This is a genomic window from Chromohalobacter sp. 11-W, from assembly GCF_029889905.1.
GTDB lineage: Bacteria > Pseudomonadota > Gammaproteobacteria > Pseudomonadales > Halomonadaceae > Chromohalobacter.
Window position 1 is genome coordinate 1 of the sequence record NZ_JARANZ010000011.1, and the last position, 111917, is coordinate 111917.

Below are 111917 nucleotides of genomic sequence, written 5' to 3' on the forward strand. Positions count from 1 at the left end.
ATGGCACGAACGCGCGCTCGAACGGCTGTCGCCTCCCACGCTAGCGCCACGCTTATGTGGTGGGAGCCTAATTTAACATGGATAAAAGTGAAACGTGCCCCCGCGGCACCGGCGTTCTGTGAGGATTTGTTTCTGGCGAAGGGGCTAGGTCAGTCACTGTGCACACATTACTGTGTTACACCCTCGGCACTTCATCATCGGTCTCGGCTTCCGGTTCCGCCTCCATTTCCAGCGCCAGTTCCAGTTGCCCTTCTTCCTGCGCGGCTTCTTCGGTCCAGGCCGTGCCCAGCGGCGTGGTGTCGGAGGCGACCATCACGTAGTGGCCCTGCTCGGGCGATTCGCTAGTGGGGTAATATCGAATGCAGTAAAGCCCGAACAACACCATGACGATGTGCATGACGGCGAGGTCCCACAGGAAACCATCCGGCCCAAGCCATTCCATTAGCACGCCAGCGCTGGCCGGCCCCAAGATCGCGCCGATGCCCAACGCCAGGACGAGACTCGCGCTGGCCGCCACGGTCTGCTGGTCGGTGAGGAAGTCGTTGGCGCAGGCTAGAAAGATCGAGTAGAGCGTCAGCGTCGTCGCGCCCAACAATGCCCCGAGCAGAGTCAGTGCCAGGGGCGACCAGCCACTGACGAGGGCGCCGACCAGTGCCAGCAGCACCGCCACCAGAGCGACGCCGACGATCACCCACTGCCGGTCGGCCTTGTCGGAAAGCTTGCCCAGCGGCCACTGCAATATCGCGCCACCGAAGATGAACGCGCCCATGAAGACCGACACCTGCGCGATACTCAAGCCACTGTTAGTGGCGAATACGGCCCCCATGCCGAAGACCGCACCATTGGTGATGCCGGTCATGAAACAGCCCACCGTGCCTAACGGCGAGAGCCGATACAGCGCACGCAGGCTCATCGCCTCGGGTTGGCTGAGCTCGGGCTGCGGCGTGTAGCTGATCAAGATCGGCACCAGGGAGAGCGAGACCAGAATCGACACCAGCAGAAACAACGCCATGCCCGAAGGGTCGGCGCTACCGAGTAGCAGTTGCCCACCGCCCATGCCGAGATAACTGATCACCATATAGATCGCCAACAAACGCCCGCGCAGCCGGTTGGAGGCGTAGCCGTTCAGCCAGCTCTCGGCGACGACATAAAGGCCGGCATAGGTGAAACCGGTGACGAAACGCATCGCCGCCCACACCATGGGCTCGACGAACAAGGCGTGAATCAGAATCGCCACCGAGGTGATCGACGCCAGTGCCGCGAAGACCCGCACATGCCCGACCTCGCGCAGCTTGCGTGGCGTCAGCACCGAGCCGACCAGAAAGCCCACGAAGTAGGACGACATCACCAGCCCCGTGACCGTGTTGCCGAAATCAGCCGCCGAGGCCCGCACCCCGAGCAGCGAGCCCTGCAGGCCATTGCCCATCATCAAAAGCCCCACGCCGAGCAATAGCGTCCACAGGCTCCAGGCGGCAGACAACGTGGTGGGGCGAGCAGTCGCAGCCTTCATCGCGTCGATCCCTAGTCGGTGAGAGAACATTCCGCCCTTCAGGATAATACCCCATCCTGGCAAGAGATATGACGTACCGATGCGCCACCTAGTGAGAGACGGTCGGTATATGCGATACACTTATTAGGAAGCTAATCAAAACACCCACGCGAGGTTGCATGAACCCCGTCATCGAATTGCTCAACGAGCACCGCTCGATCCGTCGCTTTACCGAACGCAAGATCCCCCACGAACTGCTGCGGGAGCTCATTCAGGCTGGCCAGAGCGCCGCGACCTCAAGCCATGTGCAGGCCTACAGCGTCATCCACGTGAGGGATCCGGCCAATCGCGAGACCATCGCCGGCTTGGCGGGCGGACAGGATTACATCGCCACCTGTTCGGACTTCCTGGTGTTCTGCGCCGACATGAAGCGCCCCGCCGAGGCCGCCGAACGCGCCGGTGCCGATGCCACCCGCGGCATGACCGAGCAACTGCTGGTCGCCAGCGTGGATACCGCGCTCATGGCGCAGAACGTCGTCGTGGCCGCCGAGTCCGAGGGATTGGGTATCTGCTACATCGGCGGCATTCGCAACAATCCGCAAGCGTTGAGCGACCTGCTGCGCCTTCCCGAGCACGTCTATCCGGTCTTCGGCCTGAGCCTGGGTTATCCAGACCAGGCATCGGCGGTCAAACCCCGCCTGCCGGTCGAAGCCATCCTCAAGGAAGACTACTATCGCGACGATCAGCCCCACGTCGCCACCTTCGACGCCACCATGCGCGACTACTACCAGGCGCGCGGCAGTGCTCAGAAAGACACCACCTGGTCGCAGAACCTCACCCCGCTATTCGAGCACAAGGTGCGCCCGCACATGCGTGACTTCCTCGTCGAACGCGGTTTCGAGATGAAATAAGCCACCGTGCCCGCCCTCGTCTAACGCGGGCGGGCACGACTGATACCGGTAGACGCCTGGCTAGGTGGCCGCGACCGCACGCCGGGCACTGAACCGGCGCACCACTGCGTCCACCACCGCCATGACGATCATCGAGGCCCCCACCAGCGGGAAGATCACGCCGCCGATGGCGAGCAACGCCAGCACGCCGCGCAGTCGGCGGGGATCCTTGGGTTCGGGGGGAATCCCCAGCTTGCCGCTCGGCCGACGTTTCCACCACATCATGCCCGACGAGACGCACAGCAGCACGATCCCTGCGCAGGCCAGCGCCAGAATCAGCTGATTGGCAAGCCCATACTGCTGACCCATGTGGACGTTGATGCCCCATTCCAGCGACTTGCCCAGCGGGCCATAGTCGGCGTAGTTCATGTCCAGAAGCGGCTCGCCGCTGTACCGATCCAGATGCACGACACGCTGCCGCGAGAGATCGTCGGGGTAGATCGAACCGGTATAAACGCCACTCGGATCGCCCGGCAGGTTGACAGCATAGCCAGGGGCCAGCCCCAGATCATCGAATGCCGCCACCGCGCCATTCAGGCCGATGCCAGGCGCGCCCTCGCGTCCGGGCGTCGATTCCGGCAACCGCGCCTGCTCCAACGACCAGGGCGTCGTCTCGCGCTCCGCCAGCCGTTCGTCAGAGACCGGCACGTTGACGCGCACCCCATCCGGATAACCGAAATTGTGGCCATTGGCGAGTTCATTCACCTTGCCGCCCCACACCGTGGACCACGGCATGCCGGTCACGGCGAGAAAGAGAATGAAGCCCCCGACGAAGATGCCGGTGACGGCGTGCAGATCGCGCCAGAACATTCGCTTCGCCGGAGTCGCACGAACCGATATCACGCCGCCACGTCGACCACGCGGCCACCACAAGTAGAGCCCGGTCAACACCAGCAGGATCGACCAGCCACCGACGATCTCGATGATCAGGCTCGCCGTCTCGCCGAAATAGTTGAGGCTGTGGATGGTACGCACGATCCACATAACGCTGCCGCGATAAGGAATCGTGCCGGTGACCTCGCCGGTGTAAGGGTCGACGTAGACGGCTTGCTTGCCGTCGTCGGTGGTGATGTCGACCTCCGCAGCGAGATTGGACGCCGCCGGCGGCACGTAACGGAACGCTTCGCCTGAATGCGCCGCCACGGCGGCATCGAGCTGTTGCTGCGGCGCCACCGTCGGCGACGACTGCGCCTCGACGCGCACGATGTCCGCGTTGAGCCACTGATCGATCTCATCCTTGAAGAGGTAGAGCCCGCCGGTCACCGCCAACGAGATCAGAAAGGGAATCGCGATGAGCCCCGCGTAGAAATGCCAGCGCCAGACCGCCCGGTAGAGGTCGCTGGCGTCACGTGAAGAACGCGTAGAAGTACGAGACATGAAGCCCCCGAGTAGCGTGCCATGGCTACCGTTCGGTAGCCGAATCCATCCTGTGGCCGACGACTCCGGCACAGGCGCGGCGTGCAAACGCACCAAGTTCGGAGTCGAGACCGCTTATGCGTGATGGCACGCCAACGGGGGAGCGCGGGTCAGCGCGTTGGGGAAGGTGGTCGTCACGGCCTGGGAGGCAAGCACCCTCGGCACACGTGGCGCGCTGACGGCGGCGTTATCCACTATCGAGGCGGTGAAAGCCCCCTCGATAACCGGAAAATGGCCGAATAGGGAGCAGTAGGGGCACTGATCGTGCAGGCCGACCGATGTGACGTGACCGCCCCGCGAGTGATCACCGTGCCCGGCCTCGGCGTGCATCATCGCGTGCGCAGGCATCGCATCGTGCCGCAGGGAGGCACTGGCCTGCCCGACCACCGGGCCGCACACCACCAGCAGCATGGCGAATAAGCTCAGCCAGGCAGTGAAACGACGCATGGATGTACGCGGGGACAAAGGCATGGACTCGGCCGTGGGGTCGTCAGACGTATTCCATACTATCGCAGCCCTCTTTCCTACACAGCCGAATGATCGCGCGTGCCCACGGGTGGGGGCGAGGGCTCTTCACGCAACCCGGGCCAGAGACGGCCTGCAGCGTTATGATGCAAGATGGGGTGCGACAATCCGCCTCGTGGGTCGACCGCGCGTCGCGGCGCTTTATTTCGCTTTTTCACGCAAGGAGAGTTCATCATGCGCACCATCGGTTTACTCGGCGGTATGAGCTGGGAATCCACCGAGAGCTACTATCGCGCGCTGAATGAGGGCGTGAAGCAAGCCCTAGGGGGCTTGCACTCGGCGAAGGTGGCAATGGTGAGCGTCGATTTCGCCGAGATCGAGACCCTACAAAGCGAAGGGCGATGGGACGAAGCCGGAGAAGCGCTGGCGGAAGCCTCGCGTCAGATCGAACGCGCCGGGGCGGATTTCCTGCTGATCGCCACGAACACCATGCACAAGGTGGCGCCGCAGGTCGAAGCGGCCATCGACATCCCGCTGCTGCACATCGCTGACGCCACGGCCGAGCGATTGGTCGCCGATGGCATCACGCGGGTCGGGCTGCTCGGCACGCGCTTCACCATGGAACAGGACTTCTACAAGCAACGCCTGACCGAGCGCTTCGGCATCGAGGTGATCGTGCCGGAAGGCGCCCAGCGCGATCACATCCATCAGGTGATTTTCGAGGAGCTGTGCCTCGGGCGCATCGAATCCGCCTCGCGGGAGGCGTTTCTGGCCGTGATCGACGCGCTGCATGCCCAGGGCGCGCAGGCGGTGATTCTCGGCTGCACCGAAATCGCCATGCTGATCAAGGCAACCGACACCCATGTGCCGCTCTACGACACCACGGCACTGCATGCCGCGGCCGCCGTGAAACGCGCACTCGCTGGTTCCCCCTTGTCGGCAGACACTCAATAGCCTGGGAGGCCTCATGTCCGCGGACATCACGCAAGACCGCATCAGCCTGCACCCGCACACGCGTCGTGTCCGGGTATGGGCCGGCGACACGCTACTCGCCGACAGCACGCGCGCCGTCGAACTGCGCGAGCAAGGGTATCCCCCGCGCCAATACCTGCCCGAAAGCGACGTGCACATGGCGCAACTATTCTACTCCACCACCGTGACGCACTGCCCCTTCAAAGGCGACGCCACGTATTACAGCGTTGACGAGCATCCCGATGTCGCCTGGCAATACGCCAACCCGCTGGCGAATATGGCGGCAATTGCCGACCGGCTAGCATTCGATGACAGCGTGATGACGGTGCAGGTGGACGCCGGGTAAGCGGGCACGCGCGCATACCATCAGCCAGTCACGACGCTACGCAGATCGCCATTGGTACTTGGATCGGTACTTGAATGGATACTGGGCGTCAGTGCACCACGTTGCGGATGAAACGTAGCTGCCCCGCGCCCTCGTTGCGGTAACGGTGGGGCTGATCACAGGGATAGACGTGAAAGTCACCGGCCGCGATCGTCACCTCGCAGTCCTCGAGCTCCAGGGTCAGTGTCCCCTCGATCACCACCAGCATCTCATGCCAACCGGTGTCGTCGGCGGCCGACTCGTAGACCTCTCCCGGCTCAAGCGACCACGACCACAGTTCGACTTCCTGCCGCGCCGGCTTGCTCGCCAGTAGTCGCGCGCGACTGTCGGGATGCTTGCCCACCCAAGCGACTTCATCGATACGCGCCGAGTCCTCGCTGTCGGGTGGCTGAACCAGGGCGTAGAACAGCACGCCCAACGCTTCGGCGAGGCGATCCAGCGTGCTCAGACTGACGTTGACGTCGCCCTTCTCGATATTGACCAGCATACGCCGACTCACGCCGGCCTGATCCGCCAATGCCTGTTGGCTCAGCGCCGCTGCCAGTCGCAGACGCCTGACATTGGCCGCCACATGAACCAGCACGTCGGGACGCTCGTTAGACTTGTGCAATATATTGCCCATCCGTACAATCGCAGCTCTCGTCGAATGCCATCGGCACAGCACAGTGGCAGCTTCCGGCGAGTCATCATGCCGCACACGTAAGGAGGTGTCATGTCAGGGCGTATCATGTCAGTCGCCATGCGCGAGTTCTTCGCCAGGGTCTGGCCGGTGGCCATACTGATCGTGGCGATGTGCTCGATCCAGACCGGCGCCTCCATAGCCAAGTCTCTGTTTCCAGTCATCGGCGCCACCGGAACGACGTCAATCCGCCTGATTCTCGCCGCGCTTATACTGCTGATCGTCATGCGTCCCTGGCGCCAACGATTCAGTCGCCGCGCCTGGAAGTCGACCGTGATCTACGGCGTCGCCCTGGGCGTCATGAACCTGCTCTTCTACCAGGCGCTGCAGACGGTGCCGCTGGGGATCGCGGTGGCGTTGGAGTTCACCGGGCCGCTGACGGTGGCGATGCTCTCCTCACGACGCTGGCTGGATCTGCTGTGGGTGGCATTCGCCGTACTCGGCCTGACGTTCCTTCTGCTGTTGGGCGACGACCGCAATGGTCCGATAGACCCTTACGGTGCGGCTTGTGCGCTAGGCGCCGGCGTTTGCTGGGCGCTTTATATCCTGTTCGGCCAGAAGGCCGGCTCAGTCAATGGCGCTCAAAGCGCCACGCTGGGCATTACCATTGCGGCGGTGGTGATCGCCCCTGTCGGGCTGATCGACGTCGGCTCGGCGATTTTTGCCCCGGAAGTACTACCGCTGGCACTCGCCGTCGCCGTGCTTTCCACCGCCCTGCCCTACACGCTCGAAATGGTGGCGCTGCCGCGCCTGCCGACCCAGACCTTCGGCACGCTGATGAGTCTGGAACCGGCGATCGGCGCGCTCTCCGGCCTGCTGTTCCTGAGCCAGCTTTTGAGTGGCCTGCAGTGGCTGGCCATCGGCCTGATCATCGTCGCCTCGATCGGCACCACGCTGACGGTGCGCCGGCGCGACACCTTCGAGACCCCGGCACCGGACTGAGGGGCCGGTCCGTTTGGGGTCGCTTCAAGGCCCAGCGGCCCCTCATGCCCTACGGCGTATCGAGGACCCCGAGACCGGACAGGATGCGGTAGGCCGCCTCGACGCGCGCATCGTTGGGATAGTTCTTGTTGGCCAGCATCACAAGCCCCGTCTGCTCGCCGGGAAGCATCACGATGTAGCCGCCGAAGCCGTTGGTGGAGCCGGTTTTGTTGATCCAGACGTCGTCGCGAGGTGCTTGCGGCGGCGCGATTGCCTCGGCCACATTGGGTTCGAGGATCATGTCGTAACCGTTACCGGCGAGAAGCGTGTCGAGCGCAACGGGGAGCGGATACTGCTCCCAGATCAGATTTTGCGTCATGTCGCCAACCCGATAATAACCCTGGCGGGTGGCGTCGATGGCCTGCTGGAGCTCGGCGTCGACATCCGCGAGATGCAGGTTGGCTCGTACCAGTTTGGCCAGGTCGCCGACCGTCGTCTTGATGCCGTAGGCTTCGTCGTCGAGCACGCCGGGCGAGACACGGATCGGCTCGCCGCCCTTGGCCTCGCCCATGGCGTAATGCGCCATTTGATCGTCGGGAACCTCGTACCAGGTATGCTGCAATCCCAACGGTTCCAGCACATGCGAACGCATTGCCGGCACGAACTCGCTATCCAGACTCGCCGCCGTCTCCAGCCCCAACAGGCCGATCCCCAGATTGGAGTAGGTGCGGACTTCGCCCATCGTTTCCGGCGGTTGCCACTGGCGGAACCAGTTCATCAGCGACGCGCGGTCGGTGACTTCATCCGGTACGAACAGCGGCAGCCCGCCGGTGGTATGCGTGCCGAGGTTAAGGCCGCTGATTTCATCGAAGGCACTGCCCTCGAGTTCGGGGAGATAACGGCTGACGGGCGCCTCGAGGTCGAGCTCGCCCTGAGTGGCGGTCTGGGAAGCGAGTGTCGCGGTGAACGTCTTGCTCAGCGAGCCAATCTCGAACAGGGTCTCGTTATCGACCGCTGCACCTGTTTCGCGGTCGGCGACACCGTAATGGGCAATCGTCGTGCCCCTTGGCCCGACGAGAGCGACCGCCATGCCGAGGATCTGCTGCGCCTCCATCAAGGATTCGACGATCGGGTCGAGCACCTCGCGAACCTGCTTGTTCGATGCCTCGTCCTGCGCCAGCGCCGCGCCACTTCCCGTCAGTAACGTCAGCGATACTCCCAGCAGCCATCCTTTCATTGCGCTTCCTGCTCCCATATCGATAAGCCAAATTCCTGAACCGGTATCATGCTTCAAAAGCATGGTCGCTGGAATGCTTGGGCTACAAATATGTTATGATATAACATATTTTAATCACCAAAACGCTACACCTGCCTGGGACTGATGGATGCAATCGACGATGAATGAGCCTCAATTAAGTGATGTGGCCAGCGGCTTGGCATCACAAGATGGCACGCTTGCCTGGGTCGGCATGGAGAATATTGACGTGCCGGTCCGTCTAGCGGGCCAGCCTCTCAATGGCAAGGTAGCGGCCGGCGTTTCACTGGACGCCGCCGCGCGTGGCATTCACATGTCACGCCTTTATCTGGCATTGGAGGCCCTGGAGCATCAGGAGATAACGCTATCGCGTGTCAACGCGGTATTGCAGCGCTTCCTGGATAGCCATGACGATTTATCCAATACCGCCTTTCTCGATCTGAGCGGTGACGTCTTGATCAAACGCCCTGCCCTGATCAGCCCGCGCGCCGGCTGGAAGGCGTACCCCTTTACGTTGCGTTGCCGGCAAGATGCCCACGGCATGCAAGCCATCCTCGATATGACGATCGGCTATTCCTCGACCTGCCCTTGCTCGGCGGCCTTGGCACGCCAGTTGATCCAGCAGGCTTTCGATGAGGATTTCACGGACACGCTCGTCAATCATGAAGCCGTCAAGGAGTGGCTGGGCAGTGAGCAAGGCATTCTGGCCACGCCGCACAGCCAACGCAGCCAGGCGCATCTGTCGCTGCGTCTGACCGACGGCCTCGATACGCTCCCCATGGAGGTACTGATCGATAGCGTCGAAAATGCACTGGGCACCGCCTTGCAGACGGCGGTCAAGCGCGTCGACGAACAGGCCTTCGCCCTGGCCAACGGCCAGAACTTGATGTTCTGCGAGGATGCGGCACGCCGCATTCAACACGCCCTACGAGAGCACGCAAACGTCTGCGGTTTTAAAGCCCGCATCGTGCATGCCGAAAGTCTGCATGCCCATGACGCGGTCGCGCGCACGGAATGGAACTGGACGCCGGCCTGAGCATCGCGACGGCCAACGACTGCGGCGTTTCGAATCCGCCATCCAGACGATGGCGGATTCGGTATTTTACGATGGCCGCTCCGGGCGAGATGCCATGATGCGTAACGCGGTGCGCCCGACAGACGCGATCACACTGGCCAAGGCAAACAGTGCGGCGGCAAGACTCACGATGGTGGGCCCCGTCGGCGTATCGAACCAGTAGGCCGTTTGCAAACCGCCGATAGCAGCCGCGACACCGATCATAGCCGCCACTAGCACCATGCTTTCCGGCGTCCGGCTGAGCGTGCGTGCCGCCGCCGCGGGAATGATCAACAAGGCAGCGATCAGCAAGACCCCTACGACCTTCAAGGCAACGGCCACCACAATGGCCAGCGACAACGTGAGAATGAGCTGTTCGCGCTGCGGGTCGATGCCACTGGCATGGGCCAGATCCGCATTGAGCGTCGCGGTCAGCAGGCGCGACCAGCGCCACCCCATCAACGCCATGACCAGCGCCGCGCCTCCCCAGATGACGGCAAGATCGGCCTTACCGACGGCGAGGATATCGCCGAACAGGTAGGCCATCAGATCGAGACGCACGCCGGAAACGAAGGACACTGCCACCAAGCCCAATGCCAGCGACGAATGTGCCATGACTCCCAGCAGCGTATCCATGGCATACCCCTTACCGCTCAGCAGCGACACGATCGTGGCCATGAGCAACGATACCACCAGGACACCGGCGAAAATCGACATCGACATCAACAGGGCAAGCGCGACGCCCAGGATGGCCGCATGCGCGGTCGCATCACCGAAAAAGGCCATGCGCCGCCACACGACAAAACAACCCAACGGCGCGGCCGCCAAGGCAACGCCCACGCCGGCCAGGGTGGCACGTACCAGGAAGTCATCGAATATCACGGGGACATCTCCAAGGAGGGAGGAGAATGGTGGTGGCGGTATAGCGCCAAGGCATCTTCATCATCGAGGCCGAACATGGCGCGATATTCCGGCGAGGCGGCAACCCGCTCCGGCGCACCTGCGCAACAAATGGAACGATTCAGACACACCACACGATCCGAGGCCCGCATCACGACATGTAGCTCGTGGCTGACCATCAGGACGGCGCATCCCAATTCTTGGCGTACTCGCTCGATTTGGCGATAGAAGTCAGCCATTCCCTGCTGATCGAGCCCCTGGGTCGCTTCATCAAGAATCAATAAATCGGGAGACGAAAGCAAAGCACGCGCCAGCAGAACGCGCTGAAACTGTCCGCCCGAGAGGTCGCTAATCTGGCTACTGGCCTGCTGAGTGACGCCCGCGCGTTCGAGCGCTGTATCGATCTCGTGCGTCGGCCGCCGTCGCGGGAGTCGCATCAATCTCGACACTGTCATCGGCAACGTCGCATCGAGGTGCAAACGTTGCGGCACATAGCCAATGACCATGCCCGGCGACTTGTCGATACAGCCCCGTTGCGGCGCCAATGCCCCAATAATGCTTTTCAGCAAGGTGGTTTTGCCCGAACCATTGGGCCCGACGATGGTGACGATTTCGCCTCGATCGAGGTCAAGGTGGATATCTTCCAATACGGGGTGGCCACCGAGAGCGAGATCCAGCCCAGCTATCGATAACAGTCTCATGGGGATTCCGTATACATGCGTCGTTACTCCACGAATGGATGACTCCACGGATGGAAGAGAAGGGTTGCTCCTTGTGCGGATAAATATGTTATAACATAACATATTGGTGTTCAATACTCGCTCACACATGCTTGGAGAACCGTTAGATGCCTCGTTTCAGTCCCTACTTGGCGGCACTACTCATGTCGCCGGCCGCCGCTTCCGCCGCCGTCCCGTCCGTCGCAGTGGACATACCGCCGGTCTATTCACTGGTCGACCGCGTCATGGGAGATCTGGGCTCTCCGGACCTGCTGATTCAGCAGGGCGCCTCACCGCACCGTTACGCCATGCGCCCCTCGGAAGCCGAAGCGCTCGAGAACGCCGATGCCGTTTTCTGGATCGGCGAGGACCTGACCCCGTGGCTGACGCATTCCATGGACACCCTGGGTGACGACGCCCTCAGTGTCGAACTGATGGACTTGCCCGAAACGCAGACACTCGAATACCGCCAGGGCGCCACCTTCGAAGCGCATCATCATGGTCATGGCGGACACGACCACGACCACGACCACGACCACGACCACGACCACGACCACGACCATCAGCATGATCACGCCCATGACGGGTTGAATCCCCATGTCTGGCTCGATCCCGAAAATGCACAGGCCTGGCTGGACGTCATTGCCGACTCCCTGGCCCAGCTCGATCCGGCACATGCGTCCACTTACCGGGAAAACGCACGCCTTGGCAAAGACGAGCTAAAAACTCTGACAAAAGCGCTGCAACAGCAGCTCGCCAACGCCCGCGATGCCCATTTCATCGTCTTTCACGATGCCTACCAGTATTTCGAGAACCGTTTCGATGTGTCGGCAGCAGGGGCGATTTCACTCAGGGATGCACGCAAGCCCAGCCCGTCTCGCATTCAGGAGCTCCACGCACTCGTCGAGAAGCACGACATCGACTGCGTGTTCAGCGAACCTCAATACAACCCGGAACTGGTGAAAAGCGTATTCGGCGATACCGACGTGAACACATCCATCGTGATCGATCCCCTGGGCACCGACCTCACGCTGGGGAGCGAACTTTACTCACAGCTGCTGCACCAGCTTGCCGATGCCGTCTCACAGTGCGCTCATCCTGACTGATAGAAGCGCGACCGTTTGTCTCGCGGCGTCTTGCGTAGCGCCACTAATAGATATGTTATAACATATTTTTCGATTTCATTAGATCAACACTCATTCACACAAGGAAATCACGATGCGTCACTCTTCAGCCCATGCCGCCCTCGCGCTAGGCCTGCTATCGCTGGCGAGCGTTCCGCTTGCCGTCGCGCAGCAGGACACCCACGACCACCATGCACATGAGCACGGCCACGAGCACGAACATGGTCATAGCCACGATCACGACCATTCCCATAATCATCATCACGACAGCGACATCTACGCCGGCTACTTCGATGACAGCCAGGTAGAAGATCGCGCGCTGTCGGATTGGGAAGGCGACTGGCAGTCAGTGTATCCCTACCTCAAGGACGGCACGCTCGATGAGGTCTTCGCCCACAAGGCCACGCAAAACGACGACAAGACGGCTGCCGATTACAAGCAGTACTACACGACCGGTTATCGCACGGGTGTCGACCGCATCGTGATCGAAGGCGATCAGGTCTCATTCTACGATGACGGCGATAAACGCACGGGGGAATACACCTACGACGGCTATGAAATCCTCACTTACGAGGCCGGCAATCGCGGCGTGCGCTATATCTTCGAACGCGACGGTGGCAGTGCCGACGCACCGCGCTACATCCAGTTCAGCGATCACGCCATTTACCCCACCGATGCCGATCACTATCACCTTTACTGGGGCGATGACCGCGCCGCCCTGCTGGACGAGGTCACGAACTGGCCGACCTACTACCCCGCCGACCTGGATGGCGACGCCATCGTGCATGAAATGATGGCGCATTGACGCTGACATCCCAAAACGCACGCAAAAGCCGCCCTTCACAAAAGGGCGGCTTCGTTTAACCATTAACTTCACAAACCGCTAAGCCACCTCTTCTCTACGACTTTTCATCTGTGTAATCGCTGCGCTTCCCAGTACGCCGATGAAGGCAATGACCAGCGGCACGCTAAAGGCGGCGCGTCCCACCAGGATCAGAAACAAGGAAGAGATGATGGGCACGAAATACGTCAACACGCCCAACAGCGTGGAAGAACTGCGTAGCAGGGCGTAGCCCCAGGTAATAAAGGCCAGTCCGTATGGGCCGACACCGATGAGCGCCGCTACCGCCCAGTCCATGACGGTCGTGTGTTCGGGGGCGGTTTCGAATAGACGGTGCAGTCCCCAGGAGGCAACCGCAGCGCCGGCAAACAAATATTTGTATTCGACCCAGGACAATGCAGCGCGCCCCCGCAGATAGAGCGAGAACATGATCCAGGAGACGCCAGCGGCAACGCCTTGTGCATAACCAAGTGTCGAGGTCGGCTCTCCCTGGCCGTTCGAGAGCACCAGCGGGATCAGGCCCGAAAACGCCACGGCCGACCCCAGTAAGGTACGCGCCCTGAGCCCACGCCCGGCCAGCACGTCCGCCACGAGCATGAAACCCAGTGGCCAGAGATAGGTCACGAGAGTGATCTTCGCCGGATCGCCCTTCCCCAGCGCCGAGAAGTAGAAATACAGCGCCCCCGTCAGGCCGCCGATTCCCATCAGCCAGAACTTCCAGTCACGATACGACGTCGCCCCGGTCGCCGCGCCGCCTCGCTGCCCGACGCCTTGCGCCATCAGGGCCGCCGCGCCCATGGCCACCGCTGCCGTCAACATCGGCGGCAAATTGATCAAATCGCGCAATACCGGAAGACTTGCCCAGAGCGTTACCGTCAAGAGTCCTGCCAATAAACCGGCTGATGTACGTGTGTTGGCCATTGGCCCGCTCCCGTGCGTAACGAATAGACGTTAGTTGTATGCGACGCGAGCAGTCTGGGGCAGGATGAATTATCATGGAAACGAAGACTTACGATATTTCGATCATGATTCGTGATGATACTGAATGGCTAACTTTCGTCCTTTAGATCTGGTGGTGCTCAATACCTTTGTGGCGGTCGTGGATAAGGGAGGATTTACCGCCGCGGCGGATACCCTGCATCTCGCTCAATCGACCGTGAGTGCGCACCTGAAGCGCCTGGAAGAAACCTTCGGACAGCCCTTGTTGCAGCGCGGGCGGAAAGCGCCGATCCCCACGCCGGCTGGGGAGCGCCTGCTCTCTCACGCGCGGCAGATGCTGCGCCAAAACGCGCTCGCCTGGCAGGATGTCAGCGCTCAACGGCTGGATGGCGTGGTGCGACTGGGTATTCCCGACGATTACGTGATCTACCTGCCCGAGGCGCTGTCCGAGTTCGAGTCCCAATATCCGGGAGTCGAATTGCAAGTGGACTGCGGGCTGAGCGTGGACTTGGTGCAGAGCGTCCGCGCGGGTAGCTTGGACCTGGCAATCACCACCCGCCAGCCCAAGAGCCCTGGCGGAGAAGTGCTGTGTCAGGAGCCCACGGTGTGGGCGGGCGCGACCGGGCATGACACCCAACGCCGCACCCCACTGCCCCTGGCGGTCTCCAAGGATGGAGCCTGCATCTTCAGGGAGCGCGCCCTGGCGGCGCTCGACGCCATGGGTATCCCCTGGCGAATCGCCTACACCAGTGCCAGCCTTTCCGGTCTCACGGCGGCGATGCGCGCGGGGCTGGCGATAACGGTGCTCACGCCTTCCATGCTGGGTGCCGGTCTGCGCGTCATCGGCAGCGACGAGGGCCTGCCCGAGTTGCCCATGATCGAGATCGCCCTGCACCACAGACCCGGTTGCCCCAACGAGGCGACACGCCAACTCGCTCTGAGCCTGCAGACCCACATTCAGGCCCGGTCAACGGTCGGCCTTAACAAAACAGCGCCAGCATGAGCCGGCTCTCTCGCACCCATAGCATCCTTGGCTACATTGCTGGCATTCTGGTCGCTCATCACATATCGCCTGAAGGAGTTCGCATGGGGCGTTACCCAGCCTATTTAGCGTCTATTGGGGGGCTTGCGCCGCGTATGCGCGCAGCGCTGGCGCTACTCGTGTGTCTGCTCGTCCTGGCGGGGTGTTCGTCGAGCCAGCGCATCGAGACGCACGATCCCGGCCCGACCACGGCGGAGGGTCTCTCCATTGAACGGGCGTTGATCATTTCCAACGCCAAGCAAGCGCTGGGCACACCTTATAAATGGGGCGGTAATTCGCTGGAGAGTGGCGTGGATTGTTCCGGGCTGGTGCAAGTGGCGTATCGCGCGGCGGGTATCGACGTGCCGCGTACCTCCAATCAGCAGTACCAAACGCTCGATCATCGCAAGCAGGCGCGCCCCGGGGATCTGCTGTTCTTCGGCGCGGGGGACCGCGCCACCCACGTGGGAATTTATCTGGGTGACCGGCGCATGATCCATGCGCCCGGCAGCGGCCGCGAGGTGACGGTGTCCTCGCTGGATATCCGCTACTGGCGCAAGCACTACTTGGGGGCGGCCGGACCAGCGCCGTGAGCAAACCATACAGTGGGAAAGCCCGCATATATTTATAACCAAATCGTTACTCGGGGCTTTTTCGTTATTCCCAGCAAGTCGCTATAGTGGCGAGCCTATCGCTTACCGCCGGAGACTCGCCATGCGACGACTATTTCATTGGATCGGCGCACTTGCACTGACTGCCGTGTTGCCGAGCGCTGCCTTGGCCCAAAACGACGAGACGACGACTCTTGAGGTCGGCTACATGCCTATTCTGCCGGTCGCCCAGTTGTTCGTCATGGAAGGCGCCGGCTGGACTGACGAGGCGGGGCTGGATCTTGAGCTAACGCGCTTCTCCAGCGGCCCCGCCATGGTTCAAGCAATGGCGTCGGGCAAGCTCGATGTGATGAACGTCGGCATTGGCCCAGCCATGGTCGCCCGCGCTACCGGGGTGCCCATCAAGGTACTGGCCGCCAGCATTCAGGAACAGATCGGACTGATCGCCCGTGGCGACTTTGCCGCAGCCTTCGATGGCAATGACCCGGCGGCGGCCATCGCCCACTTCACCGAAACGCAGGGCCGCAAGCCCAAGATCGCCACCTTCCCCAACGGCTCGGTGCCCTACACCGTACTGCGCTACTGGCTGGAAGAGCAGGTCGGGGTCGACGCGGACGCAGTGGATATCGTCACCATGGGGGCCTCGCGGGTTCAGCAATCGCTGCTGGCCGGTGCAGTGGACGCCGCCTCGACCCTCGAGCCGATCCTCAGCGTGGTGCAACAGCGTGACCCCGACGCGCGGGTCGTCGCGCGCGGCGGCGACATGCTGCCCCATCAGCCCGGTGCCGTACTGGCAGTGCGCGAGTCTGCGCTGAAGGCGCACCCCGAGGCAATCCGCAAGCTCGTCGCACAGCACATACGCGCAACCGATATGCTCGAGAACGATCCCGCACAGGCCGCACCGTACGTGCGCGAATTCGTCGGCAAGCGACTCATCGACGAGGAAACTGTCAAGACGGCGTTGTCCTCGCCGTCGTCCAACTACCTGGCCGATCCGCATGCTATCACCGATGCCACACGCATAATGGCCGACTTCCAGCAACGCATCGGCACGCTGAAAAAGCCAGTCGACGTCGACGCGCTATTCGATACCTCGGTTTATGATGCGGTGATGACCTCGTCGGAGAACCCGGCACCATGACGCGTCACGCACGCCACCGACGTACTCTAGTCAGTGCCGTCAGCCTCACCGCTCTCGTGGCGCTCTGGGAAATCGCCCTGCGCATGGGCTGGCTCCCCAGTAACCTGGTGCCCCTGCCCTCCTCGATTCCCGGCATACTGTGGGCGGAAGTTCAGGATGGCATCTGGCTCGACGTCGTGTTGTCCAGCCTCTCTCACTACAGCATCGGCCTGGTCATCGGCTCAGTGCTGGGGATTGCGGTCGGCATGGCCGCAGCCTTGCTACCGTGGTTCGACGCCGCGCATAGCTGGCTGGCACGACTACTGCGACCAATCCCGCCACTGGCGTGGATTCCGTTCGCGATCATCTGGTTCGGTGTGACCGAAACCGCCGCCGCCTTCATCATCAGTATCGGCGTGTTCTGGATCAACTACTTCACCAGCTACAGCGCGGTACGCGCCATCGACGACGGCTACTACGAGGTCGCCCGGGCCTTCGGCCAGGGCGGTTTCACCGCGCGACTGACCAAGATCAGCCTGCCGGCGGCGGCGCCAGGTATTCTCGGGGGATTGCGTGCTGGCCTGGGCCAGGGCTGGATGACAGTGGTCGCCGCCGAGCTGTTCGGCATTCCCGGCATCGGCCAGCGCATGATGGAAGCCTCGGGCCTGCTCGCCACCGATGTGGTGGTGGTCTATATGCTGACCATCGCCGCGCTCTACGCCCTGTTCGACTTCCTGTTCATGCGCATTCAGCGGAGGGTTCTACGGTGGCAGCAATGAATGACGCATCCGCGCCCGTCCTGACGGCACGCGGTGTCCGCCTGGGCTTTGCCGACGACGTCGTGCTCGACGACATCGACCTCGACGTGGCACCGCGCGAATTCGTGGCCATGGTTGGTGCCTCGGGTGTCGGCAAGTCCACCCTGCTACGTGCTTTCGCCGGCCTGCTGACCCCACTGCGCGGCGACGTTCACCTCTCCACCGCCGATGCACCGGCGAGCCGTACCTGGTCGATGGTCTTCCAAGCACCGAGACTATTTCCTTGGCGGCGCGTACGCGCCAATGTCGAGCTGGGTCTAGAGGGATTGGGGTTATCGCGCGACGAGCGTCGTGCTCGGGCCTTGGAGCCTCTTTCGCTGGTAGGGCTCGAGGAGCTCGCCGAACGCTGGCCACGCACACTTTCCGGCGGCCAGCAGCAACGCGTGGGAATTGCCCGAGCACTGGCAGTGAAGCCACGGATCCTGTTCATGGACGAGCCATTCTCGGCGCTTGACGCCCTGACCCGCCAGCGCCTGCAGGGCGAGCTCACCGAACTGCGCCAGCGTAGCGACGCAGCGATCGTCTTCGTCACCCACGACATCGAGGAAGCCGTACTGCTCGCCGACCGCGTCGTGGTTCTGGCCCAACCCGGAAACGGCAAACCCGCCGGGGTGCGTGATATCGTCGCCATCGACCTGGCGCTCGCCCAACGCCGCGAGCAAAGCGGTTTCCGCGATCATGTGCAGCGCCTGGAACGTCATATCGGTGTTGCTACCACTCCCGAGGAGAAGACCTCATGAGCTCCCTGCATGTCGTGCTGCATGCCCCCACCGCCGACGGCCTCGCCCGCGCACGGCGCAACGCCCTCAACTTGGTCAAGGCTCGTCCTGAGGCCGAGGTGCTGATCGTGGCCAACGGCGCTGCCGTGGTCGCCGCATTGGAAACTCCCGACCCCGCCAGCGATACCTGGCTACGACTTTGCCGCAATACCCTGGTCGCCCAAAATCTGAGCAATACCGCTGGCCTCAAGGAAATTGAAGCCGCTGTAGTCACGCTTGCCGAGTTACAGGCGCAGGGCTGGGCCTATATCCGTGCTTGATTCGTGACGCGGCCCCTTGTGTTGGTCGCCACGCGTCACCATGTGATGGAGAGAGGGCGCGGGAAGCGCCACGCATGGGCAAATACCCAAGACGCATTTGCTTAGCGAAATCCATTGTTTCCCATGCCCTGGTTCGTGATGCGATGCTCAATGCTTCGCCAATCAGTGAAAGGAGGATGCCATGGCACTACAACTCGGCGATATTGCCCCGGATTTCACCCAGGACAGCACCGACGGAACGATCAACTTCCACGAATGGGCAGGCGATAACTGGGTCATCCTGTTCTCGCATCCCAAGGATTTCACGCCGGTATGCACCACCGAGCTCGGTGAAGTGTCACGCCTGAAGCCGGAATTCGAGAAGCGCAACGCCAAGGCCATGGGGCTCTCCGTCGACCCACTGGAGGATCACAAGGCATGGGAAGGCGATATCAAGGAAACCCAGGGCCATGGCCTGAACTTTCCGCTGCTGGCGGACGCTGATCGCAAGGTCAGCTCGCTGTATGGGATGATTCATCCCAACGCCAACGACACCCTGACGGTGCGTAGCGTCTTCATCATCGACCCCAGCAAGAAAGTGCGCCTGACGCTGACCTACCCGGCCAGCACCGGCCGCAACTTCGCGGAGATCCTGCGTGTGCTGGACAGCCTTCAGCTGACCGACAGTCAGAAGGTCGCCACACCGGTGAACTGGACCGAAGGCGACGACTGCATCATCGTGCCGTCGGTCGACAACGAGAAGGCCAAGGAACTCTTCCCGCAAGGCTGGGACGAGAAGAAGCCATATCTGCGCATGGTCAAGCTGCAGAAGTAACGTGCGCCATCTATAGCGCCGTACTCCCGATCGCCCGTGGCTTAGGCCACGGGCGATCGTCGTTTGGCGGGGCGCCGCCCAGTTGGGTGCCGCCCTTTCACCCTGCAAGCGCGCACCAGATACACCACCCGGTAGGTGATGAACAACAGCAAGATAGCGATCTTGAAACTGGCCTTGATGCGCATGGAGGTCTCGATTCACGTCTCGGTCGTCTTGTCTGACGACGAGTTAACCAGCGGGATGTTAAGAAACGTTGACGCCGAGGTGGGCAGCCGTACCCAATATCGACACCCGGCCCGCTAACTTGAGCGTGAACACCTCTTTTCTATAAAAAACTTCTTATTCAGAGCCTGTCGATAAAACCGACCCTTACTCAGCCTTGGGTCAGCCCCTCGAAAAAGCTCACGGCATTGGCTTCCAGACCCTCGAGGTAATAGCCACCTTCCTGCACCACGAGCGTCGGCAGATCGAGTTCGGCCACCACGCGCCCGAGCGTGCCAAACCCTGGCGTAGAGACCGCCACCTTGGCCTGCGGGTCTCGCTCATGAATGTCGAAGCCCAACGCCAGTACCAGCGCGTCCGGTTCGAACAACCGAATGGCCTGACAAGCCTCGTCCAAACGTTCGAAGAAAACCGCTTCAGAGGAACCGTGTGGCATCGGCAGGTTGAGATTGTAGCCTTCTCCCGCACCGTGGCCACGCTCGTCTTCGAACCCCGTCACCGCCGGATAGAAGTTAGTGGTATCGCCATGAATCGAGATGTACATCACGTCATTTCGTTTATAGAAGATTTCTTGCACGCCCTGTCCATGGTGCATATCGGTATCCAGCACCACGACGCGCGGATAGCGTGTGGTCAGCCGCTGCGCGGCGATGGCAGTGTTGTTGAGAAAGCAAAAGCCGCCGGCGGCATCGGCGCGGGCGTGATGCCCCGGCGGCCGTGACAGTGCATAGGCCTGACGTTCCCCATGATTGAGCGCATCGGCCGCGGCAATCGCGCTTTGCGCCGACCAATACGCAGATGCCCAGGTCGCCGCCCCTACCGGCGCACTGCCATCCGCCAGGTAACGCCCTGCCTCGGCCAGCACACCGCGCAAGGCATTGGGCGAGCGCACGAAGACATTGGACATGACCTCGTCGCCCCAGTCGTCTCCCAACGCGGCCCAGCGCCGGTGAGCGCTTTCCAGAAAGCGCAGGTACGGCAGATGATGCACAGCGCGAATCGCCGCCAGGCCGCTATCAGGCGGCGTGCGCACCTCGAACCCCAGCCGCTGAACGGCGCTCAGCAAGCCCTCGAGGCGCGCCGGAATCTCCTGAGGTTCACGCAGCTTACCGCGCGAAAAGTAGAGCCGAGGGTGATGACGCCACTGCTCGGTGTGAAAGAAGGTCTTCATGATCGTGCCTCCTGCGGGTCGGTCTCGATAACGCTGCAAGATACGCGCCGAGAATCACCGAAACCGCCTCGATCATGCCGGCGGTTTTATGTCGTGGGGCGCGCCTTGATGGCCACCTGCCGTTCATACAAGGCAATGGCGACGCCGCTGCCGATGATCACCAAGGCACCGATGAAGACCCAAACATCCGGCACTTCATCCCATAACCACCAGCCCAGCAGCACGGCCCAGACCATGGCGGTGTAATCGAACGGCGCTGCCAGCGCCGCCGGGGCGTAACGAAACGCCAGCGTGATGCACGACACCGCGCCGACGCCGAAGATGCCAGAGCCAATGAAGCCCAGCCATGCCACGCCCTCAGGCATCCGCCAGACGCCGGGCAATAGCATCGCACTGACGATCAGAGGCACCAGGGTGGCGTAAAAGACCATCGCCCACAGACTTTCCTTACCGCCGTAACGCCGCGCCGTGATCATCATCAGGGCATAGCACACCGCCGCACCGACGACGATCAACGCACCCCACTGGAAGCCCGCCGCGCCAGGACGCACCACGACCAGAACGCCGGCGAAGCCCACCAGCGAGGCAATGAACGGTAAACGCTCGACACGCTCCTTGAGCAGCGGCCCGGACAACAGCGTCACGAACAACGGCGCGGCGAAGGCAATGGCGGTGGTTTCCGCCAATGGCAGAAGGGTCAAGCCGGTGACGAAGCAGAACATCGTGCCGGCAAAGATCAACCCTCGCAGGAGATGCACCCCCGGTCGCCGGGTCTTGAGCTTTTGCCAGCCGCCGTTGAAACGTGCCAACAATGCGATCAGCGGCAGCGAGATCAAGGTACGGAAGAAGATGATCTGAATCGGGTCGTACGTGGCGCCTAGCCACTTGGAAATCGCATCGCCAAGCGCAAGGCACAATACCCCGGCGCACATGATCAAGATTCCCAGCAGGGACGGCGACATACCCACCTCCATGAAGAAAGACCACGCGGCGCCTATCGCAATGCGCCCCGCTACGTGTAATGGAAACGGCCCGAAGAATCGGCCCTTGAGCATAGCCGAATCGTATGCGCACCGCGATGGTGCAAAAAGAGGTATGCCGCATATCGGCACCAAAACGTGCATAATCGGGGATAGATTCCCGTTTATTCACCCGACGTACGCAAGAGAGTCATGACGCTCGATACCACCGCGATCAACCAGCAAATGACGCATTTCAACGACCATGAGGCGATCTGGCTGTTCGGCTATGGTTCTCTGATCTGGAAGGCGGATTTCTCGTTTCTGGAGAGTCGGCCGGCGCATATCATCGGCTGGGAAAGACGTTTCTGGCAGGGCTCGCACGACCACCGCGGCACGCCACAGGCGCCGGGCCGGGTCGCCACACTGACCGAACGCCCCGGCGCGGTCTGCCACGGCATGGCCTACCGTATCACCCAGGACGTGCTCGGCCCGCTGGATGTGCGCGAGAAGAATGGCTATCTGCGCGTAGTAACGCCGCTGCACTTCGATGACGTTGAGAGAGAAGAAAACGTCGAGGGCCTGGTCTACCTCGCCAGCGAGGACAACGCCGCCTTCCTGGGGCCGGCGCCGGACACCGCCATCGCCCGGCAGATCGCCGAATCTCACGGCCCCAGCGGCCCTAATCGCGATTATCTGCTCAACCTGGCCCAAGCGCTGCGCGAGATGGGGCATGACGACCCGCACATCTTCGCCCTGGAGCGTGAATTGCTCGCGTTACCTCCTCAGCCGGCGTGAGACGACACACCGGCCGACAGCAGGGTTACGGATTTAACTTGCCACGTAATACGCAAACCCCCATTTAGATAGGTTTTATGGTCATCCCCAAAGCTCCCAAAGACCTACCGTCAGGAACGGAAATAGACACAGCAGAACCACTACCACCATCGCCCCAGCAATAAATGGCACCACAGCCCTGAATACTGCTGAGGGTGAGACCTTGGCGATCTGTGATGAGATAAACACCAGAAGCCCCACTGGCGGAGAGACACCGCCGAGCTGCAGCACAATGATCATAATGATACCGAGCTGAACAGGGTCGACCCCAGCGTTGGTCATCATGGGTAAGAACAGTGGAGCGATGATCAGCATCGCCGGGGTCAAATCGAGAAACATCCCCGCAGCAGCCAAGACCACCAGCAGGATGATGAACAACCCAAGTTGACCATCAACGATGGTGCTCGCCCAAGCGACAATCTCCTGGGGGACTTGCTCGGCGATCAGCACCCAGGCGAAGGGCACCGAGGCGGCGATCAAAAAACCCACCAAGGCGGCGTCGGTCCCGCATTCGGCGAAGGCACGATAGAACTTCTTCCAGCCATATTCGCGGAATACAAACTTGCCGAGGACGAACGTCCAGATCAACGCTATGACCCCCGCTTCGGTAGCGGTGATAATGCCAAATCGAATTCCTCCCAGAACACCAACGGTAATGACCAGCACCGGTAGGGCACGCAGGAAGCTACGCCAAACATCGCTCCAGGGGGCTCGAGCAGTGGCCGTCTGGTACTGACGACGCACCGAGATCAAGTAGGAGACCCCCATCAGGACGCCCGCACAAAGGATTGCTGGCAGGATACCGGCCATGAACAGCCGAGCGATGGAGACATTCGCCACCGAAGCGTAAACCAGCATGGCGATCGCTGGCGGCACGACATTGGGAAGAATTGCCGATGAAGCCGTGACCGCACAGGAGAATGCCGGTGAGTAGCCACGCTGCACCATCTCGGGAACCAGGATCTTAGTGCTACTGGCAGCGTCGGCGCTCGACGAACCAGAAATACCTCCAACCATCAGGCTATTGAGTACGTTGACGTGGGCCAAGCCACCACGTAAATGGCCAACCATGCTAGAGGCAAAGTCGATCAGCCGCGTGGAGAGCCCTCCTAAATTGAGCAGGTAGCCGGTCGAAAGGAAGAAAGGGATTGCCAATAGAATGAACTTGGTCGAGCCGGTGACCATGTTTTGCACTATCGCTGGCGCGGGAAGAATGAACGATGCCGAGTTAGCCAGGAAGACCCCGAACATCAAAGAAAAGGAGACCGGTACACCAACCCCCAAAGCCACGAAGAATGCGACCAGCATGAGCAGACTAGGCGAAACACCCTGTAGCGGAGCAAGCAAGCCGTGGTCGAGACCAAGATAAAGCAGACCGGCAATAACCAGTGCCAGAAAATTGCGGACCAGGGTACGCGTGTTGTCAGCATCTCGGGCAAGCAAGAATACCAAGCCAATCAGGCCAAATACCGGGATGACCGCATACTTATATGCCTTAGGCCACTCCAAGCTGGCACTGACCCCACCGACCATCTCGGCAAGTTGGTAGCCGCTGAACATCATCATCATTACCGTCAGAGCCAAGATCAAGCTCTGGATGAAGCCCAGTAGGCCTGACGACCAACCCGATAAATTCTTGGTCAAAAAATCAGCGGCGACGTGGCGCTGCTGGCGGATACCTAACGCCGCGCCAAGGAAGATCAACCAAGTGAACGACCAAACCGCGAACTCGGCGGTCCACGAAAAGGCGTCATTGAATACATAGCGCGAGACTACGCCAGCGAATACGTCTATCGTCATCGCCAGCAAGTTGACGAAGATTAGCAGGCGGACCACCGACTCCAGCCCAGCAGCGGCGCGACCAAGACTCAACAAAGGCAGCGTGTGTGAAAGGCGATAGGCTGACATTCGATACGCTCCAGAATGGCAACGCCATTGAGGTGGAATAGAACGTGCGGCCCCGCCATTGTGGCGGGGCCGCTTCCAAGGTTCAGTCGGCGTTCTCAATCAGCGAGACGAGTGCCTTGCCGTCGGGAATTTTCTTGGTGTACTCCTCTCTGACGGGCTGCATAGCTTCTTTCCAAGGACCTTTATCATCGATCTCAATGATGGTCGCGCCATCCTCGACCGTCTTGGCTAGAGCCGCCTTATCATCTTGCTGACGCATAGCAGGCAGCTGCTCCTGAACTTCGTTGGCAGCCTTGGTGATCTCTTGCTGGTATTCCTCCGGCAAACGCTGCCACCAGCTTTGTGAAACCACCCAAGTCCCCATCGCATAAACGTGTCCAGTTTTCACGTAGTAAGGCGCAACTTCATAGAAGCGATTGGTAAGGTAATTAGTCGCTGTATTATCGAAGAAGTCGATCACCCCTGTTTGCATTGAGTTATATATCTCGGGAGCTGGAATCGGCGTAGGATTAGCACCAGCGGCCTTCCACATAGCAACGTGCAAAGGACTCTGGATGACGCGCATCTTTTTGCCCTTGACGTCATCAATCGAGTGAATCGGAGTGCTGCTCATAAGCTGACGGATACCATTAACCGAAAAGCCCATCAGATGAAACCCTTCGTCCTCGAACTTGGGTGCCAACTCATCAGTGAGGGGCTGGTTAATCGCTACCGCTTGTTCATCACTGTTGATCAAATAAGGAAGGTCAAGGACCTGAACTTCGGGCACCCAGGAAGTCAGCACCGAACTAGTAATGATGCCCATCTGTACGGAGCCGAGCCTAATGCCCTCTGCCGATTCGCTCTCCCCACCGAGAACACTGTTAGGAAACAGTTTAATATCGACATTGTCATCAGTTCGCTCACGCACCATATCGGCAAACTTCTTGGCAGCAACGTACTTAGTATTACCCTCTGGCACGTCAAGCGAGAGCTTGGCGTTATACTCGGCTGCCAAGGCCGAAGTACTAACGACAGAAACAGCCAATGTTGATAACAATGCAGTGAGTATTGGCAGGCGACGGAAGGAGTGGTTAATTTTCATGATACGCATCCTATTGATGTTATATTTTACATTTCAACGTGTAGGCTAGGAAAATTGTCATTGTCATGAGCAGCAGCTCTATTCGCTAACCTGTGTGTAGGCGTTCATCAAAGTACGGCGAGCATGCCGCCATCGACGTAGATAATCTGGCCATTGACATAGTTGGAAGCAGGCGACGCTAAGTACACCACCGTTCCGACCAAGTCTTCAGGCGTTCCCCAGCGCCGCGATGGTGTACGCCCAGTGATCCAGCCGTTGAAATCGGGGTCATCGACGAGCGGTTGCGTCATCTCGGTAATCATGTAACCAGGACCAATCGCGTTGGACTGGATACCATGCTCTGCCCATTCCGCCGCCATCGATTGCGTCAATAACCGTACCCCGCCTTTAGCAGCGGTATAGGCGCCTACAGTAGGACGAGCTACGGAGCTCATCAGCGAGCCAATATTGACTACCTTGCCACCCTGGCCGCGCTCTATCATTTGACGTGCGACATTGCGACCGAGCAAGAAAGCACTCGACAAGTTAGTGTTGATGACCGTATCCCACTCATTGCGAGTCAACTCGACCATCGGCTTTCGCAGTTGCATCCCCGCGTTGTTGACCAGGATATCAATATATACACCATCCTCCTTGAGGTTACCCAGGGCCTTTTCGATAGCGGCTTCGTCCGTAATGTCGAAGGAAATTTTCAATACATTGAATCCTTCACTGGACAGCGCTGCGTGGGCCTCATGCAGCTTATCTTGATTGCGCCCATGCAAAATGACTTGAGCCCCGGCTTGTGCCAACCCCCTCGCCATAGCAAAGCCAAGGCCACCAGATGAACCTGTGATCAGTGCTGTCTTGCCCGATAGATCAAAAATCGTCATAAGCCGCTTACTCCCTTGCATCAGGATAGTTAAAGCTGTTGAATAACCGCATCGTCACCCCTAATTTTCAAGGCTTCAGAAGGAGCATCACGGTCATTCCCCGAGCAGCCAAGGCTAAGGCATTCACCACATGCCACCTTTGTCTAACGCTGCTTTTATGCCCTTAGATTTCGTTGTCTAATAAGAAATATATCGCCAAATTTCAAAGTATTCCATAATACTTAAGATTAACGATGGACAGGTAAAAACAATGTCTGATACAAAAAAATCAGCAACTTACAGTAAGTCCCAGGGAAATCTGGCTTATGAGCGGCTTGAATCAAGCATTGCTCATATGGATATTCAGCCAGGCGCCTTCATGACCATGGCCGACTTGCAGAAGCAGGTAGGGCTGGGCCGCACCCCAGTTTTGGAAGCTACTCGCAAATTGACTGATGATACCTTGCTGGAGATGCAGGCAGGCATTGGGATACGCATCACTCCTATCGATCTGGCAAGAGAGAAGCGATTACTCAAGATCCGGCGTGATCTTGAATGTTTTGTACTTGAGATGGCTATTGAGAATGAAAGCGGTTTAGTGCGAAACCAAATGCACCATTTAATTCAAGCTTTGCACGAAGCCGAGTCGAATAATGACTTGCGTCGATTCAACGACCTTGATAAGCGGATGGATCAACTCATTCTTGAAGCCGCCAACGAGCCTTTTGTAGCACGCACACTACGACCATTACATACCATATTTCGGCGCTTAGGCTTTCTTTACCAAAGCCATTTAGGAGACGCCACCTCAATCAACAAGAACATACTAATTCACATTAAAATCCTTGATGCGGTCCTCAATCGTGACGTCTCCTCTGCTATCTCCGCCAACCATGAGCTCATGGACTTTATGCATGCAATGTTCGAACCGCTGGACCGAAAACTAGAGCCTTCATTTTTTGACGTCAGTATCAAGCCACTCAATGCAGACCTTTACTGATTTTCTGAAAGATTAGCCGGCGTGAAGCGCTCCGCCGGCTGACAGCGGTGTTACGTCTCTACCTTGCCACGCAAGGCCTTAGTCTTGCCCTTGCGGGTTTTCTTGTCGACACGGCGGCGCTTCGCGCCCTTGGAAGGCTGGGTGGGGCGGCGTACCTTGTGCTGCTTTACCGCGTCCTGGATGAGTGCCTTGAGACGCGCCAGCGCTTCTTCCTTGTTGGCTTCCAACGTGCGGTAACGCTGCGCCTTGAGGATGATCACACCATCCTTGCTAATACGCTGATCGGACAGCGCCATCAGGCGTTCTTTGTAGAACGGCGGCAATGACGAGCGGGGAATATCGAAGCGTAGATGCACCGCCGAGGCGACCTTGTTGACGTTCTGGCCGCCAGCGCCTTGCGCGCGAATCTGGCTGATATCGATTTCCCAATCGGCGAGCGTCACCGTATTGGAGATCCTCAGCATGGTGTAGCCCTCGTGACATGACACGCCGAGCACGACGCGTGAATGATGCGCGACAGACTACACTATTGGCGGCGCCTCGGGAGTCGACGCAACTTACAGGGATTCGTCATCTTGACGCTGTTTAGCGTTCAGTGTGGAAACCTTCGCCGTGTCGTTATGGACACTAACGTTTTGATTGGCCTCGCTTTCCGCCACCATGGAGAACGGCAGCAATGCAGAGACGACGATGGTTGCCAACATCGAGAACAGCTTGTTGAGTGCTTTCATGACCACTCCTGGATTTTGGTGGTGATGCGGCGTTTTGTCGCATTACACAGTTAGCATGCTAAAAGATTCACTGCGCGTCAAGCCCTTCTCGATCATCAAAACCCATGTGCCGCCTTGGGACACCTCCCTGCACAAATTCGTTAGCAGAAAAATAATTTTTAAAACAAGACCACAAAAGTCCTACGTTTTTTACTAAAATGGGGCCGAGAGCTACGACCAAAGACGTAGCCACGGCTCAACCATTTCGCTCATACCCTTTGAGCTTGGCGCTATGCCCCAGCCCAACGGCGGAATAAAAGAGCCAGGTGATCATTCCTGTCCCACAAGGAGACAACAACGCCATGCCACAATCTCGTTCGCAAAGATTGGGCGCCATTGTGCTGCTGGTAGCCTCGATCGTCGGGTTTGCCATCGCACTCTATGCCTATTTCACCCCGCTGACCGGGGTCAATGGCACGCTTGGCGCGCTTGTCGCCATCCTGGCCAACATCGCCCTGGCCGTCATGGCGCTCATCTTGCCTGCATTGAAAGGGAACGCCGCGCGTAACGTATGGCGCGTGCTGATTTTGCTGGGCCTGGCCGGCACCTTCTTCGCAGCCCTCCTCCTACACCAATGGTGGATCTGCGTGGCCATGGTGGTCGGCCTGATCGGGCTGATTCTCGATGTGGCCCTCGCGAACCGCACCACCCGTCCCGCCCATTCATAAGGAGCCGCCCCATGCCGACATTGAGAACCACCGCGCAACGCCTGGGCACGGCCACGGCGCTGGCGCTTTTCCTGACGCCGTTGCCGCTTCTGGCGCAGGATCAGGACGCCGACCAGGACGCCTCGAGTGCACAAGAGGGCGCGACGTCGCAAGCTTCATCCCAACAAGCTTCGTCCGAATCGATACCGCTGGTCCCCGGCACGCCGACCTGGGATAGCTTCCACGGCCAGCTCAACGCGCAGAAGTACAGCCCCCTCGACCAGATCAACGCCGACAACGTCGGTGACCTGGAAAAAGCCTGGGAAGTGCACACCGGCGATGTCTCCGATGGCTCCGGCGACCTGCCACCCACTGTCTGGTCCGCGACGCCGGTCTTCGCCAACGACACGCTCTATATCGGCACGCCGTTCTACCGCATTCTCGCGCTAGACCCTGCCACTGGTGAGCAGAAGTGGAGCTTCGATACCGAGTCCACGCTTGAAGCAATGACGCAGCCCGCGCTCAAGAGCCGCGGTGTCGCCTACTGGGAAGCGGATGACCCGGTCGAAGGCGAGTCCTGCCAGAAAATCGTCTATCTCGGCACCATGGACGCGCAGCTCTTCGCCGTCGATGCCGACACTGGCGAGAAGTGCACCAGCTTCGCCGATAACGGCGTACTCGACGTCAACCAGTGGAACGACACCCACGCTAAGTGGCCGCTGTCGCTGCTGCAGCCACCGACCGTGGTCGGCGATCACCTGATCCTCGGCTGGGCCGGCAAGGACTGGGCGTTCGAGCAAGCGCCTCCCGGCACCGTGTTCTCCATCAATGCCCGCACAGGCGAGCGCGAATGGAGCTTCAACGCCCTTTCCGAAGAGATGCGTGAGAAGAGCGGTACCGCCAACGTGTGGACGCACATGTCCGCCGACGAGGAAAACGGCCTCGTGTACCTGCCGATCTCCTCGCCGTCGCCCAACTACTGGGGCGGCAACCGCACCGAGGAAGCGCCCCTGGCGACCTCGACCACCGCGCTTGACGTCGATACCGGCGAAGTCGTCTGGTCACGCCAATGGGTCCACCACGACGTCTGGGACTATGACATCAACTCCGCGCCAACACTGATGGACATCACGGTGGATGGCGAGGAAATTCCGGCATTGATCCAGGCCACCAAGCAAGGCTTCCTGTTCGTCGTCAACCGCCTGACCGGTGAGGACGTCTGGCCGATCGAGGAGCGTCCGGTACCGCAGGGTGATGGCTCCGTCAAAGGCGAAGAATACGCGGATACGCAACCCTTCCCGACCAAGCCCGCCCCGCTGCTCGACCAATCCGAGAAGCCGAAGATCTGGAAACTCGCCGATGTCGTTGGCGGTGGCCAGTGTTCCAAGCTCTGGGACAACCTGACGTATGAAGGCATGTACACGCCGCCCACCACCAAGGGTGAAGGTGCACTGGCCTATCCGGATAGTGCCGGTGGCGTGCAATGGGGCGGTGTTGCCTTTGATCCCGTCAGCCAGACGGCCATCGTCAACACCTCGCACATCGTGCAGACCATCAAGCTCTATGATCGCGAGGCCTACGAGAAAGCCGATAGTGGCTCGGGCAACGAAAGTGGCTTCTCACCGCAGACAGGGGCGCCTTACGGTATGCGTCTCGAAGTGGCACGTAACTGGCTCGGCATGCCGTGCTGGGAACCGCCCTTCGGCGAAGTCGTGGCGCTCGACATGAAAACCGGTGATGTGAAATGGCGTCGTCCGATCGGCTCCTCGCAGCAGTACGGCTTCTTCATGCCTGAAAGCTGGGGTTCGCCCACCATCGGTGGTCCTGCAGTCACGGCCGGCAACCTGGTCTTCATCGGTGCCTCGATGGACGCCAAACTGCGCGCCTACTCGCTCGACAGCGGCGAAGAGCTGTGGGAAGACCAGGCCGAAGCGCCCGCCGTCGCCAATCCCGCCGTCTACGAGTATGAAGGCCGCGAATACGTCGCCTTCGTGGCAGGCGGCAACTCGATCCTGAAGGATCAGGTCGGCGACCAGGTCGTCGTCTACGCGCTGCCGGAAGACGAAGACGAGTAACATCTGACGGTCAGCGGTAGAAGGCAAGATAGCAGTAACGTAGAAAGCAGACGGGGTGGGCCCAAATGGGCCCACCCCGTTTTTATTGGCTCGCGTCTTTGTGGTCAGATCTTGTAGCCCCGACCAACAGGCTATGAAACGTTCACGCCGATACAACGCCGGCCAGATGTTCATAGAGCACGGCAACGCCAATGGCGATGAGGATCAGGCCACCCAGCACCTCAGCCCACTTGCCGACGACGGTGCCAATAGCACGACCGAGCAACGTGCCGCAGGTGACCATCAAGGTCGTCGCCAGGCCGATGGCCAGGGAGGCCACGACGATGTTGATATCCGTCAGCGCTAACGTAATCCCCACGGCCATGGCGTCGATGCTGGTGGCCAGGGCTGTGACGGCAATCAGCCATATGGACTTGTCTTCCTGCCGGGGGCCGGCCACCTTTATCGCATCGGCGCCGCCTTTCTTTAATCCTTCCCAGATCATATGCCCGCCCAGCAACGCCAGCATGGCAAAGGCAATCCAGTGGTCGATACCGGAAACGAAGCGCATCGCGACATGGCCAAGCGCCCATCCCGCCAACGGCATGATCGCCTCCACCACGCCAAACACGAGCCCTATGCGTAGCGCGCTGATGAAGCGTACCTTGCTCAGCTCGGCGCCCCGACCGACGGAAGCGGCAAAGGCGTCTGTCGACATGGCGAACGCCAACAGAATCAACGACGCAGGATTCATGTGGTCTCCATAATGCACAGCAGGCGATGCTGAGAACGCATTTTCACTCCCTAAACCCGATTATTTTTGTCAACTTTTCAAACAGCCTATACCCGACACCCCTGAATAACAATAACTACCTGAAAATAAAGCAAAAATTAACCTAGATTGATCAGTATCGTGGCGGTTAATACTCTGCGAGCATGCTTCGAATGAATAACCAAGGTTTAACAATCCCTTGCGATTTATAGGGAAAAGCAAACGCACTGCGACGTTTCAGCGCAATATCTGAAAAACGCTTGGCATATCATCGCCATATCGCACATTCTGAAGACCGTTTCGACGGGGAAGGGATACCGCCATGCAAGCATTTTCGACTCGCCACCAGGTTCTCGGTCTGATCGGCTGGCTGGTGGTCAGCTTCATTACTGCCGGAATCGGCGCCATCGCATCAGTGGATGCCACGCAGTTCTACGCCGAACTCACACAGCCCAGTTGGGCGCCCCCCGCCGGCGCCTTCGGCCCAGTGTGGACAACGCTCTTTGCCTTGATGGGTATAGCTGCATGGCTGGTCTGGCGGGAAGGCGGCTGGAAACGGCAACAAGGCGTACTGGCGCTGTTCATCGTGCATCTTGCTATCAATGCACTCTGGAGTTGGCTGTTTTTCGCCTGGCACCAAGGGGCGTTGGCGTTCGTCGAGGTCATCCTGCTGTGGGGCATGATCCTCGCCACCCTCATCGCCTTCTGGCGCGTGCGGCCGTTGGCCGGCCTACTGCTGGTGCCTTATCTAGCATGGGTGTCGCTGGCCACGGCGCTGACCTACACCGTCTGGCAGCTCAATCCGCAGTTGTTGGGGTGAGCATTCTCCAGTCTCAATGAGAAGATACGTATATCGACGGCGCCGCCGGCGGTGGCAGCTCGAAAGACGAGCGCATCCAGGCAACTTCCGCTCAGGGCGACCGCTCGAACAGCCTTTTGAACTCCCGGCTGAATTGCGACGAACTTTCATACCCCACATTCGTTGAGGCGGCGGCGGCCGTCATCCCATTTCGGAACATCAGGAGTCGTGCCTGGTGAAGCCGGACGGCCTTCACATACTGCATTGGCGACGTCTGGGTCACCTGCCTGAAATGGGCGTGAAAGCTAGGCACACTCATACTGGCGTCATGGGCTAACTGGTTGACGTCCAGAGGCGTCGCATAGTCCGTGTGAATGCGGCGGATGGCACGTGAGATAAGTCCGAAATTCCCCTCCATATCCAGTGCGGCCCGCATGGCCCCTCCCTGAGCCCCGGTTAGTACGCGGAAATAGATCTCGCGCACCATGGCCGGTCCGAGAATCCGGGCATCGTCGGGTGAGGCCATGATCTCGAGAAATCGGGCCACGGTGTCGCTCAGGGCTGGCTCCATCGCCGATGACAGCATCCCGCAGGGTGTCGCAGAGGCCGGTATCCCCCCTTCTTCCAGCTCGAGTAGCAAATCAGCCGCCAGCGGTATATCGAGATGCAGATAAATCGCTAGCAGCGGATTCTCGGCACTGGCATCGGTCTCCATCGTGAACGGAACGGGAACCGAGACGGCTAGGTAATGCTGAGCATCGTAGACGTAGGTTCGGTTGCCCCAGTACCCCCGTTTCCGCCCCTGACAAACAATGACGATGCCTGGATCGTACAGCACGGGGGTTCTAGCCAGGGGGCGGTTAGATCGCAGGAATCGCACGTCCGGTAATGCCGTCAGGTTGTAGCCTTCCCGAGGTGCCATCTGGTCCAGCAACGTTACCATGCGTCGTTCACGTGGACTGTTATCGATGGATTCGGTACTCATGACATTGGAGCCTGATAATTTTGTGCCCTCATTCTGCGTGATTCGTGCCTATAAACAATCCCACCTATAGAAATAGGCAATAAACTCAGAGGATCTCGCGTTCGATTCAGGAACCAGGCGCCCTAGGATGGTTTCGCCTCCCTGACGGGAAACATCGACCACCCAGACCTAGAGCAATGTCATGAACCAGACCAAGACGATCCTCATCACCGGCGTCAGCAGCGGATTCGGCCAGGCCCTGGCGGAGACAGCATTAGCCGCCGGCCACAAAGTCATTGGTACCGTGCGGCAAGCCAGTGCAGCACACGCGTTCGAGAACCACGCTTCCGGCAATGCCTACGCACGTCAACTCGACCTGACAGATACACCGGCCATCGCCAACGTCGTCGAAGACATTGAAACCACCCTCGGCCCCGTTGACGTGCTGGTCAATAACGCCGGCTACGGCCACGAAGGCATCCTGGAAGAATCACCCACCGATGAGATGCGCCGGCAGTTCGAAGTGAACGTTTTCGGCGCGGTCGAAATGATCCAGGCGCTGTTACCGTTCTTTCGGAAACGTCGTGCCGGGCACATCATCAATATCACGTCGATGGGCGGCTTCATCACGATGCCCGGCATCGCCTACTACTGTGGCAGCAAGTTCGCGCTCGAGGGCATCTCCGACACCCTGAGCAAAGAGTTGGCACCGATCAATATCCACGTCACCGCCGTCGCACCGGGCTCATTCCGGACCGATTGGGCGGGCCGCTCCATGCGCCGTTCCCCCCGGCAGATTGCCGACTACGATGCGCTATTCGACCCTGTCCGGCAGGCCCGTCTGGAAAAAAGTGGTCAGCAACTCGGTGATCCCGAGAAGGCGGCCAAAGCCATGCTGGAGATTATCGAGTGTGATACACCGCCTGCTCACCTGCTGCTTGGAAGTGACGCGCTCAAGTTGGTACGGGGCCGTTTATCCGAAATGTCGCAGCAAATGGACACTTGGGAGTCTCTGACTATTTCGACAGACGGTTAATCTTAGATGGGGGCTTCGCCGCCAAGGCAAGGCCAATCCTGTAGCGGTCGGATTGGCCATTACATATCACGAGGCGAGCCATGGCTCACTTTTAGGCCATGGCGTTTTTGATGCCTTCAATAGAGACCTCTGTTCTCATTTTTAGCGTCGTCGGCTCAAGCTCTTTTTCAGACAGGCAGTTCAGCCAGGCTTGCTGAGGCTCAGCGCAGAAGAACCGCTTTATTCCATCACCCAGAAAGTTTTCTAGATCAACATGATCATCGGGATATAACAGTGCAAATGCCTTTTCTGCCTCACTGACATCCGACACCTCTCTCGCCGTGCACTTCAGGTAGAGACACATGAGATTGTTGGTCCCTCGCGCGCGCGTCGAATCATAGAAGGTCATGAAGACCGAGCTATTAAAAATGATATTCTTGGAATGTTCCGCCTGAACCCAAGACGACCAGTAAAAGTTTAAATTCATATCCGGCAATGCGGTGACGGGTGTATTCCATGGCACATCGTTTTTCGACGTCGCTATATTGGAATAAAGGTTGTTTTCAAGAATGCCCGCTGCCCGATTGGCTAAGTCGATGTCGTTCATCACAGTCTCCCATGTTGGATGGTTCCATGGCCGTGGCGCCCCTGCATGCCACGGCTGAGGAGGGATCAGTACCAGACCCCGACGAGCACGGCCGCTCACCCGCAACACGACCATGAGCAGTCGGTACGTGCGTCTAGAGGCGTCGTGTCTTTGCTTTGCCGCAAGAACAGCGTACGCACAACGTCCACTTCCCTGAAAGCGATTTATCCTGATACTTGTTATCGTGTTTAGAGATAGCTTCTTTTCTGGCGGGGAGACACGGCATGCAACTCAAATCGTTACGCCTGTTCATGGCCGTGGCCGAAACCGGCAGTTTCGTGGCCGCCGCCGAGAAGATGCATACGGTGCAATCCAACGTGACAGCCCATCTCAAGAGGCTCGAGGAAGAACTCGACGCCCAGCTCGTCCATCGAACAGGCCAGACGCGCCTGACCTCTGCCGGGCGAACGCTTATAGCGTATGCCGAGCGCATGCTGTCTGCGCATGATGACGCGCTATCGCACTTCAAGGGCAGCGATAAGACGCATGGCCAACTGCGGATCGGCGCCATGGAAACCACGACCGCGTTACGGCTCCCACCGATCCTCACGGCGTACCATGCCGTCCACCCCGAGGTCGATATCACGCTACACACGGGCTCCACCGCGGAACTCATCGAGATGTTGATGGCAGGCCACGTCGACGGCGTATTCATCGCGGGAGGTCTCGAACATCGCCGTTATCATCTGCTCAAGGCCTTCAGTGAACGCCTCGTGCTGGTCGGCCCCCAACCCATGGCCGCGATGCCCACCTCGGAGGAGCTGATGGCTACCGCCTTCCTCGCGTTTCGCCAAGGCTGTAGCTATCGCCAGCGCATCGAGCTGCTCCTGGCCTCCCATGGCGTCAACGCAGCACGCATCTTCGAGTTCGGAAGCCTGGATGCCATGCTCGGCTGTGTCGCCGCCGGAATGGGCTATACCGTGCTCCCTTTAAGCACGGTCGAGGCCCATCAGCACCGCTTTGGTATCCACTACCTGGCCTTGCCGACGTCCCTGGCGGAAATCGACACCTACTTCGCCGCGCCAGAACCCGCCACCTGGACGCCCGCCCTGGCCCGCTTCGTCGACACCGTGCACCAGGCCACAAACATGCCCGAACCGCAGCCCATCGAATCCTGATATCCGCCAACGCGAATTGTCATGGGCCATTCACGTTCACGGCCTCGGCGCCGACTGGCCACGGCACTGATCTACACCATCTGGCTGCTCAACCCACAATTGCTGGGGTAAGGCCAACTCTCGGCAGGGAAGCACCTTACTGGAAAGCCGGCTGACGTCGCATTGGTAGGATGGCCTAGAATGGTGGGGCTCGGTGCTCACGCTGGCGTTTACTCGCTTCGATCCACCATGTCAGATCATCCGCAAACCGGCCAAACGCACGTTCGAAGGATTTCCCGGCGTCCCCGACGGACATGCCGTTCTAATCCAGCGTATTGGCAATCTGGCCAACCGCGACCGTGCTGGAAATGACCACCATACCCATCTCAGCTAGAGTGCCGTGCCAGGCCAGATTGGCGTGAGCACCGCCGAGGCGGCCGGCCGAATAGCTAACGATACCGGCCGGACGCCAGAACCACTCTTCCAGAAAGTGATCGGTCAGGTTCTTCAGCCCCGGCTGCATGCCCCAGTTGTATTCGCCTGTGACGAAGATGAAACCATCGGCCTCGCGAATCTTGACCGCCAGTGCCTCCATCGGTGCCGGCGCCTCGCCCTCGGGATACTCCTTGTACATGCGATCCAGCATCGGCAGACCGACGGCCTTGGCATCGATCAGTTCGGCATCGGCGCCGCGATTCTTCAACGTCTTGACGATATAGTCGGCGAGCCGAATGCCGGCGCGGTCGGACCGGTAGGAACCGTAGAAAACAAGAATACGATCAGCCATAGGGAAGCACCTCGAACGCGAAGGGTGAGTGGGCAGACAAGCCCCTTCAGAGTAGCGCCGTCGAGGGCAAGCCACCACGATCACTCCCTCATGCGAAAGCCTACTTTATCTCCCGCCTAGAACCGGGCATCACTGTGCATGACAGCCAACAACGCACAGGAGCCTGACATGCCCACCCACGCCGCCACCGAATTCTGGAAGGACCTCGCCCCCATCACCGAAAGCTTCAAGCCCGATGCCAGGCCCGAGGTTCACATCGCCAACGCGCCCACCGAAGACGAACGCTACTACGTGCCGTTTTCCGAGACCGTCTCGTCCCGGCCGCTATGGATCTCACCCTCGCAAAACCGCTGGTGCGACGTCCTCATGGCCAAGGGCGCCGGACTGGTCAACCGCCACTACCACCCGCATGAAGTCTTCGCTTACACCATCTCCGGCAAATGGGGCTACCTAGAGCACGACTGGGTCGCCACCGCCGGCGACTTCATCTACGAAACGCCCGGCGAAGGCCACACCCTCGTCGCCTACGACCACCCCGACCCCATGCGCGTATTTTTCATCGTCACCGGCCCACTGATCTGGCTGGATGAAAACGGAGACTCCTGCGGCCACTTCGACGTGCACGATTACATCGCCCTTTGCCGCGACCACTACGCCAAAGTCGGCCTCGGCGCCGACCTGGTCGACAGCCTCTTCCGTTAATTGCCGGTTTTTAAGATGAGCACCGCCACGCCGCTGCTCATCCCAGCGGCGTGATTTTTTATGCGGCTTTGCTACAGTTAATGTAGCGTTAGGTGTGGGAAGGTTACTAACTGGAAATGATATGGAGTAGAAATGTCAGAAAGGCCGTGAGCGTATCCATCCATCTTATAAAGCCGTCACGACGTTAGAACACGATCGTCCTTTCGCTGACCACTCAATAGTGCCAATAAAGGAGAAATCTATGGGAATCAAACCAGGCCCAAAAAGAACTGCCGAATCAACTGGCAAGCCAGATAAGCGTCAACGGGATAATAAAAAGACTCCCGGGAACACTCCCTCACTTAAGCCTCACAAGCACAAGAAAGGAGACTAATAAAAGAATAACCGCACCTAGCCTGCCACAAGGATGTGGACTTCCTCCGACCTTTAAACAGTACCCTCTGTATTCCCGCTCCCAGCCGATCCCCGGCCTCACGGTTGGGGCGTGGCACCTTTTCTCCCCTCACTCGTCGTAATCGATGGCACACGCGGACCAGGCCTGGCGCGTAGGCATGACTTCCAGTCAGTTGAAGTTGATGTGCGGAGGAAGCGTAGCGACACACGCACGCCGGTACCGCAAGCGACAGCGCAGGCTATAACTGAACTGTTTGACGAAGGCCGTGAAGGCGCCGCAAGCATAGCTGCCTGAGTACGATCATTGGACGACGATGGAGCCGACCCCGATCAGCGTAGACAGCAGCCCATCGGTTACATTGACCAGCCCCGTAACGTTGGTATCGATCGTGGTGTGCCGCCATCACCTCCGCGGTTGAAGATCCTTGGTAGCCAAGAGGGTTGCCGCGAGGATCATCAGCCCACCACAGATCTTGCTTACGAGACCGAACGAGTAACGTTGAAGCGCGGCTGCCGCTCGAATGCCCAACCAGCCCCATAGCAGGAGGATTACTCCATCAACCACGATATAGGTCAGGCCAAGAATGAGAAGTTGCGGTAGGACCGGGCTGCCTGGGTCAATGAACTGAGGAAAGAGGGCACCGAAGAACACGACAGCAAATGGGTTGGCCATGGACGTTATGAAACCCTGCCGGAAGAGGCGAAGCGAAGAGCCTGTGTCACTGACAGCGACCTTTCGTCCCTCTTCCTTCGACAGGATGAGTTGAAGCCCGATCCAGATGAGATAGGCCACCCCGAACCATTTTATCCAGAGAAACGCGGTTGCAGATGTCGCAATGATCGCTGCGAGACCGAAAGCTGCGGCGATCATCTGCAGGCAATTGGCGGTCAGGTCCCCACAGGCCGTGAATACGCTACGCCGCAAACCGTGTCGGATGCTATTCGAGATGATTAGCAATTGGCTGGTATCAGTAGGGGTGGCAAAGAAGACCGCCACAGCAGAAAGATAGACCAAGTAGGTTTCCAAAGGCATCCGATGCTCTCCTCAGCAGCAATGAAATACTATGCCGATTACCTATGGCAAAGTCCACGCTGTCACACCATATAGGTATCAGGCGGTTCCTGATGCCGCTTGCCTCCCCACGTTATTGATTTTGGCTGCGACATCAGTGTCCATCCGATATGCATCCTACAGTGCTTTCAAAACTTAATGTGCAAGACGGTCTTCTATGCCACTTTGAAGGCCTCCCAGCCCGGCCAGTGCAATCGACTCCTGGGACCCCGCAGCCGCTCTGAAGATGACCTCAGATTGCCCAGCGGGCTGATCTTATATAAAGAAATTGCGTGAATCTTTCTGTGTATGGCAACGGCCTGTTTTTTACAGTAGGTTACAATGACGATTCGACACGATACGCCGTATGAATGGCGATAGGGGATCGTCATCTAGCAAGAGGCTCCTCTGGAGCCCGCTGCGGAAGAGAAGGACTGGGCTTGCTCCGTACTGACGAACCATGAGGCGTTATCGCAATCGCAGCCTGGTAGGCGGCTATCGAACTGTTTTCGGATAGTCGAAAAGCGGCAAACCGCTGGTCAAATCATGGGGCAATGGGGCTGTGTCATCATTACAAACGCAACATCGTGTGCATTGGCTGACTGGGCAGTTTAGCGAATATAGCAGGGAATCGATGTACCGCAAGTCCATCAAAACGAGCGTGCGGTTTGAGTCCTGCCTTTCGTTGATCTTGGTATCCCTGGTCTTCGGAATGTTTGCTATTACTGACTACCATCTTCTCGGCGTATCCAAGGAGTATTATTTACTCATCACCATGCGCATCGTGGTGGTGAGCCTCTGCCTTCTCCTGGCATTCATCATCGGACGCTGGGGCAGCTACTCCCGTAGAGCCTGGCTGCACGCTCTGCCGCTCTGGATAATTGCGACGGGGATCATTTTAATCGTTCCCTTGCGCCCCGAAAGCCTCTTCACTCAGATAACGGCGGTGGTGGTCGCCACCATGGCTTTCTACCTTCTGATTCCCAATCTGCTGACGGTGGCGATGTTTGCGAGCCTCTATTTGAGCATTGGCTTCCTAGTCTCTGCAGTGCTGTTTGCGGAGATTGCACCAGTGGTGACGCTTCGCCTGGCGCTGCTATTGATTATGACTAATGTAGTGGGCTTCTGTGCCTTGCTGCGTTTGGAGACCTTGCAGCGCAAGCAATTTGCACTGCTGCACGAAGAGCGTGACCAAAATCGCCATCTACTCAAGGAAATAGCGCATCGAAAGTCACTGGAAGCACAGTTGCGCATGGTTGCCGAGCGGGATGCCCTGACAGGACTCGATAGTCGCGGTCATTTCATGAAGCGGGCCGAGGCGCTATTACAGCGCTCGCGATTGGAAAAGATGCCGTTCAGCCTTTTCATGATCGATGTGGATCATTTCAAGAGCATCAACGATACCTGGGGCCACACTCATGGGGATTGGGTGCTGACCAAGATCGCGGCGGTTTGTGCGCAATCGCTCCGCCCCACTGATGTGATAGGGCGCTTCGGCGGTGAAGAGTTCGTGGTGGCCCTGCCGGACACCAGCCCCGAGGACGCTCAAATCGTGGCGGAGCGCTTGAAGAAACAAGTCGCCGAACTGCCGTTAAAAGAAGAAATGAGCGAGTTGTGCCTGAGCGTCACCATCGGTATCGCTTTAGCACACACTGAAGAGGCCGACCTCGAGTCCTTGATCACGCGAGCGGATCAGACACTATACGTTGGCAAGCGCAACGGCAGGAACCGGGTAGTGATGTGCCGCGAGGGGATGGAAGAGGAATAAATGCGCTTCCGTTACGGTGTCTTTTCCAGGAGCAAGGCCAGGCGCTTGTGATTTAGGGCGGCTGCGTCGTGGGGCGCCCTTGCAGAGTTCGGTGGTGAAGTGCACGCGGGTCAGACCGTTGACCCGCGGAAAGTGTATGACAGCGCTGCTTCAGCCGAATAGCCAGGGATCGACCAGTCCGCTCGGATAGGTCAGAGTCAGGAACTCGGCCATGCCTGCCAGAAAGACTGTCACTCCTAGCGCCATGACAACCGCTACCCAAGGCTTGAGACGCGCGATGGCCAAGAGGAAAACGAGGCAGAACAGCGTCGCCGCCGTGATGAATCCCAGTAGCTGTATGGCACCGACCAGAGCGAAGAAGCCTGCCAGCCAGAGCCCTTGCAGGCCGATAGCTTGAGGCTGCCATTGAGGACGGTGCATCAGGCAACGCGCGATCTCCATGAGGCAGGAAACGGTGAGGATCGCGATGGCCAGCCGGGGCATGATGCCGCCTATCAAGGTCAGGTCGGCCACATCGAGCCAGGCAACGATTGCCGTCCCCAGCAAGGCGGCGAAGAGCATCACGTCGATGACGCCCAGGGAAGGAGGCTCGGTGCGGTCCGTAGAGGCAGCTCCAAGCGAGGAGACCTGGCGCCGCTTGATCCACAGCGAACGCAGCAAGGGAATGAAGAGAGCCGCCAGGATCAAGGCACCGATGATCAACACACCAGGGCGCATGAAGGCATTCGTCCCCTGAAACTGCACCGCCTGATAGAAGTAACCCTCCGCTCCCGGCGCCAATACGAAGCCGATAAGAAAGGCAGGGCGCGACCAGTTCGCCTGCTTGAACAGAACGCCCAGGATGCCCACCGCTCCCAGAGCGAGAAGGTCACCCATGGAACGCGTGGCCTGGAAAGCGGCGAACATGATCAGCACCGTGATCAGAGGTGCCAGTGTGGCGAAAGGGACTCGGGTCAGGCTGGCGACGGGGCGTGCCAGCACCAGGCAGAGCGCGGCCCCCAGGATATTGGCCAGGGCCAGCGACCAAATGATGGTGTAGGTCAGGTCGAGATGCGTTTCAATCATGCCGACACCCGGCTGCAGGCCGAGCAATAACAGCCCGCCGAGGAACACCGCGGCTGTCCCCGAGCCCGGTACGCCGAACAGCAGGGTCGGCACCATGGCCCCGCAAGCGCAGGCATTGTTGGCGGATTCGGGGGCGATCACCCCGCGAATATCCCCCTTGCCGAATTCGGACTTGTCCTTGGCGCTCTGCACCGCATGGCCATAGGTGAGCCAATCGACCACGGAGCCGGCCAAGCCAGGAATCGTGCCGATCAGGCTGCCGATAGCGGCGCAACGCGCGACGAGGCCTCGTTGCTCACGAACATTGCGGATGCCTGTCCGCCAGCCTTCGCCGAGTTCACAAGGCTCTTCGGCGATCGAACCGCGTTTAACGAGTAGATCGACAATCTCCGGGAGAGCGAAGATCCCGAGCCCCACCACCACCAACGGCACGCCATCGTAGAGATAGTCGAGCCCGAAGTTCATGCGAAACTCACCGGTTGCCGGCGCCATACCGATGGCCCCCACCAGCAGGCCCAGGCCACAGGCGGCGAGTCCTTTGAAGAGGTCGCGCCCGGAGAGCACGGCCACCATCGACAGGCCCAGCAGGGTCAGCATGAACAACTCGGAGGAAGAGAACGATAGCACCAGCGGACGGGCGATCAAGATAAAACCGGTCAAGATGACGGCACCGATGATGCCCCCGATCATCGAGGACAGAAAGGCACTGGACAGCGCACGTGCCGCCTGGCCACGCTTGGCCAGCGAGAAACCATCGATGACAGTTGCCTGGGATGCACTGGAGCCGGGAATCCCCAACAGTACCGAGGCAAAGGTATCCCCGGTGGGAATCACGGCGACCAAGCCCATCAGCATGCCGAGGGCCGCGGTCGGTTCCATGCCGTAGAGAAAAGGCAGCAGCAGCGACATGCCGGCGATGCCCCCGAGGCCGGGGATAATGCCGACAACGAGGCCGACCAGCACACCCAGCACCATGAAGAGCAGATGGGACAGTGTGAAGAGCTGTCCCAGGCTTGAGAGAAAGATATCGAGCATGGCGTATAGCTCTTATTTTGTGTGACCGGTTGAAGCCGGGAAGACCGGTCCCAGTGAGACCGGCACATCCGGCTGCGCGTCAGATCTTGGCGCCGTGCTCCGACTCTAGCCAGTCGGCCAGCCAGTCGCGCGTGGCATCATTAATGGACATGGCATCCTCAAGGTGGCGCTGGACGGTGTCGCCGATCACCGGTGTGTAAGGCCCCAATTGCGCGGCGGCGGCTTTCTTGAACGCCTTGGTGTCCACGAAATCTCGTGCCGCCTGACGATAGGAATCGATCAGGGCTTGCGGCGTGTCCTTCGGCACCATGATCAGCTTCTGCAAGGCATAGCCGGAGGCAAAGAATTTGCGAAATGCCTCATATTCTTTGCCTGATGGTGCCTTACCATGCCGCGCCTGGTAGACCTCGTTGAAAGTGGGCAAATCCGGGAAAGTCGGATCACGCACGATCTTTCCTTCGTCGTTGAGTACGCCAAGCGAAAAGAGCGGCACTGCCTTGCCCGCCTCCACCAGCGGCTCGACATTGCTCAGATAAGCGGAGGTCGTCTGGAAGTCGATGTCGGCTTCACCACGCTCGAACGCCAGGCGGCCCTCGCCCCGACTGCGCATGCCGAAGACGGCTTGCACGTCGGCCCCCAGCATGTCCAGCGCGATCAGGACAGGCAGCTCGACGCCAGTGGGATTCTGCGCTGCCAGTTTGACCGGTTGTTCCAGCAGGGCGTCCAGCGCCGTCTCGGCCGACTCGCCAAGGCTGGGCTGGGCATAGACCACTCCACCCGTCGGCGTGGCCAGGATGGGCGTCCAGTCGCTGTAGTCGTAACGCACGCGGGGATCGCCGAGCATGGCCGGATACTGGGTCGAGGCCGAGGTCCCCAGCCAGTCACTACCATCCGACTTGGCACGCACGGCGAACAGATTGGCGCCGTTGATCGAGCCACCACCAGGCACGTTGTCGATCATGATGGTCGGCTCTCCCGGCAGAGACTCGCTGAGCCAGGGCGAAAAGAAGCGCGCCCACACGTCTGTCCCTCCGCCGACACCAAAGGGAATGGTCCATTTGATGTTACCGGGCACCTCGACGTCCTGGGCCTGTACGGCTGTCGTCAGTCCCAGTCCAGCAATCGCGCCCCCTAGCAGTAATGCTTTCTTGAGTCGCCCGAGCGGAAGGCAAGCAGTTGCAGTCTTTTTGATTGGCATGGCGTTACTCCTGGCGTGTTGTAGTTGTCATGGTTGATGACGGTCATCCCTGCGGATGCAAGGACTTAGCTGGCTCTTGATGTCAGCATATCCTGACCGGGAGCCGAAGGAAGTGAGTAGAAAATGGTCCCGCTCATGATCTTTCTGGCGGTACGTATGAGGGAAACGCGGGCAATGTCGACGGGATCTCCGTTGCGGTGCTCGACATCCAGGTCGATTAACCCAGAAGGATGTTCCAAGCTGACCTGTGATAGCTGACCATCCGCCGCCAGCTTTCCCGTCTCCACCGCGATGCGATTGGCCACGGTGCCCGGCACACTGACGGCCGTGGCCACCGCAATGGCGCCAGTGACGGCAATGGCCTTGTGGCAGCGATGAGGCACGAAATAGCGAGTGCACAACGTACTGTCGTCGTCGAACGGTGCCGACACTAGCACCGGCTTGGGCAAGACACTCTGGCTGACATCCCCCAGCCCCATTCGCAGCCCCGCCTCGCGACGAACCGATTCCAGCCGCTCGAGCATGGCAGGATGAGCGTCCAGTTCAGCGGGAGACTCCCGGCCACTAAGGCCCAGGTCGGCCGCGTTGACCATCATGATGGGAGTGGCAGCGTCGAGGCAGGTGACCTGGAGGCCATCTACCGTGTCGATGGCGTTACCGGTCGGCAGTAGCGCCCCCGTCTTGGTGCCGATGATATCCAGGAAGCTGAGCTGGATACCGGCGGCACATCCGGGGACGCCGCTGATTGTCGTATCGCCCTCGTAAGCGACCTGGCCTCCCGGTGTCGGCACATGACACTCGATCAACCGCTGGGTGTTGAGATTGCGCACCCGAACGGTCGTCATTCCCTCCTGGAGCGCTACCAGACCCGTTTCGAGGGCGTACGGACCGACGGCCGATAGCATGTTGCCGCAGTTCGGGTTGAAGTCGACACGCCGATTGAGCACATCGACCTGCGCGAACAGGTAGTCGACATCCGCCTCGGGATGCGATGAACGCTCCACAATGGCGACCTTGCTGGTCAGCGGATCGCCGCCTCCAATGCCATCGACCTGGAGAGCATGGCCCGACCCCATCAGGTTTATCAGGATCTCGGCTTGCGCCGCCTGGTTATCGGGAAGGTCCTTCATGCGCAGGAAAGGGCCTCTGGAGGTGCCACCGCGCATGATCATGCAGGGAATGCTATTCATCATCGTCATGCCATATCGCGTCGAAAAGTAGTGATATGAGCATGTCAGGGCACTTTTCATGCCTCAAATGCAAATAGAAGCGGCGATCAATTCGAAAAGCACATTAATGTGCTATGGTCATTAATACACTTCACCCCATGCAAGAAAAACGACATGTTACATCGCCTGGAATTCCTCGATTTACAAGCCTTCATTCTGGTCGCAGAGCTGGGTTCCTTTCACGAAGCCGCACAACGCCTCCATCTCTCCCAGCCAGCGCTGTCCCGCCGCATTCAGAAGCTCGAAGAACTCCTGGAAGTCGAATTGCTGGAACGCACCACCCGGCGAACGCGGCTGACCCCCATCGGCACGGACTTCCTGCCCCGGGCGAGACGCATGATCGAGGAATACGAATCGTCGATCCTGGGCATTCGAGAGCTGGCCACGCATCAGAAGGGAACGGTCACCATTGCCTGCATCCCTACCGCGGCGTTCTATTTCCTGCCCAGTGTTATTCGTGGTTTCAGCGAAGCCTGGCCCGGCATCCGCATCCGGATACTCGACGTGAGTGCCAAGGAAGGGCTAGAGAGGGTCATCAGCGGTGAGGCCGACTTCGGTATCAACATGTTCAGCGCCCAGAGTCCGGAAGTCTCTTTCACCCCACTGCTGAAAGACCCTTTCGTCCTGGCATTGCGTTCGGACCACCCCCTTGTTGATAAGCCAAGGATCGAATGGGCGGATCTTGAACAGGTCAGGTTGATCACGGTGAGCCGGGACAGCGGTAATCGCATCCTGCTGGACAACACCCTCTCGGCGGAAGGCATTCGATTGAACAGCTTCTACGAAGTCCAGCACCTTTCCACTTCGCTGGGCCTGGTCGAGTCAGGGCTGGGAGTCGCCATATTGCCTCGAATGACCATGCCCGGCGCTGGCCATGACTCGCTGTGCGCACGTGAGCTTCCCAAGCCTCGCATTCAACGCACGATCGGCCTGGTGAGAAGCAACTCGCACAGCATTTCCAGCACAGCCCAGCTGTTTATCGACATGCTGCTCGAGCATTGGGGCAACTCCGCCTGCACCTGAGATAACTCAATAGGCAGCTTGTGGATAGGCTATCTCTGCCCAGCCAACACCGACGACTAATGCAGGGGGACGGATCATATCCCGCCCTGCCCTCGTGTCACCCGGCTCTGGTCTCACAGCCGCAGCGGGGCGCGTTTTCCCTCACTCGTCGTAATCGACGGCGAACGCGGACCAGGCTTGGCGCGTCGGCATGACTTCCAGCCGATTGAAGTTGATATGCGGGGGGAGCGTGGCGATGTAAAACATCTGCTCGGCGATGTCCTCGGCGGTGAGTGCGGTAGTGCCGTTATACAGGGCGTCGGAGGCGGCTTGATCGCCGCCGGTGCGCACGAGGGTGAATTCGGTTTCGGCGATGCCCGGGGCGAGGTCGGTCACGCGCACGCCGGTGCCGAGCAGGTCGCAGCGAAGGTTGTAGCTGAACTGTTGGACGAAGGCCTTGGAGGCACCGTAGACGTGGCTACCGGGATACGGCCATTGGCCGGCGATGGAGCCGACATTGACGATGGTAGCGCCTGCGCCGACGTCGATCAGTGTCGGCAGTAGCGCGTGAGTGATGTTGACCAACCCCGTGACGTTGGTGTCGATCATGGTGTGCCAGTCGCGCCGGTCGACTTTTTGAGCCGGCTGCGGTGCCAGCGCGAGGCCGGCATTGTTGAGCAGCGTGCGCACGCGCCTGAAGCCTTCCGGCAGCGCGGCCACGGCGGCGTCGACGGCATCGCTGTCACGCACGTCGAGCGCAATGATATGCACCGGCACCTGGTTTTGAAGCTCCTCCTTCAAGGCTTCCAGACGCTCCTGTCGGCGCCCGGTAAGCACCAGCGACCAGCCTGCGGCGGCGAAGCGATGCGCAGCAGCACAGCCGAAGCCCGAAGTGGCGCCGGTGATGAAGACACAATTCGTCATGCGGGTTTCCTCCAGGTATGAAAATGAACCGTGTTGGGAGTCAGGCAAGCGCTTCGCGGCTCAGCACCCACAGCGAGAGCGCGATCAAAAGCGGCGCGACGCTCGTCTTGAGCGAGCGCGGCGGCGCGCATTCGAAACGCCACTGACCCAAGGCATTGCCCAGCACCGCCGGCAAAATCAGCCATGCCGCCCAGTGCCAAGTGCTGGCATTTAAGGCGCCGACCAGGCCCAGGCCAAGCAAGGACGCACTGCTGCTCGAGGCGAAGAAGACGATGGCCGTGGCACGCATTACCAGCGGCGGCATGCGGCGATACAGCAGATACAGCATTAGCGGCGGCCCGCCGGCAGAGGCCAGCGTCATGCACAGCCCCGAAAGGCCACCCGCGCCGAGCGTCACGCCCCAGTGATGCGTCTTGGGCCCCGCCGGGGCAGCTTCACGCTGGCACAACAGCGCCACGGCGCCACTCAGTGCCAATAGCGCGACGACGATGCGCATCGGCGAGGCCGGCACGTTTGCCAGGAGCCAAACCCCGAGCAAGGTCATCGCCGCCATACCCAGCAGCAGATAGCGCAGGCATGGCCAGTCGGCATGCCGCAAAGCCCGACGCCACAACCCCAGGCTCGTGACGAGATCCAGCACCAGCGCTAACGGCACGGCCTGAATCGGCGCCATGAACAGCATCAGCCCCAGCGCCATCAGCATGGCGAAGCCGAAACCGCAGTAACCGCGCACCATGCCCGCCAGCAGCGCTAGGCTCATCGCAGCGGCAAGTATGGGAAACGTGGGTGGCACGACGACTCCTGAGTCCGTGGATAGGCGAACGTTGCGGAGACCTTAGCCAGCCCGCCCAAGGCACGGTAGAGCCAGTTCCGGCACATTGATGAGACATACCACTGTCACGAGGTCAGCTTTGCTTTGAGCGCCGTAAATCTCGGACGGCATGACGCCGAACCTTGTGCATGTACGTCGCTACCCGCAAACACAGGCGTGCTGAAAGGTACACCTCAGGAAGGCATGCATCGGATCGGGTACATCAAGCGGAGGGCTAACGGTATCGCGACACGAACACTTCGTTTTGAAGCGTCCGTGTCGCGATACCGGCGTGCAATGCACGCTATAGGAAGGAGGTGTTACGCGATATCGAAGCGATCGGCGTTCATCACTTTCGTCCAGGCAGCGACGAAGTCTTTGACGAACTTCTCGTCATTATCGTCCTGGGCATAGACCTCCGCGTAAGAACGCAGCAGCGAGTTGGAACCAAAGACCAAGTCAACGCGTGACGCTGTCCATTTGACGGTGTCTGTTTCCCGGTCGCGAATCGTGTAAAGGCCGTTACCCGCTGGCTTCCAGGCGTTGCCCATATCGGTCAGGTTGACGAAGAAGTCATGGGTCAACTGGCCTTCACGGTCGGTGAAGACACCGTGCTGGGTACCGCCATGGTTGGTGCCCAGTACCCGCATACCGCCGAGTAGCACGGTCATTTCCGGCCCGGTCAATCCCATCAGTTGGGCACGGTCGAGCAGCATTACTTCCGGCTTGACCACGTAATCTTTCTTCTGCCAGTTGCGGAAGCCATCGGCCAGCGGCTCCAGCGGCTCAAAGGATTCGCCGTCGGTCATTTCGGCAGAGGCATCGCCACGGCCTTTCAAGAACGGTACGCGCACATCATAGCCCGCCGCCTTCGCCGCTTTTTCGATACCCACGCTACCCGCCAACACGATCACATCGGCAATGCTGGCACCGGTTTCGGCGGAGATCCGCTCATACACGTCGAGGACCTTGGCGAGACGCTCAGGCTCGTTTCCTTGCCACTCTTTCTGAGGCGCCAGGCGAATGCGAGCACCGTTAGCACCGCCGCGCATGTCGGAACCGCGATACGTGCGAGCGCTGTCCCATGCCGTACTGACCATCTCGCTAATGCTCAGGCCGCTTTCCGCGATTTTCTGCTTAACGACTTCTTCACTGTAGTCGGTGTTACCAGCCGGGATCGGATCCTGCCAGATCAAGTCTTCAGAGGGCACTTCCGGGCCTATATAGCGCGACTTCGGGCCCAGGTCACGGTGGGTCAGTTTGAACCATGCCTTGGCGAAGGTTTGCTTGAAGTATTCCGGGTCGGTCATGAACTTTTCGCAGAGCGCCCGGTACGTCGGGTCCATCTTCATCGCCATATCCGCATCGGTCATGATGGGGTTGTGGCGAATAGAGGGGTCGCTGGCATCGACCGGCTTGTCTTCTTCCTTGATGTTCACCGGCTCCCACTGGTTAGCGCCGGCGGGGCTCTTCCTAAGTTCCCACTCGTAGCCGAAGAGCAGATCGAAGTAGCCCATGTCGAACTGAGTGGGATTCGTGGTCCAGGCGCCTTCGATGCCCGATGTGATGGCGTTACTCGCCTTGCCGCCCATGCTGGAGTTGCCCCAGCCAAAGCCCTGATTCTCAACATCGGACGCTTCGGGTTCGGCATCTAGCGCAGACGCATCACCATTACCGTGACATTTACCCACGGTATGACCACCGGCCGTCAGTGCGGCGGTTTCTTCGTCGTTCATCGCCATGCGGGCGAAGGTTTCACGTACCTGCTGAGCGGTTTTCAGCGGATCGGGCTGCCCGTTAACGCCTTCGGGGTTAACGTAGATAAGCCCCATCTGGACGGCTGCCAGCGGGTTTTCCATGGTCTCGGGGCTATCGACATCTTCATAACGCTCGTCGGAAGGCGCCAACCACTCTTTCTCATCACCCCAGTAAATGTCTTTTTCCGGCTCCCAGATATCTTTGCGGCCGAAAGAAAACCCGTAGGACGGTAGCCCCATGGATTCGTAGGCGACGGTACCGGCCAGAATCATCAGGTCAGCCCAGCTGATCTTGTTGCCGTATTTTTTCTTGATCGGCCACAGCAGACGACGCGCCTTATCGAGGCTGGCGTTGTCCGGCCAGGAGTTGAGCGGGGCGAAACGCTGGCTACCGGTACCGCCGCCACCACGGCCATCGGCAAGACGGTAGGTACCCGCAGAGTGCCATGCCATGCGGATCATCAGGCCACCGTAGTGGCCCCAGTCGGCCGGCCACCAGGCTTGGCTGTCGGTCATCAGCGCGTGAACGTCTTGCTTGAGCGCGTCAAAATCGAGCTTTCTGACTTCCTCACGGTAATCGAAGTCAGGATCCATCGGGTTAGTCTTGCGATCATGCTGGTGCAAGATATCCAGGTTAATACCTTCCGGCCACCAGTCTTTATTGGAGGTGCCAGTGGAAGTATGACCACCGTGCATTACTGGACATTTTCCGCTCATATTTCTTTCCCCTTCTTGCTCTTGGCCTTGGCGATACCCAAGGAACTTATGGCCGGCACCTTAGTTATCTTGCTCACCTTTGCGTAACGACCATGCGTTATTGACGTAGCCTTTTTAAAGCATCCTTTTAATAGTCAAAATTTGTATTTTGCTACTCATGCAATAGAAATAAATCATCACACGATAGACGGAGCGTAATGGGCATACCACTGTCACGAGGTCGGCGTGTTTCTGGCTCTATCTAGGCGCGGGGAACGCTGCCTAAGCTTGTGCGATAACCGACACCGTTCCTCGCCGACTGCATAGGACCTTGCTCATGACCACGACCAACGACCTCGTTCGCCAGCTCGACCGCCAGTACGTCTTTCACTCCTGGTCCCAGCAAGGGCAGCTCGATCCGCTGGTGATCGCCGGCGGCGCGGGCTGTCGTCTCTGGGATTACGCGGGCAAGGAATATCTGGATTTCAGCAGCCAGTTGGTGAATACCAACATTGGCCATCAGCACCCCAAGGTCATCGCCGCGATCAAGGAGCAGGCCGAGACACTCACCACAGTAGCGCCGGCGCACGCCAATCTGGCGCGGGGCGAGGCCGCCAAGCGCATTGTGGAGCGCGCGCCGCAAGGCTTTTCCAAGGTGTTTTTCACCAACGCGGGAGCAGACGCCAACGAGAACGCCATCCGCATGGCGCGCAGTTACACCGGACGCGACAAGATCCTCTCGGCGTATCGCTCCTATCACGGCAATACCGGCTCGGCCATCGTCGCCACGGGCGACCCGCGTCGCGTGCCCAACGAGTTCGCGCGCGGCCATGCGCACTTTTTCAATCCCTACCTGTATCGCAGCGACTTCTGGGCCCGCGACGAGCAGGAAGAATGCCAGCGCGCCTTGCAGCATCTGCGCCGAGTCATCGAATGCGAGGGCCCCGGCGCCATCGCTGCCATTCTGCTCGAGCCGATCCCCGGCACGGCGGGCGTGCTGACGCCCCCGGCGGATTACTTGAAGGGTGTGCGAGCGCTGGCCGATGAATTCGGCATCCTGCTGATCTTCGATGAGGTGATGGCCGGATTCGGGCGCACCGGACGCTGGTTCGCCTTCGAGCATTACGGGGTCTCGCCGGATTTGATCGCGTTCGCTAAGGGGGTCAATTCCGGGTACGTGCCGGCCGGCGGCGTGGTGATTTCGGAGGCCATCAGCCGGCATTTCGACGAACACATGTTCTTCGGCGGGCTCACCTACTCCGGACATCCGCTGGCGATGGCATCCATCGTCGCGACGCTGGACGCCATGCATGAGGAAGGTGTGGTGGAGAACGCCGCCAGCATCGGCCAAGGTACGCTCGGCCAGGGCCTCGAACGCTTGGCGCGCGAGCATGCCATCGTCGGCGAGACACGCGGGCTGGGAGTCTTTCATGCTCTGGAACTGGTCAGCGACCGCGAGCGTCGCACGCCGCTATCCGCGAGTGCGATGGGCGAGATCAAGCACGCCCTGCTTGCCGAAGGCATGCTGCCGTTCGTGGCCGAGAACCGCATTCATGTGGTGCCACCGTGCATCATCAGCGAGGCGGAAACCCGACAGGGGCTGGCGATTCTGGATAAGGTCCTGGGCGAGATGTCGGCCAAGCACGCCGCTTGACCGTCGGGCTCACGGCATCGCTATCGCAAACGCGAAATCGCATGCGCCGGGCCTTATGCCCGGCGTCGACGTGGGTACGCCGCTACCCTAGCGTTCTCGCCAGGCGTTCGATCCCCGGTTCGATGCGCTCGGCGTCGATGGCACCGAACCCCAGGCGCATGAAGTTGCGCGGCGGCACGCGCTCGAAGAAGTGCTGAAACCCCGGCTCGATGAGCACGCCGTTTTGCGCGGCCTGCCAGGCCAGACGCTGGGTATCCACGTCTTGCGGGGCTTCCAACCAGAACACGCTGGCATGGTCGCCGCCGACCCGCCGGCAGCTGGGAATATGCATCGTGATGGCCTCGTTCATCGTTTCCCAGCGCTGGCGCATCTCGTCGGCGAACTGACGCAAATAGCGGTCGTAATGGCCCTGGGCGAGGAACTGCGCCATCTGCTGTTGCAGCGCCGAGGGCGGATGACGATACATCAACCGCCGTAGTGCGCGCAGTTCGTCGACCAGTTCGGCGTCCGCAACCAGGTAGCCCAGCCGCAGCCCCGGCGAGAGAGGCTTGGAAAGACTACTCATGTAGATCACGCGCCCGCCAGCACGGCTGGCTTTCAGGGCCGGTTGCGCGTGACGGTCGAAGTTCACTTCCGCGTCGTAGTCGTCCTCGAGCACGATCTGGTCGAAACGCTGAATCTGTTGAATCAACTGCTCGCGACGCGCGCGACTCATGGTAACGCCGGTCGGCCCCTGATGGCTGGGCGTCACGTAGAGATAGTCACAGCGTGGCGTCTCGGCATCGAGCTGCATGCCTTCGCCGTCCACGTGCTGGTAGTGAAGTTGGGCACCCTGGCGCAGGAAGACATTGACTGCCTCGCGATATCCGGGATTTTCGACCGCGACACGCGTTTGCCGAGCGAACAGCAACTGCGCGATCAAGAACAACGCGTTTTGTGAGCCCAATGTCACCAGGATCTCATCGCTCTGCGCATGAATGCCACGCTTGGGCAGCACCCGTGTACGCAACTGTTCGACCAGCATCGGGTCATCCTGATCGTAGCGGTCGCTGAGCCAGTGACGCTCGCGGTTCCCGCCCAGCAGGCGTCGCGAGGTTTCACGCCATTGTTCGAGGGGAAACAGCCGCGTATCCAGTTGCCCATAGACGAAGGGAAACTCGTAATGCATCCAGTTGCTGGGACGCAGTACGCCCTGCAAGTGACTGGGGCGATGCGTGAAGCGCTTGCTCCAGGATGGTGCATCCACCGTCGCCTGGCGCGCCGCTTGGACCAGCGCCAGGGTATCGCTGTCATGATAAGCGTCGTGCAGGTAGTAACCGCTACGCGGCCGGCTGACCAGGTAGCCGTCCTCGACCAGGCCTTCGTACACCAATGCCACGGTATTGCGCGAGATCCCCAATTGCAGGGACAAACGGCGGCATGACGGCAACGCCTCGTCCGCCGGGATGGTGCCGGTGTGGATAGCGTCGAGCAGCGACTCGCGTAGCTGTTCCTGCAACCCGCGCTGGGTATCGAAATCGAGATGGAAATAATGGTCGAGCATCGTTCTCTCCCGATGAGGCATCACACCGGAATAGATGCAAGGAGCGCGCCATGACACTGCACTGCCTGGAGGGACACATGATTAGGCATCGAAACATCTGGCCAATCGGCGCCACCCAACTGGCTCTATAGCGACCAACGTCGAATTCTTTAGGGTGGACTCACCACGTTCGAGATTGCCCCCGCATGGCGAGCCGTCTTCGGTCTCAGCCAACGATCTCAACAACAACAGCAACAGCGAAGGTGATTATGATGCTTCCCACGACTCGCAACGCAGGTCGCACTAAAGGTCCCATTCCCAACCACCGCGTCCCCAAGGCCCGTTTCTCCAAGACGCTTGCCGCTACCTTGGCCGGCACCTTGATGTCGTTATCGCTACCCGCTCTGGCGGCGGACCTGTCGGAAATCCAGGAGCGCGGCTACATGGAAGTGGCCACCGAGGATAATTACGCACCCTTCAACTTCATCGAAGGCGACAACGCCAAGGGCTTCAACGCCGATATGCTCGAAGAGCTGCGCGATTACGCTGATTTCGAGATTCGTCAGGAAATCCTACCGTGGACTGGCCTGTTGGCAGCGGTCTCCAACGATCAGTACGACATGGCCTTGACCGGCGCCTCGGTCTCCGATGAACGCTTGCGCGTTTTCAACTACACCCCGCCCTACGCCTCCGCCCAGCATTTCGCCATCAAGCGCGCCGACGATGACAGCATCAGCGATGTCGATGATCTCAGCGACAAGCAAGTCGGCGTCCAGGCCGGAAGCGTACTGCTCTCGCGCCTACCGGAGCTGGAGGCGATGCTCGAGGATGACGGCGGCACACTCGGCGAGGTCGTGCAGTACGAATCTTATCCCGAAGCCTTTGCTGACCTGGCCAATGGGCGTCTGGATTACGTCATCGATTCAGCGGTGCCGGTGAATACGCTGGTAGCCTCCAAGCCAGACGTCTTCGCCAAGGGTCCGGCGGTCTCCGGAGCGGGCTATGTGTCTTGGCCGATCCCCAAGGATAGCCCTGAACTGCTGGAGTACATGACCGGCTTCCTGGAACACCTCAAGGAAAATGGCCGCCTCGCCGAGCTGCAGAAAAAATGGTTCGGGGAAAGCTTCCCGGATCTTCCCGAGAAGCCGCTGACCAGCGTCGAGCAATTCCACGAACTGGCCGGCCTCGACGACTGAGCGCTCGTCGCGCCCCTGTGTACTGCGACGCCGTGGTCCGACCACGGCGTCGCCCTTATTCCTTAGCTCGGGGACTCTGCCATGAATGCCAGCGCCTGGCACATGTTGCTGGAAGGGGCCTTGACCACCGTCTGGATCTCCGCTGTATCGATTGCTATCGGCGTCGTGGCGGGCTTGGTCATTGCTTTGATTCGCCTTGCGCGAATTCCCATCGTCGATCAACTGCTAGTGCTCTACATAAGCGTAGCCCGCGCTACGCCATTGGTGACCCTGGCACTGTTCATCTTTCTCAGCGCTCCTGACCTGGGGCTCGATCTCAACCGCAGCGTCGCCGGCATCCTGGCGCTGACGCTCAATACCACCGCTTTCAATGCCGAGATCTGGCGCAGTGCATTTCGCAATTTTTCTCGCGAGCAAAGCGAAGCGGCCATGGCGACGGGCATGACCCCATGGATCACCTTTCGCCGCATCATGCTGCCACAGATGGTGATTACCAGCTTGCCAGGGCTGGTCAACGAGATGTCCTTTCTGATCAAGGGCAGCCCAGCCATCGCGGTGATCGGAATCGTCGATCTGACCCGCGTGACCAACCGTATTTCGGCCGTGACCTATGAGCCACTGCCGCCCATTCTCGTCGCCGGCGCGCTCTACATGGCAATAATCGGTTGCCTGGTATGGCTACAGCGTCTCGCCGAACGCCGTGCCAACCGACTGGCAATGTAAGAATAGAACGGTGAGGAGACGACCATGAGCAACTGGGACATCCTGTGGGATGAGCGCGCGCAGTTCTGGAGCGGTTTTCTGAGCACCCTGGAAATATTTGGCCTGTCGATCGTGGGTGCCTTTGTGATCGGCTGCGGTCTACTTTATTTACTCGAAGGCAGCCGCAAGCGGCTGACTATACCTCTGCGCATTTTCATCGATAGCATGCGCATGCTGCCATTTTTGATCCTGGCTTATCTGCTGTATTACGGCTTACCAAGCGTCGGTATTCGCCTCGATGCCTGGTGGTCGGGGGTCGGAGCGCTGGCGGTGTATCACGGCGCCTATTTCGCCGAAATCTTCCGGGGCAACCGCTTAACCTTTCCACCGGGGCAGATCGAAGCCGCCAAGGCGCACGGCTTCACCAAGGGCAAAATGTTCTTTCGCCTGCTGCTGCCGCAGATCATCATGCAAACCCGCCCGTTGCTGGGCAACCAGCTGATCTATGCGCTCAAGGACACGGCCTTTCTCGTCATCATTACCGTGAGTGAGCTGACCGCCGCCGCCAACAGCTTATCGAGCACCTATTTCATTCCCACCGAGGCGTTCATCGTCGTGATCGGTTTCTACTGGGCGATCAGCGTGACGATGGAGATCATCATCAAACAATGTGGGCGTTTCAGCGCCAAACGGGGGTTCGACAATGTCTGAAGCAAACATGTCTGAGAGGGCGGCGGTTTCGATCCGCCATCTTTCGAAAAGCTTCGATGACGTCGAGGTGTTGCGCGATGTCGAACTGGAGGTAAAGACCGGCGAGGTGGTCACGATCATCGGCTCGTCCGGCTCAGGCAAGTCGACGTTATTGCGTTGTATCAATTGGCTGGAGAAACCCGACCGGGGCAGCATTCATATTGCCGGGCAACGCATCGGGGTCCATGAGGACGGCCGCCCCATGCCAGTGCGTGAGCTGGCCAAGGTCCGCGCGCAAACCGGTATGGTATTTCAAGGCTTCAACCTGTGGCCGCATCTCAACGTACTGCACAACGTCACCGAGGCACCCATCCATGTGCAGGGCAAGTCCAAGCGTGAAGCCGAGGAGCTCGCTACGGCGCTGCTCGAGAAGGTGGGCATGTCGCACAAGCACGATAGCTATCCCAACACGCTCTCGGGCGGCCAGAAACAACGTGTGGCCATCGCCCGGGCGCTGGCCATGCAGCCGGAGGTGATGCTCTTCGACGAGCCCACCTCGGCGCTCGACCCAGAATTAGTGGGCGAAGTACTGGCGGTGATCAAGGACCTCTCCGCCGAGGGATACACCATGGTCATGGTGACGCATGAGATGGCCTTCGCTCGCGCGGTGTCCGATCAGGTCGTCTTCCTGGAAAAAGGCCTAATCATCGAACGTGCCGATCCGGAGACCTTCTTCACAACCCCCAAGACCGATCGTGTGCGCAAGTTCCTCGAAAATCACGACACACCCTCGCCCGCCTGAACGGACGAGGACAATGGCCTACCGAGCCCCGGTCAGCCTGTCTGGGCGGGGTCAGGCACGGTTGGGAAGCGCGGTGGATACGCTTGCATGAAGGCGTTGCAGGCGCGCAGTACGCGGATATCGTCGAACTTGCCCCCCGCAAGCTGGAAACCCACCGGCATGCCCGTATCGGTGAGACCGCACGGCACGGAGGCGGCGGGCTGCTGGCTGAGGTTGAAGGGATACGAGAACGGCGCCCATTCTTCCCAATCCTGCATGCCGCTGCCCGGCGGGACTTCGTGATTGGCCTCGAACGGTGACACCGACACCGACGGCGTCATCAGCAGGTGATATTTCTGGTTGAAATGCTCGAGGCGTTGCGTCAGCCGCGCACGGGATTCCAGAGCGCGGAAGAAGTCCAGCGCGCTCCAGCGTTCAGCGATGCGCGCATTGGTCACAAGTCCTGGGTCGAGCAGGGTGCGCTCATGCTCGGTGGACCGCGACCAGACCTCCAGCGAGGCGGTGAACCAGATCTTCTGGAAGATCTCGATCGGCGACTCGAAACCGGGGTGAACCTCTTCGACCTCGGCTCCTAACGCCTGAAGCTTCTCGGCCGCCTCGCGCACGCGGGCGGCGATCTGCGGATCGACCTGGGCATAACCGAGATCCGGCGAGTAGGCGATGCGCAGGCCGCGCAGATCGCAGTCCATGTCCACGCCCCAGTCGTCGGGCTGGCCGCGCGTGGCGTAGGGGTCGTGATAATCGTAACGCCCGATCACATTGAGCATACGCGCGGCGTCGGGCACGTTGCGCGTCAACGGGCCGATATGCGAGAGCGTGGGCTCGGTGGCGGGTGGCCATTGCGGCGTCCAGCCGAAGGTCGGCTTGAAGCCGAACACGCCGGTAAACGCGGCGGGAATGCGGATCGAGCCACCCGAATCCCCGCCCTGGTGCAACACGCCCATGTTGAGCGCGGCGGCCGCGGCCGCGCCGCCCGACGAACCGCCCGGCGTGAGGCGTGTATCCCAGGGATTGTAGGTGGCCCCAAACACGCGATTATCGGTGACGGCCTTCCAGCCGAACTCCGGCGTGTTGGTCTTGCCCAGAAAGATCGCGCCCGCTTCACGCAGCATGCGCGCCGGCGGCGCGTCGCTTTCGCAGGGCGCATCCGACGTGGTCAATGAGCCGTCGCGGGCCGGCATGCCGGCCACTTCGGTCAAGTCCTTCATCGACACCGGCACGCCGTCGATAGGACTCAAGGGGTTGCCCTGCCCCCAGCGACGCGCCGAGGCCTTGGCGGCCTGCTCGGCACCTTCGTGGTCGACGTACACATAAGCGTTGACCGCGTCGTTGAAGCGCTCGATACGCGCAAGCGCAGCACGCGTGGCTTCCAGCGGCGAGGCCTCGCCGGACCGAAACAGTGCCGTCAGTTGCCCAGCGTCCATCATGCCCAGATCGGTTTCTTGCATAACACCCTCACATCCTTGTTTGGTGAATGACGTTCATTGGTTTGCCTCCCTAGGCTAGACGCGACACTTCTGCAGGGCAACGCGACGCGGCATGTCGATGTTGCTTCCACGCCATCAAGCACCATGGGCACGCTTCGTGCCAACGCTTATCATCGGCCTATGTTTGCGCCGGCCAGGGAACATAAATGCCCGAAAATCCATTCTATCTACAGCTGCGCGACCGCCTGGTGACGTTGATCGAGACGGGCGAATTGCCGCCCGCGAGCCGCTTGCCCGGCGAGCGCCGCCTGGCCGAGCGCTTCGCGACGACACGTGTCACGCTGCGCCAGGCGCTGACCCAGTTGGAAAGCGAGGGGCGACTCCATCGCCGCAACCGGCGCGGCTGGTTCGTCTCGCCCAGACGCGTGGAATATTCGCCGAATCACGATCAAAGTTTTTCCCAGTACGTGAGTGCGCAAGGGCGGCATCCGCATACCGAGGTACTGGATGTGCGGCGCCAACCGGCCCCTGAAGGGGCGGCACAAGCACTCGGCATTATCTGCGGGCAAGCCGTTTTGCATGTGAAACGGCGTCGCTACATCGATGGCCGGGCGGTATTGTTGGAGCGTATCTGGTTGCGCGACGATCTTTTGCCAGGTCTCGCCGAGGGCGATTTCTCGACGTCGCTGTGGCAGCGCCTATGGGAAGAGTACGGCTTGGTGTTGGCGCGCAAATCGCTGCGGCTCTATCCCACTGCGCTGACCGGCGACGAAGCCAAAACGCTCGGCGTGCACAGCGGCTCTGCGGGGCTTTGCGTGTCGCGCGTCACGCATGACCGTGAGGGTCGCGCCCTCGAGTATGATGAGGATTACTGGCTACACGATGCCATCTGCCTGAGCGTGGAGGTGGCGATACCGTGAGACGCGCCGGGACGCCTTATTGTCCGGCGCCCATGGCGACCACGACGCAGTCCACTCCTTCGCGTGCCAGCTGCCGGCACCCACGGCGCGCCTGGGTTTCCTCGAGATCCACCAACTGTGCCCGGAAGATGCCCCCATCGCCTTGCACCGATGATACCGCCACGCGCCCATCGAGATCGGCCGGCAGGAATTCGGCGGCCTGGTCGGCCTGCCGACGCGCCCGGGTACGGTCGCTGAACGCGCCCACCTGCACGGCCCAGGCGCCGGCATTATCGGCCGCTGTCCTGGCATCACCGTGCTCGTATGCCGCCTGGGCGATCAAGTCACGAATAGGGTCATCGGCAGGCGTGGGCGCAGGATCACTCGTTGGGGTGGCCTGCAAGCGGTCCCCGTAAATGTCTGCCTTCGCGACCCAGTCACCCTCTGCGACCGATTCGGCGCGGGCGAAGCCACGATCGAGCAGTTCACTCATGTGGGCATCGCGCGACTGGGCGGTAAAACCGCCCATGACCACGGACAGCAGGCGACGCCCGTCATGGACTGCGGAGGTCGCCACATTGAAGCCCGAGGCACGAATGTACCCCGTCTTGAGGCCATCGGTGCCGGCATAGTTGTCGAGCAGTCGGTTGTGTCCTGTGTAACGCCTCCCGTGCCATGTGAACTCGGTCTTGGCAAACACCGGGTAATAACTCGGGAAGTCCTGCATCAAGCGCAGCGCGAGAATCGCCATGTCACGCGCGGTGGTGACTTGGCGGTCATCGGGCAGCCCCGAGGCATTGCGAAACGTCGTGTGCGCCATGCCCAAAGCACGCGCCTTGTCGGTCATCTGTCCAGCAAAGGTGGACTCACTACCGGCCAGCCCTTCGGCCACCACCGCCGCCACATCGTTGGCGGATTTGACCACCAGAATGTTGATCGCGTCTTCCACCTTCACCGTCTCGCCAGGCTTCACACCCATCTTGGACGGCGGTTTTGCGGCGGCATGCTGCGATACCGGCAGGCGCGAATCCATGCTCAGCGTGTCGTCCTCGAGCGCCTCGAACAGCAAATAAAGCGTCATCATTTTGGTCAACGACGCCGGATAGCGCGTCGCATCGGCGTTAGCGGCATGCAGGACGGCGCCGCTCTGGGTATCGATGACGATGGAGGCATAACGCGGGTTGGGCGCCGCCTGGGCTGCAGGGAGCATGCACAACGCCATCACGAAGGCGATTAAAATGAGCAGCGCGGAGACCGCACGCGATCGATGAGGAAACGGGGACGTCATTTGTTATGTCCTTGAAGGAGGAACCCCTCGCGGGTCCACTCGTAACATTTGCCGCGACATTTGTTATGGCGACGCCACAAAGCGCAATAACATAGGGATTATGAGCGAGAGAAGCGCTCTGTACAGCCCCTATCGGCATTTTGGGCACCATTCGTGACATTTCGCAAACATTCGTCACGCAATGATGGCTCCCATGGCGACGCAAGCGCTCGGTTGCGGTCACGCGAGGCGTAGTGGAAGATGTTACTATTCATCTGGTATATACCAGAAAGAAGTCATCGCACTTAACGCCCCTTGAACCTGCCCGGAGGCCCACGCTGAGCGCACTTGCCATCGCTTTGATCGTCGTTTCCGCAGTGCTCCATGCCGGCTGGAACCTGCTCGGCAAGCGCGGTGAACCATCGCTGGCGTTTTTCGCCCGTGCCATGGCAGCCGGCAGCATGCTGTATACGCCGCTCCTGTTCTGGGGGCCTTCTCCGTTGCGGCTGCCCGAGGTCTTCTGGGGCTGGCTCATCGCCACGGGAGCGTGCCAGGCGCTCTACATGGGCGGGCTCGCCTGGGCTTATGCACGCGGTGAGGTGAGTCTGCTCTATCCACTGGCACGCGCCCTGCCGGTTCTGCTCGTGCCCGCCGTCGCACTCCCATGGCTTGCCACAAGCGCGCTTAATGGCGGGGACATCCTCGGCATGGCATTGATCGCCGCCAGCGCGCTGGTCATGCCCCTGCCCCACTGGCGCGCCTTTCGCCTGTCGCGTTATCTAACCCCTGCGCTGGGCTTCATATTGCTCGCTGCCGTCGGCACCACCGGCTACTCAGTGATCGACAAGCACGCCCTGAGCTTGATGACCGCGCACGGCTACACCCCGCTACAAGCCGGACTGCACTACATGGTGCTGCAAGCCATGACCACCTGGTTGTGGATGTGGCCACTCGTACGCGCATTGCCCAACGAGCGTCACGCAGCACGACGGCTGCACCGCTCCCCCGCCGCGCGTCGTGCCTGGCTGACGGGTGCCATGATCCTCGGTACCTATGGGCTGGTGCTGATTGCTATGTCCACCAGTGCCGACGTCAGCCACGTCGTCGCCTTGCGCCAGCTCTCGATTCCTCTCGGCGTACTCGCCGCCGGTTACTGGTTCCGGGAACGCCTCACCTCGTTACGACTCGGCGCCATCGCAGTCATGCTCGCGGGGCTAGCGCTCGTCGCGTGGTGAAGTAGGCTTGGAAGTTGGGGCTTCACCTTTCAAGCATGCTTGTCGTGTGCCCAGCACTTCCGACAAGTAATTGAAAAAAGCCATCACTCTGGCGGTACGCCGCAAATCGGGGTGCGTCAACAGCCACAAAGGCGTCTCCAATGAGGCCAGCGACTCCCCGACTTTCATGAGGCTATCGTCTCCATCGGCGAGATAACACGGCAGGACACCACGCCCCATGCCACTGCGCACTCCTGCCAACATTCCCAACATGCTATCGACACGATAACGGCATTCATCCTCTACCCCTTCATGAGCCATCCACCGCTCCAGGGCGGGATACCCCAAGTGTGAATCAGGCCCTACCCAAGCGCTTGTCTCAAGGTGGTGCCGATGAACATAGACGGCCTGAGCGATTTGTCCCACTTGGCGACCCACTAGTGTTTCCGGCGGTGATTTCGTCGGCCGAATCGCAATATCCGCATCCCGGTGCGATAAATCATATTCACGATTAGAGACTTCCACTTCTAATACAATGTGAGGGTATTCATGCTGGAAACCTGCGAGGACATCACTCAGCAATCCCATGAGCAAGGTGTCCGTCGTGGTGACACGCAACGTCCCGGACAACTTGGCATCCCGTCCCACGAGACGCCTTTCAACGGCGTCGATATCTGACGCGACACGCGCCGCAGTCGTCGCTAGATCGTCACCCGCCAGCGTCGGCACATAGCCCGTGCGGTGACGCTCGAATAAGCGTACCCCCAGTTGCGACTCAAGCGCGCCTAAGCGGCGAAATACCGTCGCATGACTGACGCCCAGTTCTCGCCCAGCTCCGGCTAGAGACCCCTGCCGCACGATTGCCAGTACGATCCGTAGATCATCCCAAGCCAGACTCTGTGCATTCATGCAAATCTCACTTTCATTCATGGAGAATGTCATTTCTTTTATGCAAAGCCTAACGTAATTAGTCTCATGTCGTTACAAGGCTTTCCCATGAATATTTTGATCGTGCATTGCCATCCTGAGCCACGCTCATTCAATGCGGCATTAAGCAACCTCGCCGTGACTGCATTGACACGTGAGGGGCATGACGTCTGTGTTTCAGATCTATACGCCGAAGACTTCGACCCTGTAGAGCGCGCCGAGCACTTCGTCGATCGTGCCGATCCCCACTACTTCTCGGCACTGACCGAGCAACGTCACCACGTCCAATCAGACACACTACCTGGCGACATCCAACGAGAGATCGACCGACTGCGACACGCCGATCTCATGATCTTGCAATTCCCTCTGTGGTGGCACGCCCAGCCCGCTATGCTCAAAGGCTGGTTCGATCGTGTATTCGTCTATGGCGGGCTTTACTCGGGCCAACATCGCTACGACCGAGGACCGCTAAAGGGCAAGCGGGCTCTCTGTTCGGTCACCACAGGGGCGCCAGCTGCGACGTTTACTCCCGGCGGCCGAAGCGGCGATATCGCCACCCTGATGTGGCCGATTCTCTGCTCTCTCTATTACGTCGGTTTCGACGTACTTCCCCCACACATCACATACGGCGTGCAGGGTGGTGGCTTGAGCTATAAAGACGAGCCTGCCTTCCACGATCACCTGGAACAGGCCAAACACCAGTGGGAGACACGTCTGCGCCACTGGCAAACGGAGAAAGCGATTCCCTTCACCGGCTGGCAGGACTGGGACGAACAGGGCCAAACCGTGGACGAGCATCCTTTGCGGTGGCGTATATAACCACGACATACGCCCTACCGGTTATCCGATAGTCCTTGAGCTCGTCCCGACATGGCACCTATCTTGAAGGGACGCGACACATAAAGGTGCCGCGCTTTACTCACGACGAGGAGATGACGAAATGGAAATCATCATCGAGAACGCCGGCATGGAAACCGACGAGTTCCACATGATTGCAGGTGGCGAGACGGGGGATGCCTTGCGCAAGACGGCCAAGAACTACCTCGGCAGCCAAGAAGTCACCGAGCATCAGCTCGAGGAGTTGCGCATGGCGGGCGGCGAAGAATATGAGGCGCTGCGCCGTGACATGACCCAACACGCCTTGAGTGTGGTCAACGTCCCCAAGGACACCGCTATCTCGTTGGATATCGCCTTCCAAGGCGGCGCCAAGTCGTAATATCCGTAGATAATGCGTTGTAAGAAATTATGGGAGCGACGCGCTCCCATAATTCAGGCCGCCTAGATCATGATGAATCCCGCCCTGGCCTGATCGACCCGCTATCATTGAAGATGCCTACCTTGTCGCGAGGAGCGTGTATGACCCCACGCCACGACCCAATCGAAGAGACGCCCCTGTCCGATACCGGCGACCTTGTACCGGGAGGAACGGTCGATTACGCAGACACGTTCCAGGAGCAACGTTTCTGGCACAAGATCACCCGCTACGGGCGTCGCGCTGGTCGCGAAGTCACGCGACGAGCGCTGCAACTGTACTTTGTGCTGCAGCGTCCCGACGTTCCGGTATGGGCGAAGACCACGATCTTTGGCGCATTGGGGTATTTCATCTCGCCGCTGGACGCGATTCCCGACCTGATCCCTGCGGGCGGTTATGTCGACGACGCCAGTGTGCTCGGCGCCGCGCTGATCGCAGTGTCGGTCTACATCGACGACGACGTCAAAGCGCGTGCCGACAACGCCATGCCCAAGTGGTTGTGAGTGCCCATAGAAAAAGCCCCTGACGATGTCAGAGGCTTCTCGTGTCACGCCGGAACACTGCCGTCGATCACTTCTCGACGAAGGCACGCTCGATGACGTAGTCGCCAGGCTCGCCCATGCGCGGGGAAATGTTGAAGCCCAGTTCATCGAGCATGGCGCTGGTGTCGTCGAGCATCGCCGGGCTGCCGCAGATCATCGCGCGGTCCTGCTTGGGATCGAGCTCGGGGAGGCCAGTATCGGCGAAGAGCTTGCCGCTACGGATATGATCGGTCAGACGCCCCATGGTGTGGAATTCTTCACGCGTTACCGTGGGATAGTAGACCAACTTCTCGCTGATCTCCTCGCCCAGGTACTCGTGAGCCGGCAGTTCCTTGGTGATGAAATCGGCATAGGCCAGCTCGCTGACGGTACGCACGCCGTGGATCAGCACGATCTTCTCGAAGCGTTCGTAGACTTCCGGATCCTGGATGAGGCTCATGAACGGCGCCAGGCCGGTGCCAGTGGATAGCAGGTATAAATTGCGACCCGGCAACAGATCATCGACGACCAGCGTGCCGGTAGGCTTGCGGCTGACCATGATTTGATCGCCGACTTTGAGATGCTGCAGCCGAGAGGTCAGCGGGCCGTCCTGCACCTTGATGCTGAAGAACTCAAGATGGTCTTCGTAGTTGGGGCTGGCCACCGAGTAGGCCCGCAGCAGCGGCTTGCTGTCGGCTTCCAGACCGATCATCACGAACTGGCCGTTCTTGAAGCGCAGGCTACGCTCGCGAGTGGTGCGGAAGCTGAACAGGGTATCGTTCCAGTGATGAACGCTGAGAACTTCTTCGAGTGCCAGTTTACTCACGACCGCTCCTTAACCTTATAACCGGAAAGCATTATCTGCTGAAATTGAAGTTGCACCAATTATAAGACTGACCCAATATATCTGTTAAATGAATTGTATGGATATCGGTTATCTACCTAGCCGATATACAACGGTCGATGAGACCGCCAGGAGATCGCCATGCGTTACACCCTGCGCCAGCTCGAAGTCTTCGTCGCCATCGCTCAGCATGAAAGCGTGTCCCGCGCGGCACAGCGCCTGGCGATGTCACAGTCCGCCACCAGCACCGCCCTCGCGGAGCTGGAACGGCAATTCGACTGCCAACTGCTCGACCGCATCGGCAAGCGACTCAAGCTCAATGCGCTGGGCTTTCAGTTGCTGCCCAAGGCCGTGGCACTGCTCGATCGGGGTGAGGAAATCGAAGAGCTGCTCAAGGGCCAGCGCGGCATCGGGTCTCTGGATGTCGGCGCGACGCTGACCATCGGCAACTATCTGGCGACGCTGCTGATCAGCGACTTCATGCGTCATCATCCGGGCAGTCGCGTGCGTCTGCATGTGCGCAACACGGCTTCCATCGTCGAACGCATCGCCCATCACGAGCTGGATCTCGGCCTGATCGAAGGCGACTGTCAGCACGAGGATATCGTCATGCAGCCCTGGGTCGAGGACGAGCTCACGGTCTTCTGTTCGCCACGGCACCCATTGGCCAGCGCCGGGGAGGCGGATCTTGAAGCGCTGATGCGCGAGGACTGGATCATGCGCGAGGAGGGCTCGGGCACGCGGCGTACGCTGGATCAGGCGATGCGCCACCGGCGTGGCCGGCTCAATGTGCTGCTCGAGCTGGAGCACACCGAGGCCATCAAGCGTGCGGTGGAATCGGGGCTTGGCATCGGCTGTGTCTCGCACCTGGCCCTGCGCGACGCCTTCCGACGCGGCAGCCTGGTGCCCATCGCCACGCCGGCACTCGACCTGACGCGCCAATTCGCCTTCATCTGGCATCGGCACAAATATCTGACCACCGCCATCCGCGAATTCCTGCGTCTATGCCGCGAGATGACCGCCGGCGTCCAGCGCAGCGACGAAATCGACTTGCCAGCCGTGCCTTAAATCAAAAAAACCCACCGGCGTATACCGGTGGGCCTTGGCGGCGCGTGGAAATACCGGTTAGGTCTTGGTCAACGCCGGGCGTGTTTGCGTGTGTCCGTCTTCACGCAAGCTGAAACGGCCCACGACCTCGGCCAAGCGTGCGGCTTGGTCGCGCATCTGCTCGGCGGCAACAGTGGATTCCTCGACCATCGAGGCGTTGTGCTGGGTCATTTGATCAAGGTCGTTGACGGCCTGGTTGACCTGGGTCACGCCTTGGCTTTGTTCCTGCGTGGCAGCGTTGATCTCGGCGAGGACGTCGGAGACCCGCGCCACGGCGGTGACGATTTCCTGCATGCTGTCACCCGCCGTGCGCACGAGCTCGGTGCCTTCACGGGTTTTGGTCACCGAGGTGTCGATCAGCTTCTTGATGTCATCGGCCGCCGTGGCCGAGCGACTCGCGAGTTGGCGTACCTCACTGGCAACCACTGCGAAACCGCGCCCTTGCTCGCCGGCCCGCGCCGCTTCGACCGAGGCGTTGAGCGCCAACAGGTTGGTCTGGAAGGCGATCTCGTCGATCAAGCGCACGATGTCGGAAATCTGCGTCGCCTGGGTGTTGACCTCCTCCATGGTGTCGACGGCCTGGCGCGCGACGTCGCCGCCATGATTAGCGACGCTCGTCGCTTCCCGGGAGAGCTGATCGGCCTGACGCGCAGATTGTGCGGTGTTTTCCACGGTGCTGGCGATCTGCTCCATGGCGGTGGAACTTTCCTGAAGGTTGGAGGCGGCCTGCTCGGTGCGCCGCGAGAGATCCTGGCTGCCGTGGGCGATTTCGCTGGAGGCCTCGCTCACTGAGGTGCTGCTGGCACGGACTTCGAGCAACACATCGTTGACGGCATCGGCGAAGCCATTGAAGCCTTGGGCGATTTGCGCGACTTCGTCGCGGCCATCGATCTCGAGCCGGCGTGTCAGATCGCCTTCGCCGGAGGCGATATCGAACATGGCATCACGCGCCAGACGCAGGCGCCGGAAGACGGGGGAAAGCAGCGCCCACAGCAGCAAGCCGGCGATCAGGCCAGACAAGACCATCGCGATAAGCGTGGAATGCAGCACGCCTTGCACGCCGGCGTTGGCTTCGGCGAGGTCCAGCGCGATGATCAAGCGCCAGTTGGTTTCCGGCACTGTCACAGCATATAGGAGGACCTCGCGGCCATCGATGGTGGCTTCTTTGGGTTGCCCTTCGCGCGCCAGCGTGTCCAGCCATTCCGGTGTCAGGCTGTCATCCAGCGCTGTGGCCGGCTCCAGGGCCAGGTCGGCATCGCGATAGGCGACGATATCGCTGTCGCGGTTGACCAGCAGCGCGAAGCTGGCATCGGTGGGATGAATCGAGGTCACGTTGTCGGTCACGTTGGCCAAGCTGACATCGGCGCCAATCACCGCCTGAGTGTCGCCGTCTTCGCTCACCGGTGTGGCGAAAGAGACCACTAGGCTGTCGGTCACCATGTCCAGGTAAGGCGGACTGACCACGGTATCGCCTGTTTCCACGGCCGATTGATACCAGGGGCGCTGGGTCGGATCGTAATCTTCCGGCGGTTGCCAGTTGTCGTTGGTGATCAGACGCTTGTCCGGCAGGCCGACGTAGACCTGACTGAAGTCGCCGGCCTCCGCCGCTTGCTGCAAAGCGGGTATCAGTCCATCGCCGTCGAGCGCCGGGGGCAGCGCCTCGATCAGGCGCTTCTTGCTCATGGCCCAGTCTTCGATGGCATCGACATGGCCGCGTGCCACGGCGCTCAGCGTATCGATATTGGTCGTGCGCTGATGCTGACTCACCAGCCAGTAACTGACGCCGCCGGTCGCGGCCAAGGCAACCAGGATCATGGCGACGCAGGCCACCATGATCCGGGTGCGAAGCGATGTGAACATTAATGAGTGCCTATCGTTGGGGGATGCCTCTTTTGATTAACGGCACTCATGGAAAAAACTTTAAGCGAGACTTTTATTCATTTTTATTCGAATTTTCACATCAATTGAGGGGCGGGCGAAACTTCTCGGCCAACTCTTCCTCGTCGGCACTCGATAAGTCCTTATCCAAGGTATGGATGACACAGGACTGAGTCGGCTTGTCGAGTTTCTGACGAATCAGACCCAAGAAATGCGGCGCGGCGGCAATGATGAACTCATCGGCTTTCCCTTGAGTGCGCGCCTGGCGGAGATAGTCGGCGACCTCCTTGGCGAAGAAAGCAGCATGCTTTTCCATCGTGGCATCGTCATTGCCGGACTGACGCGGCGAATGCGATCCCGCATCGTCGGACTCGCCTTTTCCACCCGTACGCAGATCGCCGGTATGCAAACGGCCCTCGGGATGAATCAACGTATCGACTTCACTAACCACGCCGGCTTGATGCGCGAAAACACGCGCACGCGAGGCATTGGCGGTCACGATATAACGTTTGTTCATGTCTGACTCCTTGATCGGGGGTTCACCGGCATCTCGGGGCAACGGCGCCTCCTGCACCGCTGATGTCCGGCCGCCTCTTTGCACTAACGGCGGCTCTTCAAGCATCGAAACCCAGCGTATTTCTGTCAACCTCGCGGCAGGCGTCGGTGCGCCGCGACATCCGCGTGGCATGACAACAACAGGTTCACGCTTGACGCAAACCTGCTAACATCGCGTCGCTGGACAGGAGTCACCGGCTACGAGCGCTATCTGCCAAGGAGAGCGACATGCGCGATTTTATCTTGATGCGTCGCCCACTACCGCGACGGACGTTGATCTTTTCTCATTGTGTGCTGCAAATCGGCCTGCTGTTGGCCGGCGGCGCGTGGCTATGGCGCCATTCACCGGCGGCAAACGGGCTATCGTGGCAGGCAAGCTGGCCGATGCTGACGCTCGGCGGGGGTGTGCTGCTGCTCGCCATGGCGTTGGTGCGTCTATTCGCCGAGTTATGGATGGCACCGCATCACATGCAGGCCCGCCGAGGCGGTTTTGCCCCCGGCGACGTAATGACGCGCGCCATCGACCGGCGCCCGGCCATGCACGACCCAGAACAGGCCTGGATTGGCACGGCGAAGCCGCTCGACCCCGATGAAGGCGTGGTAGGCCAAGCGCGCGTGACGCAGCCCCGTCAGCCAGCCACTGCGAAACGCCAGCCCGCTTCTCCCTCCCAACGTCAGGAACCCAGCCTCTAGCGATTGAGCATGTCGCCCCGCTAGTGGCCAAGAATTTGGCTGAGGAACAGCTTGGTGCGCTCGGAGCGCGGGTTATTGAAGAACGTCTCCGGCGGCGCTTCTTCGATGATCTGCCCCTGGTCCATGAAGATGACGCGATCAGCCACGGTCTTGGCAAAGCCCATCTCGTGCGTGACGCAGAGCATGGTCATGCCTTCGCGGGCCAGCTCGACCATGACATCGAGCACTTCCTTGATCATTTCAGGGTCGAGCGCCGACGTTGGCTCGTCGAACAGCATCACCTCGGGGCGCATGCACAGCGCCCGCGCGATCGCCACGCGCTGCTGCTGCCCGCCCGACAATTGCCCCGGGTACTTGTACGCCTGATCGGCAATCTGTACGCGTTCCAGATACTCCATCGCGGTCTTGTGGGCCTCGGCGCGCGGCTTTTTCTGCACCCACGTCTGCGACAGACAGCAATTCTCCAGCACACTGAGGTGAGGAAACAGATTGAAGTGCTGAAACACCATGCCGACGTTACGACGAATCTGTTCGATACGCTTGACGTCCTGAGTCATGGGCACGCCATTGACCACGATCTCGCCTTGCTGGTGCGTTTCGAGATGGTTGATGCAACGAATCAACGTCGACTTGCCCGACCCCGAGGGGCCGCACACGACGATACGTTCGCCGCGTTTCACCGTCAGGTCGATATCGCGCAGAACGTGAAAATCGCCGTACCACTTGTTGAGGCCCGTCATCTCGATCATCGGCGTGTCGCCGTGAGAGGTAGCAGTCGCTTCGTTCATGATGAAGTTCCTTGGCGTTATCGTTATTGGTTTAGTCGTTGTGGTTCAGTTCGTATGGCCGGTCTGCAGGCGCTTCTCGATGTACTGGCTATAACGCGACATGCTGAAACAGAACACCCAGAACACCAGCGCAGCAAACACGTACCCCTCAGTGGCAAAGCCCAGCCAATCACTATCGGTCAGGCCCGCGCGGATGATTGCCAGCAGATCGAACAGCCCGATGATCAAGACCAGCGAGGTATCCTTGAACAGCGCAATGAAGGTATTGACGATCCCCGGGATGACCAGCTTCAAGGCCTGAGGCAACACGATCAGCCCCATACGATGCCAATACCCGAGCCCCAGCGCCTTACCCGCTTCGTCCTGCCCACTGGGAATGGCCTGTAGCCCGCCTCGGATGACTTCCGCCATGTAGGCACTCCAGAACAGCATGATCCCCACCAGGGCACGCAGGAGCTTGTCGAACTCGACCTCGGTCGGCACGAACAGCGGCAGCATCACCGAGGCCATGAACAGCACGGTGATCAAGGGAACGCCACGCCAAAACTCGATGAAGACGACGCTCACGGCCCTGACCAGCGGCATGTTCGAACGCCGCCCCAAGGCCAGTATGATCCCGATCGGTAGCGAGCCGACGATACCGATCGTGGCCACGGTCAGGGTCAACATGAGCCCACCCCAGTTACGGGTCGAGACGTGCATTAGCCCGAAATGGCCACCCAGAAGCAGGACATACGCCGCTATCGGAAAGCCGATCACTGCGATGATCGCCGCCCAGCGCTTGCCCGGGATCCTGGGAATCGCCAACCAGGCCAGTAGTCCTGCCATCAACGCGAAGACGATATCCACCCGCCAGCGCGCTGCTTCAGGGTAGAAGCCGTAGATGATCGACTCGAACCGTGCGCTGATGAATACCCAGCAGGCGCCTTCGCCACTGCACGCCTGACGCGAGTCGCCGAGCCAGTCGGCCTGGATCAAGGCCCATTGCACGAAAGGCCACAATGCCCATAGCAATACGCCAATGGTAATCACCGACACCACGCTATTGATGGGGCCGTTAAACAGGTTGCGCTGTAGCCACTTCACGACGCCCCGATGCGCATTCGGTGGACGCCGCGCTTCAATCATCACATCACGCATGGATTCACCGGCCATCTCAACGCTCCTTGAGCAACGTACGCGCGTTATAAACATTCATCAGTGCCGATACCACCAGGCTGATCACCAGATACACGGCCATGGTCATGGCAACGATCTCGATGGCCTGTCCGGTCTGATTGAGAGTCGTGCCCGAGAAGACAGCCACCAAGTCGGGATAACCGATCGCCGTGGCCAACGAAGAGTTCTTGATGAGATTCAGATACTGGCTCGTCAATTGCGGCACGATGACGCGCATCGCCTGGGGAATCACCACCTTGCGCAAGGTAATACCGCCCGGCAGGCTCAGTGCATTGGCCGCCTCGACTTGCCCCCCGGGGACCGACTGGATGCCCGAGCGCACGATCTCGGCAATGAACGCAGCCGTGTAGATCGACAATGCCAGCCATAAAGCGACCAGCTCAGGCAGGATCCGCACGCCACCGCTGAAATTGAAGCCTGTCAGCTCGGGAATGGACCATTCGAGCGGCGCCCCCGTGAGCAGGAACACCAATAACGGCGTACCGATGATCAAGCCCGTACCCAGCCAATAGATCGGCAAGGCCTTGCCGGTACGAGCCTGGCGCCGCTTCGCATAGACACCTAGCGCAATCGCCGCGATAAGGCCCACGAGAAGGGCCCAGGGGGTCGCCGCGAAACCGCTGAGTGGTTGCGGGTCGGGAATGACCAAACCGCGCACATTGATAAAGATGACTTCCAGCAGGCTGAGGCTTTGACGAGGGCTCGGCAGTGCCTGCAGCACCGCGAAATACCAGAACAGGATCTGGACCAGCAGAGGGATATTACGAAAGATTTCCACGTAGGCAGTCGCTAGGCGCGCTAACAACCAGTTCGACGACAGCCTGGCAATCCCTACCGCGAAGCCAATGATCGTCGCCACCACGATACCCAATGCCGAGACCAATAAGGTATTGAGCAGGCCCACAACGAAGGTACGCCCATAGGTGCTATCGCCTGAGTACTCGATCAGCGTCTGCGGGATGGAGAAGCCCGCTCGCTCATCGAGGAAACCAAAGCCCGTGGAAATTCCTCGCGCTTCGAGGTTGGCCATCGTATTGGCGACTATAAAACCAATTAACGCCGCTAACGCCGCTAATAACACACCTTGTAGTACATAGGCACGAAACGTCGGATTACGCCACAACGCAACCCGATCGCCGGAAGGAGAACGCGACATGTCGATCCTCTAATACGCTGACACAAGAAGGCACCCCGCAGATCATGCGGGGTGCTATAACCGAGTACTTAACGAACCGTATCAGCGGATCGGCGGCGCGTAGAGGATCCCTCCTTCGTTCCACAGGGCGTTCATGCCCCGCTGAATTTTCAGAGGTGAATCCTCACCCACCGTGCTGGAGAACACCTCTCCATAGTTGCCGACGTTCTTGATGATGTTGTACGCCCAGTCGTTGGAAAGGCCTAGCTGTTCGCCGTAGTTACCGTCCTTGCCCAGCAAGCGTGCCACCCCGGGGTTGGGCGGGTTATCGCGCATCTCGTCGACGTTGTCGCTGTTAACGCCCATTTCCTCGGCGTTGACCATGGCGAAGATGGTCCACTGCACGATATCCAGCCATTGGTCGTCACCCTGGCGCACCACCGGGCCCAGCGGTTCCTTGGAAATCAGCGTCTCGAGGATCTCGACACTATCCGGTTCGGGAAGCTGCAAACGCAGTGCACTCAGCTGAGAAGTATCCGAGGTCAGCACATCGCAACGTCCGTGAGCAAACCCTTGGGCGGTCTGGTCGGGCGTGTCGAACGTCACGGTGTTGATATCGATATCGCGCGAGGGGAAGTAGTCAGCCAGATTCAGTTCGTGGGTCGTGCCGGACTGAATGCAGATGGAAGCACCGTTGAGGTCTTCCAGGCTTTCAATGCCGAGGTCCTTGCTCACCATGAACCCTTGGCCGTCGTAAAAGGTCGTGACGGTGAAGTTCAACCCCAGCGAGTTGTCACGGGTCGCCGTCCAGGTCGTGTTACGCGAAAGCACATCGATTTCGCCCGACTGCAGCGCGGTAAAGCGCTCCTTGGCGGTCAAGGGTGTGAATTCGACTTTCTCGGGATCGCCAAAGATAGCGGCGGCGATCCCTCGGCAGGTTTCCACATCGAGCCCTTGCCACTGACCATCGGCATCAGGTGCTGAAAACCCTGCCAACCCGACGTTCACCCCGCAAGTGAGAGAGCCCTGTTCCTTTACATCATCGAGTGTCGCCGCTTGGGAGGCCGTTGCCAGCCCTCCCAGCAGTAGTGCGGCGGGAACGGCAACCATGAACTTGTTCTTATACAGCATGCAGAAGCTCCTTGCGTTATTGTGATGGCTTGTTCGAGAGCCACGCTTCACATTAGCAAAGAGCTTGCCAGTCCAGCCAATATACCTAAGTCACGTACCTTTAACGTTTTTCACACGTTGCCCATCACACCAATAATGCACGACGCATGAACGGCGGCAGCGTCAATGCACCACGATGGGTCTCGACGCTGTAGTACTCGAGGGGGAATTCCACCGCAGCGGCAGCGGTCTCGCGAAAGCGCGTCACGTCGTTACTCTTGCCGGCCAGCGTGACGCTCCACCAACCCGAGGGATAGACCGGCTGCGGAAACGGCAGCGTGGCAACACTATCGAAGCCGGCGCGCTCCATATCGGCGCGCAGCTCACGAATGATCGAGCCGGTGTGATAAAGCGGCGACTCGCTCTGCTGCACCAGAACACCGCCGTCGGCCAGCAGGCGGTGACAACGCGCCAGGAAGTCGGCCTCGAAAAGTCCTTCCGCCGGGCCCACGGGGTCGGTGGAATCGATGATCATGACGTCGACGCTGCCTGCCGGCGCGTTCTCGACCCACTTGACGCCATCCTCGAACTTGAGCGTGGCACGCGGGTCGTCGTTGGACACCGTCAGCTCGGGAAAGTAACGCTGCGAGGCCCGGGTGACCTCTTCGTCGATGTCGATCTGCACGACCTCTTCAACATCAGGATGCTTGAGCACTTCGCGCAGCGTGCCGCAATCACCGCCGCCGATGATCACCACGCGCTTGGGCGCGGCGTGAGCGAACAACGCCGGATGCGCGATCATCTCGTGATAGAGGAAGTTGTCACGCGTGCTGAGCATCACGCAGCCGTCGAGTACCATCAGGTTGCCGTAGGTCTCAGTGGCGTAGACTTCCAGATGCTGGTAGGGGCTTTGTACCTCGTGCAGCTTGTCCTTGATCATGAGTGAAAAAGCACTGCCGTGGCTATCGAACACTTCAGTGAACCAGCCCTGGTCGAGACGCTCGGTCATGGGAACCCTCGTAATCGCTATCGTCAAAGCCCCTTCGCGAGGCCGGAATCGCATTCATGGAAAGTCGCGCAACATAGCCTATCCGCGCGCGACAAGAAAGCGCCTGGGCAGCAACCAATGGCAAGCCCCCACCGCAGCGAGCGCCCCTAGCGTATTGGCCAACGCATCGGCCCAATCGGCGCCGCTACGTCCCGGCACGCCTAACTGCAGACCCTCGATGAGAATGCCGCAGCCAATGGCTAAGCTAAGCGCCATCGCCGCACTCAGGCCACCCAGCCGCATGAGTGCCGCCAGCCCCCCATAAGCGATGAAGTGGTTGAACTTGTCCCAGGGAAGGTTTTGAGGCATTTCCGCGCCGGGCGTCAGACTGCCCCAGGCGATCACGGCAACGCTGACACCGGCCAGCGCCAGGCACCACCAGCGAAGAGGGCGAAGGGAAATAGACATGGCTCACACTCCTTGTGACGGGTGGCCATGGACGCCAATGTCCGCGTCGGCGCCCGCCAAGATGGGCGGCAATCCCAGCCGCCGACAGGTCGTTTCATTCAGGTGCGACACCCAGCTCGCACGCGCTTGTGGCGACCAGTCGGTTGCCGGTGCCAGATGATGGCGCCAGCGGCCGACGACATGATAGACACCATCGCGCCAAGCACGCGGACACCAACGCAACGCTGCCAAACCACGCCAGGGCCACTGAAGCCCTTGGGCCAGGCGCCACAACGCGGCGCTGTCGCGATGCAGCTCGCCTCCGCGCACCAACCAGATGCTATCGAGCTGATTCGGATCGGCCCCAAAGTGCTCGCCCAGGCGACGCGCTGGCGCCTCGTGCAGGCTCGCCAGATACACCGGCGCCCGGGCGTAGCGCAGCACGAAATGCGCCGCGCGCCGACACAACGGGCACTCGGCGTCGAGCACGAGCAGCATGGCACGTTCAGCCATGATAGCGCGGACTGAGTTCATGTAATGCATCGATGAACGCAGCGACATGATCGGGATCAGTAAATTGGCTAACGCCGTGGCCCAGATTGAAGATATGCCCCGGCCCACTGCCGTAACTGGCCAGAATGCGCGCCACTTCATCGCGAATCGCTTGGGGCGAGGCAAAGAGCACGTTGGGGTCGAGATTGCCTTGCAGCGCCACACGATCACCCACGCGGGCCCGCGCGTCGCTCAGTTCGGTGGTCCAGTCCAGGCCCACGGCATCGGCGCCGCTATCGGCGATGGTTTCCAGCCACTGGCCGCCCTGCTTGGTGAACAGGATCACCGGCACGTGCCGTCCCTCGTGCTCACGGATCAGCCCCTCGACGATGCGCGCCATATAGGCCAGCGAGAATTCGCGATACGCCGGCGTCGACAGCACCCCGCCCCAGGTATCGAAGATCTGCACGACCTGGGCCCCGGCGCGGATCTGGGCGTTGAGATAGTCGGTCACCGACCGCGCCAGCTTGTCGAGCAACGCGTGCATCGCCGCCGGGTCGCCATACATCAACGCCTTGGCATGGCGGAAATCCTTGCTTGAGCCGCCCTCGATCATATAGGTGGCCAACGTCCAGGGGCTGCCCGTAAAGCCGATCAGCGGCACGCTACCCGCCAGCTCGTGGCGAATGGTGCGCACCGCGTTCATCACGTAGTCGAGATCGCGCTCGGCGTCGGGCACGCGCAGCGCAGCGACGTCCTCGGCACTGCGCACCGTCTTGCGAAACTTGGGGCCTTCTCCCGTCTCGAAGTAAAGCCCCAGGTCCATGGCATCCGGGATCGTGAGGATATCGGAAAACAGAATCGCCGCATCGAGCGAGTAGCGCTCCAGCGGCTGCATGGTCACCTCGCACGCCTGCTCGGCATTGCGGCACAGGTTCATGAAGCTACCCGCCTGACCCCGGATGTCGCGATACTCGGGGAGATAGCGGCCCGCCTGGCGCATCATCCATACCGGCGTGCGGTCTACCGGCTGACGCGCCAGGGCGCGCAGTAAACGGTCGTTTTGCAAAGGCATGACAGCTCCATACATCGATTTTGCCCTCATTGTAACGAATGCCGAGCGCCTCGACTTGATTCACGGTGACGCATCCCCATTTAGTAGCCTGCTAGCAACGTATTTTCCCGCAGTGACCGCGCACGGCACTCACGGGATGAGCCCCGCGTCACGGCCTGCTAGAATACTCGCCCCGGACGCTTTCCCTTTCCGCACCGTAATGTGCATCACCGAGGTTCATCGTGACGATTCGTTTCATCGCCGCCTCTCAACTGCCTACCCCTTGGGCCACCTTCACCATGCATGGTTTCGAGGACGAGGCGACAGGCAAGGAACATATTGCCTTGACCCTGGGCGATGTCTCGACATCCGAGCCCGTGCTAGGGCGCGTGCACTCGGAGTGCCTGACAGGGGATGCTCTGTTCTCGATGCGCTGCGATTGCGGTTACCAATTGCAGGAGGCGCTCAAGCGCATCGCCGATGAAGGGCGCGGCGTACTGCTTTACTTACGCCAGGAAGGCCGTGGCATCGGCTTGCTCAACAAGATCCGCGCCTATCATCTTCAGGATCAGGGCTTCGACACCGTGGAAGCCAACGAACATCTCGGCTTCGGTGCCGACATGCGCCGCTATGACCTCTGCGTGCCCATGCTCGACCACCTGGGCGTGCAAGCGCTCAAGTTGATGACCAACAATCCGCGCAAGGTCGACGCCCTGACGCGCGATGGCGTGCGTGTCGCCGAGCGTCTAGCGATCACCGCGGGGCGCAACCCCCACAACGAGCAGTACCTGGCCACCAAGGTCGGCAAGCTCGGGCACATGATGACGCTGGACGACTTTTCCCCCACCCGCAAAGGTGATCGGGAACGCTGACGCTGCCATTCGACGAACTATACTGATGCGCATGTTGTCTTGATGTCAGCGCGCCGTGCCACGTCCAGGAGTTCGCCATGTCACATGAGTCCCCATCCGTTTCGCCCGAACAAGACGCTCCTTTTTCCCGTCTCGAAGAAGCACTGCATAGCATCAGCCATGGGATCGGCGCCGTGCTGAGCCTCGTCGGCGTGGTGGTACTCATCGTTGCCGCCAGTCTGGCCGCAGAGGTCGACCCCTGGAAGATCGCCAGTATCAGTCTCTATGGCGTCTGTCTGTTGCTGCTGTATACGGCCTCGACGTTCTACCACGGTCTGCGTAGCGCGCGCCTCAAGCGTCTTTTCCAGGTCTTCGATCACTGCGCGATCTACCTGTTGATCGCCGGCACCTATACGCCTTTCTTGCTGGTCAATCTGCGCGGCCCCTTGGGCTGGACGCTGTTCGCGGCGATCTGGAGCCTCGCGTTGGGTGGCATCGCGCTGAAGATCGTCTGGCCGCATCGTTTGGGTATGCTGCGCGTGGGGGTCTACCTGTTGATGGGGTGGATGATCGTGCTCGCCGCCGGCGAACTCGATGCCCGCCTCAATACCCCCGGCCTCGCCCTGCTGGTTGCCGGCGGTATCATCTACACGCTGGGCGTGGTGTTCTACGCGATCCCCGCCATCCCCTTCCATCACGCCATCTGGCACCTGTTCGTCCTGGGTGGCAGTGTGTGTCACTACTTCGCCGTCTACACCGCCGTGCTGCCGTTTCAGGCGTAGAGCGCGGCGGCGTCGCCCCGCCAGGAAATGCCATGTTCCGCTGGTTCGAAAACCGTCTCGCCCCTTTTCCGCCCCAAGAGCCACAACGCCCACCGGACACACTGGTCGCTTTCTGCCTGCATTACACCCGTGGCGCCTGGCCTTATCTGATGGTCGCCACGGTATTGATGGCACTGATTGCGGGTATCGAAGTATGGATGTTCGGCTTTCTCGGCAACATCGTCGATTGGCTGGCGGCCCAGGATCGCGAGACGTTCCTCGCCGACCAGGGTTGGAAGTTGGTCGGCATGGCGTTGATCGTGCTGGTACTGCTGCCTGGCATGGTGGGGCTGCATTCGCTCTTCCAGCAGCAGACGCTGATGGGCAATTTCCCCATGCGCATCCGCTGGCAGGCGCATCGCTATCTACTACGGCAATCGATGGGCTTCTATCAGGACGAGTTCGCGGGGCGTATCGCTACCAAGGTGATGCAGACGTCGCTGGCCGTGCGCGAGTGCGTGATCAAGCTGTTCGACGTGCTCAACTACGTAAGCGTCTACTTTCTGGGCACGCTGATCCTGGTGGGCAACGCCGATTGGCGGTTGGCGCTCCCGCTCCTTGCCTGGTTCATCGGCTATCTCGTACTGCTGCGCATTTTCGTGCCCATCATGGGGCGCGTGTCGAAATCCCAGGCCGACGCCCGCTCGCGCATGACCGGTCGCATCGTCGACAGCTACAGCAACATCCAGACCGTGAAGCTCTTCTCCCACGCCCAGCGGGAAGCGGCGTTCGCCAAGGACGGCATGCATGGCTTCCTGCTCACCGTGCATCGCCAGATGCGCCTGGTCACCGGGCTCTACGGCCTACTCTATTTGCTCAATGCGCTGCTGCTGTTCAGCATCGGTTGGCTATCGATTCAGCTATGGCTGGGCGAGGCAGTCAGCGTCGGCGCGGTCGCCGTGGCGCTGGGCTTGGTGATGCGTCTATGGGGCATGTCACAGTGGATCATGTGGGAAGTCTCGGCGCTGTTCGAGAATATCGGCACGGTTCAGGATGGCATGGCGACACTCTCGTTGCCGCGCCAGATCGAGGACCGGCAAGACGCCCCGCCGCTACACGTCGAGAAGGGTGAAATCGTCTTCGACCGGATTCGCTTTCACTACGGCAAGGGCAGCGGCGTCATCGACGAGTTGTCGCTTGCTATTCAGTCGGGTGAGAAAATAGGGCTGATCGGCCCTTCGGGGGCCGGCAAGTCGACGCTGGTCAATTTGCTGCTGCGATTCTACGAACTGGAAGGTGGCGCGATCCGCATCGATGACCAGAATATTGCCGAGGTAACCCAGGAGAGCTTGCGCGCGCAGATCGGCATGGTCACCCAGGATACCTCGCTGCTGCACCGCTCGGTGCGCGATAACCTGCTTTACGGACGCCCGGATGCGACCGACGAGATGGCCTGGAAAGCGGCCCGCGGGGCGCATGTCGCCGACTTCATCGAGTCGCTGCGCGACACCCAGGGCCGCGTCGGTTTCGACGCGCATGTCGGCGAGCGTGGCGTGAAGCTTTCCGGCGGCCAACGCCAACGCCTCGCCATTGCGCGCGTGATGCTCAAGGATGCGCCGATCCTGATTCTCGATGAAGCGACCTCGGCACTCGACTCCGACGTCGAAGCGGCGATTCAAGAGAACCTCGACCAGTTGATGAAAGGCAAGACGGTGATCGCCATCGCCCACCGGCTCTCCACCATCGCCGCCATGGACCGTCTAGTGGTCATGGAGGGCGGACACATCGTCGAGCAGGGCAGCCACGCAGAATTGATCCGCCACGATGGCCTCTACGCGCGCCTGTGGCGGCGCCAGTCCGGCGGCTTCCTGGAGAGCGAGGTGGCGGCGACCGAAACGCCCTGAGCCCTCTCGCTAGCTCTTCGACGATGGCATGCCCGCGACGCCATCGAGCGCCGAGTCGCTACTACCAGCCTCGGGAATGACACTAAAGGTGCCGTCGGTTTCCAGCACCACCGCGTGTACGTTCTCGATGTCGGCGATACCGTTTTCCCGGATGGCCGCCATGACCTCGGCCTCGACCACACGTTCCTGACGCATCGCTGCATGGCGATATGCGCCCGCATGCAGCAGCAATGTCGGCTGCGACTTGACCAAGTTCTTGACCCGTGGCGAGCGCACCGAGGAGAACGTGATGGCGAACTGCAACAGCACGATGATCGCAAACGCCGTGAGACTCTGCGCCAGCGACACCTGCGTCGAAACCAGCGCCGTGGAAAGCGTCGACCCCAGTGAGATGGTGACCACGAAATCGAAGGCGTTCCACTTCGACAGCGTGCGCTTGCCGGAAAGTCGGATCACGACGATCAGGACCAGATAACTGATGATACCGACGACGATCGTGTGCGCGACCGGATGCATGATGGAACTCCTCGGGAAGGGATGGTGAACGAGTCTGTCAGCGTAGGCGGCCCGTTCTCCTCCGGCTACCCCTTCCGGCCCCTGAACCGGCTTTCCTCCCTTGAATACGCTCACACATAGCATGTGAAGCATAGAACAAAGCAACGGAAATCGTGTTTGTCAGCCCACGAAACCCTGCCAGGCAGTTGACATCGAGTAGCAGGTGTTATTTTAATAGCACATCACTGTGACTCTAATAACAAAACGACAAGCCACATGCTGGCGTATGCCGTTCCCTGTATAACAACCCACAATCGAACGTCATCAGGATGCTGATATGACCGCTATCATGAGCCTGGTAGGGATGGCGACGCTGATCCTTATCGCTGTGCTGTTTTCCTCCAATCGCAAGTCGATTCGGCTGCGCACGGTGGGTGGCGCCTTCGCCATTCAAGCCGCCATCGGCGCCTTCGTGCTTTACATTCCTTTCGGACAAGCCGTCCTGGCCACGATCTCGGAAGGGGTCAGCCAGGTCATCGTCTATGCCAATGACGGTATCGACTTCTTATTCGGCGACCTGGCCAACCCTGACAGCGTGGGTTTCGTCTTCGCTTTCAAGGTATTGCCGGTCATCATCTTCTTCTCGTCATTGATCGCCGTTCTCTATCACCTGAAGATCATGCAGTGGATCATTCGCCTGCTGGGGGGCGCACTCCAGCGCGTACTGGGCACCTCACGCACCGAGTCCATGTCAGCCACGGCGAATATCTTCGTAGGACAGACCGAAGCGCCCCTGGTCGTGCGCCCCTTCATCGCCTCCATGACGCGCTCGGAGCTATTTGCGGTCATGTGCGGCGGGCTGGCCTCGGTAGCAGGCTCGGTGCTCGCAGGGTACGCGAGCCTGGGCATTCCGATGGAATACCTGATCGCGGCCTCCTTCATGGCGGCACCGGGCGGGCTGCTCTTCGCCAAGCTGTTGATGCCGGAAACCGAAACGCCCGATGACAGTATCTCCCGCGCCGAAGAAAAGATCGAAGCGGATGACAAACCTGCCAACGTGCTCGATGCCGCCGCCACCGGCGCCACCTCCGGCATGATGCTGGCGGCCAACGTCGGCGCCATGCTGCTGGCATTCATAGGCTTGATCGCGCTGATCAACGGCATTCTCGGCGGCGTAGGCGGCTGGTTCGGCATGGACTCGCTGAGCCTGGAGATGATTCTCGGCTGGCTCTTCGCACCGCTGGCCTTCCTGCTCGGCATTCCCTGGAGCGAAGCCACGCTGGCCGGCTCGTTCATCGGCCAGAAGATCGTCGTCAATGAGTTCGTCGCCTTCATAAACCTGGCGCCATACATCTCCGGCGATACCGTGGTGGCCGCCACCGGCGAGGCCATGTCCAAGCACACTGCCGCCGTGCTGTCCTTCGCGCTTTGCGGCTTCGCCAACTTGTCCTCGATCGCCATTCTCCTCGGCGGGCTCGGCCTCATGGCGCCCAGCCGCCGCCAGGAAATCGCCCGCTACGGCCTCAAGGCCGTGCTCGCCGGGACACTTTCCAATCTGATGTCGGCCACCATTGCGGGGCTTTTCATTAGCTTGGCGTAACGCTGAACGTATCTAGACCACAACGTACAAAACGTAACGATGGGAAGAATGACCATGAACAAGATCACAATAAGCAAGTGGGTTGGGGCTTCGTGCTTTGCCACGATGGTAGGTGCTACTCCGGCCATGGCGGCGGATTATTCAGAGGGTATTCACGAAGACGACAACCTCTGGTTGACCTTCAATCTGATGCACAGCGAGGACAACCGCCTGCCGTTTCGTAACGCTCAGGATACCTATGTCGAGATGGAATTCGGCGGGCGCTCAGGCATCGTCGACCTCTACGGCTATGTCGACATGTTCGATGCCCTCGACGATGGCAGCGACGATCAGAGCGGCGGCGACAACGTGTTCATCAAGCTCGCGCCACGCTTCTCGCTGGATGCCATGAGCGGCCGCGATCTCTCGGTGGGTCCGGTCAAGGAGTGGTACATCGCTACCGTCACGACGATCGGCGACAACGGCCCCGGCGGCGGTCTATGGGAGCACTACGTCGGCCTGGGGTCGGACGTCGAAGTGCCCTGGTTCGGCGAGATCGGCCTCAACCTCACCGCACGCTACGTGCGTGAGAACTACGGCGGTCCGGATGAGAGCTCATGGGACGGTTTCATGGCCTCCACCAACTGGTTCAAGCCGTTCTACACCTTCTCCAATGGCAGCTATTTTTCCTACCAGGGATATATCGACTATAAATTCGGCGCGGATACCGTCGCCGAACAGGCGGGACGCAGCAGCAACAGTCTGGAGTGGTTCAACGGCCTTTACTATCACACCGATCGCTTCGCCATCGGCTATGGCCTGAAGCTCTACAACAACATGGCCTTCTATCGCGACGACACCGATGCCTCCGGCGTCCGCCAAGACACCTCCGGCCCGGGCCATTACTTCAGCATCAACTACAAGTTCTGACCCACTTGCGTGTCCGCCACCGGCGGGCACGCATCATCCACCGGCGCCATCCATCGATGCACGCATGCAACGCGCAAGGCGTGGCAAAACGTCCGGCTTACCAGCCGGCAGGTGCACCGAGATCACGGTTGTTGTCGGAAAGGATCTCCAACCAGCTACGCTCGTCATCGGCTTGATCGGCGTCGTGGGCATCCACATTGACGGCGCGCTGGCTGTCCGCCATGGCGACACTCATGCCAGCGTCGCGATAGCCTGTAGCGTCAGCGTGGCGCACGCCCGATTCAGCCGTCGTTTGAGAGGCCAGTTGCAGCGGCTCGTGATTGACGGCGGCGGCTTGTTGGGAAGCAGTGCTGGCTTGGGCGGCCAGCGGCAGGGCAACGGCCAGTAGTGCGATAGCAGTGATTGAACGTGCCATGGGAATGTCTCCTTGTCGTGAATGAACACGACACATTCTATTAGCCCGCTAAACATTATCCTACTATAGTCTTACTATCGCACTTATAGTCTTGTTCTATCGCTTGGATAGAAAATACCATGGCTCAAGCCAGTAGCTTGAGCCCCACTACACCCAAGACAATCAGTGCGGTAAAGGCGATTCGTAGGGGATGGCGTGACTCTCCCCAGTATAGCATCCCCAGCAACGTACCGCAGACAGTGCCGATGCCGGTGAACACGGCATAGGCGATGCCCAGATCGATGCCACGCAACGCCAGGGCCAGAAACCCAAGCGCCGTACCGAACCCCAGTGTCATGAGCAAGCCGCCGGCAAGCGCCTGGCCTCGACTTACCCGCGCGAAACCGACGACCCCGAGGACCTCGAAAATACCCGCGCCCAATAGGGCCAACCAATGCCAGGTCATGACGACGCTCCTTCCCGTGAGGCATCGGTACGGGATGCCGATGTCTGCGTGGCGGGCTTGCCGCTGAATTGATGCAGGCCGATGACGCCCACCAGGATCACCCCGATACAGCCCAGCGAGGGCCACGAAAAGCGTGTCCCGAACAGCCAGGCATCGGCCATCACCGTGCCCGCCGCGCCCAGGCCCACGAATACCGTGTAGACGGTGCTGGCCGGTAAAAAGCGCACGGCACGTACCGCCAGCAGCAAGCTCATGGCGGCCACGATCACAGTCGCCAGCCACTCAAGGGGGCTACTGGCGAGTTTCAATCCCGTCGCCCAACCGACTTCGGCCAGCGCCGCCAACGGCAGGATCAACCAACGCATCGTCATCATTTCCTCCTCGATCGCCGACGCCTCGCGTCTTGCGGGGGCAACGCCGTATGGCGTCACGAAACTAACTAACGGTCGTTAGTATAGAGTTTGCGTCATGACTTGGCAATCGCGTACCCGAGCCGCGATCATGTGAGCCTTCACGCAGGCTCAGGGACTTTTCGTGCATACCCGAGACAAACTCAAACAAACCGCCCTCGCCCTATTCGCCCAGCACGGCTACGAAGGCACCAGCCTGGCGCAAATCGCCGCCGAAACGGGCATCAAGAAGCCGTCCATCTACAACCACTTTCCCAACAAGGCGGCGCTCTTCCTGGCGATCTTCGAAGAGGTCGAAAGCGGCATCGTCGCGCTCATCGACGACAGCCTGACACGTTCCCACGACTTGCCCACGCGTGAACGTCTCGAGCGGCTCATCCGCTCGTGCGCCACCTTCATCCGCCGCGAGCACCAGGGCGTTTTCTACAAACGCTACCTGCTCTTTCCGCCCACGGACGTGGCGACCCAGGTCGCCGCTATTTCGAATGACAACGAGCGGCGCATCAACGCCCATCTGCACGCACTCTTCGAGAATGGCCGCCACGTTGGCGAGCTACGCGCGCTGCCCGAGGCGCAGTTTATCGCCGCCTTCTACTGCCTGATGGACGGCTTGTTCGCCGAGAACTTCTACTACGACGCCGATACGTTCGAACGACGTCTGGAGGGAGCCTGGGCCGTCTTCTGGGCGGGATTGGAAGCCTGAGCGTTTTGCTCAGTAGGACGAGGGCCAGGCCCGCGCCGCCATGCGCCGAATGAAGGTCACCGTGGCCTCAGGCCGCATGATGGGCAGCATATGCCCCGCTTCAGGCTCCACATGCACGAACATCTCGGGGCGCTGACGCTGCAGCGTTTCGATATGCAACGCGGGCTCGAGAATACGGTCGTGCGAACCGAACATGACGCCTAGCGGCACTCCCAGCGCCGCATAGCGAGGCACCTGTCGGGGCAAGTCGTGCTCGAGCATGGCCAGGTCGGTGGAGGCTGCATGAAAGGCCTGGGGACGCAACGCCAGAAGCCCGCCGCCGCGGGTGGCGTAATCCGCAGGCACCGCTTCCGGCGCGAACACCTGCGCCAATGCTTGCCGTGAGGTCACGCGTGTCAGGGGAATGGCGAGTGTCTCGGCCATCCAGCGCCGCCAGCGGGGCGAGCGAATCGCCAATAGACGCATCGCCGGCGGCACATCTGACACCTGCGCGACCAGTGGCGCGAGCAATGCCAGCCCCGCAACTTCCTTGGGATACTCCAGCGCCAGCGTCAGGGCCACCGCACCGCCCATCGAATGGCCCACCACGAGTGGCCGCTCGACGCCCAATGCCTGCCATGCCTCGTGTAACGCCTGGGCCTGACAGGCCAAATGGGCGCGCCGGTCGTCAGTGGGAGCGGAATACCCCGACCCCGGCCGGTCGATGGCAATGACGCGAAAATCATTGCCCAGTGCCTCGATCAAGGCATAGGTGAAATGCTGCAGCTGGCCACCCAGGCCATGAATCAGCACCAGCGGCGGCCCTCGGCCGACATCGACGTAATGCAAGCGCCCACTGGATGTATCGATGAAGTCGCCGCGCGGCGGTAATCGTGCTTCGGCCTCGCGGGCCAAGTCCCGTGTCATGCGTCGCAGCCCCCAGAGACACGCCGCGACACACAGCACACCGAAGAACATGAACCAGATCATGATCAGCATCATGGCCACCCGAAGCCGCGGTTCACGATCTTGCCTCCGGTTTCTGAAAGGCCTGGTAGCAGTGCTGATTGCGCTCCAGCGCGATCAGGCTGTGCTGATCAAGCCCGGGAATCGTGCGCGGGGACAACGCATCGAGCGCCGTCACGGCATCGGGCGGTACGGTGTTGTAGGGCGGAATATCGTTCCAGCCCAGCAGGAGCTGCCCGCCGGGCCGCAGGCAGGCCACCGTCGAAGCAAAGGCCGTTTCAATATCGCCGGGAGAATCCAGTCCCCAGCCCAACACACCGTTACAAACCACGGCATCCAGACTTTCGGGCGGCAAATGCGCTGCCAACGCGTTCATGTCAGCGACGATATGGCGCTCAGCGCCGAAGGGCGACTTGACCGGGTCGACATCCAAGGTGGTCACGCGACCCGAGGGAAAGAAATCGGGATAATCGCGCGTGTACCAGGCACAGCCGACAAGCAACACATGGCCGACGCCGACTTCCATGGCCAGCGCCGGGAGGATGACCTTCTCCAGCAACTGGCGATCGCCATAGCGGTAGCCCACGCGCCAACCCAGAGTGTCGAAGGCGCCCAGCACACGTGCCATGGCGCGATACGCTTGCAATCTCGCGGGCATCCGCATCTCCCGGTGTCGCGCCCGTGCGGCGCTAGCGCCTTTAGCGTTGCCTACGGTCAGTGCACCTGTCAACGCACCGACGAGCAGCGCGCTGGCAGACTCAGCCAGAAGATATTGACGGCCGCGTCGCTTTCGCACCAGGCCTCTCCACCGTGCAACTGCGCCACGGAACGCACGATGGCCAGCCCCAGGCCGCCAGTGCCCGCCGGCCGCGACCGCGCCGGATCACCGCGATAAAAGCGCTCGAAGAGCCGCTCTCGCTCCGCGGCGGGAATCGGCGCCCCGTGGTTGATCACCCCAATGCGACAGGCCCCGGCCTCTTGGCGCGACACCAGGCGGATCTCGGTGCCGCTGCGCCCATGGCGCAGCGCGTTATCGATGAGGTTGGCGAGCGCCCGGCGCAGCAGGTCGAGATTGGCCGTCACCCGCCCCTGCATGTCGCTCACCAGCTCGCGACCGTCCTCGTCGGCCATGCCCTCGAAATAGTCGCAGAGCTGGTCGGCGAGGCCTCGCAGGTCGACCGTTTCACGCGGCAGCGCCCTCGACGGCTGCTCGGTGCGCGCCAGGAACAGCATGGTTTCGATCATGCGCGACAGCCGCTCGTACTCTTCGACGTGAGAGCCTAGCAGTTGGCGGTACTCCACCGGCGTGCGCTCCCGCTGAAGGGCCTGCTGGGTCGCCCCCAGCAGGTTGCCCAAGGGCGTGCGCATCTCGTGGGCGAGATCCTCGGAAAAGCGTGACAACTGGGCGAACCCTTCTTCCAGGCGCGCCAGCATCTGGTTGAGCGCACGGCTCAGCTCACGCAGCTCCGTCGTCTCGTCGTTCGCCTCCAGGCGCTGATGCAGGTGCGCCACGTCAATCGTGCGCGCCCGAGCGGCCAACCGTCTGACCGGACGCAAGCCGCGCCGTACCACGACCCAGCCCAGTCCACAGGCCAGCGCCGCGCCCGCCCCCATGGCGAGCCACAGCCGCAACCGATAGGCGGCCAGCATCCGCTCTCGCTCATCGAGCGTCTTGCCAGCCACCAGGGTCAGGCGGCGCCCGTCGTGCTCGAGACTGCGCCAGGCCAGGCGCGTCGACGCGGCGTCGGGATGCTCACCGAGTCGCCCCTCCGGCGCCGGTGGCAACTCGGGCACCGGCAGGCCCGGCGGATTGACCTCGATCAGCGGCACGCCGTGCGCGTCGAGCACCCACAGTAGGCTCTCGCGATTGCCCAGCATATTGGCATAGAGCAGTGGCCGGCGGCGCAGCGCCGCGATGCTCCCGCCATCGTCCAGTAGCGCCTCCATGCGCTCGAGGCGGCCCTGCAGCATCTGGTCATCACGCCAGGCGATCTGTTCGCTCAAGGCGTGGTAGAGGTAGGCGCCGAGGCCGCCGAGCAACACCAGGCTCACCAAGGCGAAGAGTAGCGACAGGCGCATCGAGAGGGAGGCCGGCGCGCGCATCAGCCGCGGTCCTCCAGCACGTAGCCCATGCCGCGCTCGGTATGGATCAGTCGACGCGTGAAGGGGTCGTCCACTTTGGCCCGCAGTCGACGCACGGCCACCTCCACCACGTTGGTGTCGCTATCGAAGTTCATGCCCCAAATCTCGGAGGCGATCAAGGTCCGCGACAGCACCTCGCCCTCCCGCTCGAGCAGCAGCTGCAACAGCGCGAACTCCTTATTGGTCAGCGCCAGCCGCGTCTCGCCCCGTGTGACCCGACGTTTCAGCACGTCCATGTGCAGCTCGGCCACCTGGAAGCGTTCCCGATCCCGCAGCGGGCCACGACGCAGCAGCGTCCTCACCCGCGCCAGTAGCTCGACAAAAGAGAATGGTTTGACGAGATAGTCGTCGGCGCCCAGTTCCAAGCCCTTGACCCGGTATTCCACGGCGTCCCGTGCGGTCAGGAACAACACCGGCACTTGGCTATGGCGACGGATCAGCCGCAGCAGCTCCCAGCCGTCGAGCCCCGGCAGCATGACGTCGAGGATGATTAGCTCGAAGTCGGCCTCCTCGATCAGGTGCCGGCCATCCAGCCCGTCCCGGGCCACCTCGACCCGATATCCGGCCTCGCCCAGCCCCCTGGCCAGGTAGTCGGCGGTCTTGCTCTCGTCTTCCACCAGCAGGATGCGCATGAAGCATGCCCCTCGATCAATGACGCCACAGGCTAGCCCGTTGCGCGCGGACTGCCCATTACAAAGTCGTAATCCTGCCGTCAGGCAGGCGACGGCAAGGCACTGCCAAGATGCCACCTCCATCACGACAGGAGGTCTACCCATGCGCCTATCCCGCACGCTGATCGCCGCCCTCGGCCTTTGCGCTGCCGCCCCGGCCCTGGCTGCCGACAACCCGCTGAGCGTGCACGTGCTCAACATCCAGTCCGGCCAGCCGTCGCCGGGCGTCGAGGTCCAGCTCGAGAAGCGCACCGAGAGCGGCTGGGCGTCACTGGCCACCGGGGTCACGGCCGAGTCCGGCCGTATCTCGGCGCTCTTTCCCGACGACCAAGCCTTCACCCCGGGCGTCTACCGCGTGACTTTCGAGACCGGCGAGTGGTTCACCGAACACGATACCCAGACCTTCTTCCCCGAGATTCCGGTGCCCTTCGAGGTGACCGTTACCTCGCAGCACTACCATATCCCGCTGCTGCTGAGCCCCTACGGTTACTCCACCTACCGCGGCAGCTAACGCCGCCTCGGTCCGTCGAAAGCAAGAAGCCCCCGGCCTTGGCCGAGGGCTTCTCTGCGTCATGGACGAAGCGCCGCGGGCGTCAGGCGTTCGCCTCGCGCGACTTCTTGATCAGATCGTAGGCGTTGGAGATTTCCTGGGTCCGGGTCTCGGCCATTTCGCGCATGCTCTCGGGCAAGCCCTTGCCGGCGAGCTTGTCCGGGTGATTCTGGCTCATCAGGCGACGATAGGCCCGCTTGAGTTCGGCATCGCTGGCATCGGATTCCACACCGAGCACTCGGTAGGCATCGGTCAGCGCCTGCTGCGATGTCGCGCCACCGCCCGCCTGCTGCTGACCGCCACGCAACATGGCCTCGATCTGCTCGATCTCGGCTTCGCTGCATCCCAGTCCGCGCGCCACGCGCAGCAGCATGTCATGCTCGGCGGGATGCAATTCGCCATCGGCGGCAATGGCCGAGAGCTGGACTTGCAGGAACACCTGCAACAGCGCGCGCTGCCCGCCGGTCACTCGCCGCACCGTGGCCAGTTCAGCGTCGAGGTCGAAGTCATCGGCCTTACCGCGTTCGAAGGCCGCCTTCGCGCGCTCGCGCTGCTCCTCGTTCAAGCGTAAACGCTCAAAAAGTGCCTCGACGACACGCAGTTCGTCGCCGCTGACATGGCCGTCCGCCTTGCAGACGCACCCCATGACCGCGAACGTCGAATCGAGGAACTGCCCCTGCATTTGCGATAGCTTGGAGACGACCACACGGCGTACCAGACGCCGCGCGACCCAATACCCCAACATGGCACCGATAATCAGTCCCGGCAATTTACCGAACATGAAGCCGAGCCCGGCCCCAATCAAAATGGCGATCAGCATGAAGTTTCCGTCTTGTCGCTAAATGTTAGTCATTTTGGTCTGGCGCACCCCAGCGCTGGCGTACCGCGGTCTCGATGCCCTTGGCGTCGAGACCGCACGCCGTCAACAATTCGGCGGGTTTGCCGTGCTCGACGAAGGCATCCGGCAGACCGAGATTCAATACTTCGACCTGGACACCCTCGGCGGCCAAGAGTTCATTGACGCCGCTCCCCGCACCGCCGGCGACGACATTCTCCTCGAGCGTCACCAGTAGCCGATGCCGGCGCGCTGCCGCGAGTATGGCGTCACGATCCAGCGGTTTCACGCTGCGCATATTGAGGTGTGTGGCGTCGAGATTTTCGGCGACCTCGGCGGCGGGCCCGTTCATGCTGCCGAACGCCAGCAGCGCCACGCCGTCCTGCGCGCCGGTACGCCGCGTCTCGGCCTCGCCGATGGGCAACGCCTCGAGGCCGGGCGCGAGCGTCGTCCCCGGCCCGGTGCCGCGCGGATACCGCACCGCCGCCGGGCCTTCGTGATGATAGGCGGCACTCAGCATGGCGCGGCACTCGGCTTCATCGGCGGGCGCCAGCACCACCATGCCCGGGATGCAGCGCAGATAAGTGAGATCCAGTGCCCCATGATGCGTAGGGCCGTCTTCGCCGACCACGCCCGCGCGGTCGATAGCGAAGGTGACGTCGAGCGCCTGCACCGACACGTCGTGGATCAACTGGTCATAGCCACGCTGCAGGAAGGTCGAATAGATCGCCACCACGGGCTTCATGCCCTCGCACGCCATGCCCGCCGCCAGCGTCACCGCGTGCTGCTCGGCGATCGCCACATCGTAATAACGCTCGGGATACTCGCGCGAGAAGCGGATCAGATCGGAACCTTCGCGCATCGCTGGCGTGATGCCGATCAAGCGCGTATCCGCCGCTGCCATGTCGCAGAGCCACTCGCCGAAGACATTGCAATACTTGCGCGGGGTCGGGCGCAAGACGTCTTCGCTGCGGGGCTTGGGCTTGGCTTCAGGCTCGGTCTCGTTGGGCGAGCGCGGCTCCACCTTGGGCGGCGGCTCACTGGCGGTTTTCTCGAGCTTGGTGATGGCATGATAGCCGATGGGGTCGGCCTCGGCGGGGCGAAAGCCGCGTCCCTTGCAGGTCTTGATATGCAGGAACTGCGGCCCCTCGAGGTTCGTCATACTGCCGAGCGTCTGCACCAGGGCCGGCAAGTCGTGGCCGTCGATGGGGCCGATGTAATTGAAGCCCATCTCCTCGAACAAGGTCGCCGGGCTGACCATGCCCTTGACGTGCTCTTCGGTGCGGCGCGCCAATTCCAGCGCGCCCGGCAGATGCGAAAGCACGCGCTTGCTGTTCTCGCGCATCACCGTATATGGCTTGCTGACCAGGATGCGTGCCAGGTAACTGGCCATACCGCCGACGTTCTCGGAAATCGACATCTCATTGTCGTTGAGAATCACCAGCATATTGGCATCGACATGCCCGGCATGCGCCAGCGCTTCGAACGACATGCCGGCGCTCAAGGCGCCGTCGCCGATGACCGCACAGACGCGGCGCTTCTCACCTTTGGTTCGCGCCGCCAGCGCCATGCCCAGCGCCGCGGAGATCGAGGTGCTCGAGTGGCCGACACCGAAGGTGTCGTAGGGCGACTCATCGCGCTTGGGAAACGCCGCCAGTCCGCCGAACTGGCGGATGGTCGACATCTGCTCGCGACGCCCGGTGAGGATCTTGTGCGGATAGGCTTGATGGCCGACATCCCAGACCAAGCGGTCATGCGGTGTGTCGAGAATATGGTGCAAGGCGACGGTCAACTCGACCACGCCCAGCCCCGCGCCGAAGTGGCCGCCGGTACAGCCGACACTATAGAGCAAGTAAGCACGCAGCTCGTCGGCCAGTTCTCGCAACTGCGCCGCATTGAAATCGTGTAACGCCGCAGGTGACTCGAGGGTATCGAGCAACGGCGTGGCCGGACGTTCGGCAGGAATCTCGTCGAACAGCTTCATAAGCGTTGTCTACAACCGATCAGTGATCGCGGTCGATCATATGGCGGGCCAGGTCGGCCAAAGGAAAAGCTCGCTCGCCCAGGGGTGCCAAGGCGTCCAGCGCCTCGTCGAGCAGGCCATGCGCCTTGGCACGGGCGCCTTCCAGGCCGAGCAAAGCCGGATAAGTGGGTTTGGCACGCGCCGCGTCGGCGCCGGTGGCCTTGCCCAGGGTCGCGGCGTCGCCAGCGACATCGAGGATGTCATCTTGAATCTGGAACGCCAAGCCGATGGCGGCAGCGTAGGCATCCAGCGCCGCCACGCAAGGGTCGTCTTCATCGACGGCCGCCAGGGCGCCGAGCCGCACGGCAGCGCGAATCAGCGCACCGGTCTTGTAACGGTGCATGGTTGCCAGGGCATCGACATCCAACTGACCGCCCACCGCGCACAGATCCAACGCCTGCCCGGCGGCCATGCCGTCACGGCCCGAGGCGTGGGCGAGCGCGCCCACCATCGCCCCTAGACGCGGCGGGCGCGCCTCGGCGAGCACCTCGAAAGCCAAGGTTTGCAGCGCGTCGCCGGTCAGGATGGCCATCGCCTCGTTATAGGCACGATGCACGGTGGGACGCCCACGACGCATGTCGTCGTCGTCCATGGCGGGCAAGTCATCGTGGATCAGCGAGTAAGCGTGGATCAGCTCGATGGCGGCAGCGGGGGCATCCAGCGCGGTGTCCTCGGCGCCCAGGGCGCGTCCGGCGGCATACACCAACACCGGTCGCAGGCGCTTACCACCGCCCAGTACGCCATAGCGCATGGCGGCATCAAGCTCGCCCGCGACCGGCGTCGCGCGCTCGAAGACCCGCGCCAGCACTTGCTCGGTACGCGTCCGCGCCGTGGTGATGATGTCACGCTCGGCCAGGGGTTCAACGCTCACCATCGACCTCCCCAGCATCGAAGGGCGTCTCATGGAAGCTACCATCGGGCTGCTCCAGCAGCGCCTTGACGCGCAACTCGGCGTTTTCCAGGCGTTGCTGGGCATCGCGGGTCAAATGCACACCGCGCTCGAACGCCACTAATGACGCTTCCAGAGACAGCTCGCCCGACTCCAGTTGGGCCACCAGCGATTCCAGACGCGTCAGTGTGGCCGCGAAATCCTCCGGAGCAGCGTCCTGAACATCCGTTTCGTCGGGCTGGGCGCCATCGCCAACCGATGCATCCTTTTCCACCATGGCGTTTCTCGCTCATCCGTGCGGACCGATGCTACGGCCCGGCTTGCCAAGAGTTGGCCCCACAGTATACACCCAAGCCCCGGGGACGCGTCTGCCCCGGCGTGGCCGCCAGCATTGCCGATGCAGACGCGTTCATGCGCAAGGTGCAGCGAATTCATCCTCAAACAGGGTGCCTGTGCTACGATATGGCCCCTGTCGCTGGGCAGCCTCCTCCCCCTTTTCATGCCTCGGGGGCATCGGATCGCCCGCTTGGACAGGCCACCACCATACCGATTAGATAAACGTCGCATCAGTCGACGAAAGGGTTGAACCGACAATGGCCAAGACGTCTCTGGACAAGAGCAAGATCAAGATTCTGCTGCTCGAGGGCATTCATCAGTCCGCCGTGGACAACCTCCTGAATGCCGGTTACACCAACATCGAAACGCTCTCCACTTCCTTGTCCGAGGACGAGCTGGTCGAGAAGATCCGCGACGTTCATTTCATCGGCCTGCGCTCGCGCACGCAGCTCACCGAGCGCGTATTCGCCGCCGCCGAGCGGCTCACCGCCGTGGGTTGCTTCTGCATCGGCACCAACCAGGTCGATCTCAATGCAGCGCTCGAACGTGGCATTCCGGTCTTCAACGCGCCGTATTCCAATACCCGCTCGGTGGCCGAGCTGGTCCTCGCCGAAGCCATCATGCTGCTGCGCGGCATCCCCGAGAAATCCGCCCGCGCCCATCAGGGCGGCTGGTTGAAGTCGGCCAAGAACGCCCATGAAGCGCGCGGCAAGACGCTGGGGATCATCGGCTACGGCAGCATCGGCGCTCAACTCTCGGTGCTCGCCGAATCACTGGGCTTCGATGTTCTCTATTACGACGTGATCACCAAGCTTGCCATGGGCAACGCGCGTCAGGTGGGATCGCTCGAGGAGCTACTGGCGCGTGCCGACATCGTCAGCCTGCACGTGCCCGATGTGCCGTCCACGCGCTGGATGATCGGCCACGACCAGTTGGCGCTGATGAAGCAGAGCGCCATCTTCATCAACGCCTCACGCGGCACCGTGGTGGATATCGAGGCGCTGGCCGAAGTACTTGAGAGCGGCAAGCTGCTCGGCGCGGCCATCGACGTCTTCCCCGTCGAACCCAAGAGTACCAACGATGAGTTCGTCTCGCCGTTGCGCGGCAAGGACAACGTCATCCTCACCCCGCACATCGGCGGCTCGACCCTGGAAGCCCAGGAAAACATCGGTATTGAGGTCTCCGAGAAGCTGATCACCTATTCCGACAATGGCACCACCATCACCTCGGTCAACTTCCCCGAGGTCGCGTTGCCCGCGCACCCGGACAAGCACCGCTTGCTGCACATCCACGAGAACGTGCCGGGCGTGATGTCCGAGATCAACAAGGTACTCGGCGACGAAGGTATCAACATCTCGGCGCAGTACCTGCAGACCAACAGCGGCGTCGGCTATGTGGTCATCGATGTCGACAAGGCCTACGGCCCCAAAGCGCTCGAAGCGCTCAAGCGCGTCAATCATACGCTGCGCCTGCGCGTGCTCTACTCTGAGAGCAACTTCGAAGCTTGACGGCACACTGACCGCTTAACGCAACACGGCCCCTCCTCGGAGGGGCCGTGGCGTTTGTGGCCTACTAGATCCGGCGATTGCCCTATCGCGGCCTCACGGCGTCTCGTTGGAATGCGACACATCCGCCGGATTGCTGGTCGGCCCGCTCTGGGGCACGCCCTTCTTGACTTCACGATGACCATCGTCATAGGTATTGACCGTGCAGCCGGCGAGCCCCGCCAGCAGCAACGCAGTTCCCACGACCGCAAGTAGATAACGCATACGTTCCCTCACTTTCTGATTATCGACCCACTTGCCCACTGGCCGTGACTACGCACCAATGAGCGAATGACGCGACGCGTTTAGAACGCGACTTCCATACCAGCGTAGACGGTCCGTCCCGAGGCCGGCTCGAAATAGCGGTCGTTGTTGGCATTGATGCGCACATTGGCGAAATGCTCGCGATCGAAGAGATTACGCATGCCTACGTAGCCCTTGAGCAAGGTATCGCCGCCCAGATGCCAGCCATCGCCGACGCGCAGATTGACCAGCCAATAGTCATCGACTTCCACATCGTTGGCGTCATCCGCCACCATATCGCCGATATACTGCGTCTCGAGCGTTGCGAAGCGCTCGTCGAGACCCTGCCAGGAGAGTTGGTTTATCCAAGTCTGCTCCGGCAAGCCGGGGATACGATTCCCCCCATAGTTACCATCCTGGGTGTCGTATTCGTCGAATTCGTAACTGGCCAGCGTCAAGGCACTATCGAGACGCCAGCTCGGCGTCATCTGCCAGCCCAGCGCCAGCTCGATACCATCGCGCGAGGAATCACCGGCATTGCGGTAGTAGGTGCGCTCATTAGGATCCCCTTCGATTTGATAGGGAACAAGCTCATCACGTGTTCGGATCGAGAACAGCGCCAAATCGTAATCTACGCCATTATTAAAATTGCCCCGCAGCCCGATTTCGCGATTCCAAGCTTTCTGCGGCTCGACGGCCGGATTGAAACCGCCCACGCCGCTAGGGTTGGCGAATTCAGAGAACGTCGGCGTCTCAAACGACGTCCCGGTCGTCACGTAGACTTGATGCGTCGGCAGATACCGGTAGCTCAAACCCGCCGAACCACTCCACTCATGGTAGTTTTTCTGCCCACTATCATCACCGTTGTCCGGTGTTATGAAGTCATCATCAATATCCATCTTAACGCGGTCGTAGCGAGTCCCCAGCGATAGTGTCAACTTGTCGGTGAGATCCAGATCGCCCTGGGCGAAAATCCCCACAGAGGTCGCCTCCTGAGTCTCGTCGGCGGCTTCACCGCTGACTGTACCGTCGAACTCGACGTCACGCCGCCAGCGATCGTCTTCTTGACGGGCCACATCGACACCGACCACATAGCGCAGCGGCAGCTCGCCGAGGGTCAGATCCTGGTGATACTCGGCGCTCCCACCGTAGTAATCACGCTTGTAGCCAAGAAGACTGTCGCCGGGATAGGGCAGTTGCTGCTCGAAGTCACGCTGCAGATAGAAGCCCTTGACGTACAGCTCGCCCGGCCCCGCAGAAAGATCCTCGTACTGCAGCCCCAGTACCTGCTGGTCGACGTTCTGGCCAGTGTCGTATTCCTCAGTGAAGTCACCAGCCTGGTCGCGATCTTCGTTGACCTGCTCGCGAGTCAGCCCGCCCGGGTCCTCGGAACGCGGGTTGTCCAGCAAGTTGACGATGGCCGTCAGTGCGCGGTCGTTGCCCAGCTCGCGACGTACCTTGGCGTTCAAGTGATACTTCTCGACCTGACTCTGATCGCGATACCCGTCGAAATTCAGCGCCGAGACGCTCACATGATGCGACCAGGGGCCGTTCACGCCGCCATCGCTGAAGCGATATTTCTGGTACCCGTCGCTGCCGATCTCGGCCCCCAAGCGGGTCTTCTGGTCGTCACGGCCATCCGCCGTGGTCACGCTCAGCACGCCACCAGCCGCATTGCCGTAAAGCACCGACGACGGCCCGCGGATCACCTCGATTCGCTCGGCGCTGTCGAGATCGATGGCATCCAACTGCGCTTGCCCATCCGGCAGCGTGTAGGGAATCCCGTCGGTCATCACCGTGACCCCGCGCACACCGAACGGCGCCCGCGCGCCGAAGCCACGAATCGCCAGGCGCTCGCCCTGGGCGAAGTTGTCACGATTTTGCAGAAATACGCCCGGTACGCGCACCAGCGACTCATCGAGACGCACGCGTTGTTGCCCTGCGGCGATGTCATCATGTTCGATCACGGACACCGCAGCGGGGGTGGTGTACAGCTCGCGATCGAGGCGTGGTGCCGTGACTTCCATCACCTCCGGGGAGGAGGATTGGGCGAAGGCAACGCTGGAAACGCTCAGGGCGCCCAGCAACAAGGAGGTATTGAGGTAACGATGCGTCATGGAAATATCGACAGGTCGGGTCTGCCGGATGACGAGGCGTCGCCGGCGGACGGATTCATTAAGCGGGCAAGCATATTAGCATATCGCACGCATACCCGCCTTAAGTCTAATCGCCATTTCACATGGTGCATGCCTGCGTCATTAAAAGTACGTCGTCATCACGTCTGTCACCTCCAACGACTCGTCGACACACAACACGCGACGCCATTTGTCGAACGTCAGGCACGGGTGAGACGTCCCGAAGGCCATCACATCACCCACAGCGATATCGGCGTTCTCGGGTATCTCGAGAAACGTGTGCTGATCCATGATATGCGTCGTCCGCCAGCTACTGACGTCGACCCACTCCGAGCCCTCCGCTCCCCGCGGATAACGGCGTAGCGGCAGCGGCAAATCCGGCTCGTGACCGATATCGCGCTTGCCCAGCGCAATGATCGCCAGGCCCGGCTCGGGTAGCGACTGCACATAGGCGAAGACTTCCAGCGCCGGCCGCAGTTCGCCCTCGAGCGTGAGATCACGCGCCTTGATCGCTTCCATTGCCCCAGCGTAGAGCCTGTGATCATGCGCTACGTAGCAACCGGGTCGCAGCACCGGCGTGTAGTGCTCGCGCAGCTCCGCCCTGTCGAACGTCTCCGCGATCAGGTCGAACCACTTGGAGCCGGAAGCGGTGACGATCGGCGCCTCGCGTTGAAGAACGCCACTGGCCCGCAGCGTGCAGACGGTCTCGACCAATCGCTCGCCATAGGCACGCACGGCAACGACTTCATCGCCGCCAGCGATCATGCCCTCATAACCTTCGATGCCGACCAGCGACAGCGCTGGCTGATCGGCGATCTCTGCCACCAGCACATCGACCTGCTCGGTGTTGCGACATCCGCAGCGCCCGCCGTCGACGCCCAGCTCGATCAATACGTTTAGTGTCAGGTTCCTGTCAGCGAAGAACGCCCCCAAGTCGCGCACGTTATCAGCATCGTCCACCACGCAGTAGTACTCCATCCCTGCCTCGATGGCATCCGCTACCAGCGCCATATTGGGATGCCCAACCAGTTGATTAGCCATCAACACGCGCTCGATGCCGTGAGCATGCGCCGTCACCGTCTGTACCGCCGTCGCCAACGTGATTCCCCATGCCCCCGCCTCGATCTGTCGCTTGAACAACGCCGGGGCCATGGTGGTTTTCCCGTGCGGCGCCAACTTGGCGCCGTGCTCGTCGGCGAAGCGCTGCATCCACGCCAGGTTGTGGGTCAGCGGCGACTCGAAGACCACCGCCGCCGGCAGCGGCACATCTCGCAGCAGATGCGCCGGACGTGACAGCGGTATGCCTTTTTCCATTTCCCATTGCCCGGGTGCAGCCATCGTATTCTCCTCACATCGTTATACATCCTGGGTATTTACTAACACATTAAATAAAAATATGTTAGTAGATAACAAAGCCTGTCAGTCATCGAATATGGATCGCTCGTGAGTCAAGAATTCGACATCCTGTCGCATATCACCGCCTGCTTACCGAGCCTGCGAGAATCAGAGAAAAAGGTCGCCACGCTGGTGCATGACGACATCGACTTCGTCACCGAGGCGAGCATCGGCGAGATCGCCAAGCGCGCCGAGGTGAGCGATGCCACGGTCACGCGTTTCGCGCGTGCGGTGGGTTGCCGCAATGTGCGCGATTTGAAAACACGCCTCACTCGTGCCCTGGCCGCTGGCCGCCGCTTCATTCAGGAAGCCAACGAAGAAGATGGCCTCGGCGTCATCTACGACACCGCCGCGCAAACACTCTCGCTCAACCGTGAACTGATGGAACAGGCTGACGTCGAGGGCGCGGTGGCAATGCTCGACGACGCTCGCCAGATCCTGGTGTTCGGCGCCGGCGGTGGATCGACCGTCATGGCGCAAGAGTTGCAATTCCGGCTGGTGCGGCTCGGTTACGCCATCAGCGCCTATCCGCAAGCGCTCTTGCCACGCATGGTCGCCTCGACCCTGGAGCCCGATGATGTCGTCGTAACGCTTTCAGTGACCGGCTACACCCCTGAGATCGTCGAAGCGGCCGAGCTGGCACGCCAGTACGGCGCCCGCGTGCTCGCCATCACCGCCGTCGGTTCGCCACTCGCAGAGATCGCGAACATTGCCCTGCCGTTGGCCGCTCGCGAGACCGATTACATCTATTTCCCGTCGTCGTCGCGCTACGCCATGATGGCCGCCATCGACATGCTGGCATTGGGCCTTGCACTGCGGCACCGCGACCGTACCCGCGACAAGCTGCGACGACTCAAGATCACCCTCGATGCTCACCGCGGCGGCGACAATCGCCAGCCGCTGGGGGATTGAGCCATGCAGATCCAGGAGCCGCCATGCACGTCGATTTACTGATTCGCCACGCCACGATCATCGACGGCCGTGGGGGCGATGCCTTCACCGCCGATGTCGCCATTCGGGGCGAGCGGATCGTCGCCATCGGCACACTGATCGACACCAGCGCCAATGACATCATCGACGCCAAGGGCCTGACGCTTACCCCTGGCTTCATCGACGTTCACACCCACGACGATACCAATGTCATCCGCACTCCGGAGATGCTTCCCAAGCTCTCCCAAGGCGTCACCACGGTGGTGGTCGGCAACTGCGGTATCAGTGCCAGCCCGGTCACGCTCACGGGCGACGTGCCCGATCCCATGAATCTGCTCGGCCGCGCGGAAGACTTCCGTTACCCCACCTTCGCCGCGTACGCCCAGGCGGTCGATGCATCGACACCCAGCGTCAACGTGGCGGCCCTGATCGGACACACGAGTCTGCGCAGTCAGGTGATGGAGCGCTTCGACCGTCCCGCCAGCGAGTGCGAAATCGTCGCCATGTGCGAGCAGTTGGAGACGGCCCTGGCCGAGGGCGCAGTGGGTATGAGCTCGGGCCTAGCCTATCGCAACGCCTTTCATGCGCCGACCGCAGAGATGAACACATTGGTCGAAGCAGTCGGCCGCGCTGGCGGCGTCTATACCACGCATCTGCGCGACGAATTCGCCGGGCTCCCTGAGGCGATGGACGAAGCCGTCGCTACCGCCCGGCACGGTCAGGCGCCCTTAGTGATCTCGCACCTCAAGTGCGCAGGCGCCGGTAATTGGGGCAACGCGCCCAAAGCGCTGGCAAAGCTCGATGACGCTGCGCGCACCCATGGCGTTCACTGCGACTGCTACCCCTATACCGCCGGCTCCTCGACCTTGGATCTCGGCCAAGTCACCGACGAGATCGACATCTTCATCACCTGGTCCGATCCGCATCCGGAGATGGCCCGTCAGCCCCTCGGTGACATCGCCAAGCAGTGGGGGCTGTCGCTGATGGAAGCCGCTGAACGCCTGCAGCCAGCCGGTGCGGTCTACCACAACATGAGCGAGGCGGACATGCAGCAAGTGCTGTCGCATCCGCTCTCGATGGTCGGCTCCGACGGCCTACCCAACGATCCGCATCCGCATCCGCGGTTGTGGGGCACCTTCCCGCGCGTACTCGCCCATTACAGCCGCGACCTGAAGCTGCTGTCGCTGACCGAAGCCGTGCGCAAGATGACCGAGCTCTCGGCCACCAACTTCGGCCTCACGGACCGCGGAGTCATACGTGTCGGCGCCTTCGCCGACCTGGTGTTACTCGATCTTGAGGCGCTCGAAGACACCGCCACCTACAGCACCCCGATGTCGCTCGCCAAAGGCATCGAGCTGGTCACCGTCAACGGCTGCATCAGCTATCGCCACGGAAAAGCGAGCGGCGAACGTGCCGGAAGGCTGCTACGTCGCGACGTTCGGCTTTCGCCAGCCGCGGTTTCCGCGGGCATTCCCGACGGGCGCGATAGCGCCACGTTCCACTAAACATTTCAGCCGTACAGGAGAATAGAACATGAGTATCCAGCGTTATGGCGTCGAAGGCGGCGTCGGCACCGGCGGTCAGAAGCTGCCCTTCGCACGCGCCACCGAAGCGGGCGGTTGGCTGTTCGTCTCGGGACAGACACCGATGACCGATGGCGAAGTCGTCGAAGGCAGCATCGTCGAACAGTCCCGGCTGGCCTTCGCCAACTGCCTGAAGATCATGGAGGAAGCTGGCTATGGCGTAGAGCACGTCGTGCATGTCACCGCCGTGCTGACCGACTCACGCTACTTCAGCTCATTCAACAAGGTCTTCAAGGAAGTGTTCGGCGAGCACCCCCCGGCGCGCATCTGCAGCGTTCAGGACTTGGTGGTCGACTGCAAGGTAGAGGTCGACGTTAAGTGCTATCGGGCGGACAAGGCCTGAGCGATCCCTGGGCGGACGCATAGCATCGTTTGGAGAAGAGAACTGGCAAGAAAGATGGCCGCGCCCCGGCAAGGGCGCGACCGCAGTGAAAAAACCATTGGCTATGAATTCCACACTGCCCCGGCCGCGGCAACGGCCGGGACAACAATTATAAGAGGTTATTATGAACAGTCACGTTTTCCTCGGGGCCTTCATCGCCTACGTGGTGGTCATGATCGCGTTCGGCTGGTGGGTCTCCCGCCATAGCCGCAGCAACGGCGACGATTTCCTTCTCGGTGGTCGCAGCGTTCCGATCTTCCTGACCATCGGCACGACAGTGGCAACCATGGTCGGTACCGGCTCCAGCATGGGCGCCGTCGGTTTCGGCTACGCCAACGGCTGGGCCGGCGCCCTCTACGGCATCGGCGGCTCTATCGGCGTTCTGCTGCTGGCGTTCTGCTTCGCGCCGGTGCGCCGCTTCCGCTTCATGACCATGAGCGAGGAGCTTTCCTACTACGTTGGTGCCAACCGCTGGGTGCGTAATATCGTCGCCGTGCTGATCTACATTGCCTGCATCGGGTGGCTGGGCGCACACATTCTCGGCGGCGGGCTCTATTTATCGTGGATGGCGGGGATCGACCTGACCACCGCGCGCATCCTGGTGGCGCTGGGTTTTGGCATCTATTGCGTGATCGGTGGCTACATGGCGGTGATCTGGACCGATACCGTGCAGGCCGTCGTGCTGTTCGTCGGCTTTATCGTGATGGCGATCATTGCGCTGTTCGAGGTTGGCGGCTTTTCAGGCCTGGGCGCCAACATGGACGTCGCCACCACCAGTTTCCTGGGTATCGACAAGATCGGCGTGGTGCCAGCTTTGTCGCTGGCGGCGGTCATCGCCGTCGGTGTGCTGGCGACCCCCTCTTACCGCCAGCGCATATATTCCGGCAACTCCGTCCACTCCGTGCGTAAGTCATTCGTGATCACCGGCATTCTTTATATGATCTTCTCGATCATCCCGGCGATCATCGGCATGGCCACCCACGCGCTCAATCCTGACCTCGACAACAGTAACTTCGCCTTTCCGTTTCTCGCGACCGAGATTCTCCCGCTGTGGCTGGGTTTGTTGCTGCTCGTCGCAGGCCTCTCGGCGACCATGTCTAGCGCTAGCTCAGACGCCATCGCCGGTGTATCGATCCTTTTGCGTGACGTCTACGTGCTATTCACCGGGCACACACCTTCGGCGCACAAGGTCGTCAAACTCTCACGTCTCGCCCTAGTCGCCACCATCGGCCTGGCGCTATTGTTCGCATTGACCTCCGACAACGTCATCGACTATATCACCAGCATGATCGCCACGGTCATGGCCGGGATGTTCGTGTGTGGCGTGCTGGGACGCTTCTGGCCACGCTACAACTGGCAGGGCGCCGTCGCCACGCTCATCGCCGCCTCCGCTACCTCGCTCGCCATCATCGGCGTCGATAGCTGGAGCGCCTTCTGGGGCAATCCGAGCATCCCCGCCGTGCTGGTCGCGCTCCTCGTGGGCGTCGTGGTCAGCCTGATCACGCCCGCCTCTCAGGTGACGCCGGAGCAGGCACTCAAGATCATCGACGACGAACGTGAGCGCATGGAAATGACCGAGGACCCAACCGAGGCCATCAACCATAAGGCAACATAAGCGCTTTACCGCACCCTAGCCGCCCCGCCTCAAAGGGGCAGCATCCTGACGCAGATGCATCACCATGCGGCATTGCGTAAAATATGCCTCCCTTGGCACTCGCCAACGATTCACCCGGTCCGTCCTTTACGGGGACGATTACCAGGAGACAGACATGACCCAACCGCACGACGCGCCGGCCATCGTGGTCGCGGCGCTTTATCAGTTCGTCACGCTCGATGACTACGAGGCCCTGCGCGAGCCGTTGCTCGAGACGATGCGCGCCCACGACGTGAAGGGCACGCTGCTGCTCGCTCAAGAAGGCATCAACGGGACTGTCTCCGGCACCCGCGAGAGCATCGATGCGCTGCTTGCCTGGCTGCGCGCCGACCCGCGCCTGGCCGCGGTCGACCACAAGGAATCCTACTGCGACGCGCATCCGTTCTACCGCACCAAGGTCAAGCTCAAGCGCGAGATCGTGACAATGGGCGTGGAGGGCGTCGCACCTGACCAGCAAGCCGGTACCTATGTCGAGCCCGAGGACTGGAACGATGTCATCGCCGATCCGGAAGTGCTGGTCATCGACACGCGCAACGATTACGAAGTGGAAATCGGCTCGTTCGAGGGCGCCATCGACCCACAGACCAAGACGTTCCGCGAGTTTCCGGATTACGTCAAAGCGCATTACGACCCTGCCAAGCACAAGAAGGTGGCGATGTTCTGCACCGGCGGCATCCGCTGCGAGAAGGCCTCAAGCTTCATGCTCAATGAAGGCTTCGAAGAGGTGTATCACCTCAAAGGCGGCATTCTGAGCTATCTGGAAAAGGTCCCCGAGGAACAGTCACGTTGGCAGGGCGAATGCTTCGTGTTCGATAACCGCGTGACCGTGCGCCACGACCTCGCCGAGGGCGAGTTCGAACAGTGCCACGCCTGCCGCCGGCCGATCTCCGAAGCCGACATGGCCTCCGCGAAATACGAGCCCGGCGTGAGCTGCCCACATTGCTGGGACAGCTTGCCAGAGAAGACCCGCAACAGCGCTCGCGAGCGCCAGCGTCAGATCGAGCTCGCCAAGCGACGCGGCGAGCCACATCCGCTGGGGCGCGACCCGCGCCGTGACAAGGCGAGTCACGAAGCTTAAGCCCATCCCACCGCGAAGACACGCGAGCCGACGCCCAGCCGTCGGCTCGAATCGGCGCTTATCCCCACGCCCGCGCGCACTTACTACAGCGTAATGACGATCCCCCCAAGCGCCAGGATGGCCACGACCGCCCAGGCCGGCAATTTCCAGACGCTCAAGAGCAGAAAGCCCACCAGGGCCAATGCAAATTCGTGCGGCCCGACCACCACGCTGGTCCAGACCGGCTGGTAGAGAGCGGCCCCCAGAATGCCCACCACGGCGGCATTCGCGCCTCGCATCAATGACTGTACGCGTTCCAGACGCCTGAAACCGTTCCAGTAGGGCAGCACGGCCACCAGCAATGCGAGCCCCGGCAGGAAGATCATGATGAGCGCCAAGGCCGCGCCCAGCAGCGGCACGGACAACGCGCCCATCTCGGTGCCGAGATACGCCGCGAAGGTGAACAGCGGCCCGGGCACCGCCTGGGCGGCGCCATATCCCGCGAGAAAACTATCGGGCGTTACCCAGCCCGACTGGACGACCTCGCTTTCCAGCAGCGGGAGCACCACATGCCCACCCCCGAAGACCAGCGCACCGGCCCGATAGAAGGCATCGATCATTGCCAGGACCATGGATGACGACACCCAGGCCAGCCAGGGCAGCCCGATCAGCAACGCGATGAAACATGCTGCTGCGACCTGGCCGACGCGCCGCGACACCGGAAAATACAACTCACGCGACACCGGGTCACCCTGGCCTCGATACACTGAGTCTCCACAAAACAGCATACCGGCCACCGCACCGATCACGATCGCCGTGACCATCCCTACCGGCCCGCCGATCAGCACTACCAATAGAACAGCCGCCAAGGCGATGCCGGCGCGCCGCTGATCGGGGCAAAGCTTGCGTGCCATGCCCCAGACGGCATGCGCGACGATCGCCACGGCCGCCACCTTGAGCCCATGCAGGATGCCCTGGCTGACCGGGCCATCGAACACTGCAGCGCCGGATGCGAAAAGCACCAGCGCGATGGCCGAGGGCAAGGTGAAGGCCGTCCAGGCAGCAGCGGCTCCCCATCCCCCACCCCGCAACAGCCCCAGGGCGAAACCGACCTGACTGCTGGCTGGACCCGGGAGAAACTGACACAGCGCCACTAGATCCGCGTAGTCCGCTTCCGACAGCCAGCGGCGACGCGTGACGAACTCGGCACGGAAATACCCCAGATGGGCAATGGGGCCACCGAAGGAGGTCAGACCCAGCACCAGAAAGGTGGAAAAGACTTCCTTGATACGTTCGACGGAATGACGAGCATCTCGCATGGAACCGGCTCCCGAGCAAGCGGATGAGGAGAAACCAGCGCTCACCGTGCCCGCCCTTACCGTTGAACGCCACCACGACGACGTTTCGCGTCCTCCGGGGCGTTTTCGCTTTACCGCATGGCCTCGACTGCCTACATTGCAGAGGCGCTCAAGGAGTGAGCGCTCACGAATTCATTGCCGGCAGGAGGCCTGCATGTCATCTCTTCCCTATCCCAGCCACGCCGACCAGCGCCGCACCCTGCTGGCCAGCGCGTTGATCGGCATCGGCTGCATGGCGGCAGTCGACGAAATCATCTTCCACCAACTGCTGGCCTGGCACCATTTCGTCGATCGTGACACGGCCTTCGCGCTGGCCTCCGACGGTGTGCTGCACGCCATCGAGCTGGTACTGCTGGTGGTCGGCTTCTTCATGATGATCGAGCTGCATGGTGCCGGACGCCAGGCACCCGGCTACCGTGGCCCCGGGTTCCTGCTGGGCGCGGGAGGCTTCCAGGTTTTCGATGGCGTGGTCGACCACAAGATCTTGCGCCTGCATCAGGTACGCTACGTCGATGACCTGTGGCTCTACGACATCGCCTGGATCGGTTTCGGTGTCATCGTCCTGGCGATCGGCTGGCTATTACTCAGACGCGCCCGGCGCGGTCACGCCGCGAGTCAGCGTTAGCCGCCGACGTGTTCCTCCCCAACGTCGCGCAATGGCTCGCGCTGCTGGCCGCAACGCTGTATCTGACCGGCGTGTGGCGCACCCGCCACGCCGGCAAGCCATGGTCGCCCTGGCGTAGTGCCTGTTTCATCGTCGGTACCATAACGCTCACCGTGGCGTTCGCTGCACCGGTCAATGCCTTCGCGCACCACGACCTGCGCGGGCACATGCTGCAGCACCTGCTGGTCGGCATGTTCGCGCCCCTGGGGCTGGTATTCGGTGCGCCGATGAGCCTGCTGCTGCGCAACCTGGCACCGACACGGGCGCGCGCGACGGTCACGCTGCTGGGCAGTGTGCCGGTGCGGATAGTCAGCCATCCGCTGAGCGCCGCGCTACTCGATATCGGCGGCATGTACCTGCTGTATCTGACCCCGCTTTATACCCAGAGCATCGCCACCCCCTGGCTGCACCACGTCATCCATCTGCACTTCGTGATCTCCGGTTGCCTGTTCAGTTGGGCGATCGCCGGCCCCGATCCGGCACCGCATCGGCCGCACTGGCGAACACGCCTGGGCGTGCTGATCTTGGGCATCGCTACTCACGCCACGCTCGGCAAACTGATGTACGCCTGGCTGCTACCGGCAGGCACTGGCGCCAGTCCCGGCGAGATCCAGGCGGCCGCGCAATGGATGTACTACGGCGGCGATCTGGCCGAGCTTTTACTGCTGGTGGCATTGATGCAGCAATGGCTGCGCGGGCGGCAGAGCGACGCTCGTGGGAAGCCGCTGCCCGCGGGATGAGTGGCGGCGACTGCCTACAACGAGGACCTCAAGGCAGGCTCACGCGCATCGCCAGCGGGTACTCTTCGCAATTGTTGCCCTCGCCGGCACGGTCCACCACCAGGAACTCGCCTTCCACGTCGAGCACCGAGTGAATGGCATGCCAGGTCCCGGCGCGGTAATTCACGCCCTGGCGACCATCAGTCACGAACGCGCGCACCACGCCGAGTTCAACACGCTCCCCCGGTGGCGCGACGACGACGATGAAGCGCTCGCCGTGCAGCGGCATGAAGGCCTGGCTGCCGAACGGGTGACGTTCCAGCAACGTGAGGGTCAGCGGCAACTCCACGGGTTGGCTGACGAACAGGCTGATGATCGGTCGGGCGCCCTCGCCGAGCGTCTCGATCCGCGCCAGGTCGTGATAGCGCTGGGTGCGACCGCCGTTGATGGGAAAGCCGTCGGCGTCCCGGCGATCGATGACATCGCCAAACGGCGCGAAGGCTTCGGCGGTCAGGGGCTGAGCGGTAAGTTCGAGCATGCGTTCTCCTCACAGGATATTGTCTCAGCTCAAGCGCAGCTTCATATGCCGATTCACATCCTTGTAGAGCAGATAGCGAAACGGCCCCGGCCCGGCGGCGTAACAGGACTGCGGACAGAAGGCCCGCAGCCACATGTAGTCGCCGGCCTCGACTTCGACCCAATCCTGATTGAGGTGGTAGATCGCGCGGCCCTCGAGCACGTAGAGCCCATGCTCCATGACATGGGTTTCGTCGAAGGGAATCACCCCACCCGGCTGGAAGGTGACGATATTGACGTGCATGTCGTGGCGCACGTCCTGCGGATCGACGAAACGGGTCGTGGCCCATTTGCCATCGGTGTCCGGCATGGCGATCGGCGCGATATCGTTGTCGTTGGTGACGAAGGCCTCGGGCACGTCCAGTCCCTCGACATACTCGTAAGCCTTGCGGATCCAGTGGAAACGCACCGGCGCGTCGCTGCCGTTACGCAGCTGCCAGTCGCAGCTCGGCGGCAGATAGGCATAGCCTCCCGGTCCCATCGCGTACGACTCCCCCGCGATGGTCAGCGTCATCTCGCCCTCGACCACGAACAGCACGCCCTCGGCGCCTTCATCCGGCTCCGGTCGCTCGCTGCCGCCACCGGGCGAGATCTCCATGATGTACTGCGAAAACGTCTCCGCGAAGCCGGAAAGCGGCCGCGACAGCACCCACAACCGCGTCTTCTCCCAGTGCGGTAGGAAACTGGTGACGATATCGCTCATCACGCCTTTCGGGATCACCGCATAGGCCTCGGTGAACACCGCCCGGTCATGAATCAGTTGGCTCTGCGGCGGCAAACCGCCAGGGGGGGCGTAGTAGGTGTGTTGTGGCATAATGTACTCCAAAATAATACCCACTAAATCATAAAATACATCAATGGGCACATAACGTTTATATCACCCTCTCTTTTTCTCTATGAGCTGCTTAACTTTAACAGCGCTACGATATGGCCAATTAGTTGACTCAACAATCAGAGAAGAAGAAAACAATAGTACAACCCCCACCAATAACCCAAAGAACCTCCATGAGTAATGAGGGACATAAAAAAATGAATAAACGAAAACTAAAAAAGAATAAAGACACAATAAAACACTGAAAAATGTTGTAAACCAACGACCAGCCGAGCTCTTCCACTTTATATTAACATCAATCTTATTACTTTTATTGAAGTACAAATAAGGAAGGCTGCTTTTTATTAGTCGCCAGCCTACAGCACCATTCAGTTCCGCACGCAACGAAACTAATGCATCCCTCCATTCTTCATTCGCATCAATGTAGCATGCTTTTTTAAAAGAATACCGCCCTAGGTACTCTTCAGCATTTTCTTTAACTTCCTTTCCAATGCCCTCGGCTTGAAAAACAAGCAACATCTTGTGAAAATCTTTATCATTTTTATCATGGAAGTAAGCAAATATTCGAAAGGGCTCCTTTTTTATAAAATAAAAAACAAGCAATGTCACAACTACTACCCAGCCCCCATCTCCTCCTACTCCCTTAACAATATCCTCAATTCCTTGAAACATTTCCCACCCTTTTATGCAGAAAAAAAACTAATTACCCCGGATGCGTTGCCGCCCAGTGACGCGCGATATCCACACGCCGGGTTATCCACACCCGGTCGTGGGCCTCGAGATGATCGAGGAAGCGCTGCAGCGCGCGGAAGCGTCCGGGGCGGCCGATCAGTCGGCAGTGTAGGCCGATGGAGAGCATCTTCGGTGTCTCGGCGCCTTCGGTATAGAGCACGTCGAAGGCGTCGCGCAGATACTGGAAGAAGGGCTCGCCGTGATCGAAACCGGTGGGCGAGGCGAAGCGCATGTCGTTGGTATCCAGCGTATAGGGCACGATCAGGTGGCGATGGGTCTGGCCCTGGCTGTCCTCGATATCGCTCCACAACGGCAGGTCGTCGCCGTAGTAATCGCTGTCATAGAGAAAGCCACCCTGGTCGAGCAGCAGGCGCCGCGTGTTGGGGCTGTCGCGGCCGGTGTACCAACCCAGCGGAGCCTCGCCGTAGAGCGTTCGGAAGATCTCGACGGCGCGCTGCATATGCTCACGCTCGATGGCTTCCGGGACGTTCTGATAATGGATCCAGCGATAGCCGTGGCAAGCAATCTCGTGGCCGAGCTCCTTGAAGGCGTGTGCCGCCTCGGGATGACGTTCCAGCGCCATGGCGACGCCGAATACGGTCAGCGGCAGCCCGCGTCGTTCGAACTCACGCAGCACGCGCCACACCCCCGCCCGCGAGCCGTACTCGTAGATCGACTCCATGCTCAGGTGGCGGTCGGGATAGGCCTCGGCCCCGGCGATCTCGGAGAGAAACTGTTCGGAGTGGCTGTCGCCGTGCAGCACGCTGTTCTCGCTGCCCTCTTCGTAATTGAGGACGAACTGCACGGCGATGCGCGCCCCACCTGGCCATTCGGCCTGAGGTGGCGTGCGGCCATAGCCGACGAGGTCGCGTGGATAAACGGAGGACGGATCGGAGGATGATGCCATGCCCATAAACACTCCCGTTTCTTGTTCTATAAGTCGATTAACTTAGCGTGCTTTGATGTATACAAAAAATCAATCCCTCGTCGCGCTCTTGCCGGTGCCTCGACTCACTGGCCGACGACAACGCCATCCGGCGGACCTCGGCGGCTCGAGGCATGCCTGGCGCGACAGCCGTCCGACACCAAAGCGATCAGGCATTGACTTATTTTGTATTCAATACTAGAAATTTTGTAGACAAAAAATACTGCATCCGAGGCGAAACCTCGCGCTCAAGGACTCTCATGCGCCTGCATCTCATCAACCCCAACACCAGCACCGGCATGACGACACGCATCGGCGAGTCCGCCAGTCGCATTGCGGCGCCGGGTACCCAGATCGTGGCCACGCAACCGGACAGCGGCCCGGTGTCCATCGAAGGACATTTCGACGAGGCGATCAGCGCCGTGGGCGTAACCGAGGAAATTGCCAAGGGCGAGCGCGACGGCAGCGACGCCTACATCATCGCCTGCTTCGGCGACCCCGGCCTGATGGCGGCCCGCGAAATGACCCGCGCCCCGGTGCTGGGCATCGCCGAGGCCGGTTTCCATATGGCCAGCCTGATCAGCACACGCTTCTCGGTGGTCACGACGTTAGGACGCACCGGCATCATTGCCGAGCATTTGCTGCAGGCCTACGGCTTCGCGCATCACTGCCGCCGCGTGCGCGCGGCGGAGATTCCCGTGCTCGATCTGGAAGACGACGGCGATGCGGCACTGAACCGCGTGATCGAGACCTGTCGTCGGGCCCGAGACGAAGACGGCATCGGCGCCATCGTACTTGGCTGCGGCGGCATGGCCGATTTGCGCGCCACCATCGAGGAGGCGGTGGGCATCCCCATCGTCGAGGGGGTCACCGCCGCCGTGAAACTGGCCGAGGCACTGGTCGGCCTCGGGCTGGGCACCAGCAAGCATGGCGATCTCGCCTTTCCACGCCCCAAGGCGTTCACCGGCTATTTCGCACATTTATCACGCTAATACCCGCAAACGGGGGGAGCCACTTTTTAGCACCGCGACCAACGTTCGCTCATTATCGATCCTCAACCGTCGTGGGCGTCGTCTTGCCGATAATCACAACACCAAGACGCCCGACAAATAGATAACAGCAGCACGCTACGCCACTCGGACGTCCCCACACCGGGACGCACAACAACAAACCGCGGGATCCGCTCCCGCCCGAGGAAAGCGTCATGACAAGCGA

At 60.7% G+C, this 111917-nt stretch carries 114 protein-coding genes (1 of these 114 running past the window's edge); 53 read left to right on the forward strand and 61 right to left on the reverse strand.

The window, feature by feature from the left end:
* Positions 1-175: 175 nt before the first annotated feature.
* A complete protein-coding gene (locus OP494_RS14350) occupies positions 176-1510 on the reverse strand; it encodes an MFS transporter (protein WP_280541782.1) in 1335 nt (444 codons plus the stop codon).
* A gap of 158 nt (positions 1511-1668) precedes the next feature.
* On the opposite strand from OP494_RS14350, the gene nfsA reads away from it, so the two are divergent.
* The gene (nfsA, locus tag OP494_RS14355; protein WP_280541784.1) at positions 1669-2400 is read left to right on the forward strand and encodes an oxygen-insensitive NADPH nitroreductase; all 732 of its coding nucleotides are present in this window, start codon (positions 1669-1671) and stop codon (positions 2398-2400) included.
* Between the two features lie 60 nt (positions 2401-2460).
* Here the strand turns inward: nfsA and OP494_RS14360 are convergent, their stop codons facing one another.
* Positions 2461-3816 (reverse strand): PepSY domain-containing protein, encoded by a 1356-nt coding sequence (locus OP494_RS14360; protein WP_280541786.1) that lies wholly within the window; start codon positions 3814-3816, stop codon positions 2461-2463.
* 114 nt (positions 3817-3930) lie between these two features.
* Positions 3931-4302 carry a DUF2946 domain-containing protein gene (locus OP494_RS14365; protein WP_280541787.1) on the reverse strand — a complete coding sequence of 124 codons (372 nt, stop codon included), beginning with the start codon at positions 4300-4302 and terminating at the stop codon, positions 3931-3933.
* Positions 4303-4554: 252 nt separating this feature from the next.
* Here OP494_RS14365 and OP494_RS14370 point away from each other — a divergent pair, with 252 nt between their 5' ends.
* Positions 4555-5274 (forward strand): aspartate/glutamate racemase family protein, encoded by a 720-nt coding sequence (locus OP494_RS14370; protein ID WP_280541789.1) that lies wholly within the window; start codon positions 4555-4557, stop codon positions 5272-5274.
* 13 nt (positions 5275-5287) lie between these two features.
* Positions 5288-5638: a DUF427 domain-containing protein gene (locus OP494_RS14375; protein WP_280541790.1), complete on the forward strand. Its 351-nt coding sequence runs from the start codon at positions 5288-5290 to the stop codon at positions 5636-5638.
* 88 nt (positions 5639-5726) lie between these two features.
* Here the strand turns inward: OP494_RS14375 and OP494_RS14380 are convergent, their stop codons facing one another.
* Positions 5727-6287, reverse strand: coding sequence for a cupin domain-containing protein (locus OP494_RS14380; protein WP_280541791.1), 561 nt, complete (start codon positions 6285-6287; stop codon positions 5727-5729).
* A gap of 102 nt (positions 6288-6389) precedes the next feature.
* Between OP494_RS14380 and rhtA the strand changes: the two genes are divergently transcribed.
* The gene (gene rhtA, locus OP494_RS14385; protein ID WP_280541792.1) at positions 6390-7298 is read left to right on the forward strand and encodes a threonine/homoserine exporter RhtA; all 909 of its coding nucleotides are present in this window, start codon (positions 6390-6392) and stop codon (positions 7296-7298) included.
* 49 nt (positions 7299-7347) lie between these two features.
* Here the strand turns inward: rhtA and ampC are convergent, their stop codons facing one another.
* The gene (ampC, locus tag OP494_RS14390; protein WP_280541793.1) at positions 7348-8514 is read right to left on the reverse strand and encodes a class C beta-lactamase; all 1167 of its coding nucleotides are present in this window, start codon (positions 8512-8514) and stop codon (positions 7348-7350) included.
* Positions 8515-8674: 160 nt separating this feature from the next.
* On the opposite strand from ampC, the gene folE2 reads away from it, so the two are divergent.
* On the forward strand, positions 8675-9568 hold the full coding sequence (folE2, locus tag OP494_RS14395) for a GTP cyclohydrolase FolE2 (protein WP_280541794.1): 894 nt from the start codon (positions 8675-8677) through the stop codon (positions 9566-9568).
* A gap of 66 nt (positions 9569-9634) precedes the next feature.
* Here folE2 and OP494_RS14400 read toward each other — a convergent pair whose 3' ends face one another.
* Both OP494_RS14400 and OP494_RS14405 read right to left on the reverse strand, forming a co-directional pair.
* Entirely contained in the window at positions 9635-10468 is an 834-nt protein-coding gene (locus tag OP494_RS14400; protein ID WP_280541795.1) for a metal ABC transporter permease, read from the reverse strand.
* On the reverse strand, positions 10465-11187 hold the full coding sequence (locus OP494_RS14405; RefSeq protein WP_280541796.1) for a metal ABC transporter ATP-binding protein: 723 nt from the start codon (positions 11185-11187) through the stop codon (positions 10465-10467). The genes OP494_RS14400 and OP494_RS14405 overlap by 4 nt, the downstream gene beginning before the upstream one ends.
* Positions 11188-11333: 146 nt before the next feature.
* Between OP494_RS14405 and OP494_RS14410 the strand changes: the two genes are divergently transcribed.
* Positions 11334-12311, forward strand: a complete 978-nt coding sequence (locus tag OP494_RS14410; protein ID WP_280541798.1) for a zinc ABC transporter substrate-binding protein — start codon at positions 11334-11336, stop codon at positions 12309-12311.
* Between the two features lie 112 nt (positions 12312-12423).
* Complete coding sequence (locus OP494_RS14415) at positions 12424-13134, forward strand: metal-binding protein ZinT (RefSeq protein WP_280541800.1); 711 nt, start codon at positions 12424-12426, stop codon at positions 13132-13134.
* 78 nt (positions 13135-13212) lie between these two features.
* On the opposite strand, the gene OP494_RS14420 is transcribed toward OP494_RS14415, so the two are convergent.
* Positions 13213-14091: a DMT family transporter gene (locus OP494_RS14420; protein WP_280541801.1), complete on the reverse strand. Its 879-nt coding sequence runs from the start codon at positions 14089-14091 to the stop codon at positions 13213-13215.
* A 124-nt stretch (positions 14092-14215) separates the two neighbouring features.
* Between OP494_RS14420 and OP494_RS14425 the strand changes: the two genes are divergently transcribed.
* The 7 genes from OP494_RS14425 (at position 14216) to OP494_RS14455 (ending at position 19532) form a co-directional block, all read left to right on the forward strand.
* The gene (locus OP494_RS14425; protein WP_280541803.1) at positions 14216-15112 is read left to right on the forward strand and encodes a LysR substrate-binding domain-containing protein; all 897 of its coding nucleotides are present in this window, start codon (positions 14216-14218) and stop codon (positions 15110-15112) included.
* Positions 15113-15195: 83 nt separating this feature from the next.
* Positions 15196-15723 carry a C40 family peptidase gene (locus OP494_RS14430; protein WP_280541804.1) on the forward strand — a complete coding sequence of 176 codons (528 nt, stop codon included), beginning with the start codon at positions 15196-15198 and terminating at the stop codon, positions 15721-15723.
* A gap of 121 nt (positions 15724-15844) precedes the next feature.
* Positions 15845-16882, forward strand: coding sequence for an ABC transporter substrate-binding protein (locus tag OP494_RS14435; RefSeq protein ID WP_280541807.1), 1038 nt, complete (start codon positions 15845-15847; stop codon positions 16880-16882).
* On the forward strand, positions 16879-17640 hold the full coding sequence (locus OP494_RS14440) for an ABC transporter permease (RefSeq protein WP_280541809.1): 762 nt from the start codon (positions 16879-16881) through the stop codon (positions 17638-17640). The genes OP494_RS14435 and OP494_RS14440 overlap by 4 nt, the downstream gene beginning before the upstream one ends.
* Positions 17637-18419 carry an ABC transporter ATP-binding protein gene (locus OP494_RS14445; RefSeq protein WP_280541812.1) on the forward strand — a complete coding sequence of 261 codons (783 nt, stop codon included), beginning with the start codon at positions 17637-17639 and terminating at the stop codon, positions 18417-18419. The genes OP494_RS14440 and OP494_RS14445 overlap by 4 nt, the downstream gene beginning before the upstream one ends.
* Positions 18416-18718, forward strand: a complete 303-nt coding sequence (locus tag OP494_RS14450; RefSeq protein ID WP_246894956.1) for a hypothetical protein — start codon at positions 18416-18418, stop codon at positions 18716-18718. The genes OP494_RS14445 and OP494_RS14450 overlap by 4 nt, the downstream gene beginning before the upstream one ends.
* A gap of 181 nt (positions 18719-18899) precedes the next feature.
* Entirely contained in the window at positions 18900-19532 is a 633-nt protein-coding gene (locus OP494_RS14455) for a peroxiredoxin (protein ID WP_280541814.1), read from the forward strand.
* 373 nt (positions 19533-19905) lie between these two features.
* Here the strand turns inward: OP494_RS14455 and OP494_RS14460 are convergent, their stop codons facing one another.
* On the reverse strand, positions 19906-20925 hold the full coding sequence (locus tag OP494_RS14460) for a histone deacetylase family protein (protein ID WP_280541815.1): 1020 nt from the start codon (positions 20923-20925) through the stop codon (positions 19906-19908).
* A gap of 86 nt (positions 20926-21011) precedes the next feature.
* Positions 21012-21887: a DMT family transporter gene (locus OP494_RS14465; RefSeq protein WP_280541817.1), complete on the reverse strand. Its 876-nt coding sequence runs from the start codon at positions 21885-21887 to the stop codon at positions 21012-21014.
* Positions 21888-22097: 210 nt separating this feature from the next.
* Between OP494_RS14465 and OP494_RS14470 the strand changes: the two genes are divergently transcribed.
* The gene (locus tag OP494_RS14470; protein WP_280541818.1) at positions 22098-22682 is read left to right on the forward strand and encodes a gamma-glutamylcyclotransferase; all 585 of its coding nucleotides are present in this window, start codon (positions 22098-22100) and stop codon (positions 22680-22682) included.
* Between the two features lie 81 nt (positions 22683-22763).
* On the opposite strand, the gene OP494_RS14475 is transcribed toward OP494_RS14470, so the two are convergent.
* The 3 genes from OP494_RS14475 to OP494_RS14485 form a co-directional block, all read right to left on the reverse strand.
* A complete protein-coding gene (locus OP494_RS14475; RefSeq protein WP_280541820.1) occupies positions 22764-24629 on the reverse strand; it encodes a TRAP transporter large permease subunit in 1866 nt (621 codons plus the stop codon).
* Between the two features lie 82 nt (positions 24630-24711).
* Complete coding sequence (locus tag OP494_RS14480) at positions 24712-25713, reverse strand: TRAP transporter substrate-binding protein (protein WP_280541822.1); 1002 nt, start codon at positions 25711-25713, stop codon at positions 24712-24714.
* 107 nt (positions 25714-25820) lie between these two features.
* The gene (locus OP494_RS14485) at positions 25821-26585 is read right to left on the reverse strand and encodes an SDR family oxidoreductase (protein ID WP_280541824.1); all 765 of its coding nucleotides are present in this window, start codon (positions 26583-26585) and stop codon (positions 25821-25823) included.
* Positions 26586-26835: 250 nt separating this feature from the next.
* On the opposite strand from OP494_RS14485, the gene OP494_RS14490 reads away from it, so the two are divergent.
* Entirely contained in the window at positions 26836-27564 is a 729-nt protein-coding gene (locus tag OP494_RS14490; protein ID WP_246942041.1) for a GntR family transcriptional regulator, read from the forward strand.
* A gap of 50 nt (positions 27565-27614) precedes the next feature.
* Here the strand turns inward: OP494_RS14490 and arfB are convergent, their stop codons facing one another.
* A complete protein-coding gene (gene arfB, locus OP494_RS14495; RefSeq protein ID WP_280541825.1) occupies positions 27615-28028 on the reverse strand; it encodes an alternative ribosome rescue aminoacyl-tRNA hydrolase ArfB in 414 nt (137 codons plus the stop codon).
* A gap of 93 nt (positions 28029-28121) precedes the next feature.
* Complete coding sequence (locus tag OP494_RS14500; RefSeq protein ID WP_280541827.1) at positions 28122-28295, reverse strand: hypothetical protein; 174 nt, start codon at positions 28293-28295, stop codon at positions 28122-28124.
* 341 nt (positions 28296-28636) lie between these two features.
* On the opposite strand from OP494_RS14500, the gene OP494_RS14505 reads away from it, so the two are divergent.
* Together OP494_RS14505 and OP494_RS14510 are read left to right on the forward strand one after the other, a co-directional pair.
* Positions 28637-29002 carry a hypothetical protein gene (locus OP494_RS14505; RefSeq protein WP_280541828.1) on the forward strand — a complete coding sequence of 122 codons (366 nt, stop codon included), beginning with the start codon at positions 28637-28639 and terminating at the stop codon, positions 29000-29002.
* A gap of 11 nt (positions 29003-29013) precedes the next feature.
* Positions 29014-31056: a pyrroloquinoline quinone-dependent dehydrogenase gene (locus OP494_RS14510; RefSeq protein ID WP_280541829.1), complete on the forward strand. Its 2043-nt coding sequence runs from the start codon at positions 29014-29016 to the stop codon at positions 31054-31056.
* Positions 31057-31198: 142 nt separating this feature from the next.
* Here OP494_RS14510 and OP494_RS14515 read toward each other — a convergent pair whose 3' ends face one another.
* Entirely contained in the window at positions 31199-31789 is a 591-nt protein-coding gene (locus OP494_RS14515; protein ID WP_280541830.1) for a manganese efflux pump MntP family protein, read from the reverse strand.
* A gap of 340 nt (positions 31790-32129) precedes the next feature.
* On the opposite strand from OP494_RS14515, the gene OP494_RS14520 reads away from it, so the two are divergent.
* Positions 32130-32627 (forward strand): tryptophan-rich sensory protein, encoded by a 498-nt coding sequence (locus OP494_RS14520; protein ID WP_280541831.1) that lies wholly within the window; start codon positions 32130-32132, stop codon positions 32625-32627.
* A 91-nt stretch (positions 32628-32718) separates the two neighbouring features.
* Here the strand turns inward: OP494_RS14520 and OP494_RS14525 are convergent, their stop codons facing one another.
* The gene (locus OP494_RS14525; protein ID WP_280541832.1) at positions 32719-33591 is read right to left on the reverse strand and encodes an AraC family transcriptional regulator; all 873 of its coding nucleotides are present in this window, start codon (positions 33589-33591) and stop codon (positions 32719-32721) included.
* 181 nt (positions 33592-33772) lie between these two features.
* Here OP494_RS14525 and OP494_RS14530 point away from each other — a divergent pair, with 181 nt between their 5' ends.
* Entirely contained in the window at positions 33773-34606 is an 834-nt protein-coding gene (locus OP494_RS14530; RefSeq protein ID WP_280541833.1) for an oxidoreductase, read from the forward strand.
* Positions 34607-34697: 91 nt separating this feature from the next.
* Here the strand turns inward: OP494_RS14530 and OP494_RS14535 are convergent, their stop codons facing one another.
* On the reverse strand, positions 34698-35192 hold the full coding sequence (locus OP494_RS14535) for a hypothetical protein (RefSeq protein WP_280541834.1): 495 nt from the start codon (positions 35190-35192) through the stop codon (positions 34698-34700).
* A gap of 263 nt (positions 35193-35455) precedes the next feature.
* Here OP494_RS14535 and OP494_RS14540 point away from each other — a divergent pair, with 263 nt between their 5' ends.
* Positions 35456-36349: a LysR family transcriptional regulator gene (locus OP494_RS14540; protein WP_280541836.1), complete on the forward strand. Its 894-nt coding sequence runs from the start codon at positions 35456-35458 to the stop codon at positions 36347-36349.
* A gap of 301 nt (positions 36350-36650) precedes the next feature.
* On the opposite strand, the gene OP494_RS14545 is transcribed toward OP494_RS14540, so the two are convergent.
* The gene (locus OP494_RS14545) at positions 36651-37115 is read right to left on the reverse strand and encodes an NAD(P)H-dependent oxidoreductase (protein WP_280541838.1); all 465 of its coding nucleotides are present in this window, start codon (positions 37113-37115) and stop codon (positions 36651-36653) included.
* Between the two features lie 168 nt (positions 37116-37283).
* On the opposite strand from OP494_RS14545, the gene OP494_RS14550 reads away from it, so the two are divergent.
* Positions 37284-37817, forward strand: coding sequence for a 2,4'-dihydroxyacetophenone dioxygenase family protein (locus tag OP494_RS14550; RefSeq protein WP_280541839.1), 534 nt, complete (start codon positions 37284-37286; stop codon positions 37815-37817).
* A 796-nt stretch (positions 37818-38613) separates the two neighbouring features.
* On the opposite strand, the gene OP494_RS14555 is transcribed toward OP494_RS14550, so the two are convergent.
* Complete coding sequence (locus OP494_RS14555) at positions 38614-39243, reverse strand: LysE family translocator (protein ID WP_280541841.1); 630 nt, start codon at positions 39241-39243, stop codon at positions 38614-38616.
* Between the two features lie 652 nt (positions 39244-39895).
* Here OP494_RS14555 and OP494_RS14560 point away from each other — a divergent pair.
* A complete protein-coding gene (locus OP494_RS14560) occupies positions 39896-41029 on the forward strand; it encodes a diguanylate cyclase (RefSeq protein ID WP_280541842.1) in 1134 nt (377 codons plus the stop codon).
* A 150-nt stretch (positions 41030-41179) separates the two neighbouring features.
* On the opposite strand, the gene OP494_RS14565 is transcribed toward OP494_RS14560, so the two are convergent.
* From OP494_RS14565 to OP494_RS14575, 3 genes are all read right to left on the reverse strand, one after another.
* Entirely contained in the window at positions 41180-43129 is a 1950-nt protein-coding gene (locus OP494_RS14565) for a tripartite tricarboxylate transporter permease (RefSeq protein WP_280541844.1), read from the reverse strand.
* 79 nt (positions 43130-43208) lie between these two features.
* Positions 43209-44327, reverse strand: a complete 1119-nt coding sequence (locus OP494_RS14570; protein ID WP_280541846.1) for a tricarboxylate transporter — start codon at positions 44325-44327, stop codon at positions 43209-43211.
* Between the two features lie 65 nt (positions 44328-44392).
* The gene (locus tag OP494_RS14575; protein WP_280541848.1) at positions 44393-45526 is read right to left on the reverse strand and encodes a 4-oxalomesaconate tautomerase; all 1134 of its coding nucleotides are present in this window, start codon (positions 45524-45526) and stop codon (positions 44393-44395) included.
* Positions 45527-45670: 144 nt separating this feature from the next.
* Between OP494_RS14575 and OP494_RS14580 the strand changes: the two genes are divergently transcribed.
* Entirely contained in the window at positions 45671-46579 is a 909-nt protein-coding gene (locus OP494_RS14580; RefSeq protein ID WP_280541850.1) for a LysR family transcriptional regulator, read from the forward strand.
* A 141-nt stretch (positions 46580-46720) separates the two neighbouring features.
* Here OP494_RS14580 and OP494_RS14585 read toward each other — a convergent pair whose 3' ends face one another.
* The 3 genes from OP494_RS14585 to katG all read right to left on the reverse strand — a co-directional run bounded on the left by OP494_RS14585 (position 46721) and on the right by katG (position 50767).
* Positions 46721-47482 carry an SDR family NAD(P)-dependent oxidoreductase gene (locus OP494_RS14585; RefSeq protein WP_280541852.1) on the reverse strand — a complete coding sequence of 254 codons (762 nt, stop codon included), beginning with the start codon at positions 47480-47482 and terminating at the stop codon, positions 46721-46723.
* A 40-nt stretch (positions 47483-47522) separates the two neighbouring features.
* Entirely contained in the window at positions 47523-48275 is a 753-nt protein-coding gene (locus OP494_RS14590) for a sulfite exporter TauE/SafE family protein (protein ID WP_280541874.1), read from the reverse strand.
* A 338-nt stretch (positions 48276-48613) separates the two neighbouring features.
* Entirely contained in the window at positions 48614-50767 is a 2154-nt protein-coding gene (gene katG, locus OP494_RS14595; protein WP_280541877.1) for a catalase/peroxidase HPI, read from the reverse strand.
* A 316-nt stretch (positions 50768-51083) separates the two neighbouring features.
* Between katG and OP494_RS14600 the strand changes: the two genes are divergently transcribed.
* On the forward strand, positions 51084-52400 hold the full coding sequence (locus OP494_RS14600; protein ID WP_280541880.1) for an aspartate aminotransferase family protein: 1317 nt from the start codon (positions 51084-51086) through the stop codon (positions 52398-52400).
* Between the two features lie 82 nt (positions 52401-52482).
* On the opposite strand, the gene OP494_RS14605 is transcribed toward OP494_RS14600, so the two are convergent.
* Positions 52483-53943 (reverse strand): PLP-dependent aminotransferase family protein, encoded by a 1461-nt coding sequence (locus tag OP494_RS14605; protein WP_280541881.1) that lies wholly within the window; start codon positions 53941-53943, stop codon positions 52483-52485.
* A 251-nt stretch (positions 53944-54194) separates the two neighbouring features.
* Here OP494_RS14605 and OP494_RS14610 point away from each other — a divergent pair, with 251 nt between their 5' ends.
* The 4 genes from OP494_RS14610 (at position 54195) to OP494_RS14625 (ending at position 57312) form a co-directional block, all read left to right on the forward strand.
* Positions 54195-55118: a transporter substrate-binding domain-containing protein gene (locus tag OP494_RS14610; RefSeq protein ID WP_280541883.1), complete on the forward strand. Its 924-nt coding sequence runs from the start codon at positions 54195-54197 to the stop codon at positions 55116-55118.
* Between the two features lie 81 nt (positions 55119-55199).
* On the forward strand, positions 55200-55841 hold the full coding sequence (locus tag OP494_RS14615; RefSeq protein ID WP_280541884.1) for an amino acid ABC transporter permease: 642 nt from the start codon (positions 55200-55202) through the stop codon (positions 55839-55841).
* Between the two features lie 24 nt (positions 55842-55865).
* Entirely contained in the window at positions 55866-56531 is a 666-nt protein-coding gene (locus OP494_RS14620) for an amino acid ABC transporter permease (RefSeq protein WP_280541886.1), read from the forward strand.
* A 7-nt stretch (positions 56532-56538) separates the two neighbouring features.
* Positions 56539-57312: an amino acid ABC transporter ATP-binding protein gene (locus tag OP494_RS14625; protein ID WP_280541887.1), complete on the forward strand. Its 774-nt coding sequence runs from the start codon at positions 56539-56541 to the stop codon at positions 57310-57312.
* Positions 57313-57344: 32 nt separating this feature from the next.
* Here the strand turns inward: OP494_RS14625 and OP494_RS14630 are convergent, their stop codons facing one another.
* The gene (locus OP494_RS14630; protein WP_280541889.1) at positions 57345-58760 is read right to left on the reverse strand and encodes an amidase; all 1416 of its coding nucleotides are present in this window, start codon (positions 58758-58760) and stop codon (positions 57345-57347) included.
* Between the two features lie 185 nt (positions 58761-58945).
* Between OP494_RS14630 and OP494_RS14635 the strand changes: the two genes are divergently transcribed.
* On the forward strand, positions 58946-59659 hold the full coding sequence (locus tag OP494_RS14635) for a UTRA domain-containing protein (RefSeq protein WP_280541892.1): 714 nt from the start codon (positions 58946-58948) through the stop codon (positions 59657-59659).
* Positions 59660-59675: 16 nt separating this feature from the next.
* On the opposite strand, the gene OP494_RS14640 is transcribed toward OP494_RS14635, so the two are convergent.
* Complete coding sequence (locus tag OP494_RS14640; RefSeq protein WP_280541893.1) at positions 59676-60926, reverse strand: D-alanyl-D-alanine carboxypeptidase; 1251 nt, start codon at positions 60924-60926, stop codon at positions 59676-59678.
* A gap of 338 nt (positions 60927-61264) precedes the next feature.
* On the opposite strand from OP494_RS14640, the gene OP494_RS14645 reads away from it, so the two are divergent.
* Positions 61265-62140: a drug/metabolite transporter gene (locus OP494_RS14645; RefSeq protein WP_280541895.1), complete on the forward strand. Its 876-nt coding sequence runs from the start codon at positions 61265-61267 to the stop codon at positions 62138-62140.
* Here OP494_RS14645 and OP494_RS14650 read toward each other — a convergent pair.
* Positions 62120-63028 (reverse strand): LysR family transcriptional regulator, encoded by a 909-nt coding sequence (locus OP494_RS14650; protein ID WP_280541896.1) that lies wholly within the window; start codon positions 63026-63028, stop codon positions 62120-62122. The two genes, OP494_RS14645 and OP494_RS14650, sit on opposite strands and share 21 nt — an antisense overlap.
* 87 nt (positions 63029-63115) lie before the next feature.
* On the opposite strand from OP494_RS14650, the gene OP494_RS14655 reads away from it, so the two are divergent.
* The 3 genes from OP494_RS14655 (at position 63116) to OP494_RS14665 (ending at position 64801) form a co-directional block, all read left to right on the forward strand.
* Entirely contained in the window at positions 63116-63865 is a 750-nt protein-coding gene (locus OP494_RS14655; RefSeq protein ID WP_280541898.1) for an NAD(P)H-dependent oxidoreductase, read from the forward strand.
* Between the two features lie 121 nt (positions 63866-63986).
* Positions 63987-64262, forward strand: a complete 276-nt coding sequence (locus tag OP494_RS14660) for a hypothetical protein (protein ID WP_280541899.1) — start codon at positions 63987-63989, stop codon at positions 64260-64262.
* A gap of 140 nt (positions 64263-64402) precedes the next feature.
* Positions 64403-64801: a YkvA family protein gene (locus tag OP494_RS14665; RefSeq protein WP_280541901.1), complete on the forward strand. Its 399-nt coding sequence runs from the start codon at positions 64403-64405 to the stop codon at positions 64799-64801.
* 67 nt (positions 64802-64868) lie between these two features.
* Here the strand turns inward: OP494_RS14665 and OP494_RS14670 are convergent, their stop codons facing one another.
* Entirely contained in the window at positions 64869-65645 is a 777-nt protein-coding gene (locus tag OP494_RS14670; RefSeq protein ID WP_040240600.1) for a ferredoxin--NADP reductase, read from the reverse strand.
* Positions 65646-65804: 159 nt separating this feature from the next.
* On the opposite strand from OP494_RS14670, the gene OP494_RS14675 reads away from it, so the two are divergent.
* Complete coding sequence (locus OP494_RS14675) at positions 65805-66731, forward strand: LysR family transcriptional regulator (protein ID WP_075369125.1); 927 nt, start codon at positions 65805-65807, stop codon at positions 66729-66731.
* A 57-nt stretch (positions 66732-66788) separates the two neighbouring features.
* Here the strand turns inward: OP494_RS14675 and OP494_RS14680 are convergent, their stop codons facing one another.
* Together OP494_RS14680 and OP494_RS14685 are read right to left on the reverse strand one after the other, a co-directional pair.
* Complete coding sequence (locus OP494_RS14680) at positions 66789-68630, reverse strand: methyl-accepting chemotaxis protein (protein ID WP_280541905.1); 1842 nt, start codon at positions 68628-68630, stop codon at positions 66789-66791.
* Between the two features lie 100 nt (positions 68631-68730).
* Positions 68731-69165 carry a host attachment protein gene (locus OP494_RS14685; protein ID WP_280541906.1) on the reverse strand — a complete coding sequence of 145 codons (435 nt, stop codon included), beginning with the start codon at positions 69163-69165 and terminating at the stop codon, positions 68731-68733.
* A 266-nt stretch (positions 69166-69431) separates the two neighbouring features.
* Between OP494_RS14685 and OP494_RS14690 the strand changes: the two genes are divergently transcribed.
* Positions 69432-69896: a hypothetical protein gene (locus OP494_RS14690; protein ID WP_280541908.1), complete on the forward strand. Its 465-nt coding sequence runs from the start codon at positions 69432-69434 to the stop codon at positions 69894-69896.
* 20 nt (positions 69897-69916) lie between these two features.
* On the opposite strand, the gene OP494_RS14695 is transcribed toward OP494_RS14690, so the two are convergent.
* The 8 genes from OP494_RS14695 to hemE form a co-directional block, all read right to left on the reverse strand.
* Positions 69917-70645, reverse strand: a complete 729-nt coding sequence (locus OP494_RS14695) for an amino acid ABC transporter ATP-binding protein (RefSeq protein WP_075369131.1) — start codon at positions 70643-70645, stop codon at positions 69917-69919.
* An 84-nt stretch (positions 70646-70729) separates the two neighbouring features.
* Entirely contained in the window at positions 70730-71839 is a 1110-nt protein-coding gene (locus tag OP494_RS14700; RefSeq protein WP_246942125.1) for an amino acid ABC transporter permease, read from the reverse strand.
* A 1-nt stretch (position 71840) separates the two neighbouring features.
* On the reverse strand, positions 71841-73019 hold the full coding sequence (locus tag OP494_RS14705) for an amino acid ABC transporter permease (protein ID WP_280541910.1): 1179 nt from the start codon (positions 73017-73019) through the stop codon (positions 71841-71843).
* 81 nt (positions 73020-73100) lie between these two features.
* Positions 73101-74129 (reverse strand): amino acid ABC transporter substrate-binding protein, encoded by a 1029-nt coding sequence (locus OP494_RS14710; protein WP_280541913.1) that lies wholly within the window; start codon positions 74127-74129, stop codon positions 73101-73103.
* A gap of 124 nt (positions 74130-74253) precedes the next feature.
* Entirely contained in the window at positions 74254-75117 is an 864-nt protein-coding gene (speE, locus tag OP494_RS14715; RefSeq protein ID WP_280541915.1) for a polyamine aminopropyltransferase, read from the reverse strand.
* Positions 75118-75195: 78 nt separating this feature from the next.
* Positions 75196-75564, reverse strand: coding sequence for a VanZ family protein (locus OP494_RS14720; RefSeq protein WP_280541916.1), 369 nt, complete (start codon positions 75562-75564; stop codon positions 75196-75198).
* Between the two features lie 3 nt (positions 75565-75567).
* Positions 75568-76056: a DCC1-like thiol-disulfide oxidoreductase family protein gene (locus tag OP494_RS14725; protein ID WP_280541918.1), complete on the reverse strand. Its 489-nt coding sequence runs from the start codon at positions 76054-76056 to the stop codon at positions 75568-75570.
* Positions 76049-77110: a uroporphyrinogen decarboxylase gene (gene hemE / locus OP494_RS14730; RefSeq protein WP_280541919.1), complete on the reverse strand. Its 1062-nt coding sequence runs from the start codon at positions 77108-77110 to the stop codon at positions 76049-76051. The genes OP494_RS14725 and hemE overlap by 8 nt, the downstream gene beginning before the upstream one ends.
* A gap of 221 nt (positions 77111-77331) precedes the next feature.
* Between hemE and ribA the strand changes: the two genes are divergently transcribed.
* The 3 genes from ribA to OP494_RS14745 all read left to right on the forward strand — a co-directional run bounded on the left by ribA (position 77332) and on the right by OP494_RS14745 (position 80605).
* Entirely contained in the window at positions 77332-77961 is a 630-nt protein-coding gene (gene ribA, locus OP494_RS14735; protein WP_246942114.1) for a GTP cyclohydrolase II, read from the forward strand.
* 77 nt (positions 77962-78038) lie between these two features.
* A complete protein-coding gene (locus OP494_RS14740) occupies positions 78039-78722 on the forward strand; it encodes a hemolysin III family protein (protein WP_280541921.1) in 684 nt (227 codons plus the stop codon).
* Positions 78723-78754: 32 nt separating this feature from the next.
* Positions 78755-80605: an ABC transporter ATP-binding protein gene (locus OP494_RS14745; RefSeq protein WP_280541922.1), complete on the forward strand. Its 1851-nt coding sequence runs from the start codon at positions 78755-78757 to the stop codon at positions 80603-80605.
* Positions 80606-80614: 9 nt separating this feature from the next.
* Here the strand turns inward: OP494_RS14745 and OP494_RS14750 are convergent, their stop codons facing one another.
* The gene (locus OP494_RS14750) at positions 80615-81121 is read right to left on the reverse strand and encodes a YetF domain-containing protein (RefSeq protein ID WP_280541923.1); all 507 of its coding nucleotides are present in this window, start codon (positions 81119-81121) and stop codon (positions 80615-80617) included.
* Positions 81122-81437: 316 nt separating this feature from the next.
* Here OP494_RS14750 and OP494_RS14755 point away from each other — a divergent pair, with 316 nt between their 5' ends.
* Together OP494_RS14755 and OP494_RS14760 are read left to right on the forward strand one after the other, a co-directional pair.
* Positions 81438-82700: a NupC/NupG family nucleoside CNT transporter gene (locus OP494_RS14755; protein WP_280541925.1), complete on the forward strand. Its 1263-nt coding sequence runs from the start codon at positions 81438-81440 to the stop codon at positions 82698-82700.
* A 54-nt stretch (positions 82701-82754) separates the two neighbouring features.
* The gene (locus OP494_RS14760) at positions 82755-83609 is read left to right on the forward strand and encodes an outer membrane protein OmpK (protein ID WP_247620877.1); all 855 of its coding nucleotides are present in this window, start codon (positions 82755-82757) and stop codon (positions 83607-83609) included.
* 97 nt (positions 83610-83706) lie between these two features.
* Here the strand turns inward: OP494_RS14760 and OP494_RS14765 are convergent, their stop codons facing one another.
* From OP494_RS14765 to OP494_RS14775, 3 genes are all read right to left on the reverse strand, one after another.
* Positions 83707-84024, reverse strand: a complete 318-nt coding sequence (locus OP494_RS14765) for a hypothetical protein (protein ID WP_280541929.1) — start codon at positions 84022-84024, stop codon at positions 83707-83709.
* A gap of 124 nt (positions 84025-84148) precedes the next feature.
* Positions 84149-84469, reverse strand: a complete 321-nt coding sequence (locus OP494_RS14770; RefSeq protein WP_247640129.1) for an SMR family transporter — start codon at positions 84467-84469, stop codon at positions 84149-84151.
* Positions 84466-84840: an SMR family transporter gene (locus tag OP494_RS14775; RefSeq protein WP_280541932.1), complete on the reverse strand. Its 375-nt coding sequence runs from the start codon at positions 84838-84840 to the stop codon at positions 84466-84468. The genes OP494_RS14770 and OP494_RS14775 overlap by 4 nt, the downstream gene beginning before the upstream one ends.
* A 163-nt stretch (positions 84841-85003) precedes the next feature.
* On the opposite strand from OP494_RS14775, the gene OP494_RS14780 reads away from it, so the two are divergent.
* Positions 85004-85582, forward strand: coding sequence for a TetR/AcrR family transcriptional regulator (locus tag OP494_RS14780; RefSeq protein ID WP_280541934.1), 579 nt, complete (start codon positions 85004-85006; stop codon positions 85580-85582).
* Positions 85583-85591: 9 nt separating this feature from the next.
* On the opposite strand, the gene OP494_RS14785 is transcribed toward OP494_RS14780, so the two are convergent.
* From OP494_RS14785 to OP494_RS14800, 4 genes are all read right to left on the reverse strand, one after another.
* Positions 85592-86560, reverse strand: a complete 969-nt coding sequence (locus tag OP494_RS14785) for an alpha/beta fold hydrolase (protein WP_280541935.1) — start codon at positions 86558-86560, stop codon at positions 85592-85594.
* Between the two features lie 22 nt (positions 86561-86582).
* Positions 86583-87185 (reverse strand): class I SAM-dependent methyltransferase, encoded by a 603-nt coding sequence (locus OP494_RS14790; protein ID WP_280541936.1) that lies wholly within the window; start codon positions 87183-87185, stop codon positions 86583-86585.
* 68 nt (positions 87186-87253) lie between these two features.
* Positions 87254-88630: a heavy metal sensor histidine kinase gene (locus OP494_RS14795; protein ID WP_280541937.1), complete on the reverse strand. Its 1377-nt coding sequence runs from the start codon at positions 88628-88630 to the stop codon at positions 87254-87256.
* On the reverse strand, positions 88630-89301 hold the full coding sequence (locus OP494_RS14800; RefSeq protein ID WP_280542007.1) for a heavy metal response regulator transcription factor: 672 nt from the start codon (positions 89299-89301) through the stop codon (positions 88630-88632). The genes OP494_RS14795 and OP494_RS14800 overlap by 1 nt, the downstream gene beginning before the upstream one ends.
* A 142-nt stretch (positions 89302-89443) precedes the next feature.
* Here OP494_RS14800 and uraH point away from each other — a divergent pair, with 142 nt between their 5' ends.
* Positions 89444-89851: a hydroxyisourate hydrolase gene (uraH, locus tag OP494_RS14805; protein WP_280541938.1), complete on the forward strand. Its 408-nt coding sequence runs from the start codon at positions 89444-89446 to the stop codon at positions 89849-89851.
* An 82-nt stretch (positions 89852-89933) separates the two neighbouring features.
* Here uraH and djlA read toward each other — a convergent pair whose 3' ends face one another.
* The 4 genes from djlA to OP494_RS14825 are packed head-to-tail and all read right to left on the reverse strand — an operon-like array spanning position 89934 to position 93914.
* Positions 89934-90710 carry a co-chaperone DjlA gene (djlA, locus tag OP494_RS14810; RefSeq protein ID WP_280541939.1) on the reverse strand — a complete coding sequence of 259 codons (777 nt, stop codon included), beginning with the start codon at positions 90708-90710 and terminating at the stop codon, positions 89934-89936.
* A 25-nt stretch (positions 90711-90735) separates the two neighbouring features.
* A complete protein-coding gene (gene dxs, locus OP494_RS14815) occupies positions 90736-92709 on the reverse strand; it encodes a 1-deoxy-D-xylulose-5-phosphate synthase (protein ID WP_280541941.1) in 1974 nt (657 codons plus the stop codon).
* 19 nt (positions 92710-92728) lie between these two features.
* Positions 92729-93622: a (2E,6E)-farnesyl diphosphate synthase gene (gene ispA, locus OP494_RS14820; protein ID WP_280541943.1), complete on the reverse strand. Its 894-nt coding sequence runs from the start codon at positions 93620-93622 to the stop codon at positions 92729-92731.
* Positions 93609-93914 (reverse strand): exodeoxyribonuclease VII small subunit, encoded by a 306-nt coding sequence (locus OP494_RS14825; RefSeq protein ID WP_178998413.1) that lies wholly within the window; start codon positions 93912-93914, stop codon positions 93609-93611. The genes ispA and OP494_RS14825 overlap by 14 nt, the downstream gene beginning before the upstream one ends.
* A gap of 316 nt (positions 93915-94230) precedes the next feature.
* Here OP494_RS14825 and serA point away from each other — a divergent pair, with 316 nt between their 5' ends.
* Positions 94231-95481 carry a phosphoglycerate dehydrogenase gene (gene serA / locus OP494_RS14830; protein ID WP_280541945.1) on the forward strand — a complete coding sequence of 417 codons (1251 nt, stop codon included), beginning with the start codon at positions 94231-94233 and terminating at the stop codon, positions 95479-95481.
* Between the two features lie 93 nt (positions 95482-95574).
* Here the strand turns inward: serA and OP494_RS14835 are convergent, their stop codons facing one another.
* From OP494_RS14835 to OP494_RS14845, 3 genes are all read right to left on the reverse strand, one after another.
* A complete protein-coding gene (locus tag OP494_RS14835; protein WP_280541947.1) occupies positions 95575-95742 on the reverse strand; it encodes a hypothetical protein in 168 nt (55 codons plus the stop codon).
* 80 nt (positions 95743-95822) lie between these two features.
* The gene (locus tag OP494_RS14840; RefSeq protein WP_280541949.1) at positions 95823-97877 is read right to left on the reverse strand and encodes a TonB-dependent receptor; all 2055 of its coding nucleotides are present in this window, start codon (positions 97875-97877) and stop codon (positions 95823-95825) included.
* 141 nt (positions 97878-98018) lie between these two features.
* Positions 98019-99233 (reverse strand): amino acid deaminase, encoded by a 1215-nt coding sequence (locus OP494_RS14845; protein WP_280541951.1) that lies wholly within the window; start codon positions 99231-99233, stop codon positions 98019-98021.
* A 105-nt stretch (positions 99234-99338) separates the two neighbouring features.
* On the opposite strand from OP494_RS14845, the gene OP494_RS14850 reads away from it, so the two are divergent.
* From OP494_RS14850 to OP494_RS14870, 5 genes are all read left to right on the forward strand, one after another.
* A complete protein-coding gene (locus OP494_RS14850) occupies positions 99339-100202 on the forward strand; it encodes a MurR/RpiR family transcriptional regulator (RefSeq protein WP_075370471.1) in 864 nt (287 codons plus the stop codon).
* A gap of 23 nt (positions 100203-100225) precedes the next feature.
* A complete protein-coding gene (locus tag OP494_RS14855; protein WP_280541953.1) occupies positions 100226-101725 on the forward strand; it encodes a D-aminoacylase in 1500 nt (499 codons plus the stop codon).
* A gap of 28 nt (positions 101726-101753) precedes the next feature.
* Positions 101754-102146, forward strand: a complete 393-nt coding sequence (locus OP494_RS14860; RefSeq protein WP_280541955.1) for a RidA family protein — start codon at positions 101754-101756, stop codon at positions 102144-102146.
* A gap of 163 nt (positions 102147-102309) precedes the next feature.
* Entirely contained in the window at positions 102310-103800 is a 1491-nt protein-coding gene (locus tag OP494_RS14865; protein WP_280541958.1) for a sodium:solute symporter family protein, read from the forward strand.
* Between the two features lie 154 nt (positions 103801-103954).
* Positions 103955-104917: a rhodanese-related sulfurtransferase gene (locus OP494_RS14870; protein ID WP_280541960.1), complete on the forward strand. Its 963-nt coding sequence runs from the start codon at positions 103955-103957 to the stop codon at positions 104915-104917.
* A gap of 83 nt (positions 104918-105000) precedes the next feature.
* Here the strand turns inward: OP494_RS14870 and chrA are convergent, their stop codons facing one another.
* Positions 105001-106215 (reverse strand): chromate efflux transporter, encoded by a 1215-nt coding sequence (gene chrA / locus OP494_RS14875; protein WP_280541962.1) that lies wholly within the window; start codon positions 106213-106215, stop codon positions 105001-105003.
* A gap of 193 nt (positions 106216-106408) precedes the next feature.
* Here chrA and OP494_RS14880 point away from each other — a divergent pair, with 193 nt between their 5' ends.
* Together OP494_RS14880 and OP494_RS14885 are read left to right on the forward strand one after the other, a co-directional pair.
* Complete coding sequence (locus tag OP494_RS14880; protein ID WP_280541964.1) at positions 106409-106879, forward strand: DUF2243 domain-containing protein; 471 nt, start codon at positions 106409-106411, stop codon at positions 106877-106879.
* 8 nt (positions 106880-106887) lie between these two features.
* A complete protein-coding gene (locus tag OP494_RS14885; protein WP_280541966.1) occupies positions 106888-107658 on the forward strand; it encodes a cytochrome c oxidase assembly protein in 771 nt (256 codons plus the stop codon).
* Positions 107659-107686: 28 nt separating this feature from the next.
* Here the strand turns inward: OP494_RS14885 and OP494_RS14890 are convergent, their stop codons facing one another.
* From OP494_RS14890 to puuE, 4 genes are all read right to left on the reverse strand, one after another.
* The gene (locus OP494_RS14890) at positions 107687-108175 is read right to left on the reverse strand and encodes an ureidoglycolate lyase (protein WP_280541968.1); all 489 of its coding nucleotides are present in this window, start codon (positions 108173-108175) and stop codon (positions 107687-107689) included.
* A 24-nt stretch (positions 108176-108199) separates the two neighbouring features.
* The gene (locus OP494_RS14895) at positions 108200-109027 is read right to left on the reverse strand and encodes a bifunctional allantoicase/(S)-ureidoglycine aminohydrolase (protein ID WP_280541970.1); all 828 of its coding nucleotides are present in this window, start codon (positions 109025-109027) and stop codon (positions 108200-108202) included.
* Between the two features lie 63 nt (positions 109028-109090).
* Positions 109091-109717 carry a hypothetical protein gene (locus OP494_RS14900; protein WP_280541972.1) on the reverse strand — a complete coding sequence of 209 codons (627 nt, stop codon included), beginning with the start codon at positions 109715-109717 and terminating at the stop codon, positions 109091-109093.
* 31 nt (positions 109718-109748) lie between these two features.
* Positions 109749-110684 carry an allantoinase PuuE gene (gene puuE, locus OP494_RS14905; RefSeq protein ID WP_280541974.1) on the reverse strand — a complete coding sequence of 312 codons (936 nt, stop codon included), beginning with the start codon at positions 110682-110684 and terminating at the stop codon, positions 109749-109751.
* Between the two features lie 278 nt (positions 110685-110962).
* Here puuE and OP494_RS14910 point away from each other — a divergent pair, with 278 nt between their 5' ends.
* The gene (locus tag OP494_RS14910; RefSeq protein WP_280541975.1) at positions 110963-111694 is read left to right on the forward strand and encodes an aspartate/glutamate racemase family protein; all 732 of its coding nucleotides are present in this window, start codon (positions 110963-110965) and stop codon (positions 111692-111694) included.
* A 212-nt stretch (positions 111695-111906) separates the two neighbouring features.
* Positions 111907-111917, forward strand: the 5' portion of a protein-coding gene (locus OP494_RS14915; RefSeq protein WP_280541976.1) for an NCS1 family transporter. It continues 1339 nt past the right edge of the window; the window shows 11 of its 1350 coding nt (coding positions 1-11); it begins with the start codon at positions 111907-111909; its stop codon lies off the right edge, out of view.

Excerpts from the sequence above, each read along its gene's own strand:
- serA (WP_280541945.1), top strand. The coding sequence starts at position 94,231 with ATGGCCAAGACGTCTCTGGACAAGAGCAAGATCAAGATTCTGCTGCTC.
- OP494_RS14455 (WP_280541814.1), top strand. The coding sequence starts at position 18,900 with ATGGCACTACAACTCGGCGATATTGCCCCGGATTTCACCCAGGACAGC.
- katG (WP_280541877.1), bottom strand. The coding sequence starts at position 50,767 with ATGAGCGGAAAATGTCCAGTAATGCACGGTGGTCATACTTCCACTGGC.
- OP494_RS14430 (WP_280541804.1), top strand. The coding sequence starts at position 15,196 with ATGGGGCGTTACCCAGCCTATTTAGCGTCTATTGGGGGGCTTGCGCCG.
- OP494_RS14910 (WP_280541975.1), top strand. The coding sequence starts at position 110,963 with ATGCGCCTGCATCTCATCAACCCCAACACCAGCACCGGCATGACGACA.
- OP494_RS14760 (WP_247620877.1), top strand. The coding sequence starts at position 82,755 with ATGAACAAGATCACAATAAGCAAGTGGGTTGGGGCTTCGTGCTTTGCC.
- ispA (WP_280541943.1), bottom strand. The coding sequence starts at position 93,622 with ATGGTGAGCGTTGAACCCCTGGCCGAGCGTGACATCATCACCACGGCG.
- ampC (WP_280541793.1), bottom strand. The coding sequence starts at position 8,514 with ATGAAAGGATGGCTGCTGGGAGTATCGCTGACGTTACTGACGGGAAGT.
- OP494_RS14740 (WP_280541921.1), top strand. The coding sequence starts at position 78,039 with ATGTCACATGAGTCCCCATCCGTTTCGCCCGAACAAGACGCTCCTTTT.
- OP494_RS14440 (WP_280541809.1), top strand. The coding sequence starts at position 16,879 with ATGACGCGTCACGCACGCCACCGACGTACTCTAGTCAGTGCCGTCAGC.
- OP494_RS14835 (WP_280541947.1), bottom strand. The coding sequence starts at position 95,742 with ATGCGTTATCTACTTGCGGTCGTGGGAACTGCGTTGCTGCTGGCGGGG.
- OP494_RS14725 (WP_280541918.1), bottom strand. The coding sequence starts at position 76,056 with ATGGCTGAACGTGCCATGCTGCTCGTGCTCGACGCCGAGTGCCCGTTG.
- OP494_RS14800 (WP_280542007.1), bottom strand. The coding sequence starts at position 89,301 with ATGCGCATCCTGCTGGTGGAAGACGAGAGCAAGACCGCCGACTACCTG.
- OP494_RS14895 (WP_280541970.1), bottom strand. The coding sequence starts at position 109,027 with ATGCCACAACACACCTACTACGCCCCCCCTGGCGGTTTGCCGCCGCAG.
- puuE (WP_280541974.1), bottom strand. The coding sequence starts at position 110,684 with ATGGCATCATCCTCCGATCCGTCCTCCGTTTATCCACGCGACCTCGTC.
- OP494_RS14615 (WP_280541884.1), top strand. The coding sequence starts at position 55,200 with ATGAATGCCAGCGCCTGGCACATGTTGCTGGAAGGGGCCTTGACCACC.
- OP494_RS14500 (WP_280541827.1), bottom strand. The coding sequence starts at position 28,295 with ATGAAAGCACTCAACAAGCTGTTCTCGATGTTGGCAACCATCGTCGTC.
- chrA (WP_280541962.1), bottom strand. The coding sequence starts at position 106,215 with ATGCGAGATGCTCGTCATTCCGTCGAACGTATCAAGGAAGTCTTTTCC.
- OP494_RS14695 (WP_075369131.1), bottom strand. The coding sequence starts at position 70,645 with ATGATCGAGATGACGGGCCTCAACAAGTGGTACGGCGATTTTCACGTT.
- OP494_RS14790 (WP_280541936.1), bottom strand. The coding sequence starts at position 87,185 with ATGCCCGCGAGATTGCAAGCGTATCGCGCCATGGCACGTGTGCTGGGC.
- OP494_RS14535 (WP_280541834.1), bottom strand. The coding sequence starts at position 35,192 with ATGAACGACATCGACTTAGCCAATCGGGCAGCGGGCATTCTTGAAAAC.
- OP494_RS14860 (WP_280541955.1), top strand. The coding sequence starts at position 101,754 with ATGAGTATCCAGCGTTATGGCGTCGAAGGCGGCGTCGGCACCGGCGGT.
- OP494_RS14890 (WP_280541968.1), bottom strand. The coding sequence starts at position 108,175 with ATGCTCGAACTTACCGCTCAGCCCCTGACCGCCGAAGCCTTCGCGCCG.
- OP494_RS14785 (WP_280541935.1), bottom strand. The coding sequence starts at position 86,560 with ATGCTGATCATGATCTGGTTCATGTTCTTCGGTGTGCTGTGTGTCGCG.
- OP494_RS14485 (WP_280541824.1), bottom strand. The coding sequence starts at position 26,585 with ATGACGATTTTTGATCTATCGGGCAAGACAGCACTGATCACAGGTTCA.
- OP494_RS14405 (WP_280541796.1), bottom strand. The coding sequence starts at position 11,187 with ATGAGACTGTTATCGATAGCTGGGCTGGATCTCGCTCTCGGTGGCCAC.
- OP494_RS14750 (WP_280541923.1), bottom strand. The coding sequence starts at position 81,121 with ATGCATCCGGTCGCGCACACGATCGTCGTCGGTATCATCAGTTATCTG.
- OP494_RS14700 (WP_246942125.1), bottom strand. The coding sequence starts at position 71,839 with ATGGCCGGTGAATCCATGCGTGATGTGATGATTGAAGCGCGGCGTCCA.
- OP494_RS14690 (WP_280541908.1), top strand. The coding sequence starts at position 69,432 with ATGCGCGATTTTATCTTGATGCGTCGCCCACTACCGCGACGGACGTTG.
- speE (WP_280541915.1), bottom strand. The coding sequence starts at position 75,117 with ATGACCGAGCGTCTCGACCAGGGCTGGTTCACTGAAGTGTTCGATAGC.
- OP494_RS14845 (WP_280541951.1), bottom strand. The coding sequence starts at position 99,233 with ATGGCTGCACCCGGGCAATGGGAAATGGAAAAAGGCATACCGCTGTCA.
- OP494_RS14865 (WP_280541958.1), top strand. The coding sequence starts at position 102,310 with ATGAACAGTCACGTTTTCCTCGGGGCCTTCATCGCCTACGTGGTGGTC.
- OP494_RS14765 (WP_280541929.1), bottom strand. The coding sequence starts at position 84,024 with ATGGCACGTTCAATCACTGCTATCGCACTACTGGCCGTTGCCCTGCCG.
- folE2 (WP_280541794.1), top strand. The coding sequence starts at position 8,675 with ATGAATGAGCCTCAATTAAGTGATGTGGCCAGCGGCTTGGCATCACAA.
- OP494_RS14415 (WP_280541800.1), top strand. The coding sequence starts at position 12,424 with ATGCGTCACTCTTCAGCCCATGCCGCCCTCGCGCTAGGCCTGCTATCG.
- OP494_RS14490 (WP_246942041.1), top strand. The coding sequence starts at position 26,836 with ATGTCTGATACAAAAAAATCAGCAACTTACAGTAAGTCCCAGGGAAAT.
- OP494_RS14530 (WP_280541833.1), top strand. The coding sequence starts at position 33,773 with ATGAACCAGACCAAGACGATCCTCATCACCGGCGTCAGCAGCGGATTC.
- OP494_RS14505 (WP_280541828.1), top strand. The coding sequence starts at position 28,637 with ATGCCACAATCTCGTTCGCAAAGATTGGGCGCCATTGTGCTGCTGGTA.
- OP494_RS14745 (WP_280541922.1), top strand. The coding sequence starts at position 78,755 with ATGTTCCGCTGGTTCGAAAACCGTCTCGCCCCTTTTCCGCCCCAAGAG.
- OP494_RS14825 (WP_178998413.1), bottom strand. The coding sequence starts at position 93,914 with ATGGTGGAAAAGGATGCATCGGTTGGCGATGGCGCCCAGCCCGACGAA.
- OP494_RS14470 (WP_280541818.1), top strand. The coding sequence starts at position 22,098 with ATGACGCTCGATACCACCGCGATCAACCAGCAAATGACGCATTTCAAC.
- OP494_RS14360 (WP_280541786.1), bottom strand. The coding sequence starts at position 3,816 with ATGTCTCGTACTTCTACGCGTTCTTCACGTGACGCCAGCGACCTCTAC.
- OP494_RS14870 (WP_280541960.1), top strand. The coding sequence starts at position 103,955 with ATGACCCAACCGCACGACGCGCCGGCCATCGTGGTCGCGGCGCTTTAT.
- OP494_RS14540 (WP_280541836.1), top strand. The coding sequence starts at position 35,456 with ATGCAACTCAAATCGTTACGCCTGTTCATGGCCGTGGCCGAAACCGGC.
- OP494_RS14640 (WP_280541893.1), bottom strand. The coding sequence starts at position 60,926 with ATGACGTCCCCGTTTCCTCATCGATCGCGTGCGGTCTCCGCGCTGCTC.
- OP494_RS14855 (WP_280541953.1), top strand. The coding sequence starts at position 100,226 with ATGCACGTCGATTTACTGATTCGCCACGCCACGATCATCGACGGCCGT.
- OP494_RS14420 (WP_280541801.1), bottom strand. The coding sequence starts at position 14,091 with ATGGCCAACACACGTACATCAGCCGGTTTATTGGCAGGACTCTTGACG.
- OP494_RS14570 (WP_280541846.1), bottom strand. The coding sequence starts at position 44,327 with ATGCCAATCAAAAAGACTGCAACTGCTTGCCTTCCGCTCGGGCGACTC.
- OP494_RS14685 (WP_280541906.1), bottom strand. The coding sequence starts at position 69,165 with ATGAACAAACGTTATATCGTGACCGCCAATGCCTCGCGTGCGCGTGTT.
- OP494_RS14900 (WP_280541972.1), bottom strand. The coding sequence starts at position 109,717 with ATGTTTCAAGGAATTGAGGATATTGTTAAGGGAGTAGGAGGAGATGGG.
- OP494_RS14620 (WP_280541886.1), top strand. The coding sequence starts at position 55,866 with ATGAGCAACTGGGACATCCTGTGGGATGAGCGCGCGCAGTTCTGGAGC.
- arfB (WP_280541825.1), bottom strand. The coding sequence starts at position 28,028 with ATGCTGAGGATCTCCAATACGGTGACGCTCGCCGATTGGGAAATCGAT.
- OP494_RS14600 (WP_280541880.1), top strand. The coding sequence starts at position 51,084 with ATGACCACGACCAACGACCTCGTTCGCCAGCTCGACCGCCAGTACGTC.
- OP494_RS14720 (WP_280541916.1), bottom strand. The coding sequence starts at position 75,564 with ATGTCTATTTCCCTTCGCCCTCTTCGCTGGTGGTGCCTGGCGCTGGCC.
- OP494_RS14445 (WP_280541812.1), top strand. The coding sequence starts at position 17,637 with ATGAATGACGCATCCGCGCCCGTCCTGACGGCACGCGGTGTCCGCCTG.
- OP494_RS14545 (WP_280541838.1), bottom strand. The coding sequence starts at position 37,115 with ATGGCTGATCGTATTCTTGTTTTCTACGGTTCCTACCGGTCCGACCGC.
- OP494_RS14565 (WP_280541844.1), bottom strand. The coding sequence starts at position 43,129 with ATGCTCGATATCTTTCTCTCAAGCCTGGGACAGCTCTTCACACTGTCC.
- OP494_RS14410 (WP_280541798.1), top strand. The coding sequence starts at position 11,334 with ATGCCTCGTTTCAGTCCCTACTTGGCGGCACTACTCATGTCGCCGGCC.
- OP494_RS14710 (WP_280541913.1), bottom strand. The coding sequence starts at position 74,129 with ATGCTGTATAAGAACAAGTTCATGGTTGCCGTTCCCGCCGCACTACTG.
- OP494_RS14550 (WP_280541839.1), top strand. The coding sequence starts at position 37,284 with ATGCCCACCCACGCCGCCACCGAATTCTGGAAGGACCTCGCCCCCATC.
- OP494_RS14775 (WP_280541932.1), bottom strand. The coding sequence starts at position 84,840 with ATGACGATGCGTTGGTTGATCCTGCCGTTGGCGGCGCTGGCCGAAGTC.
- OP494_RS14675 (WP_075369125.1), top strand. The coding sequence starts at position 65,805 with ATGCGTTACACCCTGCGCCAGCTCGAAGTCTTCGTCGCCATCGCTCAG.
- djlA (WP_280541939.1), bottom strand. The coding sequence starts at position 90,710 with ATGCTGATCGCCATTTTGATTGGGGCCGGGCTCGGCTTCATGTTCGGT.
- OP494_RS14840 (WP_280541949.1), bottom strand. The coding sequence starts at position 97,877 with ATGACGCATCGTTACCTCAATACCTCCTTGTTGCTGGGCGCCCTGAGC.
- OP494_RS14435 (WP_280541807.1), top strand. The coding sequence starts at position 15,845 with ATGCGACGACTATTTCATTGGATCGGCGCACTTGCACTGACTGCCGTG.
- OP494_RS14610 (WP_280541883.1), top strand. The coding sequence starts at position 54,195 with ATGCTTCCCACGACTCGCAACGCAGGTCGCACTAAAGGTCCCATTCCC.
- OP494_RS14375 (WP_280541790.1), top strand. The coding sequence starts at position 5,288 with ATGTCCGCGGACATCACGCAAGACCGCATCAGCCTGCACCCGCACACG.
- OP494_RS14480 (WP_280541822.1), bottom strand. The coding sequence starts at position 25,713 with ATGAAAATTAACCACTCCTTCCGTCGCCTGCCAATACTCACTGCATTG.
- nfsA (WP_280541784.1), top strand. The coding sequence starts at position 1,669 with ATGAACCCCGTCATCGAATTGCTCAACGAGCACCGCTCGATCCGTCGC.
- OP494_RS14625 (WP_280541887.1), top strand. The coding sequence starts at position 56,539 with ATGTCTGAGAGGGCGGCGGTTTCGATCCGCCATCTTTCGAAAAGCTTC.
- hemE (WP_280541919.1), bottom strand. The coding sequence starts at position 77,110 with ATGCCTTTGCAAAACGACCGTTTACTGCGCGCCCTGGCGCGTCAGCCG.
- OP494_RS14795 (WP_280541937.1), bottom strand. The coding sequence starts at position 88,630 with ATGCGCGCGCCGGCCTCCCTCTCGATGCGCCTGTCGCTACTCTTCGCC.
- OP494_RS14510 (WP_280541829.1), top strand. The coding sequence starts at position 29,014 with ATGCCGACATTGAGAACCACCGCGCAACGCCTGGGCACGGCCACGGCG.
- uraH (WP_280541938.1), top strand. The coding sequence starts at position 89,444 with ATGCGCCTATCCCGCACGCTGATCGCCGCCCTCGGCCTTTGCGCTGCC.
- OP494_RS14770 (WP_247640129.1), bottom strand. The coding sequence starts at position 84,469 with ATGACCTGGCATTGGTTGGCCCTATTGGGCGCGGGTATTTTCGAGGTC.
- OP494_RS14555 (WP_280541841.1), bottom strand. The coding sequence starts at position 39,243 with ATGCCTTTGGAAACCTACTTGGTCTATCTTTCTGCTGTGGCGGTCTTC.
- OP494_RS14755 (WP_280541925.1), top strand. The coding sequence starts at position 81,438 with ATGACCGCTATCATGAGCCTGGTAGGGATGGCGACGCTGATCCTTATC.
- OP494_RS14425 (WP_280541803.1), top strand. The coding sequence starts at position 14,216 with ATGGCTAACTTTCGTCCTTTAGATCTGGTGGTGCTCAATACCTTTGTG.
- OP494_RS14460 (WP_280541815.1), bottom strand. The coding sequence starts at position 20,925 with ATGAAGACCTTCTTTCACACCGAGCAGTGGCGTCATCACCCTCGGCTC.
- OP494_RS14585 (WP_280541852.1), bottom strand. The coding sequence starts at position 47,482 with ATGACGAATTGTGTCTTCATCACCGGCGCCACTTCGGGCTTCGGCTGT.
- OP494_RS14465 (WP_280541817.1), bottom strand. The coding sequence starts at position 21,887 with ATGTCGCCGTCCCTGCTGGGAATCTTGATCATGTGCGCCGGGGTATTG.
- rhtA (WP_280541792.1), top strand. The coding sequence starts at position 6,390 with ATGTCAGGGCGTATCATGTCAGTCGCCATGCGCGAGTTCTTCGCCAGG.
- OP494_RS14635 (WP_280541892.1), top strand. The coding sequence starts at position 58,946 with ATGCCCGAAAATCCATTCTATCTACAGCTGCGCGACCGCCTGGTGACG.
- OP494_RS14370 (WP_280541789.1), top strand. The coding sequence starts at position 4,555 with ATGCGCACCATCGGTTTACTCGGCGGTATGAGCTGGGAATCCACCGAG.
- dxs (WP_280541941.1), bottom strand. The coding sequence starts at position 92,709 with ATGAAGCTGTTCGACGAGATTCCTGCCGAACGTCCGGCCACGCCGTTG.
- OP494_RS14350 (WP_280541782.1), bottom strand. The coding sequence starts at position 1,510 with ATGAAGGCTGCGACTGCTCGCCCCACCACGTTGTCTGCCGCCTGGAGC.
- OP494_RS14705 (WP_280541910.1), bottom strand. The coding sequence starts at position 73,019 with ATGTCGCGTTCTCCTTCCGGCGATCGGGTTGCGTTGTGGCGTAATCCG.
- OP494_RS14560 (WP_280541842.1), top strand. The coding sequence starts at position 39,896 with ATGTACCGCAAGTCCATCAAAACGAGCGTGCGGTTTGAGTCCTGCCTT.
- OP494_RS14580 (WP_280541850.1), top strand. The coding sequence starts at position 45,671 with ATGTTACATCGCCTGGAATTCCTCGATTTACAAGCCTTCATTCTGGTC.
- OP494_RS14680 (WP_280541905.1), bottom strand. The coding sequence starts at position 68,630 with ATGTTCACATCGCTTCGCACCCGGATCATGGTGGCCTGCGTCGCCATG.
- OP494_RS14630 (WP_280541889.1), bottom strand. The coding sequence starts at position 58,760 with ATGCAAGAAACCGATCTGGGCATGATGGACGCTGGGCAACTGACGGCA.
- OP494_RS14605 (WP_280541881.1), bottom strand. The coding sequence starts at position 53,943 with ATGCTCGACCATTATTTCCATCTCGATTTCGATACCCAGCGCGGGTTG.
- OP494_RS14365 (WP_280541787.1), bottom strand. The coding sequence starts at position 4,302 with ATGCGTCGTTTCACTGCCTGGCTGAGCTTATTCGCCATGCTGCTGGTG.
- OP494_RS14475 (WP_280541820.1), bottom strand. The coding sequence starts at position 24,629 with ATGTCAGCCTATCGCCTTTCACACACGCTGCCTTTGTTGAGTCTTGGT.
- OP494_RS14650 (WP_280541896.1), bottom strand. The coding sequence starts at position 63,028 with ATGAATGCACAGAGTCTGGCTTGGGATGATCTACGGATCGTACTGGCA.
- OP494_RS14575 (WP_280541848.1), bottom strand. The coding sequence starts at position 45,526 with ATGACGATGATGAATAGCATTCCCTGCATGATCATGCGCGGTGGCACC.
- OP494_RS14660 (WP_280541899.1), top strand. The coding sequence starts at position 63,987 with ATGGAAATCATCATCGAGAACGCCGGCATGGAAACCGACGAGTTCCAC.
- OP494_RS14450 (WP_246894956.1), top strand. The coding sequence starts at position 18,416 with ATGAGCTCCCTGCATGTCGTGCTGCATGCCCCCACCGCCGACGGCCTC.
- OP494_RS14880 (WP_280541964.1), top strand. The coding sequence starts at position 106,409 with ATGTCATCTCTTCCCTATCCCAGCCACGCCGACCAGCGCCGCACCCTG.
- OP494_RS14520 (WP_280541831.1), top strand. The coding sequence starts at position 32,130 with ATGCAAGCATTTTCGACTCGCCACCAGGTTCTCGGTCTGATCGGCTGG.
- OP494_RS14665 (WP_280541901.1), top strand. The coding sequence starts at position 64,403 with ATGACCCCACGCCACGACCCAATCGAAGAGACGCCCCTGTCCGATACC.
- OP494_RS14655 (WP_280541898.1), top strand. The coding sequence starts at position 63,116 with ATGAATATTTTGATCGTGCATTGCCATCCTGAGCCACGCTCATTCAAT.
- OP494_RS14525 (WP_280541832.1), bottom strand. The coding sequence starts at position 33,591 with ATGAGTACCGAATCCATCGATAACAGTCCACGTGAACGACGCATGGTA.
- OP494_RS14515 (WP_280541830.1), bottom strand. The coding sequence starts at position 31,789 with ATGAATCCTGCGTCGTTGATTCTGTTGGCGTTCGCCATGTCGACAGAC.